The organism is Streptomyces sp. NPDC053367, from assembly GCF_044545925.1.
Lineage (GTDB): Bacteria > Actinomycetota > Actinomycetes > Streptomycetales > Streptomycetaceae > Streptomyces.
Genome location: NZ_JBITYN010000001.1, coordinates 1,282,234 through 1,397,576, shown reverse-complemented (window position 1 = coordinate 1,397,576; position 115,343 = coordinate 1,282,234). Strand labels below are relative to the sequence as shown.

At 72.1% G+C, this 115,343-nt stretch carries 97 protein-coding genes, 1 tRNA gene and 1 other RNA gene (1 of these 99 running past the window's edge); 62 read left to right on the top strand and 37 right to left on the bottom strand.

The genetic code is table 11. From position 1 onward, the window contains the following. Positions 1–392: the 5' portion of a GNAT family N-acetyltransferase gene (locus ACIGXJ_RS06380; protein WP_399642098.1), read on the bottom strand. Its footprint begins 184 nt before the window's first position; only the first 392 of its 576 coding nucleotides appear in the window; its start codon is at positions 390–392; its stop codon lies off the left edge, out of view. Positions 393–642: 250 nt separating this feature from the next. Here ACIGXJ_RS06380 and secA point away from each other — a divergent pair, with 250 nt between their 5' ends. Then, positions 643–3,465: a preprotein translocase subunit SecA gene (gene secA / locus ACIGXJ_RS06375; protein WP_399642097.1), complete on the top strand. Its 2,823-nt coding sequence runs from the start codon at positions 643–645 to the stop codon at positions 3,463–3,465. Between the two features lie 89 nt (positions 3,466–3,554). Here the strand turns inward: secA and ACIGXJ_RS06370 are convergent, their stop codons facing one another. Then, positions 3,555–4,022: an Rv3235 family protein gene (locus tag ACIGXJ_RS06370; RefSeq protein WP_399642096.1), complete on the bottom strand. Its 468-nt coding sequence runs from the start codon at positions 4,020–4,022 to the stop codon at positions 3,555–3,557. A 982-nt stretch (positions 4,023–5,004) separates the two neighbouring features. Here ACIGXJ_RS06370 and ACIGXJ_RS06365 point away from each other — a divergent pair. Next, positions 5,005–5,520, top strand: coding sequence for a DUF6912 family protein (locus ACIGXJ_RS06365; protein ID WP_399642095.1), 516 nt, complete (start codon positions 5,005–5,007; stop codon positions 5,518–5,520). A 77-nt stretch (positions 5,521–5,597) separates the two neighbouring features. Then, positions 5,598–6,263: an HAD family hydrolase gene (locus tag ACIGXJ_RS06360; protein WP_399642094.1), complete on the top strand. Its 666-nt coding sequence runs from the start codon at positions 5,598–5,600 to the stop codon at positions 6,261–6,263. A 42-nt stretch (positions 6,264–6,305) separates the two neighbouring features. Here ACIGXJ_RS06360 and ACIGXJ_RS06355 read toward each other — a convergent pair whose 3' ends face one another. Beyond that, on the bottom strand, positions 6,306–6,872 hold the full coding sequence (locus ACIGXJ_RS06355) for a DJ-1/PfpI family protein (protein WP_399642093.1): 567 nt from the start codon (positions 6,870–6,872) through the stop codon (positions 6,306–6,308). 611 nt (positions 6,873–7,483) lie between these two features. Between ACIGXJ_RS06355 and ACIGXJ_RS06350 the strand changes: the two genes are divergently transcribed. Further along, on the top strand, positions 7,484–12,412 hold the full coding sequence (locus tag ACIGXJ_RS06350) for an NAD-glutamate dehydrogenase (RefSeq protein ID WP_399642092.1): 4,929 nt from the start codon (positions 7,484–7,486) through the stop codon (positions 12,410–12,412). Positions 12,413–12,488: 76 nt separating this feature from the next. Here ACIGXJ_RS06350 and ACIGXJ_RS06345 read toward each other — a convergent pair whose 3' ends face one another. Both ACIGXJ_RS06345 and ACIGXJ_RS06340 read right to left on the bottom strand, forming a co-directional pair. Continuing rightward, positions 12,489–13,424 (bottom strand): ABC transporter ATP-binding protein, encoded by a 936-nt coding sequence (locus ACIGXJ_RS06345; RefSeq protein WP_399642091.1) that lies wholly within the window; start codon positions 13,422–13,424, stop codon positions 12,489–12,491. Next, complete coding sequence (locus ACIGXJ_RS06340) at positions 13,417–14,352, bottom strand: ABC transporter permease (RefSeq protein WP_399642090.1); 936 nt, start codon at positions 14,350–14,352, stop codon at positions 13,417–13,419. The genes ACIGXJ_RS06345 and ACIGXJ_RS06340 overlap by 8 nt, the downstream gene beginning before the upstream one ends. A gap of 151 nt (positions 14,353–14,503) precedes the next feature. Here ACIGXJ_RS06340 and ACIGXJ_RS06335 point away from each other — a divergent pair, with 151 nt between their 5' ends. After that, positions 14,504–15,127, top strand: coding sequence for a TetR/AcrR family transcriptional regulator (locus ACIGXJ_RS06335; protein WP_399642089.1), 624 nt, complete (start codon positions 14,504–14,506; stop codon positions 15,125–15,127). Between the two features lie 137 nt (positions 15,128–15,264). Here the strand turns inward: ACIGXJ_RS06335 and galE are convergent, their stop codons facing one another. Further along, positions 15,265–16,245 (bottom strand): UDP-glucose 4-epimerase GalE, encoded by a 981-nt coding sequence (galE, locus tag ACIGXJ_RS06330; RefSeq protein ID WP_399642088.1) that lies wholly within the window; start codon positions 16,243–16,245, stop codon positions 15,265–15,267. Positions 16,246–16,354: 109 nt separating this feature from the next. Continuing rightward, positions 16,355–16,861, bottom strand: a complete 507-nt coding sequence (locus ACIGXJ_RS06325; RefSeq protein WP_399642087.1) for a MarR family winged helix-turn-helix transcriptional regulator — start codon at positions 16,859–16,861, stop codon at positions 16,355–16,357. 137 nt (positions 16,862–16,998) lie between these two features. Between ACIGXJ_RS06325 and ACIGXJ_RS06320 the strand changes: the two genes are divergently transcribed. Further along, on the top strand, positions 16,999–17,412 hold the full coding sequence (locus ACIGXJ_RS06320; protein WP_399642086.1) for an organic hydroperoxide resistance protein: 414 nt from the start codon (positions 16,999–17,001) through the stop codon (positions 17,410–17,412). 7 nt (positions 17,413–17,419) lie between these two features. Here the strand turns inward: ACIGXJ_RS06320 and ACIGXJ_RS06315 are convergent, their stop codons facing one another. The 6 genes from ACIGXJ_RS06315 to ACIGXJ_RS06290 form a co-directional block, all read right to left on the bottom strand. After that, positions 17,420–18,973, bottom strand: coding sequence for a hypothetical protein (locus ACIGXJ_RS06315; protein WP_399642085.1), 1,554 nt, complete (start codon positions 18,971–18,973; stop codon positions 17,420–17,422). 229 nt (positions 18,974–19,202) lie between these two features. Further along, complete coding sequence (locus ACIGXJ_RS06310) at positions 19,203–21,464, bottom strand: CDP-glycerol glycerophosphotransferase family protein (protein ID WP_399642084.1); 2,262 nt, start codon at positions 21,462–21,464, stop codon at positions 19,203–19,205. 239 nt (positions 21,465–21,703) lie between these two features. Next, positions 21,704–22,561: a carbohydrate ABC transporter permease gene (locus tag ACIGXJ_RS06305; RefSeq protein ID WP_399642083.1), complete on the bottom strand. Its 858-nt coding sequence runs from the start codon at positions 22,559–22,561 to the stop codon at positions 21,704–21,706. After that, the gene (locus ACIGXJ_RS06300) at positions 22,558–23,841 is read right to left on the bottom strand and encodes a carbohydrate ABC transporter permease (protein ID WP_399642082.1); all 1,284 of its coding nucleotides are present in this window, start codon (positions 23,839–23,841) and stop codon (positions 22,558–22,560) included. The genes ACIGXJ_RS06305 and ACIGXJ_RS06300 overlap by 4 nt, the downstream gene beginning before the upstream one ends. Positions 23,842–23,911: 70 nt before the next feature. Beyond that, positions 23,912–25,288 (bottom strand): ABC transporter substrate-binding protein, encoded by a 1,377-nt coding sequence (locus ACIGXJ_RS06295; protein WP_399642081.1) that lies wholly within the window; start codon positions 25,286–25,288, stop codon positions 23,912–23,914. Between the two features lie 311 nt (positions 25,289–25,599). After that, positions 25,600–28,794, bottom strand: a complete 3,195-nt coding sequence (locus tag ACIGXJ_RS06290) for an FHA domain-containing protein (RefSeq protein ID WP_399642159.1) — start codon at positions 28,792–28,794, stop codon at positions 25,600–25,602. 339 nt (positions 28,795–29,133) lie between these two features. Here ACIGXJ_RS06290 and ACIGXJ_RS06285 point away from each other — a divergent pair, with 339 nt between their 5' ends. From ACIGXJ_RS06285 to ACIGXJ_RS06270, 4 genes are all read left to right on the top strand, one after another. Then, positions 29,134–30,801 carry a serine/threonine-protein kinase gene (locus ACIGXJ_RS06285; protein WP_399642080.1) on the top strand — a complete coding sequence of 556 codons (1,668 nt, stop codon included), beginning with the start codon at positions 29,134–29,136 and terminating at the stop codon, positions 30,799–30,801. Positions 30,802–30,940: 139 nt separating this feature from the next. Next, positions 30,941–32,164 (top strand): serine/threonine-protein kinase, encoded by a 1,224-nt coding sequence (locus ACIGXJ_RS06280; protein ID WP_399642079.1) that lies wholly within the window; start codon positions 30,941–30,943, stop codon positions 32,162–32,164. Between the two features lie 211 nt (positions 32,165–32,375). Beyond that, entirely contained in the window at positions 32,376–33,479 is a 1,104-nt protein-coding gene (gene prfB, locus ACIGXJ_RS06275) for a peptide chain release factor 2 (protein WP_399642077.1), read from the top strand. A 301-nt stretch (positions 33,480–33,780) separates the two neighbouring features. After that, complete coding sequence (locus ACIGXJ_RS06270) at positions 33,781–34,449, top strand: LPXTG cell wall anchor domain-containing protein (RefSeq protein ID WP_399642075.1); 669 nt, start codon at positions 33,781–33,783, stop codon at positions 34,447–34,449. A gap of 58 nt (positions 34,450–34,507) precedes the next feature. Here ACIGXJ_RS06270 and ACIGXJ_RS06265 read toward each other — a convergent pair whose 3' ends face one another. Beyond that, a complete protein-coding gene (locus ACIGXJ_RS06265) occupies positions 34,508–34,702 on the bottom strand; it encodes a hypothetical protein (RefSeq protein WP_399642073.1) in 195 nt (64 codons plus the stop codon). A gap of 194 nt (positions 34,703–34,896) precedes the next feature. Between ACIGXJ_RS06265 and ftsE the strand changes: the two genes are divergently transcribed. From ftsE to dacB, 7 genes are all read left to right on the top strand, one after another. Continuing rightward, a complete protein-coding gene (gene ftsE / locus ACIGXJ_RS06260; protein WP_399642071.1) occupies positions 34,897–35,586 on the top strand; it encodes a cell division ATP-binding protein FtsE in 690 nt (229 codons plus the stop codon). Between the two features lie 37 nt (positions 35,587–35,623). Continuing rightward, positions 35,624–36,541, top strand: a complete 918-nt coding sequence (gene ftsX, locus ACIGXJ_RS06255; RefSeq protein ID WP_399642069.1) for a permease-like cell division protein FtsX — start codon at positions 35,624–35,626, stop codon at positions 36,539–36,541. Positions 36,542–36,608: 67 nt separating this feature from the next. Then, positions 36,609–37,775: a S41 family peptidase gene (locus ACIGXJ_RS06250; RefSeq protein ID WP_399642067.1), complete on the top strand. Its 1,167-nt coding sequence runs from the start codon at positions 36,609–36,611 to the stop codon at positions 37,773–37,775. Positions 37,776–38,024: 249 nt separating this feature from the next. Beyond that, entirely contained in the window at positions 38,025–38,567 is a 543-nt protein-coding gene (smpB, locus tag ACIGXJ_RS06245) for an SsrA-binding protein SmpB (protein ID WP_399642158.1), read from the top strand. A 104-nt stretch (positions 38,568–38,671) separates the two neighbouring features. Then, positions 38,672–39,040, top strand: a transfer-messenger RNA (tmRNA) gene (gene ssrA, locus ACIGXJ_RS06240). 153 nt (positions 39,041–39,193) lie between these two features. Next, on the top strand, positions 39,194–40,162 hold the full coding sequence (locus ACIGXJ_RS06235) for an alpha/beta hydrolase family esterase (RefSeq protein ID WP_399642065.1): 969 nt from the start codon (positions 39,194–39,196) through the stop codon (positions 40,160–40,162). Positions 40,163–40,226: 64 nt separating this feature from the next. Further along, on the top strand, positions 40,227–41,840 hold the full coding sequence (dacB, locus tag ACIGXJ_RS06230; RefSeq protein ID WP_399642063.1) for a D-alanyl-D-alanine carboxypeptidase/D-alanyl-D-alanine-endopeptidase: 1,614 nt from the start codon (positions 40,227–40,229) through the stop codon (positions 41,838–41,840). Between the two features lie 4 nt (positions 41,841–41,844). On the opposite strand, the gene ACIGXJ_RS06225 is transcribed toward dacB, so the two are convergent. Then, entirely contained in the window at positions 41,845–42,885 is a 1,041-nt protein-coding gene (locus ACIGXJ_RS06225) for a LacI family DNA-binding transcriptional regulator (protein ID WP_399642061.1), read from the bottom strand. A gap of 342 nt (positions 42,886–43,227) precedes the next feature. Continuing rightward, a complete protein-coding gene (locus ACIGXJ_RS06220) occupies positions 43,228–44,580 on the bottom strand; it encodes an MFS transporter (protein ID WP_399642060.1) in 1,353 nt (450 codons plus the stop codon). Positions 44,581–44,686: 106 nt separating this feature from the next. On the opposite strand from ACIGXJ_RS06220, the gene ACIGXJ_RS06215 reads away from it, so the two are divergent. From ACIGXJ_RS06215 to ACIGXJ_RS06185, 7 genes are all read left to right on the top strand, one after another. Next, the gene (locus ACIGXJ_RS06215) at positions 44,687–45,655 is read left to right on the top strand and encodes a LysR family transcriptional regulator (protein WP_399642058.1); all 969 of its coding nucleotides are present in this window, start codon (positions 44,687–44,689) and stop codon (positions 45,653–45,655) included. 307 nt (positions 45,656–45,962) lie between these two features. Next, positions 45,963–47,213 (top strand): hypothetical protein, encoded by a 1,251-nt coding sequence (locus tag ACIGXJ_RS06210; protein ID WP_399642056.1) that lies wholly within the window; start codon positions 45,963–45,965, stop codon positions 47,211–47,213. Then, positions 47,213–49,411 (top strand): glycosyltransferase, encoded by a 2,199-nt coding sequence (locus ACIGXJ_RS06205; protein WP_399642054.1) that lies wholly within the window; start codon positions 47,213–47,215, stop codon positions 49,409–49,411. The genes ACIGXJ_RS06210 and ACIGXJ_RS06205 overlap by 1 nt, the downstream gene beginning before the upstream one ends. Positions 49,412–49,560: 149 nt before the next feature. Continuing rightward, positions 49,561–51,066, top strand: a complete 1,506-nt coding sequence (locus tag ACIGXJ_RS06200) for an acyltransferase (RefSeq protein ID WP_399642051.1) — start codon at positions 49,561–49,563, stop codon at positions 51,064–51,066. A 734-nt stretch (positions 51,067–51,800) separates the two neighbouring features. Continuing rightward, the gene (locus ACIGXJ_RS06195; RefSeq protein WP_399642049.1) at positions 51,801–52,748 is read left to right on the top strand and encodes a hypothetical protein; all 948 of its coding nucleotides are present in this window, start codon (positions 51,801–51,803) and stop codon (positions 52,746–52,748) included. Between the two features lie 177 nt (positions 52,749–52,925). Then, complete coding sequence (locus ACIGXJ_RS06190) at positions 52,926–54,317, top strand: nitrate/nitrite transporter (RefSeq protein ID WP_399642047.1); 1,392 nt, start codon at positions 52,926–52,928, stop codon at positions 54,315–54,317. A gap of 121 nt (positions 54,318–54,438) precedes the next feature. Then, positions 54,439–55,590, top strand: a complete 1,152-nt coding sequence (locus ACIGXJ_RS06185) for a uroporphyrinogen-III synthase (RefSeq protein ID WP_399642045.1) — start codon at positions 54,439–54,441, stop codon at positions 55,588–55,590. Positions 55,591–55,734: 144 nt separating this feature from the next. Here the strand turns inward: ACIGXJ_RS06185 and ACIGXJ_RS06180 are convergent, their stop codons facing one another. The 3 genes from ACIGXJ_RS06180 to ACIGXJ_RS06170 all read right to left on the bottom strand — a co-directional run bounded on the left by ACIGXJ_RS06180 (position 55,735) and on the right by ACIGXJ_RS06170 (position 58,035). Further along, positions 55,735–56,721 carry a hypothetical protein gene (locus ACIGXJ_RS06180; protein ID WP_399642157.1) on the bottom strand — a complete coding sequence of 329 codons (987 nt, stop codon included), beginning with the start codon at positions 56,719–56,721 and terminating at the stop codon, positions 55,735–55,737. Positions 56,722–56,756: 35 nt separating this feature from the next. Continuing rightward, positions 56,757–57,410 carry a hypothetical protein gene (locus ACIGXJ_RS06175; protein ID WP_399642043.1) on the bottom strand — a complete coding sequence of 218 codons (654 nt, stop codon included), beginning with the start codon at positions 57,408–57,410 and terminating at the stop codon, positions 56,757–56,759. Between the two features lie 118 nt (positions 57,411–57,528). Then, on the bottom strand, positions 57,529–58,035 hold the full coding sequence (locus ACIGXJ_RS06170) for a DUF1772 domain-containing protein (protein ID WP_399642041.1): 507 nt from the start codon (positions 58,033–58,035) through the stop codon (positions 57,529–57,531). 190 nt (positions 58,036–58,225) lie between these two features. Between ACIGXJ_RS06170 and ACIGXJ_RS06165 the strand changes: the two genes are divergently transcribed. The 6 genes from ACIGXJ_RS06165 (at position 58,226) to ACIGXJ_RS06140 (ending at position 65,659) form a co-directional block, all read left to right on the top strand. Further along, a complete protein-coding gene (locus tag ACIGXJ_RS06165) occupies positions 58,226–58,819 on the top strand; it encodes a CGNR zinc finger domain-containing protein (protein ID WP_399642156.1) in 594 nt (197 codons plus the stop codon). A gap of 257 nt (positions 58,820–59,076) precedes the next feature. Further along, positions 59,077–59,658: a sigma-70 family RNA polymerase sigma factor gene (locus tag ACIGXJ_RS06160; protein WP_399642039.1), complete on the top strand. Its 582-nt coding sequence runs from the start codon at positions 59,077–59,079 to the stop codon at positions 59,656–59,658. Then, positions 59,658–60,482, top strand: a complete 825-nt coding sequence (locus tag ACIGXJ_RS06155; RefSeq protein WP_399642037.1) for an anti-sigma factor family protein — start codon at positions 59,658–59,660, stop codon at positions 60,480–60,482. The genes ACIGXJ_RS06160 and ACIGXJ_RS06155 overlap by 1 nt, the downstream gene beginning before the upstream one ends. 506 nt (positions 60,483–60,988) lie before the next feature. Beyond that, a complete protein-coding gene (locus ACIGXJ_RS06150) occupies positions 60,989–63,286 on the top strand; it encodes a HelD family protein (protein ID WP_399642035.1) in 2,298 nt (765 codons plus the stop codon). 377 nt (positions 63,287–63,663) lie between these two features. Further along, on the top strand, positions 63,664–65,085 hold the full coding sequence (locus ACIGXJ_RS06145) for an NAD-dependent malic enzyme (protein ID WP_399642033.1): 1,422 nt from the start codon (positions 63,664–63,666) through the stop codon (positions 65,083–65,085). A 292-nt stretch (positions 65,086–65,377) separates the two neighbouring features. Continuing rightward, a complete protein-coding gene (locus ACIGXJ_RS06140; RefSeq protein ID WP_360212855.1) occupies positions 65,378–65,659 on the top strand; it encodes an HU family DNA-binding protein in 282 nt (93 codons plus the stop codon). 170 nt (positions 65,660–65,829) lie between these two features. Here ACIGXJ_RS06140 and murA read toward each other — a convergent pair whose 3' ends face one another. Continuing rightward, positions 65,830–67,173, bottom strand: coding sequence for a UDP-N-acetylglucosamine 1-carboxyvinyltransferase (gene murA, locus ACIGXJ_RS06135; protein WP_399642030.1), 1,344 nt, complete (start codon positions 67,171–67,173; stop codon positions 65,830–65,832). A gap of 246 nt (positions 67,174–67,419) precedes the next feature. Between murA and ACIGXJ_RS06130 the strand changes: the two genes are divergently transcribed. From ACIGXJ_RS06130 to ACIGXJ_RS06100, 7 genes are all read left to right on the top strand, one after another. Beyond that, a complete protein-coding gene (locus ACIGXJ_RS06130; protein WP_399642028.1) occupies positions 67,420–67,992 on the top strand; it encodes a YqgE/AlgH family protein in 573 nt (190 codons plus the stop codon). A 29-nt stretch (positions 67,993–68,021) separates the two neighbouring features. After that, on the top strand, positions 68,022–68,309 hold the full coding sequence (locus tag ACIGXJ_RS06125) for a DUF3039 domain-containing protein (RefSeq protein ID WP_356690570.1): 288 nt from the start codon (positions 68,022–68,024) through the stop codon (positions 68,307–68,309). A gap of 253 nt (positions 68,310–68,562) precedes the next feature. Beyond that, positions 68,563–70,191, top strand: coding sequence for a beta-N-acetylhexosaminidase (locus ACIGXJ_RS06120; RefSeq protein ID WP_399642026.1), 1,629 nt, complete (start codon positions 68,563–68,565; stop codon positions 70,189–70,191). Positions 70,192–70,415: 224 nt separating this feature from the next. Continuing rightward, entirely contained in the window at positions 70,416–71,309 is an 894-nt protein-coding gene (locus tag ACIGXJ_RS06115; protein WP_399642024.1) for an FAD binding domain-containing protein, read from the top strand. Next, positions 71,306–73,006 (top strand): 2Fe-2S iron-sulfur cluster-binding protein, encoded by a 1,701-nt coding sequence (locus ACIGXJ_RS06110; RefSeq protein WP_399642022.1) that lies wholly within the window; start codon positions 71,306–71,308, stop codon positions 73,004–73,006. The genes ACIGXJ_RS06115 and ACIGXJ_RS06110 overlap by 4 nt, the downstream gene beginning before the upstream one ends. After that, positions 73,003–75,318 carry a xanthine dehydrogenase family protein molybdopterin-binding subunit gene (locus tag ACIGXJ_RS06105; RefSeq protein WP_399642020.1) on the top strand — a complete coding sequence of 772 codons (2,316 nt, stop codon included), beginning with the start codon at positions 73,003–73,005 and terminating at the stop codon, positions 75,316–75,318. The genes ACIGXJ_RS06110 and ACIGXJ_RS06105 overlap by 4 nt, the downstream gene beginning before the upstream one ends. Before the next feature lie 259 nt (positions 75,319–75,577). Continuing rightward, the gene (locus ACIGXJ_RS06100) at positions 75,578–76,096 is read left to right on the top strand and encodes an SUKH-4 family immunity protein (RefSeq protein WP_399642017.1); all 519 of its coding nucleotides are present in this window, start codon (positions 75,578–75,580) and stop codon (positions 76,094–76,096) included. Here ACIGXJ_RS06100 and ACIGXJ_RS06095 read toward each other — a convergent pair. After that, positions 76,065–76,139, bottom strand: a tRNA-Cys gene (locus ACIGXJ_RS06095). The two genes, ACIGXJ_RS06100 and ACIGXJ_RS06095, sit on opposite strands and share 32 nt — an antisense overlap. Before the next feature lie 256 nt (positions 76,140–76,395). Between ACIGXJ_RS06095 and ACIGXJ_RS06090 the strand changes: the two genes are divergently transcribed. The 6 genes from ACIGXJ_RS06090 (at position 76,396) to dapE (ending at position 82,663) form a co-directional block, all read left to right on the top strand. Next, a complete protein-coding gene (locus ACIGXJ_RS06090) occupies positions 76,396–77,868 on the top strand; it encodes an MFS transporter (RefSeq protein ID WP_399642015.1) in 1,473 nt (490 codons plus the stop codon). Positions 77,869–77,930: 62 nt separating this feature from the next. Further along, positions 77,931–78,131, top strand: coding sequence for a hypothetical protein (locus ACIGXJ_RS06085; protein ID WP_399642013.1), 201 nt, complete (start codon positions 77,931–77,933; stop codon positions 78,129–78,131). Further along, positions 78,128–78,502, top strand: coding sequence for a type II toxin-antitoxin system death-on-curing family toxin (locus ACIGXJ_RS06080; RefSeq protein ID WP_399642011.1), 375 nt, complete (start codon positions 78,128–78,130; stop codon positions 78,500–78,502). Before ACIGXJ_RS06085 ends, ACIGXJ_RS06080 begins: the two co-directional genes overlap by 4 nt. A 111-nt stretch (positions 78,503–78,613) precedes the next feature. Next, positions 78,614–80,410 carry a DEAD/DEAH box helicase gene (locus ACIGXJ_RS06075; RefSeq protein ID WP_399642009.1) on the top strand — a complete coding sequence of 599 codons (1,797 nt, stop codon included), beginning with the start codon at positions 78,614–78,616 and terminating at the stop codon, positions 80,408–80,410. Positions 80,411–80,781: 371 nt separating this feature from the next. Beyond that, on the top strand, positions 80,782–81,423 hold the full coding sequence (locus tag ACIGXJ_RS06070; RefSeq protein WP_399642007.1) for an IclR family transcriptional regulator: 642 nt from the start codon (positions 80,782–80,784) through the stop codon (positions 81,421–81,423). 130 nt (positions 81,424–81,553) lie between these two features. Continuing rightward, positions 81,554–82,663 (top strand): succinyl-diaminopimelate desuccinylase, encoded by a 1,110-nt coding sequence (gene dapE / locus ACIGXJ_RS06065; protein WP_399642005.1) that lies wholly within the window; start codon positions 81,554–81,556, stop codon positions 82,661–82,663. On the opposite strand, the gene ACIGXJ_RS06060 is transcribed toward dapE, so the two are convergent. Then, positions 82,566–84,137, bottom strand: a complete 1,572-nt coding sequence (locus ACIGXJ_RS06060) for a PucR family transcriptional regulator (protein WP_399642003.1) — start codon at positions 84,135–84,137, stop codon at positions 82,566–82,568. The genes dapE and ACIGXJ_RS06060 overlap by 98 nt on opposite strands. 128 nt (positions 84,138–84,265) lie before the next feature. On the opposite strand from ACIGXJ_RS06060, the gene ACIGXJ_RS06055 reads away from it, so the two are divergent. From ACIGXJ_RS06055 to ACIGXJ_RS06045, 3 genes are read left to right on the top strand one after another with little or no spacing between them, the layout of a single operon-like run. Then, the gene (locus tag ACIGXJ_RS06055) at positions 84,266–85,024 is read left to right on the top strand and encodes a chorismate synthase (RefSeq protein WP_399642001.1); all 759 of its coding nucleotides are present in this window, start codon (positions 84,266–84,268) and stop codon (positions 85,022–85,024) included. Then, entirely contained in the window at positions 85,021–86,148 is a 1,128-nt protein-coding gene (menC, locus tag ACIGXJ_RS06050; protein WP_399641999.1) for an o-succinylbenzoate synthase, read from the top strand. The genes ACIGXJ_RS06055 and menC overlap by 4 nt, the downstream gene beginning before the upstream one ends. Positions 86,149–86,157: 9 nt before the next feature. Beyond that, positions 86,158–86,937 carry a S16 family serine protease gene (locus tag ACIGXJ_RS06045; RefSeq protein WP_399641998.1) on the top strand — a complete coding sequence of 260 codons (780 nt, stop codon included), beginning with the start codon at positions 86,158–86,160 and terminating at the stop codon, positions 86,935–86,937. Here ACIGXJ_RS06045 and ACIGXJ_RS06040 read toward each other — a convergent pair. The 7 genes from ACIGXJ_RS06040 to ACIGXJ_RS06010 form a co-directional block, all read right to left on the bottom strand. After that, positions 86,934–87,107, bottom strand: a complete 174-nt coding sequence (locus ACIGXJ_RS06040) for a hypothetical protein (protein ID WP_399641997.1) — start codon at positions 87,105–87,107, stop codon at positions 86,934–86,936. The genes ACIGXJ_RS06045 and ACIGXJ_RS06040 overlap by 4 nt on opposite strands. A 14-nt stretch (positions 87,108–87,121) precedes the next feature. Beyond that, entirely contained in the window at positions 87,122–87,694 is a 573-nt protein-coding gene (locus ACIGXJ_RS06035) for an ArsR/SmtB family transcription factor (RefSeq protein WP_399641995.1), read from the bottom strand. Between the two features lie 90 nt (positions 87,695–87,784). Then, positions 87,785–88,753, bottom strand: a complete 969-nt coding sequence (locus ACIGXJ_RS06030; RefSeq protein ID WP_399641993.1) for a glycine betaine ABC transporter substrate-binding protein — start codon at positions 88,751–88,753, stop codon at positions 87,785–87,787. Then, positions 88,750–89,559, bottom strand: coding sequence for an ABC transporter permease (locus ACIGXJ_RS06025; protein ID WP_399641991.1), 810 nt, complete (start codon positions 89,557–89,559; stop codon positions 88,750–88,752). The genes ACIGXJ_RS06030 and ACIGXJ_RS06025 overlap by 4 nt, the downstream gene beginning before the upstream one ends. Next, on the bottom strand, positions 89,556–90,803 hold the full coding sequence (locus tag ACIGXJ_RS06020) for a betaine/proline/choline family ABC transporter ATP-binding protein (protein ID WP_399641989.1): 1,248 nt from the start codon (positions 90,801–90,803) through the stop codon (positions 89,556–89,558). Before ACIGXJ_RS06020 ends, ACIGXJ_RS06025 begins: the two co-directional genes overlap by 4 nt. Further along, a complete protein-coding gene (locus tag ACIGXJ_RS06015; protein WP_399641987.1) occupies positions 90,796–91,443 on the bottom strand; it encodes an ABC transporter permease in 648 nt (215 codons plus the stop codon). Before ACIGXJ_RS06015 ends, ACIGXJ_RS06020 begins: the two co-directional genes overlap by 8 nt. Positions 91,444–91,468: 25 nt before the next feature. Further along, entirely contained in the window at positions 91,469–91,963 is a 495-nt protein-coding gene (locus ACIGXJ_RS06010; protein WP_399641985.1) for an Lrp/AsnC family transcriptional regulator, read from the bottom strand. 122 nt (positions 91,964–92,085) lie between these two features. Here ACIGXJ_RS06010 and hppD point away from each other — a divergent pair, with 122 nt between their 5' ends. After that, the gene (gene hppD / locus ACIGXJ_RS06005; protein ID WP_399641983.1) at positions 92,086–93,231 is read left to right on the top strand and encodes a 4-hydroxyphenylpyruvate dioxygenase; all 1,146 of its coding nucleotides are present in this window, start codon (positions 92,086–92,088) and stop codon (positions 93,229–93,231) included. Here hppD and ACIGXJ_RS06000 read toward each other — a convergent pair. Continuing rightward, positions 93,228–94,625 carry a tetratricopeptide repeat protein gene (locus ACIGXJ_RS06000; RefSeq protein ID WP_399641982.1) on the bottom strand — a complete coding sequence of 466 codons (1,398 nt, stop codon included), beginning with the start codon at positions 94,623–94,625 and terminating at the stop codon, positions 93,228–93,230. The genes hppD and ACIGXJ_RS06000 overlap by 4 nt on opposite strands. Positions 94,626–94,717: 92 nt before the next feature. Between ACIGXJ_RS06000 and ACIGXJ_RS05995 the strand changes: the two genes are divergently transcribed. Then, the gene (locus ACIGXJ_RS05995; RefSeq protein WP_399641980.1) at positions 94,718–96,124 is read left to right on the top strand and encodes an FAD-binding oxidoreductase; all 1,407 of its coding nucleotides are present in this window, start codon (positions 94,718–94,720) and stop codon (positions 96,122–96,124) included. Between the two features lie 17 nt (positions 96,125–96,141). Here ACIGXJ_RS05995 and ACIGXJ_RS05990 read toward each other — a convergent pair whose 3' ends face one another. Beyond that, positions 96,142–96,618, bottom strand: a complete 477-nt coding sequence (locus tag ACIGXJ_RS05990; RefSeq protein ID WP_399641978.1) for an SsgA family sporulation/cell division regulator — start codon at positions 96,616–96,618, stop codon at positions 96,142–96,144. A 253-nt stretch (positions 96,619–96,871) separates the two neighbouring features. Between ACIGXJ_RS05990 and ACIGXJ_RS05985 the strand changes: the two genes are divergently transcribed. Together ACIGXJ_RS05985 and ACIGXJ_RS05980 are read left to right on the top strand one after the other, a co-directional pair. After that, a complete protein-coding gene (locus ACIGXJ_RS05985) occupies positions 96,872–98,320 on the top strand; it encodes an RDD family protein (RefSeq protein WP_399641976.1) in 1,449 nt (482 codons plus the stop codon). A gap of 77 nt (positions 98,321–98,397) precedes the next feature. Beyond that, the gene (locus tag ACIGXJ_RS05980; RefSeq protein ID WP_399641974.1) at positions 98,398–99,093 is read left to right on the top strand and encodes an RDD family protein; all 696 of its coding nucleotides are present in this window, start codon (positions 98,398–98,400) and stop codon (positions 99,091–99,093) included. 129 nt (positions 99,094–99,222) lie between these two features. Here ACIGXJ_RS05980 and ACIGXJ_RS05975 read toward each other — a convergent pair whose 3' ends face one another. Continuing rightward, positions 99,223–99,528, bottom strand: coding sequence for a hypothetical protein (locus tag ACIGXJ_RS05975; protein WP_399641972.1), 306 nt, complete (start codon positions 99,526–99,528; stop codon positions 99,223–99,225). A gap of 360 nt (positions 99,529–99,888) precedes the next feature. Here ACIGXJ_RS05975 and ACIGXJ_RS05970 point away from each other — a divergent pair, with 360 nt between their 5' ends. Together ACIGXJ_RS05970 and ACIGXJ_RS05965 are read left to right on the top strand one after the other, a co-directional pair. Then, positions 99,889–102,234, top strand: coding sequence for an immune inhibitor A domain-containing protein (locus ACIGXJ_RS05970; protein WP_399641970.1), 2,346 nt, complete (start codon positions 99,889–99,891; stop codon positions 102,232–102,234). A gap of 121 nt (positions 102,235–102,355) precedes the next feature. After that, the gene (locus tag ACIGXJ_RS05965; RefSeq protein WP_399641968.1) at positions 102,356–102,718 is read left to right on the top strand and encodes a hypothetical protein; all 363 of its coding nucleotides are present in this window, start codon (positions 102,356–102,358) and stop codon (positions 102,716–102,718) included. On the opposite strand, the gene ACIGXJ_RS05960 is transcribed toward ACIGXJ_RS05965, so the two are convergent. Both ACIGXJ_RS05960 and ACIGXJ_RS05955 read right to left on the bottom strand, forming a co-directional pair. Then, a complete protein-coding gene (locus ACIGXJ_RS05960) occupies positions 102,711–103,298 on the bottom strand; it encodes an isochorismatase family protein (RefSeq protein WP_399641967.1) in 588 nt (195 codons plus the stop codon). The two genes, ACIGXJ_RS05965 and ACIGXJ_RS05960, sit on opposite strands and share 8 nt — an antisense overlap. 82 nt (positions 103,299–103,380) lie before the next feature. Then, positions 103,381–104,766, bottom strand: coding sequence for a nicotinate phosphoribosyltransferase (locus ACIGXJ_RS05955; protein WP_399641965.1), 1,386 nt, complete (start codon positions 104,764–104,766; stop codon positions 103,381–103,383). Between the two features lie 57 nt (positions 104,767–104,823). Here ACIGXJ_RS05955 and clpS point away from each other — a divergent pair, with 57 nt between their 5' ends. The 7 genes from clpS to ACIGXJ_RS05920 all read left to right on the top strand — a co-directional run bounded on the left by clpS (position 104,824) and on the right by ACIGXJ_RS05920 (position 109,637). Continuing rightward, positions 104,824–105,141 carry an ATP-dependent Clp protease adapter ClpS gene (gene clpS / locus ACIGXJ_RS05950; RefSeq protein WP_399641963.1) on the top strand — a complete coding sequence of 106 codons (318 nt, stop codon included), beginning with the start codon at positions 104,824–104,826 and terminating at the stop codon, positions 105,139–105,141. A gap of 12 nt (positions 105,142–105,153) precedes the next feature. Beyond that, positions 105,154–105,747 carry a DUF2017 domain-containing protein gene (locus tag ACIGXJ_RS05945; protein WP_399641961.1) on the top strand — a complete coding sequence of 198 codons (594 nt, stop codon included), beginning with the start codon at positions 105,154–105,156 and terminating at the stop codon, positions 105,745–105,747. 352 nt (positions 105,748–106,099) lie between these two features. After that, positions 106,100–107,518, top strand: a complete 1,419-nt coding sequence (locus ACIGXJ_RS05940) for an amino acid permease (protein ID WP_399641959.1) — start codon at positions 106,100–106,102, stop codon at positions 107,516–107,518. A gap of 147 nt (positions 107,519–107,665) precedes the next feature. Further along, complete coding sequence (locus ACIGXJ_RS05935) at positions 107,666–108,088, top strand: Mov34/MPN/PAD-1 family protein (protein WP_399641958.1); 423 nt, start codon at positions 107,666–107,668, stop codon at positions 108,086–108,088. 103 nt (positions 108,089–108,191) lie between these two features. Then, positions 108,192–108,287, top strand: a complete 96-nt coding sequence (locus ACIGXJ_RS05930) for a putative leader peptide (protein WP_343234080.1) — start codon at positions 108,192–108,194, stop codon at positions 108,285–108,287. Between the two features lie 114 nt (positions 108,288–108,401). Beyond that, on the top strand, positions 108,402–108,680 hold the full coding sequence (locus ACIGXJ_RS05925) for a MoaD/ThiS family protein (RefSeq protein ID WP_399641956.1): 279 nt from the start codon (positions 108,402–108,404) through the stop codon (positions 108,678–108,680). Positions 108,681–108,686: 6 nt separating this feature from the next. Then, positions 108,687–109,637: a PLP-dependent cysteine synthase family protein gene (locus ACIGXJ_RS05920; RefSeq protein WP_399641954.1), complete on the top strand. Its 951-nt coding sequence runs from the start codon at positions 108,687–108,689 to the stop codon at positions 109,635–109,637. A 136-nt stretch (positions 109,638–109,773) separates the two neighbouring features. On the opposite strand, the gene ACIGXJ_RS05915 is transcribed toward ACIGXJ_RS05920, so the two are convergent. Further along, positions 109,774–110,184 carry a type II toxin-antitoxin system PemK/MazF family toxin gene (locus ACIGXJ_RS05915; RefSeq protein ID WP_399641952.1) on the bottom strand — a complete coding sequence of 137 codons (411 nt, stop codon included), beginning with the start codon at positions 110,182–110,184 and terminating at the stop codon, positions 109,774–109,776. Positions 110,185–110,389: 205 nt separating this feature from the next. Between ACIGXJ_RS05915 and ACIGXJ_RS05910 the strand changes: the two genes are divergently transcribed. Further along, positions 110,390–111,142 (top strand): MBL fold metallo-hydrolase, encoded by a 753-nt coding sequence (locus ACIGXJ_RS05910; RefSeq protein WP_399641950.1) that lies wholly within the window; start codon positions 110,390–110,392, stop codon positions 111,140–111,142. 92 nt (positions 111,143–111,234) lie between these two features. Here the strand turns inward: ACIGXJ_RS05910 and ACIGXJ_RS05905 are convergent, their stop codons facing one another. Together ACIGXJ_RS05905 and ACIGXJ_RS05900 are read right to left on the bottom strand one after the other, a co-directional pair. Then, positions 111,235–112,485, bottom strand: a complete 1,251-nt coding sequence (locus ACIGXJ_RS05905) for a PTS transporter subunit EIIC (RefSeq protein ID WP_399641948.1) — start codon at positions 112,483–112,485, stop codon at positions 111,235–111,237. A 178-nt stretch (positions 112,486–112,663) separates the two neighbouring features. Next, complete coding sequence (locus tag ACIGXJ_RS05900) at positions 112,664–113,953, bottom strand: PTS transporter subunit EIIC (RefSeq protein WP_399641946.1); 1,290 nt, start codon at positions 113,951–113,953, stop codon at positions 112,664–112,666. Positions 113,954–114,123: 170 nt separating this feature from the next. On the opposite strand from ACIGXJ_RS05900, the gene ACIGXJ_RS05895 reads away from it, so the two are divergent. Together ACIGXJ_RS05895 and rph are read left to right on the top strand one after the other, a co-directional pair. After that, positions 114,124–114,372, top strand: coding sequence for a glucose PTS transporter subunit EIIB (locus tag ACIGXJ_RS05895; protein ID WP_399642155.1), 249 nt, complete (start codon positions 114,124–114,126; stop codon positions 114,370–114,372). Between the two features lie 77 nt (positions 114,373–114,449). Next, complete coding sequence (rph, locus tag ACIGXJ_RS05890) at positions 114,450–115,175, top strand: ribonuclease PH (protein WP_399641945.1); 726 nt, start codon at positions 114,450–114,452, stop codon at positions 115,173–115,175. Positions 115,176–115,343 lie beyond the last annotated feature (168 nt).

The following is a 115,343-nucleotide window of genomic DNA, read 5'->3' as shown; positions in this document are numbered from 1 at the left end:
CGCCACTCCAGCCGGTCGACGGACAGCGTGGTGAAGGCCCAGCGGGCGACGGCCAGTGTCGCCTCGGTGACGTAGCCGCGGCCGCGGTGCTCCTTGGCCGCCCAGAAGCCGACCTCGGCGACCCCCAGCGCCCGCATGCCGACGCTCAGCATCCCGGTCAGCTCGCCGTGGGGCAGGAACACACCGAAGGTGTACATCGAGTCGTTCGCCCAGCCGTCGGGCACCGTCTGCTGCGTGAAACTCTCGGCGTGCTCCCGCAGATACGGCGACGGGAACTGGGAGATCCAGCGCTGGAGATCGGCGTCCTGGGCGGCCGCGAGGACCGCGTCCGTGTCCTCGGGACCGACCGTGCGCAGCAGGAGGCGTTCGGTGGTGAGCGTGACGGGTTCCATCGGCCGATTCTGCTCGGCGGCCCGCGCGTGGGCCACTGATTTCGCCGTGCGTGACCGCGTGATCACATATCGCGCAATTCTTCTCGCCGGCGCGGCACTATCCGATCGCCCCGTCCGTTGTTCCCGGTGAAACAGCCGTCGGCCGACAGGCCTCCCGGCCCAGCCGGGTCCTCGCATACGATGGCCGTTGCTCAGTAAGTCAAATCGAAACCGACCGTCCCAGGCCCGACCGGCAAGGAGACCAACCCCCGTGTCCGTCCTCTCGAAGATCATGCGTGCAGGCGAAGGCAAGATCCTGCGCAAGCTGCACCGCATCGCGGACCAGGTCAACTCCATCGAAGAGGACTTCGTCGACCTCTCCGACGCCGAGCTGCGCGCCCTCACCGATGAGTACAAGCAGCGCTACGCCGACGGCGAGAGCCTGGACGACCTGCTGCCCGAGGCGTTCGCCACCGTCCGCGAGGCCGCCAAGCGCGTTCTCGGCCAGCGGCACTACGACGTCCAGATCATGGGTGGCGCCGCCCTGCACCTCGGCTACGTCGCCGAGATGAAGACCGGTGAGGGCAAGACGCTGGTCGGCACCCTCCCCGCGTACCTGAACGCGCTGTCGGGCGACGGCGTCCACCTCATCACGGTCAACGACTACCTGGCCGAGCGTGACTCCGAGATGATGGGCCGGGTCCACCGCTTCCTGGGCCTGAGCGTCGGCTGCATCCTCGCCAACATGACGCCGGCGCAGCGCCGCGAGCAGTACGCGTGCGACATCACCTACGGCACGAACAACGAGTTCGGCTTCGACTACCTGCGCGACAACATGGCGTGGTCGAAGGACGAACTGGTGCAGCGCGGGCACAACTTCGCCATCGTCGACGAGGTCGACTCCATCCTCATCGACGAGGCCCGTACGCCGCTGATCATCTCCGGTCCGGCCGACCAGGCCACCAAGTGGTACGGCGACTTCGCCAAGCTGGTTACCCGCCTCAAGCGCGGCGAGGCCGGCCAGCCGCTGAAGGGCATCGAGGAGACCGGCGACTACGACGTCGACGAGAAGAAGCGCACCGTCGCCATCCACGAGTCCGGTGTCGCCAAGGTTGAGGACTGGCTGGGCATCGACAACCTCTACGAGTCGGTGAACACCCCGCTCGTGGGTTACCTGAACAACGCCATCAAGGCCAAGGAACTCTTCAAGAAGGACAAGGACTACGTCGTCATCGACGGCGAAGTCATGATCGTCGACGAGCACACCGGCCGTATCCTCGCCGGCCGCCGCTACAACGAGGGCATGCACCAGGCGATCGAGGCGAAGGAAGGGGTGCCGATCAAGGACGAGAACCAGACGCTCGCCACGATCACCCTGCAGAACTTCTTCCGCCTCTACAACAAGCTCTCCGGCATGACCGGTACGGCGATGACCGAGGCCGCCGAGTTCCACCAGATCTACAAGCTCGGCGTGGTCCCGATTCCGACGAACAGGCCGATGGTGCGCAAGGACCAGTCGGACCTGATCTACCGCACCGAGGTCGCCAAGTTCGAGGCGGTCGTCGACGACATCGTCGAGAAGCACGAGAAGGGCCAGCCGATCCTCGTCGGCACCACCTCGGTCGAGAAGTCCGAGTACCTCTCGCAGCAGCTCAGCAAGCGCGGTGTGCAGCATGAGGTGCTCAACGCCAAGCAGCACGACCGTGAGGCGACGATCGTCGCCCAGGCCGGCCGCAAGGGCGCCGTCACCGTCGCCACCAACATGGCCGGCCGCGGTACCGACATCAAGCTCGGCGGCAACCCCGAGGACCTCGCCGAGGCGGAGCTGCGCCAGCGCGGCCTCGACCCCGAGGAGCACATCGAGGAGTGGGCCGCGGCGCTGCCCGAAGCCCTCAAGCGCGCCGAGGAGGCCGTCAAGGCCGAGAAGGAAGAGGTCGAGCGGCTCGGCGGCCTGTACGTTCTGGGCACCGAGCGGCACGAGTCGCGGCGTATCGACAACCAGCTGCGCGGCCGTTCCGGCCGTCAGGGCGACCCGGGCGAGTCCCGCTTCTACCTGTCGCTGGGCGACGACCTCATGCGGCTGTTCAAGGCCCAGATGGTCGAGCGCGTGATGTCCATGGCCAACGTGCCGGACGACGTGCCGATCGAGAACAAGATGGTCACGCGCGCGATCGCGTCCGCGCAGTCGCAGGTCGAGACGCAGAACTTCGAGACCCGTAAGAACGTTCTGAAGTACGACGAGGTCCTCAACCGCCAGCGCGAGGTCATCTACGGCGAGCGGCGCCGCGTCCTGGAGGGCGAGGACCTGCACGAGCAGGTGCAGCACTTCATGGACGACACCATCGACGCCTATGTCGCGGCCGAGACCGCGGAAGGCTTCGCGGAGGACTGGGACCTGGACCGGCTGTGGGGGGCGTTCCGCCAGCTGTACCCGGTGCGGGTCACCATCGAGGAGCTGGAGGAGGCGGCCGGCGACCGGGCCGGCCTCACCGCCGAGTTCATCGCCGAGTCCATCAAGGACGACATCCGCGAGCAGTACGAGGCGCGTGAGGCGCAGCTCGGTTCCGAGATCATGCGTGAGCTGGAGCGCCGGGTCGTGCTGTCGGTCCTGGACCGCAAGTGGCGCGAGCACCTCTACGAGATGGACTACCTCCAGGAGGGCATCGGCCTGCGCGCGATGGCGCAGAAGGACCCGCTGGTCGAGTACCAGCGTGAGGGCTTCGACATGTTCACCGCGATGATGGAGGGCATCAAGGAGGAGTCCGTCGGCTACCTGTTCAACCTGGAGGTCCAGGTCGAGCAGCAGGTCGAGGAGGTCCCGGTGGAGGACGCCAAGCCGGTGGCCGACCTGGAGAAGCAGGACTCCGTGCCGGCGCAGGCGGGCGCGCGTCCGGAGATCCGCGCGAAGGGGCTGGACGCCCCGCAGCGGCGCAACCTCCACTTCTCCGCGCCGACCGTGGACGGCGAGGGCGGCACCATCGAGGGCGACTTCACCGAGGACGGCGAGCCGGTGCGCTCCCAGGCGGACGGCCTCACGCGCGCGGAGCGCCGCAAGCAGGCGCGGGGCGCCGGTGGTCGCCGCCGCAAGAAGTGACGCCGTGACGCCCTTGCGCTGACAGCGTCAGGGCCGAAGTGGCGTGAAGGGCCGGGCCTCCCTTGGGGACCCGGCCCTTCGCCGTCGGTTCAGGGGGCGTGGGTGCGGGGCCGGCCGCCGGTGGCGCCGAGCTCCACCGCCGTGCAGCGCCAGCGGTGGTCACGGCCCAGTTCCAGGCGGAAGGCCATGGCCCGCAGGCGGTCACCCGCGGCGATGCGGGCGAAGGCCTCGATGGCGCCGTCGCGGGGGACGTAGTAGCCGATGTCGCGTACGACGGGACGGGCGCCGCCCCGGGTGCGCAGCGGGCCGCGCTCGGCGAGACGCGCGAGATCGTCGTACGCCTGGCCCACGGTGTGCCGCAGCATCCAGTGGACGGGGCGTTGGCCGCTCAGCACGAGCACCAGGCGGTCGGCGAAGAGGTCGGTGGGACGTGGCTGCGGGACGAGGCGCCGGGTCTGGGCCGGGACGGTGGTGGGCCGGTGCGGTGCGGGGGCGGCCGGCCTGGTCCCGGACCGGGGCGCCGCCGTGGCTGACGGCCGGCGGGTGGCCGTGGGCATCCCCGGGGAGGCAGCCGGCGGTACGGGGCTCAGCGGGCTCTGGAGTGCGCGGGTCGGGGCGACTTGCAGTGCGGCGGGGCCGCCACGGGGTGTGAGGGGCGTGGTGGGCCCGCTCCGGGCCGCGTGGGCGGTGCCGGGCGCGAGAGCCGGGCTGGGCGTACCCGGGCGCGGGGCGGGATTCCCGGTGGACCCGCCCGGGCCCGGGGCGACGGTGCTGCGGGTTCCCGGCGGGCGGGTGCCTGCTGGGCCCGTGTTGCCGCCCGCTCGCGTCGAGGGGCCGCCCGGGCGGCGTGGGTCGCGGCGCGTCGGGGGCCGGGTGCCGGAGAGGGCGGGCGAGCCGGGGCGGGCTTGGCTCCGGGGGCTGCCGTGCGCTTGGGCGCCGCCGTCGGAGGCCGGTGCGGCACCCGGGGTGTGCCCGGTGTGCCCGGTGTGCCGCCCGGTGTGTGCGGTTGCCGCGGAGGCCCCTGCGGCGCCTTGGGCGAGCCCGTCGGCGAGGCTCCGCGTGCCCGGCGCCTGCGTCACCCCGTCGGCGGCCGGTGCGGGCAGCCCCCGACCGCTGGTCGGCGTGGAGGGCCGCGGCGAGGGCTGAGGGGCGCGGTGGTGCGTCCTGGTCATGACCTTGTCCATGACGCGCAGGCCGGTCATTGCGGTGATGACGTCCATGAGGTCCCCCTTCGACGAGCCCGGGAGATACCGGGCAGTAACTTCGCGGTGGGGATCTTCTACGGGCTCGGGGGCAAGTGCGGCAAGGAGGGGCAAGTCGTGTGGCCGGGCCGGGGGTGATTCACCTATCAGGGGGATGTGATGGTGTATCGGCCCAGGTCGGCGAGGTGCCTGGGAGTGAATCGGAGGCGTCAGGTGGACGGCGTCGCGGCCCTGGCCGGGGGCTCGAAAGGGGACGCCGGACCGTATCCTGAAGGCTCTTCGGATCCTGGAGGCCCACCGGGCTTCTTCAGTCCTTCGACAGGAAAGCGGCCGGCCCATGCGTGTCTACGTCCCCCTGACCCTCTCCGGTCTCGCCGAGGCGTACAGGACGGGTGAGCTGGGAGCCGGCCCGCTCGTCGCCTACGCCGTCACCCCGGCCCTGCGCGAGTGGTACCTCTCCGACGACATCGAGGAGCTGGAGTACGCCGCCCTCGGCCGCGCCGCGCTGGCCTCGCTGCGGCTGCTGGCCGCGGACCCGGGTGCCGTACGGCGCCGGGTCGTGGTGGCCGTCGACGTGCCGGACGGCTCGGCGGCGACCGACCCCGACCGGGGCCTGGACCCGGCCGCGCTCGGCGAGGTGCGGCTCGCCGGACCCGTACGGCTGGCGAAGGCGGCGTCGGTGCACGTGGACTCCGACGACGCGGAGGCGGACGTGGCCGCGGCCGTGGACGCGCTCCCGGCGGCGGACGGCGGGGACGACGACGCGCAGTTCGTCGTGGACGGTGCCGAGGACCACGAGCTGCTGTGGTTCGCCACGCAGGAGATCCCGAACCTGGTCGGCCGGACCGGCTGAACGGACCCACGCCCCCGGCCGTACGGCGTCGACCTGCGGTTCTCTTCATTGTCAGTGGGGGCGGGTACGTTCTTTGCATGGGGACGCACAACGGGGCGCACATCGTGTGGGACTGGAACGGCACGCTGTTCCACGACAACGACGCCATCATCGGGGCGACGAACGCGGCCTTCGCCGAGCTGGGGCTGGAGCCGATCACGCTGGAGCGGTATCGCGCGCTGTACTGCGTGCCGGTGCCGAAGTTCTACGAGCGGCTGATGGGGCGGCTGCCGACGGACATCGAGTGGCGATTGATGGACGACGTCTTCCACCGTTACTACGCCGAGCACCGGGTGCGGTGCGGGCTCACCGAGGGCGTGGCGGAGCTGCTCGCGGACTGGCGGTCGGCGGGGCGCAGCCAGTCGATCCTCAGCATGTACGGGCATGAGGAACTGGTGCCGCTGGTGCGGGGCTTCGGCATCGCCGAGCACTTCATACGCATCGACGGCCGGACCGGGCCGTCCGGCGGCAGCAAGGCCGAGCACATGGTGCGGCACCTCGGCTCGCTCACCGGCGTGGAGGCGCGGCGCACGGTGGTGATCGGGGACGCGGCCGACGACGCCGTGGCCGCGCTGCACGTGGGCGCCAGGGCCGTGCTGTACACCGGCGGCTCGCACAGCCGGGCCAGCCTGGAGACCGTGGGCGTGCCCGTGGTGGACACGCTCCACGAGGCGGTCGCCGAGGCGGAGAGACTCGCCGCGTAGGCGGTCCGCCCGGGGGCGGCCGCCCGCCGGGGCCGGGCGCGGTCAGGTGACCGGGGCCTTCGCCCTGAGCACCGTGAGGAACTCCCGCATCCACGCCGGGTGGTCCGGCCAGGCGCGGGACGAGATCAGGGTGCCGTCGACGACCGCCTCGGCGTCCTGGAAGGTGGCGCCGGCGGCCTGCATGTCCAGTTCCAGGGCGGGATAGGCGGTGACACGGCGGCCGCGCAGGCCGTCGACGGCAGCGGTGAGGAGGGGGCCGTGGCAGATCTGGGCGACGGGTTTGTCCGCGTCGAAGAAGGACTTCAGGATCTTGCGGAGTTCGGGATCGTTGCGCAGATACTCGGGTGCGCGGCCGCCGGGGACGACGACGGCGGCGTAGTCGCTCGGTTCGACCTCCGAGAAGGCGAGGTCGGCGGGCCAGGTGTAGCCGGGCTTCTCGGTGTAGGTGTCGAAGCCGGGTTCGAAGTCGTGGACGACGAACCGCAGCTTCTTGCGCTCGGGGGCGGCGATGTGGACCTCGTAGCCCTCCTCGCGCAGGCGCTGGTAGGGGTAGAGGACCTCCAGGGACTCCGCCGCGTCTCCGGTGACGATGAGGATCTTCGCTGTCATGGCCGTGTGCTCCCCTCAGAACCGTGGCTTCATGGCCAACCTGCCTCCTGGGCGCCGCGCTGCCAAGAGGCGCAGTCGCTCTCAGGCTGCGCGCCCCCACCGCGAGAGTCGACTTTTCGCCCCGCCCGGACTCCTCGAGGGTGGTTCCCGGCCCGTCGTCCCTGTGCAGAACGTCAAAGTTCGCCCCCCAGTTTTGTACACATACGGCTCATGACGTGGCCCCCGTAAGGAGCGATAGCCTGGTGGCGTGATCAGCGCGATATCTCGCGGGGGCACCGACGCCCCTGCCCTGCGCCCGGAGAGCACGGAGCACATCCGTGACCGGGCGGCGGTCGCTGGTCTTCGCGGGCGGGTCGGGGCCATGGCGGCCCCCAGGACGCCGCACACTCCCCGGATCCAGGCGGCGCCGACAGCGGTGCCGTATTTTCCCGTTCTTTCGGGTCACCCGGTTCCCATGGGGGCGTCGACGACTGTCGGCCCACCGCTCTTCTCCCTTTGCGGCACTGCGTCGAACCAGACCGGACACCCCGCGTCGCGGCGCAGGTCCGGAGGGGGAGAGACCGTACTTCCTTCAACGTCACGCAACGGCGCGCGACAGGAGCCAGAGGACAATGCAGACCAAGCTGGACGAAGCCAAGGCCGAGCTGCTCGATCGGGCCGCCCGGGTAGCTGAGAACAGCCCGGTCGGGGGGTATCTACCGACTGGGACGACGGAACACGGCACCCCCGACCGGGCCGCCGTGCTCTCGTTCCTCCAGCGCTACTACCTGCACACCGCCCCGGAGGACCTCACCGACCGCGACCCGGTCGATGTCTTCGGAGCCGCCTACTCGCACTACCGGCTGGCCGAGAACCGCCCCCAGGGCACGGCCAACGTGCGTGTGCACACCCCGACGGTCGAGGAGAACGGCTGGACGTGCAGCCACTCCGTCGTCGAGGTCGTCACCGACGACATGCCCTTCCTCGTGGACTCCGTCACCAACGAGCTGACCCGCCAGGGCCGCGGCATCCACGTGGTGATCCACCCGCAGGTCGTCGTCCGCCGCGACCTGACCGGCAAGCTCATCGAGGTCATCGCCAAGCAGCCGACCGCCGACCTGCCGCACGACGCGCACGTCGAGTCCTGGATCCACGTCGAGATCGACCGCGAGACCGACCGCTCCGACCTCAAGCAGATCACCGCCGACCTGCTGCGTGTCCTGTCCGACGTCCGCGAGGCCGTCGAGGACTGGGAGAAGATGCGGGACGCGGCGCTGCGGATCGCCGACCAGCTGCCCGAGGAGCCCGTCGCCGACGACCTGCGCCGCCAGGAGATCGAGGAGGCCCGCGAGCTGCTGCGCTGGCTGGCCGCCGACCACTTCACCTTCCTCGGCTACCGCGAGTACCAGCTGCGCGACGACGACTCCCTGGCCGCCGTCCCCGGCACCGGCCTCGGCATCCTGCGCTCCGACCCGCACCACGCGGGCGACGACCAGCACCCGGTCAGCCCGTCGTTCGAGCGGCTGCCCGCCGACGCCCGTGCCAAGGCCCGCGAGCACAAGCTGCTGGTGCTGACCAAGGCCAACAGCCGCGCGACCGTGCACCGGCCGTCGTACCTGGACTACGTCGGCGTGAAGAAGTTCGACGAGAACGGCGAGGTCGTCGGCGAGCGCCGCTTCCTGGGCCTGTTCTCCTCGGCCGCCTACACCGAGTCCGTGCTGCGCGTGCCGGTCATCCGCCGCAAGGTCGACGAGGTGCTGGAGGGCGCCGGGTTCTCGCCCGCCAGCCACGACGGCCGCGACCTGCTGCAGATCCTGGAGACGTACCCGCGCGACGAGCTGTTCCAGACGCCCGTCGACGAGCTGCGCGCCATCGCCACCTCGGTGCTGTACCTCCAGGAGCGGCGCCGGCTGCGCCTGTACCTGCGCCAGGACGAGTACGGCCGCTACTACTCCGCGCTGGTCTACCTCCCGCGCGACCGCTACACCACCGGCGTGCGGCTGCGGATCATCGACATCCTCAAGGAGGAGCTCGGCGGCGTCAGCGTCGACTTCACCGCCTGGAACACCGAGTCGATCCTGTCCCGGCTGCACTTCGTGGTCCGCGTCCCGCCGGGCACCGAGCTGCCACAGCTGTCCGACAGCGACAAGGAGCGCATCGAGACCCGCCTGGTCGAGGCCGCCCGCTCCTGGGCCGACGGCTTCTCCGACGCGCTCAACGCCGAGCTGGGCGAGGAGCGCGCCGCCGAGCTGCTGCGCCGCTACTCCAACGCCTTCACCGAGGGCTACAAGGCCGACCACAGCCCGCGCGCCGCGGTCGCCGACCTCGTCCACCTGGAGCGGCTGACCGAGCAGGAGAACTTCGCGCTCAGCCTCTACGAGCCGGTGGGCGCCGCCCCCGACGAGCGCCGCTTCAAGATCTACCGCAAGGGCGACGCGATCTCGCTGTCCGCGGTCCTGCCGGTCCTCAACCGGCTCGGCGTCGAGGTCATCGACGAGCGGCCCTACGAGCTGCGCTGCGCCGACCGCAGTGTCGCCTGGATCTACGACTTCGGCCTGCGCGTCCCCAAGGCGCAGGGCAGCGCCGACTACCTCGCGGACGACGCCCGCGAGCGGTTCCAGGAGGCCTTCGCCGCGACCTGGACCGGCAAGGCGGAGAACGACGGCTTCAACGCCCTCGTGCTGCGCGCCGGGCTGACCTGGCGGCAGGCGATGGTGCTGCGCGCGTACGCGAAGTACCTGCGGCAGGCCGGCTCCACCTTCAGCCAGGACTACATGGAGGACACCCTCCGCAACAACGTCCACACCACCCGGCTGCTGGTGTCGCTGTTCGAGGCGCGGATGTCGCCCGACCGGCAGCGCGCCGGTCACGAACTGGTCGACGCCCTCCTGGAGGAGCTGGAGGCCGCGCTCGACCAGGTCGCCTCGCTGGACGAGGACCGCATCCTGCGCTCGTTCCTCACCGTCATCAAGGCGACGCTGCGCACGAACTTCTTCCAGGAGGCCGCGGCCGGCAAGCCGCACGACTACGTCTCCATGAAGTTCGACCCGCAGGCCATCCCGGACCTGCCCGCGCCGCGCCCGGCGTTCGAGATCTGGGTGTACTCGCCTCGGGTCGAGGGCGTGCACCTGCGCTTCGGCAAGGTAGCGCGCGGTGGTCTGCGCTGGTCCGACCGGCGTGAGGACTTCCGCACCGAGATCCTCGGCCTGGTCAAGGCGCAGATGGTGAAGAACACCGTCATCGTGCCCGTCGGCGCCAAGGGCGGCTTCGTCGCCAAGCAGCTGCCGGACCCGGCCGTGGACCGTGACGCGTGGATGGCGGAGGGCATCGCCAGCTACAAGACGTTCATCTCGGCGCTGCTCGACATCACCGACAACATGGTCGCCGGCGAGGTCGTGCCCCCGGCGGACGTGGTCCGCCACGACGAGGACGACACCTACCTCGTCGTCGCCGCCGACAAGGGCACCGCGACGTTCTCCGACATCGCCAACGGGGTCGCCGCGGAGTACGACTTCTGGCTGGGCGACGCCTTCGCCTCCGGCGGCAGCGCGGGCTACGACCACAAGGGCATGGGCATCACCGCGCGCGGCGCCTGGGAGTCCGTCAAGCGGCACTTCCGCGAGCTGGGCGTGGACACGCAGTCCGAGGACTTCACGGTCGTCGGCATCGGCGACATGTCCGGTGACGTGTTCGGCAACGGCATGCTGCTCAGCGAGCACATCCGCCTGGTCGCCGCCTTCGACCACCGGCACATCTTCATCGACCCCAACCCGGACGCGGCCACCTCGTACGCCGAGCGCCGCCGGCTGTTCGAACTGCCGCGCTCCAGCTGGGCCGACTACAACACCGAGCTGCTGTCCACGGGCGGCGGGATCTTCCCGCGCAGCGCCAAGGCCATCCAGCTCAACAGCCACATCCGCGAGGCCCTCGGCATCGAGGAGAAGGTCTCCAAGATGACCCCGGCCGACCTGATGCGGGCGATCCTGACCGCGCCGGTCGACCTGCTGTGGAACGGCGGCATCGGCACCTACGTCAAGTCGTCCCAGGAGTCGAACGCCGACGTCGGCGACAAGGCCAACGACGCCATCCGCGTCGACGGCAGCGACCTGCGCGTCAAGGTCGTCGGCGAGGGCGGCAACCTGGGCCTGACCCAGCTCGGCCGCATCGAGTTCGCGCGGCACGGCGGGCGGATCAACACCGACGCCATCGACAACAGCGCGGGCGTGGACACCTCCGACCACGAGGTGAACATCAAGATCCTGCTCAACGGCCTGGTCGCCGAGGGCGACATGACCGTCAAGCAGCGCAACAAGCTGCTCGCCGAGATGACCGACGAGGTCGGGCGTCTGGTGCTGCGCAACAACTACGCGCAGAACACGGCGATCGCCAACGCCCTCGCCCAGTCCAAGAACATGCTCCACGCCCAGCAGCGCTTCATGCGACACCTGGTGCGCGAGGGACTCCTCGACCGGGCGCTGGAGTTCCTGCCGACCGACCGGCAGATCCGCGAGCGCCTCGGCTCCGGCCAGGGCCTGACCGGGCCGGAGACCGCGGTCCTCATGGCGTACACGAAGATCACGGTCGCCGAGGACCTGCTGGCCACCACGCTGCCGGACGACCCGTATCTGCGCGGTCTGCTGCACGCCTACTTCCCGACCGCGCTGCGCGAGAAGTTCACCGCGCAGATCGACACGCACCCGCTGCGCCGCGAGATCACCACGACCGTGCTGGTCAACGACACGGTCAACACCGGCGGTACGACGTATCTGCACCGGATGCGCGAGGAGACCGGCGCGTCGCTGGAGGAGATCGTGCGGGCGCAGACCGCCGCGCGGGCGATCTTCCGCTCGGCGGCGGTGTGGGACGGCGTCGAGGCGCTCGACAACCGGGTCGACGCCGCCGCGCAGACCCGTATCCGGCTGCACTCGCGCCGTCTCGTCGAGCGCGGCACGCGCTGGCTGCTGAACAACCGGCCGCAGCCGCTGGAGCTCGCCGAGACCGTCGACTTCTTCGCCGAGCGGGTGGAGACGGTGTGGCAGCAGCTGCCGAAGCTGCTCAAGGGCGTGGACCTGGAGTGGTGGCAGCAGATCTACGACGAGCTGACCCAGGCCGGCGTGCCGGACGAGCTGGCCACACGCGTGGCAGGGTTCTCCTCCGCCTTCCCGGCGCTGGACATCGTCTCGGTGGCCGACCGCATGGGCAAGGAGCCGCTGGACGTCGCCGAGGTCTACTACGACCTCGCCGACCGGCTCAGCATCACCCGGCTCATGGACCGCATCATCGAGCTGCCGCGCGAGGACCGCTGGCAGTCCATGGCCCGTGCCGCCATCCGCGAGGACCTCTACGCGGCCCACGCGGCGCTCACGGCTGACGTCCTGGCGGCGGGCAACGGCTCGTCGACTCCCGAGCAGCGCTTCAAGCTGTGGGAGCAGAAGAACCAGGCGATCCTGGGCCGCGCCCGCACGACCCTGGAGGAGATCCAGGGCTCGGAGACGTTCGACCTCGCCAACCTGTCGGTGGCGATGCGGACGATGAGGACGCTGCTGCGCACGCATTCGTGACCGTACGACGCTGAAGGCGCCCCGGGCCGTACGGCCCGGGGCGCCTTCGCGTGAGGGGGGGGCGTCGGCGGGCGCGTCAGACCGTGGCGCTCCGGGCGGTCTGCGCGGACTCGGCCGTCTGCGCGGGCTGGGCCGTCTGCGCGGGCTGGGCGGGCTGTGCGGGCTGGGCGGGCCGGTCGGCGGCGGGCTTCGGCTGCGGTCTGGGCCTCGGCCCGGGCCTGGCTCCGGGGTCGCCGGTGAACTTCTCGTACTCCCGCATGACCTCCTCCGTCGGCCCGTCCAGGCGCAGCTCGCCGCGCTCCAGCCACAGCACGCGGTCGCAGGTGTCGCGGATGGACTTGTTGTTGTGGCTGACGAGGAACACCGTGCCCGCGTGCCGGCGCAGTTCGCGGATACGGGCCTCGGACCGCTTCTGGAAGGAACGGTCGCCGGTCGCGAGGGCCTCGTCGATCAGCAGGACGTCGTGGTCCTTGGCGGCGGCGATGGAGAAGCGCAGCCGGGCGGCCATGCCGGAGGAGTACGTCCGCATGGGGAGGGTGATGAAGTCGCCCTTCTCGTTGATGCCGGAGAAGTCGACGATCTGCTGATAGCGGTCCCTGACCTGCTCCCGGGACATGCCCATGGCGAGGCCGCCGAGGTGGATGTTGCGCTCGCCGGTGAGGTCGTTCATCAGGGCGGCGTTGACGCCGAGCAGGGAGGGCTGGCCGCCGGTGTAGATACGGCCGTTCTCCACGGGGAGCAGCCCGGCGACCGCCTTGAGCAGGGTGGACTTGCCGGAGCCGTTGGTGCCGATCAGGCCGATGGCCTCACCCTTGTACGCCACGAACGACACGCTCTTCACGGCGTGCACCTTGCGTACGCCGGAGGCCCTCTCGGTCTTCTCGCGGCGCAGGATGCGGTTGAGGGCGGCGGTGGCCGAGCCGCGGCCGGCGCCGGTGCCGTTGACGCGGTAGACGATGTCGACGCGGTCGGCGACGACGGTGGGGACCTTCTCCTCGGTGTGCTCAGCCACGGCCGTAGGTCTCCTCAGCCTTCCAGAAGTAGATGAAGCCGCCCACGCCGGCGAGCAGCGCCCAGCCGGTCGCGAGCATCCACACGTGCGCAGGGAGCTGGCTCGCGTGGAAGCTGTCGATGAGGGCGAAGCGCATCAGGTCGATGTACACGGCCGCCGGGTTGGCCTGCAGGACGGTGCCCAGCCAGGACGGCAGGTCGGTGTGGGTGCTCAGGATGTGGTCGATGCTGAACATCACGCCGGACGCGTACATCCAGGTCCGCAGCACGAACGGCATCAGCTGCGCCAGGTCGGGCGTCCTGGCGCCGAGGCGGGCGAGGATCATCGCCATGCCCGCGTTGAAGGTGAACTGCAGCGTCAGCGCCGGGACCGCCAGAACCCAGGACGCGGTGGGCGGCACGCCGAAGCCGAGCAGGATGACCGCCAGCGCGGCCATCGAGAACAGCAGCTGCTGCAACTGCTGCAGACAGAACGAGATCGGCAGCGCCGCCCGCGGGAAGTGCAGGGCCCGTACCAGGCCGAGGTTGCCGGAGATCGCGCGGGTGCCGGCCAGGATCGAGCTCTGCGTGAACGTCCAGATGAACACGCCCGTCACCAGGAACGGCACGTAGTCCGGCACTCCGCGCTTGGTCTGCAGCAGCACGCCGAAGATCAGGTAGTACACGGCCGCGTTCAGCAGCGGCGTCATCACCTGCCACAGCTGGCCCAGTTTCGCCTGGCTGTACTGCGCGGTGAGCTTGGCCGTGGAGAACGCCGCGATGAAGTGACGGCGGGCCCACAACTGCCGGATGTACCGGGGCAGGGAGGCACGGGCGCCGCTGACCGTGAGCCCGTGGCGCGCCGCGAGCGCCGCGAGGTCGCCGTCGTCTGCCGGGGCGGGGGCCGGGGCGGGCGCCGTGGGGGGCGGTGAGTGGAGGACCTGGCTCACATCCGCTGCTTTCGCTCGGGGGAGGGGTGCGGCGGCTTCCTTACCGCGCGCTTACGTCGGGACGGGACCGTTTCGTCGTAACGCGAGCGTATGTCCAAACGGCGACGGGACGCAACCGTTTCGTCGTGACGTGACGCCCTATGCTGTCCGCATGACCAACGCCGACGGATCCCAGCCGCGCCCGCGTCGCCGGGCGCCCGCAGGTGCCGCAGTCCTGCGGGAGGACGTGACGGAGGCGATCCGGGCGGCTGTCTTCGAGGAGCTGGCGGCGGTCGGGTATGCGCGGATGTCGATCGAGGGCATCGCGCGCAGGGCGGGGGTCGGCAAGACGGCGGTGTACCGGCGGTGGCGTTCGAAGCTGCACCTGGTGCTGGACATCGTGTCGGCGATCGCGGTGCAGGGGCTGCCGGCGCCGGACACCGGTTCGCTGGAGGGCGATCTGCGGCTGCTGTACGAGGTCACGGCGCGTGCGCTGCGGCACCCGGTGGCCTCGCAGATCATCCCCGACCTCCAGGCGGAGGCGGCCCGCAACCCCGAGATCGCCGAGCTGATGCAGAAGGCGCTGCGGGAGGGGCAGGAGGGCGTCGCCCTCAAGATCGTGGCGGCGGCTGAGCGGCGTGGCGAGATCCGCACCGGCGTCGACGGCGAGCTGGCCCTCGACCTGATCTCCGGCCCCCTGTACTGGCGCTCGGTCGTCATCCGCAGCCCGAAGCCGCCCAAGGGATACCTGGCGGCGCTGGCGAGGGCGACGGCGGGGGCGTTGAGGGCCCTCTGAGGAGGGTCGCCGTCCTCGCCGAAGGCCTTCGAGCGCGGCCGAGAGGTCATCCCCAGGCTGTGGACAGAGGTTCTGGTGACGCCGCCGGGCCTCTTCGGTGCCCTGCTCGAAGCGCCCGGCCCCCCAGAGCCGCAGGGCTACACCCGCGCCGCCTCCGGATGGAGGCGGACCCAGCCCTCCCAGGCCGAGGTGATCATGTCCTGGAGGTCGTGGGTGGCCTTCCAGCCGAGTTGCTGGGTGATGCGGTCGGCGGAGGCGACGACGCGGGCGGGGTCGCCGGGGCGGCGCGGGGTGGTGAGCGGTGGGCGGTCGTAGCCGGTGACGGCGTTGACGCGGTCGATCATCTCGCGGACGGAGACGCCCTCGCCCCGGCCGATGTTGAGGGTGAGGGCGCGGCCCGGTGAGGCGGCCAGGGCGCGGGCGGCCGAGACGTGGGCCTCGGCCAGGTCCACCACGTGGATGTAGTCGCGGACGCAGGTGCCGTCGGGGGTGGGGTAGTCGTCACCGAAGATGCGGGGCGGGGCGTTCTCGGTGAGTTTCTCGAAGACCATCGGGATCAGGTTGGACACGCTCACGTCGGCCAGCTCGGGGCTCGCCGCGCCGGCCACGTTGAAGTAGCGCAGACAGGCCGTGGACAGGCCCGTCGCCCGGCCGGTCGCGCGGACCAGCCATTCACCGGCCAGCTTGGTCTCGCCGTAGGGGGACATCGGCCGGCACGGGGTCTCCTCCGTGACGAGGTCGGTGTCCGGGGTGCCGTACACCGCGGCGGAGGACGAGAAGACGAAGGACTGCACCCCGGCCGCCGTCACCTCCTCCAGGAGCACCCGCAGGCCCTCCACGTTCTGCCGGTAGTAGTGCAGCGGGCGGTCCATGGACTCGCCGGCCTGCTTCTTCGCCGCCAGATGGACGACCCCGGTGATCCGGTGCGCGGCCAGCACCTCGCGCAGCCGCCGCGCGTCCAGCGTCGAGCCCACCACCAGGGGCACCTCACGCGGCAGGCGCTCGGCGATGCCGGTCGACAGGTCGTCGTAGGCCACCGCCTCCTCGCCCGCCGCGCGCAGCGCGCGCACGACGTGCGCCCCGATGTATCCGGCGCCGCCGGTGATCAGCCAGGTCATACGGCCGTCCCCTCGTCCGTCGGCCCGGGGGTCGGTCGTTCCCCGAGGCCCGTGGTCGTTCCCCCGGGGCACAGTCAACCAGCCGGCACGCGCGCGTGGACCCCGAACGTCACTCTTCGTGGCCGGATCGGCGCGTTCGGTGTCCAGCCCCCTCCTGGGTCGCGGCCGCGTCCAGGGCGCCCGTCAGGCGGTCCAGCCGTTCCCGCAGCTCGCGGATCTCGGCGAGGTCGAAGCCGGTCGCCTCGACGATGCGGCGGGGCACGGCGAGGGCGCGCTCACGCAGGGCGTCACCCTCGTCGGTGAGGCGGACCTCCACCGAGCGCTCGTCGCGGGCGCTGCGCTCGCGGCGGACCAGACCGGCCGCCTCCAGGCGCTTGAGCAGCGGGGAGAGGGTGCCGGAGTCGAGGCGCAGGTGCTCGCCGAGCTTCTTGACCGGCTGCTCGCCCCTTTCCCACAGGACCAGCATCACCAGGTACTGGGGGTACGTCAGGCCGAGGTCCTTCAGGATCACGCGGTAGACGCCGTTGAAGGCGCGCGAGGCGGCGTGCAGGGAGAAGCAGATCTGGCGGTCCAGGCGGAGCCAGTCCTCCTGGGCGGCGGCCGGTGTCGGGGTCATGCGTCCAGGGTAGCGCTGGGCCGCTACTTAACTGCGAGCCATTCAGTTGTGCACAACTGAATGGTGTGCTCTACTTGTGGTCGTGAGGCGGCCGAACAGGCCACCCGAACGACTTCTCCGAGAGGGATGGTTCATCCATGGACGCGCTCTACACCGCTGTCGCCACCGCCACCCACGGCCGTGAGGGCCGCGCCGTCTCCTCCGACGGCAAGATCGACCTCGCCCTCGCCATGCCGGTCGAGCTCGGCGGCAACGGTCAGGGCACCAACCCCGAGCAGCTCTTCGCCGCCGGGTACGCCGCCTGCTTCGGCAGCGCCCTGGGTCTCGTCGGCCGCCAGGCCAAGGTCGACGTCAGCGACGCCGCCGTCACCGCCGAGGTCGGCATCGGCAAGCAGGGCGAGGGCTTCGGCCTCGCCGTCACCCTGCGCATCGAGCTCCCCGAGCACCTGGACGAGCCGACCGGCCGCAAGCTGGTCGAGGCCGCCCACCAGGTGTGCCCCTACTCCAACGCCACCCGCGGCAACATCGACGTCGAGCTCGTCATCGAGTAAGCGGCGCTCAACGGCCCGCGACCCGCGCCAGCACCTCCCCCGTCCGCTCGCTCCACGCCACCACCACGGCCTCCTCGGGCACCGTGTGCCGGGGTGCGAGCAGCAGCCACCGCACCCGGTGGCGCCGGACGACGGCGGTGCGCACGGCGCGGGTCGACTGGTCGGCGAGATAGGCGCGGACGTCCGCCAGCCCCCGCCTCCGTACGCGTTCGTCGAGTGCCGGGTCGGGGCGGGCCGGCGCGACCAGGTTCGCGCCGTGGCCGGCGAGGGACAGCAGGGCGTGGTGGCCGTCGGTCAGCACGACCTCGCCGGGGCGGACGTGCCGCGCCGCCCAGTCGTACGACGGCCGGCGCGGCGGCTGGTCGAAGCCGACGGGGTCGAGCGAGCGGGGGACGACCGCCCCGGCGTGCACCGTGAGGAAACCCGCGCAGGCCGCCACCGCCGCGCCCGCCCCCAGCAGGCGCCGCCACACCGGCCAGGGCCGGGGCGCCGCGAGCTCGATCGCGAGCGCGCACTGCAACGGCATCAGCGTGAGCCCGAGGACGCCGCCGTACAGGTACCGGCCGCTCAGCCGGCCGTACGCCACCACCAGGCACTCCAGCGCGAACATCAGCACCAGCGGGTCCCGCGGGCCGGTACGCCGGCACCGCAGCCACAGCGCGGGGAGGCCCGCCGCGAGCGCAAGCCAGAAGTGGCCGAGCAGATTCCGGTACAGACGCGGGTCGCCGCTGTCGCCGGCCGGCGCGAACGCGTCGAAGTACGGCCAGCCCGCCGCGGTCAGCAGCGCCACCGCGCCCGTCAGTGCCCAGCGGCCCGCGACCGCCGGGCCCCGGCCGCGCTGCCGGCCGGCGACCGTCGCCGCCCCGCCCGCCAGCGCGGCGACCGAGAGCACCGGGTGGACCAGCACGATCAGCCCGTAGAGCAGGCCCAGGCCCGCGCAGCCGGTCAGGCTCGGCAGTCCGCGCGGTCCGACGAACCGCACCCGGGCCGTGTCGAGCGCCCGCGTCCCCGTCAGTGCCCATGCCCAGAAGGCGAGCCCGATCGCGAACGCCGACGGGTCGGCGAGGTTGCCGGTCATCGGCATCAGCCCGAGGGAGCCGCTCCACGAGGCCCGCTCGGTGCCCCACAGCAGCGTCATCGCGACCAGTGCCCACACGGGTGCCCAGGGGCGGGGCGAGAGCATCCGCACGAAGCGGTTCAGGCCCGTCAGCACCACCAGCAGGTTCAGCGGACCGGCCAGCCTGACCGTCTCCCAGCCGGCCAGCCCGGTCAGCCGCGCGAACACGCCCTGCGCGACCGCGTACGGCGAGTAGGCGGGGCTCCCCGCGCCGGGCAGGTCGGCCGTCGGGTGGCGCGGCCGCAGCAGGTCGGCCTGCAGGCGTTCGACGGCCGCCGCGTGCAGGCCCGCGTCGCAGCACAGCGGGACAGCCCAGTACGCCAGCGTCATCAGCAGCCAGAACAGGAACCCGAACACCTGGTACGGGGTCGGCCGCCACACCCGGCCGCCGCGCAGCGCCGTGGCACCGCGAACCGGCCGGCGGGTCAGGACGCCGGCGCTCACCGGACGGTCGCAGAACGGTGCGTAAGGGGCATTGGGCGTATATTCCCGACCCGGTCAACCGGACTGCCGCACCTCACCCCATCGAGTGAGCCCCAGGTGTCGAGTGAGGTCGGTGAACCGAGCGGGAACGGGACGGCGACCCGCCGCCCGGCCGCCCCGAAGGCCGCCAGGCCGGCGGTCGCGACGGGGCCGGCCGTGACGAACCACGGAGCATGCGCACCCCCGGAGGTCAGTCGGCGAGGGTGAGCGGACCGGCGGGCTGCGGCACGCTCGCCAGCCGTGCGTGCGCGAAGACCGCGGCCGCCGACGGCACGGGACGGCGCTCCTCCAGCGGCACCACCGGCGGCAGGTCCGTCTCGCCCAGCACGACGCGGCGTACGACCCGCTCGGCCGCGCGTCCGTCGTCGTACGGGCAGAACCGTTCGCGGAAGGCGGCCCGCAGCTGGGCCGAGCGCGAGCCGCGCCAGTGCCCGGTCGCGAAGATGTCGATCAGCTCGTCCTCGCTGCGGGCCACCGCGCCCGGCGGGAAGGCCCGCAGGTCGAAATAGGTGCCGCGGACGGCCTCGTAGGCCTCCCGGTCGTCGGCGTGGATCACGATGGGCCGGTCGAGGTTGGCGTAGTCGAACATCAGCGACGAATAGTCCGTGACCAGCGCGTCCGAGGCCAGGCACAGCTTCTCCACGCTCGGGTGGTCGCCGACGTCGATGACCCGCGTCGCCCCCGCGCCGCCGAGCCGGCCCGGCTGGGCGTGGTGGGGGCGGGCGAGGATCACGAACCGCGGGCCGAGGCGGCGCAGCACGCGCTCCAGGTCCAGGGCGGCCACCGGGGTAATGCGGTGGTCGCGGTACGTGGGCGCGTACAGGATCGCCACCGAGCCGGCCGGGATGCCGAGGGACTCGCGCAGCCGGGTCACGTCCGCCGAGGTCGCCCGCTGGAACACGTCGTTGCGCGGGTAGCCGTACTCCAGCGTCGTGTGACCGCCGGGGTAGACGCGTTCCCAGGTCAGAGTGGTATGGCGGTTGGCGGACAGGACGTAGTCCCAGGTGCCGGCGTTCGCCACCAGCCGGCCGAAGTCCGTGTCCCGCGCGGCGGCGGGCCGGTCGCGCAGGTCCAGGCCCATGTGCTTGAGCGGGGTGCCGGCCTGCGTCTGCACGAACACCTGGCCGGGGCGCTTGACCAGGGCGCGGTCGAAGTCGCCGTTGTTCACCAGGTACTTGGAGCGGGCCAGCGCCGTCCAGTACGCGGCCGTGCCCGGGGTGAGCCTGCGGGTGGCCGGCGGAACCGTGTGGTGGTGCTCGGGCCGGGTGATCCAGGCCGTGCGGATGTGCGGGGCCAGCTCGCGGAAGGCCGCCTCCAGCGCGCCCGGGTTGCAGGAGTGGCCCCGCCCGCCGTACGCGGCGAACACCGCCCGGTCCTCGCGCACGGGCAGCCTCAGCTGGACGCGGTAGTGCAGCCGGAGGGCGGACGACCCGAGCGCCCGGCCGAGGCGGGCCGCGAGCCGGGCCGCGGCCCGGGCCAGGCGCCCGCCGAGCAGCAGCGCCCGGTACGTGCGGTGGGCACCCCGGCGGACCAGGACGTGCCGCAGCCGGGCGCGCGGCGGCAGCGGGCCGCCGCCGGGGGTGCGGTGGCGGCGGTAGTGGGCGCGGGCCCGGCGCGGGAACTCGGACCGGTTGCCGCCCGGCAGCGGGCCCGGAGCGGTGAACGCCGTCGTCAGCCGGTCGACCATGCCCCGGAACAGCACCGGCCGCCACTGGGCGAGTCCGGGCCGCGCGTCCAGGTACGCGAAGACCCGGTCGTACTGCTCGAAGAGGTCGAAGTGCCGCTCACCGGGGGCCGACAGCAGGGCACCGTGCCGGTGCTGCCGGTGCACCACGCACACCCGGTCCAGCGTCGCGATCGACTCGGCCGCCATCAGCGCCTGAGCCGTCCAGGGCGTGTCCTCGTAGCAGCCCGGCGGGAAGGCCAGGCCCTCACGCTCGACGAACTCCCGCCGGTACGCCTTGTTCCAGGCCACCGGCGACACCCGCAGCAGCCCCGGCCGGTCCACCAGGCGGAACGGGGCCGGGCCGCGCTCGGTGAGCTGCGCGGCCAGTTCGTTGCGCACCTGCACGCCGGTCCGGTCGGCGCGCGCGAAGTCATGGACCAGCACATCCGGCTCGCCGGTCTCCTTCAGCCGGTCCGCGATCGCCCGCAGCGCGCCCGGGGTGAGGGTGTCGTCGCCGTCCAGGAACAGCAGATAGTCGCCGGCCGCCACCTCCTTGCCCGCGTTGCGGGCCGGACCCGGGCCGGCGTTCTCCCGCAGCCGCAGCGGCCGCACCCGGGGATCGCGGGCCGCCACCTCGTCGAGGATCGCCCCGCAGGCGTCCGGGGAGGCGTCGTCCACGGCGACGAGTTCGAAATCGCCGTACGACTGGGTGAGGACCGATTCCAGGCATGCGTGCAGATACGCCTGAACCTTGTACGCGGGGACGATGACACTGAACCTGGGCAACGGAACATCCATGGGTCGGCGCGGGCGTTCTGCCCGGGAACGGCCCACGCGACGACGGGGTTACGCCGTGTACGCCATACGGGGGGAGCCTCCCGAAGGGCGGGGGCTGTGAGGGGACGGGTTCGTGAAGGGCGGGATCGTGCGGGGCGGGTTCGCGCGGGGGCTGGGTCGTGCGGGGGCGGGTTCGTGTGGGGGCGGGGACGTGTGGAGCGGGACCGTGAAGTCCCGCCCCACACGGGCTACTTCACAGCTCCGGCCATCACGCCTGACACGAACTGCCGCTGGAACGCGAAGAACACGGCCAGCGGGATCACCATCGAGATGAACGCGCCCGGCGCCAGCACATCGATGTTGTTGCCGAACTGCCGTACCTGCGTCTGCAGCGCGACCGTGATGGGCTGGCTCCCCGCGTCGGTGAACACCAGCGCCACCAGCATGTCGTTCCACACCCACAGGAACTGGAAGATGGCGAGGCTCGCGATCGCCGGGGCGGCCAGCGGCATCACCACCCGTGCGAACAGCCGCAGTTCACCGGCGCCGTCCAGCCGGGCCGCCTCCAGCAGCTCGCGGGGGATCTCCGCGAAGAAGTTCCGCAGCAGGAACACCGCGAACGGCAGGCCGAACCCCACGTGGAACAGCACCACACCGAGGATCGACCCGAACAGACCGAGCTTGCCGAACAGTTCGGCGATCGGGATCAGCGCCACCTGCACCGGCACCACCAGCAGCCCCACCACCGCCAGGAACCACCAGTCGCGGCCCGGGAACTCCATCCAGGCGAACGCGTAGCCCGCGAGCGCGGCGACCACGACCACCAGGACCGTCGCCGGAACCGTGATCAGCACGGTGTTGACGAGCGAGTCGGTGATGTCCGGGTTGTCGAGCAGCTTCTGGTAGTTGTCCACGGTGAGCTGCGCCGGCTCGGTGAACACCGTCCACCAGCCGCTGTCGTTCATGTCCTCCGGCGTGCGCAGCGAGGACAGCAGCAGACCGATCGTCGGCACCAGCCAGAACAGGCCCACGACGACCAGGAACACCCGGACCAGACTGCCGCTGACCCATCCGACGAGCCTGCCGCCCAGGGACTTGGCCGTCATCGCCGCACCTCCCGCTTGAGCCTGCGCACGTTGAACCACATCACCGGGATCACCAGCAGCAGCAGGAAAACCGCGATCGCGCTGGCGATACCCGGCTGGTCCTCCGAGAAGCCCTTGCGGTACAGCTCCAGCGCCAGCACGTTCGCGTCGTCCTGCGAGGAGCCCGGCGCGATGATGAAGACCAGGTCGAACACCTTCAGCACATTGATCATCAAGGTGACCGCGACCACCGCGAGCACGGGCGCCAGCAGCGGCACCGTGACCCGGCGGAACACCTGCCACTCGTTGGCGCCGTCCACCCGCGCCGCCTCCAGCAGATCCCGCGGGATGCCCGCGAGCCCCGCCGCGATCAGCACCATCGCGAAACCCGCCCACATCCAGATGTACGACCCGATGATCGCGGGCGTCACCAGCGACGGGCCGAGCCAGTCCAGACCGTTGTACGCCTCCTTGAAGTTGCTCGCCGGCAGCCGCAGCAGCGCCCCGTCCGCCTCCTCCGGCAGCGTGAACGTGCCGTCGTCGGCGGCCTTCGTGGAGGCCACCACCTTGCCGTCCTTGACCGCCTCGATCCGCATCCCCGGATAGCCCAGCTCGGACGCGTCCGGCTTGCCCAGGGTGCCCACGCCCTTGCCCCGGGTGAAGTCCTGCCAGGTCGTGCCGGACACCTTGCCCGGATCGGCCTCGGGCGCGGCGGCCGGCTCCGCGCCGTCGGGCATCTGGTCGGGCGGCACACCGACCAGCGGCAACGAGACCGGTGTGCCCGCGCGCACCGGGTCCTTGGTGACGAACGCGCCGCCGCCCGCGGGCTCCAGCGGCGAGTCACGGCCCGGGTGCGCCTTCGGGAACGCCGACGACTGCGCGAACGTGTCGTGCACGCCCACCCACACCGCGTTCGCCACGCCCTTGTCCGGGTCCTGGTCGTACACCAGGCGGAAGATGATGCCCGCGGCCAGCATGGAGATCGCCATCGGCATGAAGACGACCAGCTTGAACGCCGTACCCCAGCGCACCCTTTCCGTCAGCACCGCGAATATCAGGCCCAGCACGGTGGCCACCGTCGGCGCGAACACCACCCAGATGACGTTGTTCTTCAGCGCGGTGCGGATGCCGTCGTCCGTGAACAGCGCCTTGTAGTTGTCGATGCCGGCGAAGGAGTCGCCGGACTGGTCGTAGAAGCTGCGGAACAGCGAGTACCCGATCGGGTAGACCACGAGCGCGCCGAGCAGCACCAGGGCGGGCAGCAGGAAGAGCACTGCCACGCTCTTGCGGGTACCGGTCACGCTCCTGCGCTTACGGGGAGCGGCAGGGGTCTCGGAGACCCCTGCCGCTGGTGCCGTCGCCATCGCCGGCTCAGTTCCCGTACGCCTTGGCCGCCTCCGCCTCCAGCTTCGCCTGGGTCCCCGCGATGTCCTTCGGGTTCTTCAGGAAGTCCTGGAGGATCTTCCACTCGCCCTTGCCGGGCGTGCCGCCGAACGCCTGCGGCGCCTGGTCGGACATGTCGAAGCGGAAGTCGTCGCCGGCCGCGACGAGGGCCTTCGCCATCTCCTGCTGCACCGCGTTCGGGTACGCCGACGGGTCGACGTTCTTGTTCGGTGACAGGTAGCCGCCGAGGCCCGCCTGGATGGTCGCCGCGTCCGGGGAGGCCAGGAAGGTGGCCAGCGCCTGCGCCGCCTTGGAGTCCTCAAGGATCACCGCCGCGTCGCCGCCGGACACCACCGGTGCGGTGTCGCCCACCGACGGGAACGGGAACACCTTGGCCTGCTCGCCGACCTTCGCGTCCGTTTCCGCGATGTTGACCTGGACGAAGTCGCCCTCGTAGACCATGGCCGCCTTGGGCTGGTCACCTCCGGTGAAGACCTGCGTGACGGAGGCCGGGAACTCCGTCTGCAGCGCGCCGGCCGCGCCGCCCGCCACGTAGTCCTTCTTGCCCCAGATCTCCGCGAGCTTGGACAGGGCGTCCTTCACGGACGGGTCCGTCCACTTGATCTCGTGCTTCGCGAGCTGGTCGTACTTCTCGGGGCCTGCCTGCGAGAGGTAGACGTTCTCGAACCAGTCGGTGAGCGTCCAGCCGTCGGCTCCACCGATCGAGAACGGGGTCACCCCTGAGTCGTAGACCGTCTGCGCGGTCGTCAGCAGTTCGTCCCAGGTCTTCGGCTCCTCGGCGCCCGCGTTCTCGAACACCGGTGCGTTGTACCAGATCAGGGACTTGTTGGCGGCCTTGTAGTAGACGCCGTACTGCTTGCCGTTGACCTTGCCGAGGTCCTGCCAGCCCTGGGAGTAGTTCTTCTCGACCTGCTCCTGGGCCTCCGAGCCGACCGGCTTGGCCCAGCCCTTGTCGACGGCCTGCTTGATCGCGCCGACCTGCGGGAGGATCGCGATGTCCGGCGGCGCGCCACCCGCGATCTTCGAGCCGAGGAAGTTGATGATCGGGTCCTGTGCGGGCACGAAGGTCACCTTCGCGCCGGTCCGTTTCTCGAACTCCGCCAGGACTTTCTTGAAGTTGGCCTGCTCGGGTCCCGTCCATACGGCGGCGACCTCGAGGCTCTCGCCGTTCAGTTTGGGGAGGGTGACGGTGGAGGCGGACTCCGTCTGGCCGACGCCCTCCTCGTTCACGTCGCTGTCGTCGTCACCGCAGGACGTCAGCGAGAACGCGAGCGCTCCCGCGAGCAGGGCCGTGGCGGCCCTGGCCGTCCTGCGTGTCCGGATCGTGTTGCTCGTGCTGCGCATCACTTGCCCCGTTCTTCGTTCCTCGTCGAACGTCCGAACGCTGTCCGTGGGCTCTGGTCTACGCCGGGTCCGGGAGGTCGGCAAGTGCGCGTGGTGTGTCAACCAGGTGATCGTGACCCCCTCGTGACTGCCGCGGGTGCCTGCGGCGGCCTGCGCGGGTCCGGTTGGGGTTGCGCCAGCGCGTCGGGTTCGGTGGGCCGGGGCCGGGCCGGGGGTTGTCCGTCCTGGCCGCTGCGGGCGGAGACCCCCTGACCGCAACCCCCTAGGGGCGCGGGGAACTGCGCGACCGGCCGCGCACAAGCAGGGGACCGCTAGAGCAGGGACGGGACCTCCGCTGCCGACACCTCGCGGGTCGCGCGTTGCAGGGCGCTGGCCAGGAGGGCCAGGTCGGTCGGGCCGTTGCCCAGTTCACGGACCGGGCGGCGGGTCGGAGGGTCGCCCATCCGCTGCCAGTCGAGCGGTACGACGGTGGGCCGCAGGGTCGCCGTACGAGGGATGCGTCCGGTGACGCGGCCGCCCTGGAACGCCGTCGTACGCCCGTCCGCACAGGTCAGGCGGCCACGGCCGGGCGCGGGGTCGTCCGGTCCGGGGGCGGGCGTCTCCAGGGTGACCCGCAGCGCGGCCCGGCGGGCCGGTTCCGTCTCGGCCGTACGGCCACCCGGGGCGCTCGCGGCCACCAGATGGACGCCGAACCGCTCACCCTCGCGGGCCACCGCCTCCAGGGCCCGCATCACAGAGCCCGCGGCGGGGCGGCCGGGGGAGCCCAGGGCGGGGGAGACGAGTGCGTCCAGGTCGTCGACGACGACCACCAGGCGCGGCAGCGGCGGGGCCGCGTCCGTGCGGCGGCGGGCGGCCGCGGGGCGCAGCCGGAGGGTCGAACTGGGCGGGGTGTCGAGGTCGGCCGCGCCGGTCGGCGCCGGTGCCGTGCGCTGGGCCACCAGGCGGCCGGAGACCTGCTGCCGGGTGTGCCAGGCGGTGAAGTCCTCCTGGCCGAGCAGCTCGGCGCGCCGCTTGAGCTCGGCGCTCAGGGACTGGGCGAAGTCGCGCATCCGGACCGGGTCGTTGGCCAGCAGGTGTGTGGTGACGTGCGGGACGTCCGTGCACACGTGCAGCCCGTCGCCGTGGCCGCTGCCCGCGCCCACGCTGTCGCGGCCGTCCATGAGGACGATGCCCAGCCGGTCGGGGCGTTCGGCCGCCGCGAGGGAGGCGACGATCGCGCGGAGCAGTTCCGTACGGCCGCTGCCCGCCGGGCCCTCGACCAGCAGGTGGGGTCCGTCCGTCACGAGGTCGGCGACCACCGGGCCGCGCGGTCCGGCGCCGAGGACGGCCGAGGCGCGGCCGCCGGGCGTGGAGGTGTCGTCGGCGGCGTCGGCCCAGCGCGCCATCAGCGACGCCGGGGTGGCCCGGGCGAGACCCAGCTCGTCGAGCAGCCGCGCGGCCTGCGGGAGGGGGGCGGAGACGCGGGGGTGCCGTTCGCCGGTGCCGTCGGTGCGCAGGGGGGCCAGGGCACGCGCGAAACGCTCGGCCCAGGCGGCGGACACCGCGTCCACCGTGCCGACGGTGCCGTGGCCCACCGGTGCGCGCTCGGCGGCCCCGGTGCGGGCCACGCGCAGCAGCCGCAGGGCTCCCGCCACATCGCCGCTGAGCAGCGCGACGGCCCCGCACTCGCGGAACACCGGCGCCGCCGCGCAGGCCGCCTCGTACGTCTCCGTCACCGGGGAGGCGGGAGAGGCCGCGGCCGTCTCGGCCAGACACAGGACGTGGATGCCGGCCCGCGGGCCCTCCGCCGCGAGCCGCGCCACCGTGTCCCGCAGTCCGGGCCCGCCGGGGTCGCCGTCGACGACGACCACGGTGTACGGGCCGGGGAACCCGCTCACCCGGTCCGCGGCGTCGTCGTCCCGCGCCCAGGAAGGGCGGCGGGCCGCTCCGCGCGGGGAGGCGGCGGGGGTGTCCGTGGGGCCGGTGGCGGGTGCGGGGGATATCGGCGCCGGCCGGCTGCCCCGCGCCCGTTGCTCGGCGAGGTGGTCCTCCAGGCGGCGCAGGAGTTCCTCGGTGCGGGCGGCGGCCTGCTCGCGGTCGTAGGCGAGGAGCAGGCGGCAGTCCTGGCCGTGGCCGGGGCGCAGATGGGGCAGCCAGCCGAGCCAGGACCACTCGGCGGTGCGCTCCTCGACGGGCCGGGCCCGGTCGGTGCTGATCAGCACGAGGTCGAGGGTGTCCGGGGAGTGCAGCGCGGCGAGCTGGGCCAGCACCGCGCGGGCCAGTCCGGCGAGGCGGGGCCGCGGTCCGGCCAGGCCCAGTGCGCCCGCCTCGCGCAGGCCGGTGGTGACGGGCACGGCGGGCAGCAGGTGCGAGCCGTCCGGCGCGGTGCGGTCGGCGGTGCCGAGCCGGACCGTGAGGGCCTCGGGGTGTCCCGGGCCGCGCTCCCACAGCCGGGGGCCGGGGCCCAGCGCGGTCAGCAGCAGGGCGGCGGGGTCGGGCCAGGTCTCGGGCAGCCCCGGGGGAGCGGGCCGAGCGGGCGCCTCGGCGTCCTGGGTGTCGTGGGCCGTGGGTTCCGTGCGGTCCCCGGGCTCGGGGCGTTCTTTCTTCAGCCGGCGGGCCCAGGCGGACAGGCCGCCCTTGCGGCGGCCGCCCTCGCGGGCCGGGGTCGCTGTCACGGGGGGTGGGGGGTCCTCCGTGAAGCGGCCCACGCCGAAGAGACCGGCATGCGTGTCGGCGTCCGCGGAGGGGCGGTGCTCGATGAGCGGGGCGCCGCCCTGGCCGGGCACGACCGGGGGTTCGGGCCGGTGCGCGGCCGGGGGCGTCGAGGGCTCGCCGGGTTCCGCGGGCTGCGGCAGCACCCGGATGTGGCCCTCGCCGTCCGGCGCGGTGGTCAGGCGGGGCAGCGGCCCGGACGCCGGGGCGGTCAGGCGCAGGGCCGACTCGCCGATCCGCAGCAGCGCGCCGGGCGGGAAACGGACCGGGCGGGTGTCCACGCGGGTGTCGTCGAGGACGGTGCCGTTGGTGGAGCCGAGGTCGGCGACCGTGACCCGGCCGTCGGCGCCGAGCGTCACCGCGCAGTGCAGCCGTGACACGTCCGGGTCGTCCAGCGGGACGTCGGCGTCGGCGGAGCGGCCGATGCGGACCTGCCCGCCGTGCAGCAGGTGCACACCGCCCGCGTCGGGCCCCGCCACCACGTGCAGCTGGGCCGGGGCGCCGTCCACCTCGGGGTGCTGTTCGGGACCGGCCGGGGCGCCCACGGACAGCACCGCGCCGTCCACCAGGGGCGGCTCGCCGAGGGTGCAGCGCTGCGCGTCCAGCCGCTCCTCGCCGGCGTAGAGCACCGCCGTGCCGCCGCGCTCGGGCCGGTCGCCGGTGCCGTCCCCCGAGGCCGCCGAGGCCAGCGCCGACGCCACCGCGGCCAGGGCCGTCCCCGCGGGGGCCGTGACCAGCACGTCACGGCTCGTGGCCCGGCCGCGCGCCTCGGCGGCGGGGCCCAGCGGGTCTACGACGGTCAGCCGGATCTGCATCGCCGTCAGCGGTCCCTTCTGCGCGCGGGCGCGGACTCCCCCCACCACCACACGAGCACGTCGGCCAGTACTGCACGCATCCTCGCACCTGCCACCGACAATGCGCCCGCCGCCCGGGAAGAAGTGATCTTGATTGGTCGGCTCTGCCCGTAAAAATGCCTGATCCCGGTCATGCGGACGATCAGTAGAGATCGGTCACGTCCGGGCCGGGCAACCAAACGGAGCGGGAGGGTCGTCTTTCCTTCGAACCTTTGCTTCGATTCGCTCGGCACTACAGTGGGTCGGAACATCGGGACACTCTCGGGACACTCTTCGGGCAAGCAGCAGGGAGCGCGTGACGTGCGGCCAGTCGGCAGCAAGTACTTCCTCGAGGAGCCGCTCGGCCGCGGCGCCACGGGAACCGTCTGGCGGGCCCGCCAGCGGGAGACGGCCGGCGCGGAGGCGGCCGTGCCCGGCCAGCCCGGCGAGACCGTGGCGATCAAGGTGCTCAAGGAAGAGCTCGCGAGCGACGCGGACATCGTGATGCGCTTCCTGCGCGAGCGCTCCGTCCTGCTCAGGCTCACCCACCCCAACATCGTCCGGGTCCGCGACCTGGTCGTCGAGGGCGAGCTGCTGGCCCTGGTCATGGACCTCGTCGACGGCCCCGACCTGCACCGCTACCTGCGCGAGAACGGCCCCTTCACGCCCGTCGCGGCCTCGCTGCTGACCGCGCAGATCGCCGACGCGCTCGCCGCGAGCCACGCCGACGGAGTGGTCCACCGCGACCTGAAGCCGGCCAACGTCCTGCTCGCGCAGAACGGCGGTGAGATGCACCCGATGCTCACCGACTTCGGCATCGCCCGTCTGGCCGACTCCCCAGGACTGACCCGGACGCACGAGTTCGTCGGCACGCCCGCGTACGTCGCGCCCGAGTCCGCCGAGGGCCGCCCGCAGACCTCCGCCGTCGACATCTACGGCGCCGGCATCCTGCTGTACGAGCTGGTCACCGGCCGCCCGCCGTTCTCCGGCAGCTCCGCCCTCGAGGTGCTGCACCAGCACCTCAGCGCCGAGCCGCGCCGCCCGTCCAACGTGCCCGAGCCGCTGTGGACGGTCATAGAGCGCTGCCTGCGCAAGAACCCCGACGAACGGCCCAGCGCGGAGAACCTCGCGCGCGGCCTGCGCGTGGTCGCCCAGGGCGTCGGCGTGCACGCGAACTCGGCGCAGATCGCCGCCGCCGAGAACGTCGGCGCGCTCCTCGCGCCCGACCCGGCGCCCGCCGCCGCCGACCCCACGCAGGTGCTCCCGCACAGCGGACAGGGCGCCTACGACCCCAACGCCGCGACCAGCGTGCTGCCGCACACCGGCGGTCCGGCCGGAGCCGCGGACCCCACCGCCGTACTGCCGAACACCGGGGCCGGCCGCGGGGCGGCCGATCCGACCGCGGTCATGCCGCCCGTGCCGCAGGGGCAGCAGCCCGGCGCGCCCGAGGAGCCGCACCCCTGGCAGTCGCAGCTGCGCGCGGCCCGCGACCGCAACGAGCAGACGCAGGTCCAGTACCTCGACCCCGACCAGGACCCGCTGCGCCGCCGCCCCCAGCGGCAGGTCGCCCGGCCGCAGCAGCAGCCGCGCCCGCAGCAGCAGCCCCAGCAGCGCCCCCAGCAGGGCCCGCCGCCCGGCTACGGCCATCCGCAGCCGCGCTACCAGACGCCCCAGCCCCCCGCGCCGCAGCCGCAGCGGTACGCCCCCCAGGCGCCCGCCCCGCAGCCGCAGCAGCCCCAGCCGCCGGTGCGTGAGCCCCGCCGGCCGCGTCAGCGCAGCGCCAACCCGGTCCGCATCCCCGGGCTCGGCTGCCTCAAGGGCTGCCTGGTCATGATCGTGGTGGTGTTCGTCGCGGGCTGGCTGATCTGGGAGCTGAGCCCGCTGCAGGAGTGGATCGGCACCGGCAAGGGTTACTGGGAACAGATCAGCGACTGGGTCGGCACGGTCTCGGACTGGATCGGGCAGCTGGGCGGGAACTCCTCGCAGTAGTACCCCGGTGGCCGGGGGCCGGTGGTGACGGCGAGTCTGTGGATTTGTCGACACCTGGCGGGTGATTTACGCCTCGGCGGTGAAGGTTGGCTCATCGGACGCGTAGTTTTAACGACAACACGCGTCTGTAGGAGCAGTCTTGGCACGGAAGATCGGCAGCCGGTACACCGCGCACCAGATCCTGGGACGGGGCAGCGCCGGCACGGTGTGGCTGGGCGAGGGCCCCGACGGGCCCGTCGCCATCAAGCTGCTGCGCGAGGACCTCGCGTCGGACCAGGAACTCGTCGGGCGCTTCGTGCAGGAGCGCACCGCCCTGCTCGGCCTGGAGCACCCCCACATCGTCTCCGTACGCGACCTCGTGGTCGACGGCAACGACCTGGCCCTCGTCATGGACCTGGTCCGGGGCACCGATCTGCGCACCCGGCTGGAGCGGGAGCGGCGGCTCGCGCCCGAGGCGGCCGTGGCGATCGTCGCGGACGTCGCCGAGGGGCTCGCCGCGGCGCACGCGGCCGGGGTCGTGCACCGGGACGTCAAGCCGGAGAACGTGCTGCTCGACATGCAGGGCCCCCTCGGGCCCGGCGGGGCGCACCCGGCCCTGCTGACCGACTTCGGTGTGGCCAAGCTCATCGACTCGCCGCGCCGGACCCGCGCCACGAAGATCATCGGCACACCGGACTACCTCGCGCCGGAGATCGTCGAGGGACTGCCGCCGCGGGCCGCCGTCGACATCTACGCGCTCGCGACCGTGCTGTACGAGCTGCTGGCGGGCTTCACGCCGTTCGGCGGGGGGCATCCGGGCGCGGTCCTGCGGCGGCATGTGACCGAGACGGTCGTGCCGCTGCCCGGCATCCCCGAGGAGCTGTGGGCGCTGATCGTCCAGTGCCTGGCGAAGGCGCCGGCCTCCCGGCTGCGCGCCTCCGAGCTCGCGGCCCGGCTGCGCGAGCAGCTGCCGACCCTGGCGGGGATGCCGCCGCTGGACGTGGACGAGCCGGACAGCGAGCCCGAGGAGACGGCCGCGGAGGTGCCCGCGGCGCGTGAGCGGGAGCGGCGGGGGGCCGTGTCCCTGGTCCCGGGCGCCAAGCCGGACTCCAACCGTGACACGCATACGTCGATGAGGGTGCCGGCGCCCGACGAGCTGGCCGGCGGTGCGCGGGGTACGGCGCGGGTGCCGAGGGCCGCGGGGGCGCCCCGGCCGGGTTCCGCGCGGCATCGGGCCTCCGCCCGCAGGCGCCGTATCACTCTGGGGGCGGCCGCGGTGGCCCTGATCGCGGCGGTCGGCGTCGGTACGTGGGCGGTCTCCTCCGGCGACGACCCGGGCACCCCCTCCGACGACCGCGGCTCCTCGTCCCCGGCGTCCCCCTGACCCCCCGGGGCTCCGCCCCGGACCCCGGCCCGTGCCCACCGGCATCCCGTTACCGGTCGGCCAAGAGCTGGAGGCCAGGGCACCGGCCCCCGTCCCGCCGTCCGTCACCGGTCCGCCAGGAGCCGAGGTCAGGGGCGCGCCCGGCCCCGCTTCCCCCGTGAACCCCGCCTCACCGGACCTCGACGCCCGGCGGAGCCGTTACGCTGGGAGCGTGGCAGTCGTCGATGTATCCGAAGAGCTCAAGTCCCTCTCCTCGACCATGGAGTCGATCGAGGCCGTTCTGGACCTCGACAGCATGAGGGCAGACATCGCCGTGCTCGAGGAGCAGGCGGCCGCGCCGTCCCTGTGGGACAACCCGGACGAGGCGCAGAAGATCACCAGCAAGCTGTCCCACCTCCAGGCGGAGGTGAGGAAGGCCGAGGCCCTGCGTTCGCGGATCGACGATCTCGCCGTGCTGTTCGAGATGGCCGAGGAGGAGGACGACCCGGACACCCGTGCCGAGGCCGAGTCCGAGCTCGTGGCCGTCAAGAAGGCGCTGGACGAGATGGAGGTCCGCACGCTGCTGAGCGGTGAGTACGACGCCCGTGAGGCGCTCGTCAACATCCGCGCCGAGGCGGGCGGCGTCGACGCCGCCGACTTCGCCGAGCAGCTGCAGCGCATGTACCTGCGCTGGGCGGAGCGCCACGGCTACAAGACCGAGCTGATCGAGACGTCGTACGCCGAAGAGGCCGGCATCAAGTCGACCACCTTCTCCGTGAAGGTGCCGTACGCCTACGGCACGCTCTCCGTCGAGCAGGGCACGCACCGCCTCGTGCGGATCTCGCCCTTCGACAACCAGGGCCGCCGCCAGACCTCCTTCGCGGGTGTCGAGGTGCTGCCGGTCGTCGAGCAGACCGACCACATCGACATCGACGAGTCGGATCTGCGCATCGACGTCTACCGGTCCTCCGGGCCCGGTGGTCAGGGCGTCAACACGACCGACTCCGCGGTGCGCATCACGCACCTGCCCACCGGCATCGTCGTCTCCTGCCAGAACGAGCGCTCGCAGATCCAGAACAAGGCCACGGCCATGAACGTTCTGCAGGCGAAGCTGCTCGAGCGGCAGCGCCAGGAGGAGCGGGCCAAGATGGACGCCCTCAAGGACGGCGGCAGCTCCTGGGGCAACCAGATGCGTTCGTACGTCCTGCACCCGTACCAGATGGTCAAGGACCTGCGGACGGAGTTCGAGGTCGGCAACCCGCAGGCCGTGCTCGACGGCGAGATCGACGGCTTCCTGGAGGCCGGCATTCGCTGGCGCAAGCAGCAGGAGAAGTAGCCTCACCGCCGCGAAAGTTGAAGATCGACTTGCCAACCGCCCCCACTCCTGGGGGCGGTTGGCGTTTGTCCGGGTTTCGCAGGACGCACACAGGGCTGAATTCCGGCATCGTGCGCCGGACTTGGGCAATGCGTGCGGAACGGCCTTGACGTTGCTTTGAAAAATGGGAAGGGTGAAGCGTGGCATGCGTATTTCTGGGACGCATGTGAACCGGGGGGCTTCGCTTCGATCCGACTACCTCCGTTGATCACCGTCCCGAGCGCCGCCTCATCGACGATCAGCTACTGGGGGTAGCAGCCTGATGACCAACAAGACGCGGATCCGAGTCGCGCGCATCGCGGCCGGTGCCGTGATCGCCGCCGGCGCCTCGCTGACCGCCGCGGGAGCCGCTTCCGCCGCCGAGTCCGACTGTGTCCTCGGCATCCTGTGCGCCGACGAGTCCCCGAGCCCGGACCCGGACCCGAGCAACACCGGCCTGCCGACCGACATCCCCACGGACCTTCCGACGGACCTGCCGCCGGAGCCCACGGAGGAGCCGACGGAGCCGAGCGAGGAGCCGGAGCCGACCACCGAGGAGCCCACCGAGGACCCCGACCCGACCGAGGACCCCTCGGAGGACCCGAACACCGGTAACGGCAACGGGAACGGAAACGGGAACGGGAACGGGAACGGCCAGGGCAACGGGAACGGCAACTCCGGCAACAACGCCGACCCGGACGGTGGCTCCGGCGACTCGGCGCAGAACGAGGGCTCCTCGTCCCTGACCGACACGGGCTCCGACACCGGTACGGGCACGGGCGCCGGAACCGGCTCCGACACCACCGCCCAGGGCGGCGGCGACGAGCTCGCCGAGACGGGTGCCGCGCAGACCACGTTCCTGCTGCTGGGCGCCGCCACGATGATCGCCGGCGGCATCGGCTTCCGCATCCTGCCGCGCCTGGTCGGCGGCCGGGGCGGTGCGGCTGCCTGACGGCGGCCGGCGCACTGTCGCGAGGGCTCGGAGCCTTGCCGCTCCGGGCCCTTCGCCGTCACACCGTCTGGTGGGCGGCCAGCAGCGCCACGGCGGCGACGAGGATGGCCAGCAGCGCGATGAGCGCCATGGGGTTCAGGCCGGCGAAGAAGTTCCCCTGCTGCAGTCGCTCTCTGTTCGCGCGGCACACCGGACAGCGACCTTCCGCCACGGGGGCGGCACAGTTCGCGCACACCAACCGGTCGTACGTCATGCGCTCGCCCTCCTCGTGCCGGTTCCTTAGCTGAGAACGCCTTCCGGGGTGAGAACGTTCCCCCTCCACTGTGCCAGGTTCTTTGGTTGCGCAAAAACGAACAAGGTACGCGCAACCGCTCCCGGAGCCTGCGGTTGCGCACCCGGGTCGCGTATGGTCACGCACATCTACCCCCGGCGACCCGTGGTGCATCCGTGATCCGATTCGACAACGTCTCCAAGGTCTACCCCAAGCAGAGCCACCCCGCACTCAGGGACGTGTCCCTGGAAGTGGAGAAGGGCGAGTTCGTCTTCCTCGTGGGCTCCTCCGGCTCCGGCAAGTCCACGTTCCTGCGGCTGGTCCTGCGCGAGGAGCGCGCCAGCCACGGGCAGGTGCACGTACTGGGCAAGGACCTCGCACGCCTCTCCAACTGGAAGGTGCCGCACATGCGCCGCCAGCTGGGGACCGTGTTCCAGGACTTCCGGCTGCTGCCGAACAAGACGGTGGCGGAGAACGTCGCCTTCGCGCAGGAGGTCATCGGCAAGTCCCGGGGCGAGATCCGCAAGTCGGTGCCGCAGGTGCTGGAACTCGTCGGCCTCGGCGGCAAGGAGGACCGGATGCCCGGCGAGCTGTCCGGCGGTGAGCAGCAGCGCGTGGCCATCGCGCGGGCGTTCGTCAACCGGCCCAAGCTGCTGATCGCGGACGAGCCCACCGGAAACCTCGACCCGCAGACCTCCGTCGGCATCATGAAGCTGCTCGACCGGATCAACCGGACCGGCACGACCGTGGTGATGGCGACGCACGACCAGAACATCGTGGACCAGATGCGCAAGCGCGTCATCGAGCTGGAGAAGGGCCGCCTCGTGCGCGACCAGGCACGTGGCGTCTACGGCTACCAGCACTGACGACCCACTGCTCCACGGAAAGGCCTGACCAGACGCCATGCGCGCCCAGTTCGTACTGTCGGAGATCGGTGTGGGTCTCCGCCGCAACCTGACGATGACCTTCGCCGTCGTCGTGTCCGTCGCCCTGTCCCTGGCGCTGTTCGGCTGCACGCTGCTGATGAGCGATCAGGTCAACACCATGAAGGGCTACTGGTACGACAAGGTCAACGTCTCGATCTTCCTCTGCAACAAGAGCGACGCCGAGTCCGACCCCAACTGCGCCAAGGGCGCGGTCACCGAGGACCAGAAGAAGGACATCCTCGCGAGCCTCGACAAGATGACCGTCGTCGACAAGGTGACCTACGAGTCGCAGGACGAGGCGTACAAGCACTACAAGGAGCAGTTCGGCGACTCCCCGCTGGCCAGCTCCCTGACGCCGGACCAGATGCAGGAGTCGTACCGCATCAAGCTGAAGGACCCGGAGAAGTACAGCGTCGTCGCGACCGCGTTCAACGGGCGGGACGGCGTGCAGTCCGTGCAGGACCAGAAGGGCATCCTGGACAACCTCTTCGAGCTGCTCAACGGCATGAAGTGGGCCGCGCGGGCGGTCATGGCGCTGATGCTGGTGGTGGCGCTGATGCTGATCGTCAACACCGTGCGCGTCTCGGCGTTCAGCCGCCGGCGCGAGACCGGGATCATGCGCCTGGTCGGCGCCTCCGGGTTCTACATCCAGGCGCCGTTCATCGCGGAGGCGGCCGTCGCCGGACTCATCGGCGGCACCGTGGCCTGCGCCTTCCTGGTGGCCACGCGCTACTTCATCATCGACCACGGCCTCGCCCTGTCCGAGAAGCTCAATCTGATCAACTTCATCGGCTGGGACGCCGTCCTCGGCACCCTCCCGCTGATCCTGGTGACCAGCCTGCTGATGCCGGCGCTGGCCGCGTTCTTCGCGCTGCGCAAGTACTTGAAGGTGTGACGCACGCCCCGAGGGCCGTACGGTCAACCGACCGTACGGCCCTTGTCGTTGTCCTAGACTCACCGCCATGTCAGGTCGTGACCTGTTCTGTCAGCCCCGCCGCGTCGGCCGCGGGGCTGCCCTGACATTGGTGTTCGCCGGGGTGCTGGCCGCCGGCGCCGCGACCGGGGCGCTGCCCGGCGAGGAGCGCGCACCCGAGCCCGAGGTGCGCCGGACCGCCGCCGCCTCCGTGAGCCGGCACGAGGTGGCCGAGGCCGCGGCCGAGGCGATGGCGGACGGCAAGTCGCCCGAGGAGGCCGCGGAGCGGGCGGTCAGCCGCAGCGGGGACCGCTGGGGCGCCGTGTACTCCGAGGGCGAGTACGAGGAGTTCACCGAGGCGCTCGACGGGCGGTACACCGGCGTCGGGCTGATGGCGCGGCGCGAGCGGGACGGGCGGATCGAGGTGGCCCGGGTGCGCGCGGGCTCGCCGGCCGCCGAGGCACGCATCCGCGAGGGCGACCGGCTGCGCAGCGTCGACGGCCACCGGGTCGACGGGCGCCCGGTCACCGAGGTCGTCTCCCTGCTGCGCGGCGACGCCACCGACGCGCCCGTCGGTACGCCGGTCAGGCTCGGCCTGGAGCGCGGCACACGCGTGTGGAGCGTCACGCTGCGCCGGGCGAGCCTGTCGACCGAGCCGGTGACCGTACGGGGGCTGCCCGGCGGGGTCACCGTGATCAAGGTCGCCGCCTTCACCAGGGGGTCGGGCGAGCGGGTGCGGGGTGCCGTACGGCAGGCCCGGCCCGGCGCCGGGATCATCCTCGATCTGCGCGGCAACTCCGGCGGCCTGGTCACCGAGGCCGTCACCGCCGCCTCCGCCTTCCTCGACGGCGGCCTGGTCGCCACCTACGACGTCGAGGGCGAGCAGCGCGCCCTGCACGCCGAGCCCGGCGGCGACACGGAGAAACCTCTGGTCACGCTGGTCGACGGGGGCACGATGAGCGCGGCCGAGCTGGTCACGGGCGCCCTGCAGGACCGCGGCCGGGCGGTCGTGGTGGGCGCCCGTACCTTCGGCAAGGGCTCGGTGCAGATGCCGAGCCGGCTGCCCGACGGCTCGGTCGCCGAGCTGACCGTCGGCCACTACCGCACCCCGGCGGGCCGCGGGGTCGACGGGAAGGGCATCACCCCCGACCTGGAGGCCGACACCGGGGCGCTGCGGCGGGCCGAGACGGTGCTGAGCGGGCTGGGGGAGCGGTAGGCGGCTTCACCGCCGGGCTCCCGCCCCGCCGGGCGGTGGGCGGCTTCACCGCCGGGCTCCCCGCCCCGCCGTCAGGCGGCCGGCCCGCCGGGCGGTAGGCGGCTTCACCGCCGGGCTCCGCGCCCCGCCGTCAGGCGGCCGGCCCGCCGGGCGGTAGGCGGCTGCCCCGTCGCCTCGCCGCCGCGCGGTAAACGGCTTCCCGTCAGGCCCCTGTGTAGTGCGAAAATGGACGGCACTATGAGCAAGGGAATGTACGTACCCAAGGAGTCCCAGCCGAAGCAGGGCGGGACGGCCGCCAAGGCCAAGGACGGCGAGAAGGGCGGCAAGCGCAAGATCGTCGCCCAGAACAAGAAGGCGCGGCACGACTACGCGATCATCGACACCTACGAGGCCGGCCTGGTGCTGACCGGCACCGAGGTGAAGTCGCTGCGGCAGGGCCGTGCCTCGCTGGTCGACGGGTTCGTCCAGGTCGACCGGGGAGAGGCGTGGCTGCACAACGCCCACATCCCCGAGTACAGCCAGGGCAGCTGGACCAACCACTCCGCGCGCCGCAAGCGCAAGCTGCTGCTGCACCGCGAGGAGATCGACAAGCTGGAGGTCAAGGCGGGGGAGACTGGTCACACGATCGTGCCGCTCGCCGTGTACTTCAAGGACGGCCGCGCCAAGGCCGAGATCGCCCTCGCCCGGGGCAAGAAGGAGTACGACAAGCGCCAGACCCTGCGCGAGCATCAGGACCGGCGGGAGGCGGACCGGGCGATCGCGGCGGCGAAGCGGAGGCAGCGGGGGGCGTAGCCCTGGTCGGCGCGGCAGCGGGAATACGCTGGCACGGCCGCGCGTTGTTCACGTACGATGGCACTCGTGCCCCGCAGCGGGCACACGGTTTGAAAAATCAACATGGGGATGATCGGTTTCGACAGCGGCTGTCGAAGCAGGGGAAGCGTGTCGAGGAAGCGGCCATGATCTCGTAAACCACAGGCCGAAACAAATAATCGCCAACACCAAGCGCGATTCCTTCGCCCTCGCTGCCTGATCAGCGACTCGCGAAGTGTCAGCCCGGGGCTGTTCCCGACCCGGATCCTGGCATCAGCTAGGGAACTAAACCTTGATCCCGGTCACGGGGTGAAGAGGGAAATCTAACAGTGACTGAGCCCGTTCCGGACTTGTCTGGGTGATCCGGAGGGCTGAGAAACTCGTACCAGACTGCACACGGAGAAGCCCTGATTCCGCACCGTTGGACGCGGGTTCGATTCCCGCCATCTCCACCAGCCCCCACCGAGGGCACCCCATGTAGACACAGGCCCCGTCGCTTCCGAGCGGCGGGGCCTGTGTCATGCGGGCGCGCACACCAGTCGCGGCGGGCCGGTTGTGGTGTCCCGCTCCATATCGGACGGTCGTTCACGGTTCTACCTTCCCTGGGCATGACACAGACCAGAGCCGCGACTCTCCTCGCCGTCCTGACGGCCCTTCTCGCCGTCCTGCTCGCCCCGGCGCCCGCGTCCGCCGCGTCCCTCCAGGAGGTGACCGGGTTCGGGTCCAATCCCGGGGCCCTGAAGATGTACCGGTACGTTCCCGACGGGCTGCCCGCCGGGCGGCCCGTCGTCGTCGCACTGCACGGCTGTACGCAGAACGCCGCCGGGTACGGGACCGGCAGCGGCTGGCTCCAGCTGGCCGACCGGTGGGGCTTCTCGGTGGTGCTGCCGCAGCAGCAGGCCGGCAACAACGCCTCGAACTGCTTCAACTGGTTCCAGACCGCCGACATCCAGCGTGGGCAGGGCGAGGCCGCGTCCGTCGCGCAGATGGTGGACCGGCAGCTCGCCGACACCGGCGGGGACGCCTCCCGCGTGTATGTGACCGGGCTGTCCGCCGGAGGCGGGATGACGGCCGTGATGATGGCGGCGTACCCGGAGAAGTTCGCGGCCGGCGGGGTCGTCGCCGGGCTGCCGTACGGGTGCGCGCAGGCCGCCGGGTCGCCGTATGTGTGCATGTACGTCGGCGCCACGCAGACCCCGGGGCAGTGGGGCGACCGGGTGCGGGCGGCAAGGCCCGGGTACACCGGGCCCTGGCCGGTGCTGGTCGCCTTCCAGGGCAGCGCCGACTACACGGTCAAGCCGGTCAACATGACCGATCTGACACGGCAGTGGACCGATGTGCACGGCGCTGACGCGACCGCCGACGTCTCCGACACGGTCGCCGGGTATCCGCACCGGGTCTTCCGCGACCCGGCAGGCCGGCCGGTCGTCGAGACGTACAGCCTCACCGGCATGGGACACGGGCAGCCCGTCGATCCGGGCAGCGGCGGCGAGCAGTGCGGGACCGCCGGGGCGTACCTCCTCGACGTGAACCTGTGCGCGGCCTACCGGATGGGGCGCGCGTGGGGTCTGTCGTAGGCCCCGGCATCCGGGATGCCGGGGGTCTGTCGTAGGTCCTCGTCATCCGGGATGCTCCTGAGGCATGAGCAGACCCGGCATCAACCTTCCCAAGAGACTGTGGACTTGGCCCGTGACGCTGGTGCTCGCCGCCGCCGTCCTCGGGCCCGGGGCACCGGCCGGTGCGGACGCCGACCGCACCGGCCTGCCCGAGGCCATCGACACCATCCTCGGCGACCCGCGCATGGAGGGCGGCGTCGCGAGCGTCGTGGTCGCGGACGCGGCCAGTGGTGATGTGCTGTACAGCCATCTGCCCACCACCCGCCTGATGCCCGCCTCCAACACCAAACTCGCCACCTCCGCCGCCGCGATGGGCATCCTCGGCCCCGAGCACCGGTTCACCACCGACGTGCTCACGGGCGGCCGCCGTGTGGGCTCCACGCTCGTCGGTGACCTGTATCTGCGCGGCACCGGCGACCCGACCCTGCTGGCCGCCGACTACGACCGGCTCGCCGCCGATGTCGCCGCCTCCGGAGTGACGCGGGTCGAGGGGCGGCTCCTCGCCGACGACACCCGCTTCGACGACCAGCGCCTCGGCCGCTCCTGGGCCGCCGACGACGAGTCGTCGTACTACTCCGCCCAGATCAGCGCGCTCAGCGTCGCCCCGGACACCGACTACGACACCGGCACGGTCATCGTCACCGTCACCCCGGGGGCGCGGCCGGGCGACGAACCCGCCGTCACCGTCACACCCGACACGGACTACGTCGACGTGGACGTGGACGCCACCACGGTCGCCGCGGGCGGCGCTAACGACCTCACCGTCGAGCGCGAGCACGGCGGCAACACCCTCCACGTCACCGGCACGACACCCGTCGGCGGGTCCGGCGCCAAGGAGTGGGTGACCGTGTGGGAGCCCACCGGGTACGCCGCCGCAGTCTTCCGCGACGCGCTCGCCGCACACGGTGTACGGATCACCGGGCCGACCCGGCTGGGACGCCCCACCCCGGCCGGCGCACGGCAGTTGGCGTCGCACGCCTCCATGCCGCTGAAGGACCTGCTGATCCCGTTCATGAAGCTGTCCAACAACATGCACGCCGAGGCCCTCACCAAGGCCATGGGGTACGAGGTGTCCGGGCAGGGCACCTGGCCGGCCGGGCTCGCCGCGGTCTCCGGCTACCTCAAGGGCGTCGGTGTGGACACCGCCCGCGTCCGCCAGGTCGACGGCTCGGGCCTGTCCCGCATGGACAACTTCCCCGCGGGCCAGCTCACCCGGCTGCTGCTGGCCGTACGAGCGGAGCCCTGGTACGCCGACTGGTACCGGTCCCTGCCCGTCGCCTGCGACCCGAACCGGTTCGTCGGCGGCACCCTGCGCACCCGGATGTGCAACACGCCCGCCGCGCGCAACGCCCGCGCCAAGACCGGCTCGCTGACCGGGGCTTCGGCGCTGTCCGGGTACGTCACCGACGCGGACGGGCGTCAACTGGTGTACAGCATCGTGCTGAACAACTACCTGGCCTCGTCGGTGAAGCCGCTGGAGGACGCGATCGTCGTCACCCTCGCCCGGTCCTCCGCCGAGCAGGCGGCGACACCCGAGACCGTCCGGAGCGCCGCCCCGGACAGCGGCCCGGACAGCGGTCTGGACAGCGGTCTGGACAGCGGTCTGGAATGCGCCTGGGTGAAGCCCGCCCGCTGCTGAGCGGTCATGGCGTACGGGGTGCCGTGGACGCCCGTACCGTCAGCCGGGGCCGCAGCGACGTGGCCTCCGGTACGGGCGTCCCGGCGAGCTTCCCGACCAGCAGTTCCACCGCGCGGGTGCCGAGCTCGGCGGCCGGCAGCGCGACGTTCGTGACGGGCACCCGGGCCGACTCGGCGAGGTCGTCCGGGCAGATCGCGGCGACGGACAGATCGCCCGGCACCCGCAGCCCGAGCTCCTCGAACGCGTCGATCAACGGCTCGAGCACGGCCTCGTTGTGCACCACCACACCGGTCAAGGCGGGCTGGGCGCGCAGCAGTTGCCCGGCGACCCGGCGGGCGGCGGCCGGAGCGGCCTCGCAGGGCCGGGCCCGCGAGGACATCCCGGCCCGGTCGGCGGCCGAGGTGAAGCCCCGCACCACCCGCTGGGCGAACGCGGTCCGGCGCACGTACACCTCCGGCGGCGACCCCACCAGTGCCACCACCCGGTGCCCCAGCCCCGCCAGATGGTCCACGCACGCCTCGGCGGCCGCCCGGAAGTCCAGGTCGACGCAGGTCAGCCCGGCCGCCTCGGCGGGGAAGCCGAGCAGTACCGAGGGCCTGTCCAGGGTGTGCAGCAGCGGCAGCCGGGGGTCGTCGAGCTCGATGTCCATCACGACCAGCGCGTCCACCAGCGCGGCGTCGACGCCCCGGCGCAGTCCGTCGGCGCCCTCCTGCTGGGTCAGCAGCAGCACGTCATGGCCGTACCGCCGTGCCGTGGTCACCACCGACGCCGCGCACCGCATGACGACCGGCACATGGATGCCCGCCCGCAGCGGCAGCACCAGCGCCAGCGCGCCGGGCCCGCCGCCGGCGAGCGCGCGGGCCCCGGCGTGCGGGCGGTAGCCCAGCTCACGGGCGGCCTGCTCGACGCGCCGCCGGGTCGCCTCGGAGATCGGGCGCTTGCCGCTCAGGGCGTAGGAGACGGTGCTGGGGGAGACCCCGGCGCGCCGCGCCACATCGGTGATCTTCGCCGCGCCTGCCGTCGTGCGCCCACCTGCCGTCAACATCCTGTGCCTCCGGGAGACGTCGAAGCGCTTCGACGGAGGAAGGTATGTGGGAGGCCGGTGGGCGTCAATGGTGCGGACGCGATGGGGAGTCGGGCGTGCGACCGCGATGGGGAGTCGGACACCGGGGGAGGTGCGCGCGGTGTCCGGTCGGCACCGAGGGCCGGTCACCGGCGGGGGTGCGCGGTGTCGGGTCGGCATCGAGGGCCGGTCACCGGCGGGGGTGCGCGGTGTCGGGTCGGCATCGAGGGCCGGTCACCGGCGGGGGGTGCGCGGTGTCCGGTCGGCGCGAGAGCCGGTCACCGGCGGGAGGTGCGCGCGGTGTCCGGACGGCACCAGGGCCGGTCAGACGTGGCCGGCGCGGGCGGGGTGGGCGTTGCCGGAGGTGTGGGCGGTGAGGCGGGTGGCGACGGTGATCAGCAGGGCCGTCGCCGCCGCGGCGACCGGGATGCCGTAGCCGGCCGTCGTGGAGAGGTGTTCGGCCGCCCAGCCGCCGAGGGCGCTGCCGCCGGAGATGCCCGCGAGGAGGCCGGTGACGGCCAGGGTCATGCCTTCGTTGAGGCGGCCGTCGGGGGTGCGCTCCTGCACCAGGGTCAAGCCCGTGATCATCGTCGGGGCGGTCGCCATCCCGGCCGCCAGCAGCGCGCCGGCCAGCACGAGCAGCGAGCCGGTGAGCTGCGCGGCCAGCAGCGGCAGGGTCATCAGGGCGGTCATCGCCGCGATGGACCAAGGGTAGCGGCGGGCGGCGGACCCGGCCGGCTTGAGCGCCCCGTACACCAGCCCCGCCGCACAGGATCCGGCTGCCTGCAGGCCGAGGACGACACCCGCGGCGGATCGGTGCCCCTGTGCGTCCGCGAACGCGATGGTGACGACCTCCATGGCGCCGAAGACCACCCCCATGGCGAGGCAGGCGAGCAGCAGCGGGGGCATGCCCGGGGCGCGCAGGGGCGAGCTGCCGGACGCGGCCGGCGGGGAGGGCGGCGGCTCGGTCGAGCGCTGCGCGAGGAACACCGCCATACCGGTCAGCAGCAGCGCCCCGCCGGCCAGCGTGCCCGCCTCCGGGAACAGCGTCCCGCACAGGAACGCGGCGAGCACCGGGCCCAGCATGAAGCACAGCTCGTCGGCGGCCTGCTCGAAGGAGTTCGCGGTGTGCAGGGCGTCGGGGTCGCCCTTGAGCAGGTGGTTCCAGCGGGCGCGGGACAGGCCGCCGATGTTCGGGCAGGTCGCGGTGGCGGCGTACGCGGCGAACAGGGTCCAGTCCGGGGCGCCGTGGCGCAAGCAGAGCAGCAGGGCGAGGCCGCCGAGCATCGCGAGCAGCGTGGCGGGTGCGGCGATCCGGGCCTGGCCGTGCCGGTCGATCAGCCGCGCGGTCCAGGGGGCGACCAGCGCGGTCGCCCCGAGGCCGGTCGCGGTGACGGCCCCGGCGAGGGCGTACGAGCCGCGTGCGTCGGCGATCATCATCACCGCGCTCACGCCGAACATGCCCATGGGCAGCCGGGCGATCAGATTCCCGATCGTGAACGGGAGGGCGCCGGGGCGGGTGAGGAGGCGGCGGTAGGGGCCCGGTGGGTGTGGGGGGCGTCTTCGTGGACCGAGGTCGGCGGCTATCAGGGTGTCGGCGGTGACGGCGAGGTGGAGGCGGGGGCCGGCGCCGTCCTGGTCGGTGGGGCGAGGGCCGGCGAGGTGGGTGTGCGGCATGGCAGTCAGCGTCGCGGTGAGTGGATCAGGGGTCCAACACCTTTCGGGCGCCGATTCACGCACCGTTGTTGTCAATCGGGCTCCGCGCACGTTGTAGGTTCGGCGGATGCCGCCGTCCCACCTCGACCCGCGCCTCCTGCGCGGCTTCGTCGCCGTAGCCGAGGAACTGCACTTCACCCGCGCCGCCGCGCGGCTCTACGTCGCCCAGCAGGCGCTCAGCCGGGACGTACGGCGGCTGGAGCGGGAACTCGGCGCGGAGCTGTTCGTGCGCAGCACCCGGCAGGTGACGCTGACGGCCGACGGCGAACGGCTGCTGCCGCTCGCGCGGCGCGTCCTGCAGGCCCAGGACGACCTGCTGTCCGCGTTCGGACAGGCCCGCCCGCTGCTGGTCGACTGTAACTCCAGCAGCCTCGGCACCCCGCGCCGCGTCCTGCACCGGGCCCGCGAACTCGCGCCGGGCCTGGAGATGATGGCCCGTTACGAGAGCGGCCTCACGGGGGCCGCGTCCGAGGTGCTCGCCGGGCGCCTCGACGTGTCCTTCGGCCGCTACGCGGGGCTCGCCCCGGCGCTGCGGGCCGCGCTGGACCATCAGCCCGTGCGCTACGAGCCCATGGCCGTCCTGCTGCCCGAGGACCATCGCCTGGCCGCGCGCCCGTGCGTGCCGCTGGCCGAGCTGGCGGGGGAGGAGGTGTACGCGGGTGCCGGGAATCCGCGGACACCGGAGTGGACGGACCTCGCCCATCGCCTGTTCGAGGGACGCGGCATCGAGGTCGCGTCACCCGTTCCGATGGCCGTCGGTGACGAGGAGTTCGGGCGGATCATGGCCAAGACCCGCACGCCCGTGCTGGCCGTCGTCGACTTTCCGGCCATGCCCGGAAGCGTGCTGCGCCCGCTCGTCGATCCGGTGCCGCTGTCGCCCATCTCACTCGTGTGGAGAAAAGAGCTGGTGCACCCCGCCCTCGACGCGCTGCGGCAGGCTGCGGCGCAGGTCGCGGCGGAGGAGGGGTGGTTGCGACGGCCCGAGGGGGGATGGATTCCGGCCATCGATGCGAAGATCATGTCGGTGTCCGAGTGACGCGCGGGAACCAGAGAACCTCTACGTGCGCTACATTCATGGCCTGAGCACGGTGTGGTAAAGGGGGCGCTCGGATCGGGTGGGGGCCTGATTTCGGTCGACGGGTGCTCGGCGTCGTACGCGCACCCAGAACTGTCCCGTGGGGGGATGTGCGCGCGTGAACAACTGGCGAGAAGACGCCCAACCGGAGTGGCCCGACGTCACGTCCGGCTCGTCGGACATCCCGGTCCCGCCCAGACCTGTACCCGCTCCGGCCGCCGATACACAGGTGCTGCCCGACGCGGCCCTCAGGGGGTGGCGTGGCGTCGTGGCCGACAGCGGAGTGGACGAGACGGCCGTGCTGCCGAAGGCCGTGCGCCCGCGGCAGTCGCCCGAGACGCTGCCGGGCGGTCCGGGGGAGCGTCTGCTGCCGCGGCGTGAGCGCGGCGGAGCGGCTGGGACACCGAGAGGCGGCCTGCCCGGTGGCGCGACAGCCCCGGGCGGCACGACCGCGGGCGGGTGGCCCGCCGCCGGCCGTGGACGACACGCCGCGCCCGCGCCGGCCCCCTACGGATCCTCGGGCACTGCGGCTCCGTTCACCGCCTCGGTCCCGTCCGCCCCCGCCGCCCCCTTCGTCCCATCCGCCCCCGCCGCTCCCTCGACCGCCTCGACCTCCTGGTTCACCGGCGCCGACACGGGCCTCGGCGCGGACGCCACCGCCGTACTGCCGACCGCGCCCGCCCCGCACGACCCCTGGGCCGAGACCGAGGACGCCGACCAGCAGCCCGTTGCCGCCCCGAACACGCAGGAGCACGACCCGCACGAGGTCACGGTCCAGCTGGACGCCGTACAGCTGGGCGATGTCGCGCTGCGCCCGGTGAAGGGCGGCCTCACCGGCGCGACGGACGGCTCGGACGGGCCGGTGTTCGTCGACGAGACCGGCCGCCGCAGCCGCAGATGGCGCCGCCTGGGCATGGCCGTGGGCCTCGCCTGTGCCGTGTACGCCGTCGTCATCGTCGCCACCCTGCTCTCCGGCAGCTCCGACGCACCCTGGCTGCCCGTCCCCGAGAAGGGCGGCAAGCCCGCCGGGAAGGTCGACTCGCCCGCGCTGCCGTCCGACTCGGTCCAGCCGTCGGGCCCGGGGGCCTCGATGTCCCCGGAGGCGGACCCGAGCGCCACGGCCGGGTCCACCCCGGCCGCCGGCGCCACCCCGGGCGCCGCCGGTGCCGCGCCCACCGCCGAGGCCCCCGCCGGCCGCGCCACGACCACGCCCGGCCCGGCTGCGACGCGGTCCACCGCCCCGCTGCCCGGAGGCGGCGTCACCCAGCCCGACCCCGAGCCGACGGAGACGGCCACCGAGCCCGATCCCGAGCCGACGACCCCCAGCGAGGACCCGACCACGGCCGACCCGTCGACCGAGACCGGCGGCACCGACGGCGGGAGCGGCGACGGCGGCACCACGGCGAACGGCCCGCTCGCATCCGACCCCGTGGCCCGGGAGCAGGGCGGCAGCGAGCCGTCCACCCTCGCCGCACCCCCCTCCGCTCAGCCCTCCCCGTCCCCGGAGTACCTCCTCTGATGGCATCCCGCAAACGCCGTCACGGGCCCCCGGCCGGAGCCCGCGACGGCTTCCGGCGCCCCCGTGTGCCCATGCGCCTGCTGCTCCCCGCGCTCGTCCTCGTCGCCCTGATGGCGATGCTGATGCTGCGCGGCTACGTCCACAGCGAGATCCTCGCCGACCACCGGGTCCGGCCCCCGGCCCCGACCGACAAGGTGCCGGACGAGATCCTCAACGGCGGGCCGGTCATCGACACCCGCGCCGGGCGGCCCGACACCCTCAGCGTCGCCGGCCACCGGCTGGTGCTCACCTTCGACGACGGCCCCGACCCGGAGTGGACGCCGAAGGTCCTGGACGTGCTGAAGAAGCACCACGCGCACGCCGTCTTCTTCGTCACCGGCACCATGGCCTCCCGCCACCCCGATCTGGTGCGGCGGATGGTGGAGGAGGGCCACGAGGTCGGTCTGCACACCTTCAACCACCCCGACCTGTCGTACCAGTCCAAGAAGCGCATCGACTGGGAGCTGTCGCAGAACCAGCTCGCCATCACCGGCGCGGCCGGCATCCGCACCTCGCTGTTCCGCCCGCCGTACTCCTCCTTCTCCGACGCGATGGACAACAAGTCGTGGCCGGTGACCGAGTACATCGGCAGCCGTGGCTACATCACCGTCGTCAACAACACCGACAGCGAGGACTGGCGCAAGCCCGGCGTCGACGAGATCATCCGCCGCGCCACCCCAAAGAACGGCAAGGGCGCGATCGTCCTGATGCACGACTCCGGCGGCGACCGTCACCAGACGGTTGAGGCGCTGGACAGGTTCCTGCCGCAGATGCAGGCCGAGGGCTACAAGTTCCAGAACCTCACCGAGGCCCTCGGCGCGCCCAGCGCCCACTCCGAGGTCACCGGCCTCGACCTGTGGAAGGGCAAGGCGTGGATCTTCCTGGTCCAGGCCTCGGAGAAGATCACCGACGGACTGGTCGCCGGCCTCGCCGTCATCGGCACCCTGGTCATCGGCCGGTTCGTGCTGATGCTGCTGCTCTCCGGCTACCACGCCCGCCGGGTGCGCCGCCGCGGCTTCCGCTGGGGGCCGCCGGTCACCGAACCGGTGTCCGTGCTGGTGCCGGCGTACAACGAGGCCAAGTGCATCGAGAACACGGTGCGTTCGCTGATGTCCAGCGAGCACCCCATCGAGGTCCTCGTCATCGACGACGGCTCCTCCGACGGCACCGCCCGCATCGTGGAGGCCATGGGCCTGCCGAACGTACGGGTGATCCGCCAGCTCAACGGCGGCAAGCCCTCCGCGCTCAACCGGGGTCTGGCCAACGCCCGCCACGACATCGTCGTCATGATGGACGGCGACACCGTCTTCGAACCGGCCACGGTCCGCGAGCTGGTCCAGCCATTCGGCGACCCCCGCGTCGGCGCCGTCGCGGGCAACGCCAAGGTCGGCAACCGTGACTCCCTCATCGGCGCGTGGCAGCACATCGAGTACGTGATGGGCTTCAACCTCGACCGCCGCATGTACGACGTGCTGCGCTGCATGCCGACCATCCCGGGCGCGGTCGGCGCCTTCCGGCGCTCCGCCCTGGAGCGGATCGGCGGCATGAGCGACGACACGCTCGCCGAGGACACCGACGTCACCATGGCGCTGCACCGTGACGGCTGGCGGGTCGTCTACGCCGAGAACGCCCGCGCCTGGACCGAGGCCCCCGAGTCCGTCCAGCAGCTGTGGTCGCAGCGCTACCGCTGGTCGTACGGCACCATGCAGGCCATCTGGAAGCACCGCAAGGCGCTGGTCGAGCGGGGCCCCTCGGGCCGCTTCGGCCGCGTCGGCCTGCCGCTGGTGTCCCTGTTCATGGTCGTGGCTCCGCTGCTGGCGCCGCTGATCGACGTGTTCCTGCTGTACGGGGTGGTCTTCGGCCCGACCCAGAAGACGGTCGTGGCGTGGCTGGGCGTCCTGGCCATCCAGGCGTTCTGCGCCGCGTACGCCTTCCGCCTGGACAAGGAGCGGATGACCCACCTCATCTCGCTCCCGCTCCAGCAGATCCTGTACCGCCAGCTCATGTACGTCGTACTGCTCCAGTCCTGGATCACCGCCCTCACCGGCGGCCGGCTGCGCTGGCAGAAACTGCGCCGCACGGGTGTCGTCGAGGCACCCGGCGGCCCGGTACCGCGCCAGCGCGCGGCCGTGGGTGACGATCGGAGGCCGGTGGGATGACACAGTCGGACGCACGGCGCGGCAGCGAGCCGACGCCGTCGTACGGGGCTGCGTACGACGCGATGTTCGGCACGCAGGACGCATCTCAGGGCTCGTACCGAGGAGCAGTGCAGGGGCCTTCGCAGGATGCCTCACGGGGGGCAGAGGACATGCAGGGCACGCAGGGCGCGTACGGGGCGGGCTCGTACGGTTCGAGCGACGGGACGCAGGGGGCGTACGACTCCTACGGCGTCCCGCACCAGAGGACGACGGCCCCGGAGCCGGGACGGGTGCCGCAACCGGTCGCGGCAGCGGAACCGGCTGCGGTGGCGGATCCCTTCGCGAAGGTGGAACCGGCTGCGGTGGCGGATCCGTTCGCGGGCGTGGAACCGGCTGCGGCGGTGGATCCGGTCGCGACGGCGGCATCGCAGCGGCAACCGGGATCCGAACCGGCGGCCGCCGCACCGAAGAAGGCGTCGGGCCGTGACCGCTACCTGGACCTGCTCCGCTCCATAGCCCTGGTCCGTGTGGTGGTGTACCACCTCTTCGGCTGGGCGTGGCTGACGGTGCTGTTCCCGTCCATGGGCGTGATGTTCGCGCTGGCGGGCTCGCTGATGGCGCGCTCGCTGAGCCGCCCGGCGTGGGGTGTGATCCGGGGCCGGGTGCGCAGGCTGCTGCCTCCGCTGTGGGCGTTCAGCGCGGTGGTGCTGGCGCTGATGTTCGCGGGCGGCTGGAACCCGACGAAGAACACCGAGGACGGCCCGACCTGGGCGCTCCTCGAACTCGTCAACTACGTCATCCCGATCGGCGCCCCGCCGTTCCCCTGGCACATCGGCTCCAAGTCGGGCCTGCTGGAGGACACCTGGGCCGTGCAGGCGGCGGGCCCGCTGTGGTACCTGCGGGCGTACCTGTGGTTCGTGGTGGCGTCGCCGCTGCTGCTGTGGGCGTTCCGCCGCGTGCCGTGGGCGACGGTGTTCGCCCCGCTGGCCCTGACCGCGGTCGTCGGCACGGGCCTGGTCAAGATCCCGGGCGAGACGGGCAACGCGGTGACCGACTTCGCGGTCTACGGCGGCTGCTGGGTCCTGGGCTTCGCCCACCAGGAGGGCCTGCTCAAGCAGATCCCGCGCTATGTCGCGATCTCCTGCGCGGGCCTGCTGATGGCCTTCGGCCTGTGGTGGGCGTCGGGCCACCTCGGCCCCGACGGCTGGGACCTCAACGACATCCCGCTGGCCCAGGCCACCTGGTCCTTCGGGTTCGTCGTCATCCTGCTCCAGTACTCACCGTCCTGGCAGGAACTCCCCGGCCGCCTCGCCAAGTGGGACAAGCTCGTCACCCTCTCCAACAACCGGGCCGTGACGATCTACCTCTGGCACAACATGCTCATCATGGCCACGGTCCCGATCATCGACCCGGTCTACGAGCTGCCCTTCATGCAGAGCGACCGTGCGGTGGCCGCCCTCGACACGACGTACATGATCTGGATGTTCGTCCTCGTCTGGCCCCTGATCGGCCTCGCCGTCCTCGCCTTCGGCTGGATCGAGGACCTGGCGGCGAAGAGGAAGCCCCGGCTGTGGCCGAACGGCTCCTCCCGCCGTGGTTCCTCCGGTGGTCCGACGCCCCCGAGCGTCGGCACACGCGGCCGGGGCACCTCGGGCCGTCGTCGCCCGACGGTTTGACGTGGTGACCGGCGGGCCTGACGCGGTGCCGACGGAGGGGACCGGACGGTCACCCGACGCGGTGCAGGACGCCGGCGCCGGGCCGGGGGATCGGCTGCCGAGGGTGGGCTCCGCAGGCGTGGTTCCGCCGCCCGGCCGGGTTCCGGACGCGGGCCTGACGGCGTCCGATCAGGGCGACGCAGGCCGGCAGGCACTCCGTCGGCCTGAGGACGGGGACGCCGCCCCGCCGTCGCGAGGGCGGTCCAGGGGTGCCGGAGCGCCGGCTTCTGGCCGGCCGGCCTCCCCACCGGCGTCCCGGGAGACCCCCTTCGGCTCACCGTTCGCGGCCGCGTACGGGGTGCCTTCCCCCGCGGAGCCGCCCGCTATCTCACAGGCTGGGCGGCGGGCTCCCGCCCCAGCGCCACTCGCCGCGCCGCAGCCCGAGTCGACGCAGCGTGCCCCCTCGCCGACAGCTGACGGGCCGGCCTCCGGGGCCACCCGCCAGGGTGTTCGTCTCATGGCCGTCGCCTGCACGGCGGTGCTGACGCTGCTCGCCGCGGCGGCCGGGTGGTACGCGCTGACACGGTGAGGGACACGACTGCCGCGCCCCTTGGCGCGGGCAAAGTCGCCCGCGTGGCAGGACCGGTTCGCCGGTGCGGCCCGGGGCCGCCCTGGCGGGCATGCTTCGGCCGAGGGCGTGTGGAAGGCTTCCCCCGTTGCGTCTGTGATCAGCGAGCGTCACGAGGAGCGGGTCGATGAGCAAGCGGCAAGTCCGCAAGATACTGCGGGAGATGGCCACCGGGCAGCCCGTGACCGTCAGCAGTCCCATGGCGTCCGTGAAGAAACTCGCTCGATTCGCCTACGTGGCGCAGCAGTTCGGGTACGAGTACGCGGACGTACGGCAGGGCGGGACGCACAACAACGTCTACACGATGCTGCTCCTGCCCGACCCCACCCCGCAGGGCCGGGCACGGGCCGCGCAGAACTGGGCGCAGTACCCGAACGCCGGGGACGGGGTGTCGCTGCCTCCGTTCGTGCCGAACGCGGTGGAACTTCTGAAGGCGCGGATCAAGTTCGACATCTCCAGCCGGAACACCGGGAAGCAGCGCATGGCCCTCGCGGTCGTCGGCTGGACGGGCGCCTCCGTCGCCCTCGCCTTCGAGTTCGGCGGGGAACCGGAGGACTTCGTCGTCGCCGGCATCATCTGGGCCGCGCTCCTGGCCCTGCTCCCCTTCGGCTTCGCCTGGTCCCGCCGCTACAACGCCAGGCAGGCCGCCCTCCTCCAGGCCGCCGGCTTCACACCGGTGCGCGACGAGACGGGGCGGCTGCGGTACGTGCCGCCGGGCGGGCAGCTGCCCGGGCACGCCAACCCGTTCTCGGGCGGGGTGGGCGGGGCGGGCGTGCCTGGTGCGCCCGGTGTGCCCGCGGCCCCCGGCGTGCCGCCGCAGACGCCGTACGCCACGCCGTACGCCCCCGGCCCCTACGGGAGCAGCCCCTACGGCCCCGTACCGAGCAGCCCCTACGGCCCCGTACCGAGCAGCCCCTACGGCCCGAGCAGCCCCTACGGCCCGAGCAGCTCCGACGGTGCCGTACCGAACAGCCCCTACGGCCCCTACGGCGTCGGCGTACAGCCGCAGCCCCCGCAGTCACCCCCGTCCCACCTCCCCCAGCAGGACCCCCACTGGCAGCCGCCCCGCGGCTGAGGTCGGGGCCGGGGCCGGGGACGGGGAACCGGGGGACCTCTCATCCGCCCGTTTCGCCCGGTGAGAGCAAAGTTCCTTCCCGGTCACCCACAGCCACAGACAGGAAACGCGCCCTCCCTACCTTCGGGACTCAGCCACTCCCAGCCACACCTGAGCCCGTAGCACCGTGGAGGCGTCATGACAGCATCCAGTTCGACCCCCTCACCCCCCGCCACCACCGGCAGGGGCGGCCGCTGGATCGAGCGGTGGGACCCGGAGGACGAGGTCTTCTGGGAGGACACCGGCTGGAGGATCGCCCGCCGCAACCTGGCCTTCTCCGTGCTGTCCGAGCACATCGGGTTCTCGATCTGGACCCTGTGGTCGGTGATGGTGCTGTTCATGGGCCCGGAGTACGGGCTGACGCCGGCCGACAAGTTCCTGCTCGTGTCCATGGCGACCCTGGTCGGCGCGATCGTGCGGATCCCCTACACCTTCGCCGTAGCGCTGTTCGGTGGCCGGAACTGGACGATCGTGTCGGCGAGCCTGCTGCTGATCCCGGCGGTGGCCGCGTTCATCGTCATGGAGCCGGGGACGTCGTACTCGACCTTCCTGATCTGTGCCCTGCTGACCGGTGTCGGCGGCGGTAACTTCGCGTCCTCCATGACCAACATCAACGCGTTCTTCCCGCTGCGGAAGAAGGGCTGGGCGCTCGGCCTGAACGCCGGCGGCGGCAACATCGGTGTGCCCGTCATGCAGCTGGTCGGTCTCGCGGTGATCGGCGCGAGCGGCGGGCCGCGGGTGCTGCTGGGGATCTACATCCCGCTGATCGTCCTCGCCGCCGTCCTCGCCGCGCGGTACATGGACAACCTCGCCACCATGAAGAACGACACCGGCGCGGCCAAGGAGGCGGTGAAAGAGGGCCACACCTGGATCATGGCCTTCCTCTACATCGGCACCTTCGGCTCCTTCATCGGCTACAGCTTCGCCTTCGGGCTCGTGCTGCAGACGCAGTTCGGGCGTACGCCGCTGCAGGCCGCGTACGTCACCTTCATCGGGCCGCTGCTCGGCTCGCTGATCCGCCCCATCGGCGGCCGGCTCGCCGACCGCTACGGCGGTGCGAAGATCTCCCTGTGGAACTACGTGGCCATGGCCGCCGCCACCGGGGTGGTCCTGCTGGCGAGCGAGCAGGAGTCGCTGCCGCTGTTCACCACCGCCTTCATCGCCCTGTTCGTGCTGAGCGGCCTCGGCAACGGCTCGACGTTCAAGATGATCCCCGGCATCTTCCAGGCCAAGGCGCTCGCGCAGGGCCTGCGGGGTGAGGAGGCCGCGGCGTACGGCCGGCGTCTGTCCGGCGCGTCCATGGGCCTCATCGGCGCGGTCGGCGCGCTCGGCGGACTCGGCATCAACCTCGCCTTCCGCCAGTCCTTCCTGACCGCCGGCACGGGCACCGGCGCGTTCCTCGCCTTCCTCGCCTTCTACGGTGTCTGCTTCGCGGTGACCTGGGCCGTATACCTTCGCCGGCCGGCGGCAGGACGCGGTTCGACGGCCGCCGCCGAGGCGAAGCCCGAGCTCAGCTACGCCGAGGTGTGACGTAACACCGGCGCAATCAAGCGGAACCGAGCCTGTCACGCGCCGTTGACAGGCTCGGCCGCATGTAGGTGCACAGGGGTCCGCCAGGCCCCGCTGACTCTAAGAGTGCGGGACGAGAGTTATGTACGACGAACAGCAGTCACCGGAGCACGGTCCCCTCGCCGGTTTCACCGTCGGGGTGACGGCCGCGCGCCGCGCCGACGAGCTCGGGGCGCTGCTCCAGCGCCGCGGCGCCTCGGTCCTGCGCGCGCCCGCCCTGCGGATCGTGCCGCTGGCGGACGACGGTGACCTGCTCGCCGCGACCAAGGAGCTCATCGACCGCGTGCCGGACGTGGTGGTCGCCACGACCGCCATCGGCTTCCGCGGCTGGATCGAGGCCGCCGACGGCTGGGGCCTCGGCGAGGCCCTGCTGGAGCGGCTGCGCGGCGTGGAGCTGCTCGCCCGCGGGCCGAAGGTCAAGGGCGCGGTCCGCGCGGCGGGGCTCACTGAGGAGTGGTCGCCGGAGTCGGAGTCCATGGCCGAGGTCCTCGACCGGCTCCTCGCCGAGGGCGTGTCCGGCCGCCGCATCGCGATCCAGCTGCACGGCGAGCCGCTCCCCGGCTTCGTGGAGTCCCTGAAGGCCGGCGGCGCCGAGGTGGTCGGGGTCCCCGTCTACCGCTGGATGCCGCCGGAGGACATCGCGCCCGTCGACCGGCTCCTGGACGCGGCCGTCGCCCGGGGCGTGGACGCGGTGACCTTCACCAGCGCGCCCGCGGCGGCGTCCCTGCTGTCCCGGGCCGAGGAACGGGGCCTGCTCCCCGAACTCCTCTCCGCCCTGAACCACGACGTCCTGCCGGCCTGCGTCGGCCCGGTCACCGCCATCCCCCTCCAGGCCCGCGGCATCGACACGGTCCAGCCCGACCGCTTCCGCCTCGGCCCGCTCGTCCAGCTCCTCTGCCAGGAACTGCCGGCCCGCGCCCGCTCCCTGCCCGTCGCCGGCCACCAGGTCGAGATCCGCGGCCATGCCGTCCTCGTCGACGGCACCCTCCGCCCGGTCCCGCCGGCGGGCATGTCCCTCCTGCGCGCCCTGGCCCGCCGCCCTGGCTGGGTCGTAGCCCGCGCCGACCTCCTGCGCGCCCTCCCGGGCGCCGGCCGCGACGAACACGCCGTCGAGACGGCGATGGCCCGCCTGCGCACGGCCCTCGGCGCACCCAAGCTGATCCAGACGGTGGTCAAGCGGGGGTACCGGCTGGCGCTGGACCCGGCCGCGGATGCGAAGTACGCGGACGCGTGAGGACCGGGTCGGCGATCGGCTGACCCGTGTCAGTCCGGCCCGCGCCGACGGTGGCTCTCCGGCGCGAGCCGCGACGGGCCCTTCAACGCGCTGACCGGTCCGGGGGCGCGCGTGGGTCCTACGCTGCGCCCCCGCTTCGGCGGGTCACCGGTTGACGGCCTGGATCTCCTGCACGGTCACCGCCTGCTCCGCGCCGAACGTGCCGTCGGGCAGGGTTCGTTCGCCAGGCACGCCCGTGCCGGTCCAGTGGATCTTCCAGGTGATGGTGGCCTTCAACGGGAAGGTGCCCTCGCCCGAGGAGCGCAGGTAGCGGACGCCGCAGGGCGGGTTACGGTCGGCCTTGCCCTTGGCGTAGGGCTCGCCGATGTGGCCGTCGGTGATCCGGCATGTGCCGGAGGCCGGGTAGGTCTCGGCGTCCGGCGTGCCGGGGTCGAGTTCCAGGGCGACCGGTTCGGCGGTGGTGGTGGCCTGGATGCCGAGCAGGGGGACCGATGCAGTGACGGAGACCGGCTTGAAGTCGGCGCCGTCCAGCCAGGCCCAGGTGGGCAGGTTGACCTTGGTGGCTCCGGCGGGCGCCAGGTCGACCTTCGTGGAGGGGACGCGGATCTCGGCGTAGGCGAGTTGGGCGAGCATCTCCGGAGTGATGGCCTGGGGAATGTTCGGGGGAGGGGCGTCGCCCTTGTCCACCCAGAACGGCGGCTCTTTGCAGTCGAGGGCACCCGGATCGCCCTCGCGGCCCTCCGTGACGTAGGAGTCCCACCAGTAGCCCTCGCCGGACTTCTCCTTGTTGAAGTCCTTGTAGGGGTGCCCGTCGACATAACGGGCGCGCTGCTCGGCGTCCCACTGGTAGCCGGTCGACTCCGCCTGCCAGATGGGTTCGAGGTAGGCCTTGAGCTCCTCCGGCGAGTACTTGGGTGCGTAGTAGCAGGCCGGCGGGGTCCAAGTCGTCGTCGACGTCACGGTGCCGGCCGACTGTCCCGAGCCGTTCCTGGAGCGGTCGAAGACGATGGCGCCTGCGGTCGCGGAAACCGTCCGGCCCTCCTTGCCGCCGTTCACCTGGGTCTCCGAGCCTGTTCCATTGCCGCCAGGGACAACGTCGGCCCAGGCCGGCGCCCCGGACGACCAGAGCATGACAGCGGTCAGGGCTGCGCACACCGACGTCTTGGCTAGCGCTGGCACTGGGCGGCTCCCCTCACGGACACGATCTGCGAGGTCTGCCAGACGCCGTCCGCGTTCCTGTCCAGGCTGGTGTTGTAGAGGACGTAGCTGTTCTTGGTGACCGGTGTCCTCGCGATCTCGCCCGTCTTCTTGTCCTTGCTGAAGCCCTTGCTCTCGTCGGCGCAGAAGGTGAGCGTCGCGGAGTCCTCGCCCTTGAGGGTGACTTCGCGGTCGAAGTACCGCACCTCGCCGGTGATCGTCGCCCCGGCGTCCTTGAACTGCTCCACCCAGGAGAGCGCGGCCTCCAGCGACTTGCCGGTGTTGTAGTAGCCGATCGCCTCGCCCTTGGGGTCGGTCCCGGTGATCGCGGCGTCCACGGCCCGCATCCGTTCTGCACTGTCCGCCAGGACGGCATCCTTCACCGGGTCACCGGTCTGCGCTTCCTCGAAGACCAGCTTCAGGTCTGAGGGGAGAGTGATATCCGGCCGGTCGGTGTCCGTCGGCACGGCAGCCGTAGGCGAGGGCGACGCGGTGGGCGCGGTGTCCGCGCCGGCGATCTTGTCGTTCGCCTCCGAGCTGTCGTCACCGCTGCTGCAGGCGGACAACGACAGGGCCGCGACGGCCGCCAGTGCGGCCATGGGCAGGATGGGGCGGCGGTTCACGTTCAACTCCCGGTGGGGCGAGATTCTCACGAGCGGACCCACGTTATCGATGGGGTTGTGGTGACACCAGGCGGGCTCCCGTCGGAGGCGGACGGTCGATGGTGCCGTTCGGGCGGGATCAGAGGTTTGTGTCGTCCCGGGCCGGGCCCCGTCGCCCTCGCGCAGACAACGCCCCCACCAGCAGGCCCAGTCCCACCGTGGACGTCACCGCACGCACCGCGTTCCACGCCACCCACGGCCCCTCGAAGTCCTCGCGGGCTGCGGTCAGGGACACGGTGGCGGAGGCGAGTTGGTCGTTGAGGGGGACGTTGACGGTCACGGTGAGGAGGAAGGTGAGGGCGTAGGCCGCGCAGCCGGACCATGTCCACCAGCGGTGCGGCTCGGTGCGGGACTGCCAGGCCGAGGCGGCGCAGAGGAGGAGCCCGCCGAGGAAGGGCGTGAGGAACAAGGGGTTCTGGATCACGTCGTTGATGTCGCGCATGACCTGGACGAAGACCCGGTCGTCGCTGCGGGACAGGGCCGGCATCACGGCGCAGGCGAAGACGAAGAAGGTGCCTGCCGTCAGGCCCGTCGTGACGGTGGCGGCGGCGAGGGCCAGGGTCGCTGTTGCTCGTCTGCGTGTCATGTGTTCGAGTCAACGGCCCCCGGCCGGCAGCCGACATGGTCCAGGCTCGCCGTCCCATACGCGGGCGTCCACCGGGGGGTACCGGTGCGGCCCGCGGGCAGGCACTGTGGTGGGGGACGTTCCTCCCGTTCCCCACCGTGTTTCGACCGCCGGGCGGTGACAGGCACATGGACGTGACAGGCACATGGACGTGACATCCGCTACGCCGACCCTCCCGTACGAGCTGCGCTTCGACGCCGGGCGCGTCTGTCTCGACCTGCTGGCGACCGCGCACCCCGTCGAGCGGCTCCGTTCGCTCGACGTGCTGCGGGCGTGGATCGAGGGCAGTGGGCTCGTGCCGCCGGGGACCGTCCTGGGACACGCGGACGTGGGATGGATCCACGGGTTTCGCGAAGTGCGGAGCACGCTCGGCGAGTTGGTCGAGGATCATCTCGCCTCGCGTCCCGTCGGCGACCTCCCCCTCGGCCGGCTCAACGACCTCGCCCGGCCCTCGCCTCCCGCACCCCGCGCCGTACGCGCCGCCGACGGCAGTCTCGTACGCGCCCCCGACCCGCACCCCGAGTGCGCCGCGCTCGTCGGGGCCGTCGCCCGCGACGCCGTGGAGTTGCTGACCGATCCCGTGGCGCGGGCCGCGCTGCGGCGGTGTGCGGGGGACAACTGCCCGCTCGTGTACGTCGACACGTCCCGGGGGCGGCGCAGGCGCTGGTGTTCCAGCGAGGTGTGCGGCAACCGGGAGCGGGTCGCCCGGCATCGGCGCCGTGCGGCCGCTCTCACCCGCGCCTGACCGCCTCCGCCGTCCGTGAGACAAGGCTGTCCGTGCCGCGACGCCGTCCATGCCGCGACGCCGTCCGTGACACAAGTAGCTCTGTCAACTTCCCCGTGTGTGAAGGAAATACACAGAAATCCGGGAGGGAATGTGCCCCCATGTCACCACTCGTGACATGACCCCGCAGAAAACTGTCGCTTCTCCTTGAACACCCGCCGCCCCCCGTCCGTACCCGTTGCCGAGCGACCGACTGGGGGAACCCCCGGACACCGGAGGTGGGCGTGCGCAAGGATGCGGCCGTGGCCAAGGAACGTGGAACGAGGGCCCGACATCGCATGTCCCAGCCCTCGGAGCCCGACGAGGAGCTGATGCGCGCGCTGTATCAGGAGCACGCCGGACCGCTCCTCGCGTATGTGCTGCGGCTGGTCGCGGGAGACCGGCAGCGCGCCGAGGACGTCGTGCAGGAGACGCTCATCCGTGCCTGGAAGAACGCCGGTCAGCTCAATCGGGCGACCGGTTCGGTACGCCCCTGGCTGGTGACGGTCGCGCGCCGCATCGTCATCGACGGCCACCGCAGCCGGCAGGCCCGGCCGCAGGAGGTCGATCCGTCGCCGCTGGAGGTCATCCCCGCGGAGGACGAGATCGACAAGGCGCTGTGGTTGATGACGTTGTCCGATGCTCTCGACGATCTGACGCCCGCGCACCGGGAAGTGCTCGTCGAGACGTACTTCAAAGGGCGTACCGTCAATGAGGCGGCGCAGACCTTGGGGATACCCAGTGGCACGGTCCGGTCCCGGGTGTTCTACGCCCTGCGTTCGATGAAGCTGGCACTGGAGGAGCGGGGGGTGACGGCGTGATGAGCAACTACGGGGGCAGCTACGGGGGATTCGGCCCGGGCGGAACTGGACAACCTGGACCCATGCAGGGATCACAGGGCCCGAACGAGCACGAGACCGTCGGCGCCTACGCCCTCGGGATCCTCGACGACACCGAAGCAACCGCTTTCGAGGCCCACCTCGCGACCTGCGAGTGGTGCGCGCAGCAGCTCGACGAGCTGGCCGGGATGGAGCCGATGCTCGCCGCGCTCGCCGACCTGCCGGGCACGGGGACGCCCGCCGTCGGGGAGTCGCTGTCCGCGCGCCCGAGTCCCCGGCTGGTGGAGAGGCTGGTGGACGAGGTCGCCGAGCGGCGGGCCCGTAAGCGAAGGCGTGGGTTCTACCTCGTCGCCGCGGCGGCCGCGCTGATCATCGGCGGGCCGCTCGTCGCCGTGGCGGCGTCCGGCGGTGACACCGGCACCAAGGTCGAGGCGCATCCGTCGAGCCCCGCCAAGGAGGCGTTCGACGTCATGCACGACAAGATCCGGGCCACCGACCCGGCGACCCAGGTCAGCGCCACGGTCGCCCTGGAGAAGAAGGCCTGGGGCACGCACGCGGTGCTGGAGCTGAAGAACGTCAAGGGGCCGCAGAAGTGCGCCCTGATCGCGGTCGGGAAGAACGGCGAGCGCGAGACGGTGACCTCCTGGTCCGTCCCGAACTGGGGCTACGGCATCCCGGACTCCGCCGCCGAACAGGCCCGTCAGCCGTTGTACGTGCACGGCGGCGCGGCCTTCGAACCGAACGAGATCGACCACTTCGAGGTCATGACCTTCGACGGCAAGCGGCTCGTGGAGGTCGACGCGTAGGGCTGTCGCCGGCCTCTTCCACGGTGCCGGGTCCCACCCCTCCCCGGGGCGCGGGACGCCGGGCCGCGCCCGTACCGGCCCCCGTCCCCTCCAGGGGCGCGGGCGAGAGTGGTGTCCGCGCGGGCCGACCCCTGAGCGGGGCACGTTGCGGGGGCCGGTGACTCGCCATGCCCTGGTCGGCCCGTGTCCTGCCCAGGGGGCGCAGCCGACCCCTTCCGGGCCCTCCCCGCGGGGCCCGTTCCGAGCCGCGCCCCGCCCGCTGGGCCGCGGCCCGTGCGGGTGCCGGCAGAGCCAGGCCCGGGTCGGCCCCGCGGCCTGCCCGGGCACACCGAACCGCCCCCGCCGGGACGGCCGCGCTCGGCCGGGAGAGGGGTCTCGGAGCCCCGACGGAGTCACAGGTCGCCCGCCGGGCGGGTCCCTCCGCGAGACAGGCCCCGGCCGCCGTAGCCTCACCGGCTCCCTTCGCGTACGGTTGACGGCTGCCCAGCACGTCAGAAGGGGGCCCGGTGGCCGCTCAGGCTCAACAGGAAACCGCGGTCGGCGCGGCCTCGGACTCGGTCCGTGACCGTGAGATCAGCGTGGAACAGGAACACCTGGACCGGGTGTACCGACGCCTGGAGGAGAAGATCCACGAGGCGGAGTTCCTCATGCACGACGCGGCCAAGCGCGGCCAGGTCGGCACGCCCGGCGCGCTCGCGGAGCGGGACGCGCAGGTCTTCCGGGCGGGTGTCCACCTCAACCGGCTCAACAACGAGTTCGAGGACTTCCTCTTCGGGCGGATCGACCTGCTGCCCGGCAAGGACGGGAAGAAGGGGCCCGACGGGGCGTACACCGCCGTGGAGCCGGCCGAAGGCGCGGTGCGGCCCGACAACACCGCCGACATCGCCGAGACGCTGCACATCGGCCGGATCGGCGTCCTCGACGAGGACTACGCCCCGCTGGTGATCGACTGGCGGGCCCCGGCGGCCGCTCCCTTCTACCGGTCGACGCCGGTGGATCCGGGACGGGTCGTACGGCGGCGCGTCATCCGCTCCAAGGGACGCCGTGTCCTCGGTGTCGAGGACGACCTGATGCGGCCCGAGCTGAAGGCGTTCCTCGACGGGGAGCAGCTGCCCGTGATCGGCGACGGCGCCCTGATGGCCGCGCTGGGGCAGGCCCGCAGCCACACCATGCGGGACATCGTCGCCTCCATCCAGGCCGAGCAGGACCTGGTCATCCGGGCGCCCGCCGCGTCCGTGACGTACGTCGAGGGCGGGCCGGGCACGGGCAAGACCGCCGTGGCGCTGCACCGCGCCGCCTACCTGCTGTACCAGGACCGGCGGCGGTACGCGGGCGGCATCCTCATCGTCTCCCCGACCCCGCTGCTCGTCGCCTACACCGAGGGCGTGCTGCCCTCCCTGGGCGAGGAGGGCCAGGTCGCCATCCGGGCGATCGGCTCGCTCGTCGACGGGGCCGAGGCCACGCTGTACGACTCCCCGGCCACGGCCCGCGCCAAGGGCTCGTACCGGATGCTGAAGGTGCTGCGCAAGGCCGCGCGCGGAGCGCTGGAGCTGAACGATTCGCCGGAGCGGCTGAGGGTCGTCGCCTTCGGCCGTCGGCTGGAGCTGGAGGCCGCCGAGCTGGACCGCATCCGGCGCAACGCCCTCGGCGGCACGGCCCCCGTCAACCTGCTGCGCCCGCGCGCCCGCAAGCTCCTCCTGGACGCCCTGTGGGAGCAGTCCGGCGGCGCCGCCCGGCACAGCGACCCGGAGCTGGCGGCCGAGCTGCGCTCCTCCTTCGACGAGGACGTCACGAGCGAGGACTCCTTCACGGGCTTCCTCGACGCCTGGTGGCCCGAGCTGACCCCGAGAGCCGTCCTCGCCGCGATGGCCGACGAGCGGCGCCTCGGCCGCTGGGCCCGCCGCGTCCTCAACCCGGGCGAGGTCCGCAAGGTCGCCCGATCCCTCAGGCGCGACGGCCTCACCGTGCACGACATCGCCATGCTCGACGAGCTCCAGGCGATCCTCGGCGTCCCGTTCCGCCCGCGCAGGAAGCGTGAACTGGACCCGCTGGACCAGCTCACCGGCCTGGAGGAGCTGATGCCGGTGCGCGAGGAGTCGCAGCGCGAGCGCGCCGAGCGGCTGGCGCAGGAGCGCACCGAGTACGCGCACGTCATCGTGGACGAGGCCCAGGACCTCACCCCGATGCAGTGGCGCATGGTCGGCCGCCGGGGCCGGCACGCCACCTGGACGGTCGTCGGCGACCCGGCCCAGTCCTCCTGGTCCGAGCCCGACGAGGCCGCCGAGGCCCGCGACGAGGCCCTGGGCACCCGCCCGCGCCGCCGCTTCGAGCTGACCGTGAACTACCGCAACCCGGCCGAGATCGCCGAGCTGGCCGCCAAGGTGCTGGCGCTGGCCATGCCGGGCGCCGAGTCCCCGTCCGCGGTCCGCTCCACCGGCGTCGTCCCCCGTTTCGCGGTCGTACGGGACTCCCTGCGCGAGACCGTCCGCGCGGAGGCCGAGCGGCTGCTGGAACGGGTCGACGGCACCGTCGGCGTGGTCGTCGCGATGAACCGGCGCGAGGAGGCGCGGCGCTGGCTCGACGGGCTGGGCGACCGGGTCGTGGCGCTCGGCAGCCTGGAGGCCAAGGGCCTGGAGTACGACGCGACGGTCGTGGTCTCGCCCGCGGAGATCGCCGACGAGTCCCCGGCCGGCCTGCGGGTGCTGTACGTGGCGCTGACCAGGGCGACCCAGCAGCTCACCGTCGTATCGGGGGAGCGGGACGAGCCGGACGCGGCCGGTGTGCCGGATCTGCTGCGGGACTGACTTCCGAGAACCCGCACCGACCTCCGCGCTCGGGAATGGTCTCGCGGCATCCGTTTGTTAGCCTTGTCGTGACACCGGCTCGATCCAAGCCCCCGGGCCCAACCTTCGTCCCTCAGAGGGACCACTTGCCGCGAGGCGAGCATGGCGGGTCGGTGTCATGAACGTACGAAGAGGCCCACGTCGAATGTGACGTGGGCCTCTTTGTCGTCGCAGGGCTGGCTGATCGATTCTCGTATCGTGGAAGATGTTTTCCGAAGTCGCTCCCCGTCCTGTGAACAAAACGTCCGCAATCCGGGGCGACTACTCCCTACTCGGGGGTAGGTGCGACGATCGGACGGCACAACTTCGCGACACGGTGAAAGCAGAGGAAGTCGGCCATGGCAACGGCGCCCAGCGTCTCCTACTCGATGACGATCCGGCTGGAGGTGCCCGCGAGCGGAACCGCCGTATCGCAGCTCACCACCGCCGTGGAGTCCTCCGGAGGCTCGGTGACCGGCCTCGACGTCACCGCCTCCGGCCACGAGAAGCTCCGGATCGACGTCACGATCGCGGCCAGCTCGACCGCGCACGCCGACGAGATCGTGGCCAAACTCCGCACCATCGAGGGCGTCACGCTCGGCAAGGTCTCCGACCGTACGTTCCTGATGCACCTCGGCGGCAAGATCGAGATGGCATCCAAGCACCCCATCCGCAACCGTGACGACCTGTCCATGGTCTACACGCCGGGTGTGGCCCGCGTCTGCATGGCCATCGCCGAGAACCCCGAGGACGCCCGCCGCCTCACCATCAAGCGCAACTCCGTTGCGGTCGTGACGGACGGCTCCGCCGTGCTGGGCCTCGGCAACATCGGCCCCAAGGCCGCGCTGCCCGTCATGGAGGGCAAGGCGGCCCTGTTCAAGCGGTTCGCCGGCATCGACGCCTGGCCGATCTGCCTCGACACCCAGGACACCGACGCGATCGTCGAGATCGTCAAGGCCATCGCCCCCGGCTTCGCGGGCATCAACCTGGAGGACATCTCCGCGCCCCGCTGCTTCGAGATCGAGGCCCGGCTGCGCGAGGCCCTGGACATCCCCGTCTTCCACGACGACCAGCACGGCACCGCCATCGTCGTGCTCGCCTCGCTGACCAACGCCCTGCGCGTGACCGGCAAGGCCATCGAGAACATCCGGGTCGTCATGTCCGGCGCCGGCGCCGCCGGTACGGCCATCCTCAAGCTGCTGCTCGCCGCCGGCGTCAAGAACGCCGTCGTCGCCGACATCCACGGCGTCGTGCACGCGGGCCGCGCCGACCTGGTGGACGCCCCGGCCGACTCGCCGCTGCGCTGGATCGCCGACAACACCAACCACGAGGGCCTCACCGGCACCCTCAAGGAGGCCGTGCGCGGCGCGGACGTCTTCATCGGCGTCTCCGCCCCGAACGTCCTCGACGGCGAGGACGTCGCCGCCATGGCGAACGGCGCGATCGTGTTCGCGCTCGCGAACCCCGACCCCGAGGTCGACCCGGCGATCGCCCGCCAGACCGCCGCCGTCGTGGCCACCGGCCGCTCCGACTTCCCGAACCAGATCAACAACGTGCTGGTCTTCCCGGGTGTCTTCCGCGGTCTGCTGGACGCCCAGTCCCGCACGGTCAACACCGACATGATGCTGGCCGCCGCCAAGGCGCTCGCCGACGTGGTGACCGAGGACGAGCTGAACCCGAACTACATCATCCCGTCCGTCTTCAACGACAAGGTCGCGGGCGCCGTCGCCGGCGCCGTGCGGGAGGCCGCGAAGGCGGCGGGCGAGGCCCAGCACGCCTGACGTGCCACTGAACCCGCTGTGAACCTCGCCACGGGCGCCCCCCGGCGCGTCGTGGAACCGGGCCCGGCCGATCTCCCTCTAGGGTGTCGGCCAGGCCGGGCCTGCTTTTCGTGTGACTCGTGTGACTCCCAAGGGTGTTCTCACGACTCCTGCGGGTGCCGGATTGGCTTTCCCGCCGCAGGTAGAGGCAGGATGCGTCCCTGGGCGCGAGCGCATCGGCATTCGCAGCGCCTACTATGCGGCTCCGTCGCGTGGGGCGCCCCAACGGCAAGAAGAACACGGGAGTAACAACATGAACCGCAGTGAGCTGGTGGCCGCGCTGGCCGAGCGCGCCGAGGTGACCCGCAAGGACGCCGACGCCGTGCTGGCCGCGTTCGCCGAGGTTGTCGGCGATGTCGTCGCCAAGGGCGACGAGAAGGTCACCATCCCTGGCTTCCTCACCTTCGAGCGCACCCACCGTGCCGCTCGTACCGCCCGCAACCCGCAGACCGGTGAGCCGATCCAGATCCCGGCCGGCTACAGCGTGAAGGTGTCCGCGGGCTCGAAGCTCAAGGAAGCGGCCAAGGGTAAGTAACCCTCCGTTTCAGCGCCGCTCTGGTTCGGCGCCGTGGGCGACTGCCGGTCCGCCGTGGCTGGCCGCGCAGTTCCCCGCGCCCCCTGGGGCGCTGCAGTGAACAGAACAACGCCGATGGGGCGGCCACCCGGACTCCGGGTGGCCGCCCCATCGGCGTCTTCGCGTGCGGGTCAGAGGGTCTTGCCCGGCAGCTCGACCTTCGCGCCGAGCTCCATCAGCTTCTCCATGAAGTTCTCGTAGCCACGGTTGATCAGGTCGATGCCGTGCACACGGGACGTGCCCTGCGCCGCGAGGGCGGCGATCAGGTACGAGAAGCCGCCGCGCAGGTCCGGGATGACCAGGTCGGCGCCCTGCAGCTTGGTGGGGCCGGAGACGACCGCGGAGTGCAGGAAGTTGCGCTGGCCGAAGCGGCAGTCGGAACCGCCGAGGCACTCGCGGTAGAGCTGGATGTGGGCGCCCATCTGGTTGAGCGCGGAGGTGAAGCCGAGGCGGGACTCGTAGACCGTCTCGTGGATGATCGACAGCCCGGTCGCCTGGGTCAGCGCCACCACGAGCGGCTGCTGCCAGTCCGTCTGGAAGCCCGGGTGGACGTCCGTCTCCAGGGCGATGGACTTCAGCCGGCCGCCGGGGTGCCAGAAGCGGATGCCCTCGTCGTCGATCTCGAAGGCGCCGCCCACCTTCCGGTAGGTGTTCAGGAACGTCATCATCGAGCGCTGCTGGGCGCCGCGGACGTAGATGTTCCCCTCGGTCGCCAGCGCCGCGGACGCCCAGGAGGCGGCCTCCAGGCGGTCCGGGAGGGCGCGGTGGGTGTAGCCGCCGAGCCTGTCCACACCGGTGATGCGGATCGTGCGGTCGGTGTCCATCGCGATGATGGCGCCCATCTTCTGCAGGACGCAGATCAGGTCCTCGATCTCCGGCTCGACGGCCGCGTTCGAGAGTTCCGTGACGCCCTCGGCCAGCACGGCCGTCAGCAGCACCTGCTCGGTCGCGCCGACCGACGGGTACGGCAGCCGGATCTTGGTGCCGCGCAGCCGCTGCGGGGCCTCCAGGTACTGGCCGTCGGCGCGCTTCTCGATCGTCGCACCGAACTGCCGCAGCACCTCGAAGTGGAAGTCGATGGGCCGGCCGCCGATGTCGCAGCCGCCGAGGCCGGGGATGAAGGCGTGGCCGAGACGGTGCAGCAGGGGGCCGCAGAAGAGGATCGGGATGCGCGACGAACCGGCGTGGGCATCGATGTCAGCGACGTTCGCGCTCTCGACGTGCGACGGGTCGAGCACCAGCTCGCCCGGCTCGTCACCCGGGCGGACCGTCACGCCGTGCAGCTGCAGCAGACCGCGTACGACCCGCACGTCGCGGATGTCCGGAACATTGCGCAGCCGGCTCGGCGCGCTGCCCAGCAGTGCGGCGACCATGGCCTTCGGTACGAGGTTCTTCGCACCGCGGACACGGATCTCGCCCTCGAGCGGGGTTCCGCCGTGGACAAGCAGTACGTCATCAGCGCCGTTGACGGTCATGAATCTCGCGTTCCGTGGAGTGGGGCAGGGGGCCAGAGAGAGACAGAGTAATCGCCATGGACGGTCGGTCCGTAAGCCCGAGGAGGCCCTCCTTCCGTCATAGGTCTGTCACAACACGAACCGTTTCTCCCCGGGCACATGCGGTCACCGTGCGCCGTCCCCGCGCCCCTGCGCCCTGAGCTGCACCGGACCCCGAGTGCGCGACGCTCTCCCCACGCCGGGGCAAGATGCGGGATCATGTCTGGCATGACCGAGGTGTCCTCGCTCACAGGGCGGCTGCTCGTGGCCACGCCCGCCCTGGCGGACCCGAACTTCGACCGCGCGGTGGTGCTCCTTCTCGACCACGACGAGGAGGGCTCCCTCGGTGTCGTCCTCAACCGCCCCACCCCGGTGGGCGTGGGCGACATCCTGGAGGCCTGGGCCGATCTGGCCGGTGAGCCCGGCGTCGTCTTCCAGGGCGGCCCCGTCTCCCTGGACTCGGCTCTCGGCGTCGCGGTGATCCCCGGAGGCGCCCACGCGGACGGCGCCCCCCTCGGCTGGCGCCGGGTGCACGGCGCGATCGGCCTGGTCGACCTGGAGGCCCCGCCCGAGCTGCTCGCCTCCGCCCTCGGCTCCCTGCGCATCTTCGCCGGGTACGCCGGCTGGGGCCCCGGCCAGCTGGAGGACGAACTGGTCGACGGCGCCTGGTACGTCGTCGAGTCCGAGCCGGGCGACGTCTCCTCCCCGGAGCCCGAACGGCTCTGGCGCGAAGTGCTGCGCCGCCAGCGCAACGAGCTGGCGATGGTGGCCACGTACCCCGACGACCCTTCGCTCAACTGATGCCTGTGAGCTTCAGTACCCTGGGGCGTATGAGCACTCTCGAGCCCGAGCGCGGGACTGGTACGGGGACCCTCGTCGAGCCCACGCCGCAGACTTCCCACGGCGACGGCGACCACGAGCGCTACGCCCACTACGTCCAGAAGGACAAGATCATGGCGAGCGCCCTCGACGGGACTCCCGTCGTGGCGCTCTGCGGCAAGGTCTGGGTGCCTGGCCGTGACCCGAAGAAGTACCCCGTGTGCCCCATGTGCAAGGAGATCTACGACTCCATGGGCTCGGGCGGGGACGACAAGGGCAAGGGCGGCGACAAGAAGTAGGCCGGCCCGCCCGGCTCTCCGAAGGCCCCCGGGGCGCGTCGCGGCGCGGTACCGGGGGTCTTCGTGTGCGCCCGGGGACGTCAACTGGTTCAGACCTCTTGTGGAGGGCTCCCCGCAGTCCTTAGCCTCTGAGGCGTTGTGCAGAACAGAACGCCAATTGCGTACGTTGCAACGCGGTCGGCCGGACGATCCACTCGTGCAACGGCGTCCGGTCTCCGGGCCGGCGGGGCGGCGGGGCGGTAAAGGACTGACCATGGCTTTCGAGGACCTGATCCCGGCTCCCCGCAAGGGCTGGTGGGTGCCGCCCGGGCGGGGGGCGTTCCCGCTGGACGAGGAGACCGTGCTGCACGCGGAGCCCGGCACCGAGCGGGTGGCGCGCAGGCTGCGCGACATGCTGGGCGCCGCCACCGGGCTGCCGTTCGCCGAGGGCCGCGGCGACAACGGCATCGTGCTGCGGATGGACCCGGACCTGGAGCCGGAGGGGTATCGCGTCGTCGTCGACGGGTACGCGGTCCGTGTCGAGGGCGGGAGCGCGGCCGGAGTCTTCTGGGGGGTGCAGACCCTCCGTCAACTGCTCGGCCCCGACGCCTTCCGGCGGGCGCCGGTCGATCCGCACCGGCGGGAGTGGGACCTGCCGATGGTGGTGATTGAGGACGCGCCCCGCTTCCGCTGGCGCGGCCTCATGCTCGACGTCGCCCGGCACTTCATGCCCAAGGACGCGGTCCTGCGCCACCTCGATCTGATGGCCGCCCACAAACTCAACGTGCTGCACCTGCACCTGACGGACGACCAGGGCTGGCGGATCGAGATCAAGAAGTACCCGCGGCTGACCGAGGTCGGCTCCTGGCGGGCCCGCACGAAATTCGGGCACCGCGCCTCACCGCTGTGGGAGGAGAAGCCGCACGGGGGCCACTACACCCAGGACGACATCCGCGAGATCGTCGCCTACGCCGCCGAGCGGCATATCGCGGTCGTCCCGGAGATCGACGTACCGGGACACTCGCAGGCGGCCATCGCCGCGTATCCGGAACTGGGCAACACCGACGTCATCGACACGACCTCCCTGACCGTCTGGGACAACTGGGGAATCTCTCCCAACGTACTGGCCCCCACCGACAACACCCTGCGCTTCTACGAGGACGTCCTGGAGGAACTCCTGGAGCTGTTCCCGGGCGAGTTCGTGCACATCGGCGGGGACGAGTGCCCCAAGGACCAGTGGCGGCGCTCGGCGTTCGCGCAGGCCCGGATCAGGGAACTCGGACTCGCCGGCGAGGACGAGCTCCAGGCGTGGTTCGTCGGCCACTTCGACACCTGGCTGTCCGCGCGCGGGCGCCGCCTCATCGGCTGGGACGAGATCCTGGAGGGCGGGCTCGCGAAGGGGGCCGCGGTGTCCTCCTGGCGGGGTTACGCGGGCGGGATCGCCGCCGCGCGGGCGGGCCACGACGTCGTCATGTGTCCTGAGCAGTTCGTGTATCTGGACCACCGTCAGGACGGCGGCGAGGACGAGCCCGTGCCCATCGGTCACGTCCGCACGCTGGAGGACGTCTACCGTTTCGAGCCGGTCCCCCCGCAGTTGACGGACGACGAGGCTCGCCATGTGATCGGCACCCAGGCCAATGCGTGGACCGAGGTGATGGAGGACCAGGGGCGCGTGGACTACCAGGTCTTCCCCCGGCTCGCGGCCTTCGCCGAGGTGGCCTGGAGCGCCCTGCCGGCCCCGGCGGAACGGGACTTCGCCGCCTTCGACCGCCGTATGGCCGCGCACTACCGGCGGCTCGACGCCCTGGGGGTCGCGTACCGGCCGCCTGCCGGGCCCCGGCCGTGGCAGCGGCGGCCCGGTGTCCTGGGGCGACCGCTGGAGGGGCCGCCGCCGAACCGATAATGACAAAAGGTGCCGGGTGTCACCGAAGAGTGCCAATTCGCGCGCACCGGTGAAGCCGTGCGAAAACGGACCATCTCCTCGATGAGGTGGGCGAATGCCTCCTAGCGGACCCCCGCGTTCGGCCCCTGCGATGATGTGCCAGAGTTGCCACGTCCGCCTAGTCAGCACGTACCGTACGGCGACACAGGTGGGACCAGGTGGGGCAGCGGGAAGGGGCAGCCGGTTTGACCACGCACGCACCGCAGGCGGCGCAGGCCGTCACCCTGCCCACGACGCTGGACGAAGCCGTGGCGGCGCTCACCGCCATGCCCGCGGCCGTGCCCGTCGCGGGTGGCACCGACCTGATGGCCGCCGTCAACTCCGGGCAGCTCAGGCCCACCGCACTCGTCGGCCTCGGCCGGATCAGCGAGATCCGCGGCTGGCAGTACCAGGACGGCCACGCCCTGCTCGGCGCCGGCCTCACCCACGCGCGGATGGGCCGCCCCGACTTCGCCGCCCTCATCCCGGCGCTCGCCGCCGCCGCGCGCGCGGCCGGGCCGCCGCACATCCGCAACGCCGGCACCCTCGGCGGCAACATCGCCACCGCCGCCCCGACCGGTGACGCGCTGCCCGTCCTGGCCGCCCTGGAGGCGACGGTGATCGTCGCCGGACCGGGCGGCGCCCGCCGGGAGATCCCGGTCTCGCACCTGCTGGCCGGCATGGAGATGCTGCGCGGCGGCGAACTCATCGGCTACGTGCGGGTGCCGCTGCTGCACGCCCCCCAGGTCTTCCTCAAGGCCACCGGCCGCACCGGCCCCGGCCGCGCGGCCGCCTCCGTCGCGCTCGTCCTCGACCCCGCCCGGCGGGGCGTGCGCTGCGCGGTGGGCGCCATAGCGCCGATGCCGCTCAGGCCGCTGGAGGCCGAGCAGTGGATCGCCCAGCTCATCGACTGGGACAACGACCGCGCGATCGTCCCCGAGGCGCTGGGCGCCTTCGGCGAGTACGTCGCCGCCGCCTGCATCCCCGACCCGGTCCCGGCCGAGGACGGCTCGGTGCAGCCGCTTCCGCCCGCCGTACTGCACCTGCGGCGCACCGTCGCCGCGCTGGCCCGACGAGCACTGGGGAGGGCGCTGTCGTGACCGACGACCAGCACGGAGAGGGCACGCCCCAGGCGCCGGGCCGCTGGGACCCGCTGCCCCAGGGCGACTACGACGACGGCGCCACCGCCTTCGTCAAGCTCCCCGAGGGCGGCATCGACGCGCTGCTGGCCTCCTCCGACAGCCCGCTCGCCGCGCCCGGCCACGGCTATGTGCCGCCGCAGATAACGGTCGCCCCGGCCGCCGGCGCGGGCACCGATCCCGCGGCCACCGGCACCTGGAGCATGCCCCCCGAGGGCGTGCAGTGGCCCGCGCCCGAGACGGGCTCGGTGGGCGACGACCGGTTCACGTACCACCCCGGCGCGACCGGGCAGTGGACCTTCCAGGACGCGGGCGCCCCGGCCCAGGAGGCCGCGCCCGCGCCCGGGCACGAGGTCACCGGGCAGTGGTCCATCCCCGTGGCCAACGGCGACCTCCCCGAGGAGTCGGGCGAGTACACCACGTCCTCGCTCGCCGAGCAGTGGGGCGCCACGCCCCCGGTCACGCCCCCGGCCACGCTGCCGGGCGGCGCACCCGCCCCCTGGGCCACCCCGCAGGACCCCGACCACACCTGGGGCGGCCGGCAGACGCACCCCCCGTACGCCGACGCGTTCCCCGACCCGGCTCCGGCGGCCGCGCAGGCCCCGGAAGCCGCTCCTGAGCCCGCTGGAGCGCCTGAGGCCGCCCACGGGTCCGGCGCGCCCGCCGAGGCCGCGGAAGCGCCCGCTGAGGCCGCGGAAGCGCCCGCTGTGGCCGCGGAAGCGCCCGCTGTGGCCGCTGGGGAGCCCGAGCCGGGTGCGGGCGCGGACGAGCCCGCGGGGGACGTCGCCGAGGCACCCGCGCCGTCCGGTACGGCCGCGGGGGCGGAGGCCGGGCCCGAGGCGGCCCAGGACCCCGCCGCCGACGACGTACCGGCCGGGCCCGCGGCCGGGACCGGGGACACGCACACGGCGCCGGACGGCGCCGACACCGAGGGCCCGCACCCCGCGCCGGACGCCGCAGAACTCCCCCCGCCCCCCGCCGAGGAGCACCCCCTCGCCGCGTACGTGCTGCGGGTCAACGGCACCGACCGGCCCGTGACGGACGCCTGGATCGGCGAGTCCCTGCTGTACGTGCTGCGTGAGCGGCTCGGGCTCGCCGGGGCGAAGGACGGCTGCTCGCAGGGCGAGTGCGGGGCGTGCAACGTCCAGGTGGACGGCCGGCTGGTCGCCTCCTGCCTGGTGCCCGCGGCCACCGCGGCCGGCAGCGAGGTGCGCACGGTCGAGGGCCTGGCCGCCGACGGGCAGCCCTCCGACGTGCAGCGCGCGCTCGCGCGGTGCGGCGCCGTGCAGTGCGGCTTCTGCGTGCCCGGCATGGCGATGACCGTGCACGACCTGCTGGAGGGCAACCCGGCGCCGACCGAGCTGGAGACCCGGCAGGCGCTGTGCGGCAACCTGTGCCGCTGCTCGGGCTACCGGGGCGTGCTGGACGCCGTGCAGGAGGTCGTCGCCGAGCGCGAGGCGCACAGCGGTGCCGACGCCGGCGAACACGGCGGCGACGAGGCACGTATCCCCCACCAGGCGGGCCCGGGCGCCGGCGGCGTCAACCCGTCGGCGTTCGAGGCGGGCCTGCCCCCGGGCACCCCGCACCCGCACGACCTGCCGCACGACCTGCCGTACGGACACGAGCAGGGACACGGACAGGACGGAGGCCAGGCGTGAGCAACGAAGCCGTCACCGCGACCACCACCGCGGAGGCCGCCGCCCCCGCCGCCGAGCCGATCCCGCACGGCCTCGGCTCATCGCTCGCCCCGGCGGACGCGCGCGCCAAGACCGAGGGCACCTTCCCCTACGCGGCCGACCTGTGGGCCGAGGGCCTGCTGTGGGCGGCCGTGGTGCGCTCACCGCACCCGTACGCGCGCATCACCTCCATCGACACCACACACGCGCGTGAGATGCCCGGCGTCCGCGCGGTCGTCACGCACGAGGACGTGCCGGGCAGCCCGGTGCACGGACGCGGCACGGCCGACCGGCCGGTGTTCGCCTCCGAGGTCGTACGGCACCACGGCGAGCCCATCGCCGCCGTCGCCGCCGACCACCCCGACACCGCGCGGATGGCCGCCGCCGCCGTCATCGTCGAGTACGACGTGCTGGAGCCGGTCACCGACCCCGAGCACGCCTTCGAGGCGGAGCCGCTGCACCCCGACGGCAACCTGATCCGGCACATCCCGCTGCGCCACGGCGACCCGGAGGCGGCCGGCGAGGTCGTCGTCGAGGGCCTGTACCGCATCGGCCGCCAGGACCCGGCGCCCATCGGCGCCGAGGCCGCTCTCGCCGTGCCCCGCCCGGACGGCGGGGTCGAGCTGTACACCGCCTCCACCGACCCGCACACCGACCGCGACGCCCTCGCCGCCTGCTACGGCCTGGCGCCCGAGCAGGTGAAGATCGTCGTCACCGGCGTCCCCGGCGCCACCGCCGACCGTGAGGACCAGGGCTTCCAGCTGCCGCTCGGGCTGCTCGCCCTGAAGACCGGCTGCCCGGTGAAACTCACGGCCACGCGCGAGGAGTCCTTCCTCGGCCACGCCCACCGCCACCCCACGCTGCTGCGCTACCGCCACCACGCCGACGCCGAGGGCAGGCTGGTCAAGGTCGAGGCGCAGATCCTGCTCGACGCGGGCGCCTACGCCGACACCTCCTCCGAGGCGCTCGCCGCGGCCGTCTCCTTCGCCTGCGGGCCGTACGTCGTCCCCAACGCCTTCATCGAGGGCTGGGCCGTACGCACCAACAACCCGCCCTCCGGCCACGTCCGGGGCGAGGGCGCCATGCAGGTGTGCGCCGCCTACGAGGCGCAGATGGACAAGCTCGCCAAGAAGCTCGGCGTCGACCCGGCCGAACTGCGGCTGCGCAACGTCCTGGCCACCGGCGACGTGCTGCCCATCGGCCAGACCGTCACCTGCCCGGCCCCGGTCGCCGAACTCCTCCAGGCCGTACGGGACTTCCCGCTGCCCGCGCTGCCCATGGACACCCCCGAGGACGAGTGGCTGCTGCCCGGTGGCCCCGAGGGCGCGGGCGAGCCGTCCGCGGTGCGCCGGGGCGTGGGCTACGGCCTGGGCATGGTGCACATGCTCGGCGCGGAGGGCGCCGACGAGGTCTCCACCGCCACCGTGAAGGTCCAGGACGGCGTGGCGACCGTGCTGTGCGCGGCCGTCGAGACCGGGCAGGGCTTCTCCACGCTGGCCCGGCAGATCGTGCAGGAGACTCTCGGCGTCGACGAGGTGCACGTCGCGCCGGTCGACACCGACCAGCCGCCCGCCGGCCCCGGCTGCCGCGGACGCCACACCTGGGTGTCGGGCGGCGCGGTCGAACGCGCGGCCAAGATGGTCCGCACCCAGCTGCTCCAGCCGCTGGCCCACAAGTTCGGCATGTCCACCGAACTGCTCCAGATCACCGACGGCAAGATCACCTCGTACGACGGCGTCCTGTCGACCACCGTGGCCGAGGCCATGGAGGGCAAGGAGCTGTGGGCGACCGCCCAGTGCCGCCCCCACCCCACCGAGCCGCTGGACGAGTCCGGGCAGGGCGACGCCTTCGTCGGGCTCGCGTTCTGCGCGATCCGCGCCGTCGTGGACGTCGACGTGGAGCTGGGCTCGGTGCGGGTGGTGGAGCTGGCCGTCGCGCAGGACGTCGGGCGGGTACTCAACCCGGCGCAGCTGACCGCCCGGATCGAGGCCGGGGTCACGCAGGGCGTGGGCATCGCGCTCACCGAGAACCTGCGCACGCCCCGCGGCACGATCCGCCACCCCGACCTCACCGGCTACGCCCTCCCCACCGCCCTGGACGCGCCGGACATCCGGATCGTGAAGCTGGTGGAGGAGCGGGACGTGGTCGCTCCCTTCGGCGCCAAGGCCGTCAGCGCGGTGCCGGTGGTCGCGTCGCCGGCGGCGATCGCGTCCGCGGTGCGGGCGGCGACGGGGCGGCCGGTGAACCGGCTGCCGATCCGGCCGCAGGCGGCGGTGGTGGTCACGGGCCAGTGAGGCCCGCCTGGTGTCGGGGTGCGGCTTGTGAGGCTCGTCTGGTGTCGGGTCGCGGCCGGTGAGGCCCGCCTGCTGTCCGGGTCGCGGCCGGTGAGGCCCGTCTGGTGTCGGGGGCGCGGCCGTCGAGGCCCCTGACGGTGGGGTGTTTCCGCAGGCCGGGGCCGTTGTCAGTGGTGCCGCGTAGTCTTTCGGCAGTGGGCGGGGCTGCCTGGTCTCCGGTCGGCCGCCGCCCCTGAGCACCAACGCGCACGGGGGAAACATGAGTCTGCTGACGAGCGAGCCGGAGCTGTCGCTGCGGCTGGCGCCGAAGTTCACGCAGGGCCGGTCCGGGCTGGCCCTGGACCTGCCCCACCGCCTGCTGGACCGGGAGTTCGGCCGGGGCCGTGTCGTCCGCTTCGAGGACGTCGACTTCCCCGCCGCCCTCACCCACGAACCGACCCGCCGCTTCCTGCGGGAGACGGGGCTGCCGGAGGAGGGCTTCCTCTTCGCCCTGGACACGGAGGTGCCGCTGGCGCCGGTGGGGGAGTACGTCGCGGAGGAGCGCCCCGAACTGCCGCTGCCGAGCGGCGACTTCGGCCACCTGATACGCCTGGGCGGCCTCGCGGCGGACAGCAGCGTCGTCCTCGACGGCAGCACGGGCGCGCTCCTCGACTGGAGCGAGCCCGACGGCACGCTGCATCCGCTGAGCGCGGACGTCTCCGCGTTCGCCTTCTCCCTGTGGCAAGTGCGCAGGGAGTGCGCGCTGTTGGAGGCCGTGGCGGGAATCGAACCCGCGTAAGTCGCTTTGCAGGCGACTCCCTGAACCACTCGGGCACACGGCCGTCGGGCGAGTCCGCCCGGGGCGTCGGTCCCTGCCGGACTCGGTGGAACGACCGTACGGCGGGGCCTGTCGCCGGCTCAAGGGATTGCCGCGCGCTGCAATGCGACCGCCATACGCCGTTCATGAACGGGGCTTCCCGGAAGGGACGACAGTCTGCGGAGGGAGGGACGGACGTGCCGGTCGTACGACCAAGGTCGCAGTCCGAGCGAGCCTCCCGACAGGGGTCAAACGCCTCTTCGGGCCTTACGCTGACGACCATGACAGCCCTGGAACCGCGCGACTCGGACGTCGCCGTACCGAACTCCGATCCGACTCCGGCCGTGCGGGCCGACGAGGGCGTGCTGAGCCGCGCCTACCGGGCGCTGAGCATCGGGGTCGTGTCGGTGGTGCTGCTGATCGCCTTCGAGGCGACCGCGGTGGGCACGGCCATGCCGGTGGCCGCGCGGGAGCTGGACGGGGTGTCGCTGTACGCCTTCGCGTTCTCGGGGTACTTCACGACCAGCCTGTTCGGGATGGTGCTGTCCGGCCAGTGGTCGGACCGGCGCGGTCCGCTCGGGGCGCTGACCACGGGCATATCGGCCTTCGGAGCCGGACTGCTGCTGTCCGGGACGGCCGGCGCGATGTGGCTGTTCATCCTCGGCCGGGCGGTCCAGGGGTTCGGCGGCGGCCTGGTGATCGTCGCGCTGTACGTCATCGTGGGCCGCGCCTACCCGGAGCGGCTGCGCCCGGCGATCATGGCGGCTTTCGCGGCGAGCTGGGTCGTCCCGTCCGTCGTCGGCCCCCTCGCCGCGGGCGCGGTGACCGAGCACCTCGGCTGGCGCTGGGTGTTCGTCGGCATCCCGCTGCTGGTGGTCTTCCCGCTGGCCCTCGCCCTGCCGCAGATACGCGAGCGGGCGTCGGGGCCCGTGACGGAGCCGGAGGCCGGCCCGGCCGGCACCGAGGCGCGCGGCTCCCTCGACCGGCGGCGCATCCGGCTCGCGCTCGGCATCTCGCTCGGCGCCGGGCTGCTGCAGTACGCCGCGCAGGAACTGCGCTGGGGGTCGCTCGTGCCCGGCGTGATCGGAGCGGCGCTGCTCGTGCCGGCCGTGCTCGGGCTGCTGCCGCGCGGGACGTACCGGGCGGCGCGGGGGCTGCCCTCGGTGGTGCTGCTGCGCGGGCTGGCGGCGGGGTCGTTCATCGCGGCCGAGTCGTTCGTGCCGCTGATGCTGGTGACCCAGCGGGGGCTGTCGCCGACGCTGGCCGGGTTCTCGCTGGCCGCGGGCGGCGGGACCTGGGCGCTGGGCTCGTGGGTGCAGTCGCGGCCGCGGGTGGAGCCGCACCGCCAGCGGCTGACGACGTTCGGGATGGTGCTGGTGGCCGCGGCCATCGCCGCCGCGCCGAGCGTGCTGATCGACTGGGTGCCCGTCTGGACGGTCGCCGTCGCCTGGGGCTTCGGCTGCTTCGGCATGGGCCTGGTCATCTCCTCCACCAGCGTCCTGCTGCTCCACCTCTCCGCCCCGGAGGAGGCCGGCACCAACTCCGCCGCCCTCCAGATATCCGACGGCCTGTCCAACGTCGTGCTCCTGTCCGCGGGCGGCGCCGCCTTCGCCGCGCTGGGCGGTGGCACGGTCGCCCACACCACGACCGAGGCCGGCACCTCCCACCCGGCGGCCTTCGCGGCGGTGTTCCTGCCGATGGCGGCGGTGGCCCTGGTGGGGGCGTGGGTGACGACGCGGCTGCGGGAGAGGTGAAAGGCCCGCCGGGCAGGTAAAGGGCTCGCGGGGAAGGAAGAGCCCGGCATAGCCTCCCCGCCATGTACGAGCTCACCGTCCTTCTCCCGCCCGACCTCGGCCACGCCCTGGACGACCTCGCCGACGCCACCGGACGCCGGCCGGAGGCCCTCGAGCTGGACGCCGTACGCGAGCGGCTGGCGCGGGAGGCCGGTCAGGTGCGGCGCGCTGCCGAGGTGCTGGCGGACGCGCACGCCGACCTGCTGCGGAGGCTGGGCGAATGAGCAGGCACCTCAGCGTCGGGGAGACCCGCACGATCGCCCGCATCGCGTTCGGCGGGCGGGAGCCGGGGGTGCGGGAGCCCGGGCTGTTCGAGTCCGCCGTGCGGCGCCCGCGCGCCCGGATGTTCGGTGCTCAGGCCTACACCGACCTGCACGAGCAGGCCGCCGCCCTGCTCCACGCCCTCGCGGTGAACCACCCCCTGGTCGACGGTAACAAGCGCACCGCGTGGCTCGCCGCGGCCACGTTTCTGGCGGTCAACGGCGTCGACCTGCTCGGCTGCGACCAGGACGCGGCGTACGACCTGGTCGTCGCGGTGGCGGCGGGGGAGCTGAGGGACGTGGGGGAGATCGCGCGGCGGCTGCGGCTGCTGTGACGTCAGTCCCACCCGTGGGCGACCGGGTGTCGTCGGCGCGTTGACACCGCCGGGTCGCCGGTAGGGTGGCCCGGTTGTCATACGTAGCCGAGCCACCCCCGTACGGAGACCGTGACTACCACCGCCGCCTCCTCCCACTCCCACCACCTGTCGCCGGCCTTCCCGGGCCGTGCCCCCTGGGGCACCGCGAGCAAGCTGCGCGCCTGGCAGCAGGGTGCGATGGAGAAGTACATCCAGGAGCAGCCGCGTGACTTCCTCGCGGTAGCGACGCCCGGCGCGGGCAAGACGACCTTCGCGCTGACGCTGGCGTCCTGGCTGCTGCACCACCATGTCGTGCAGCAGGTGACCGTGGTCGCGCCGACCGAGCACCTGAAGAAGCAGTGGGCGGAGGCCGCCGCGCGGATAGGGATCAAGCTGGACCCGGAGTACAGCGCGGGCCCGCTCGGCAAGGAGTACCACGGCGTCGCCGTCACCTACGCCGGTGTCGGTGTGCGGCCCATGCTGCACCGCAACCGGGTCGAGCAGCGCAAGACGCTGGTGATCCTGGACGAGATCCACCACGCCGGTGACTCCAAGTCCTGGGGCGAGGCCTGTCTGGAGGCGTTCGAGCCCGCCACCCGGCGGCTCGCGCTCACCGGTACGCCCTTCCGGTCCGACACCAACCCGATCCCCTTCGTGACGTACGAGGAGGGCCAGGACGGCATCCGGCGGTCGGCGGCCGACTACACCTACGGCTACGGCTCGGCGCTCGCCGACCACGTCGTGCGCCCGGTGATCTTCCTGTCCTACAGCGGCAACATGCGCTGGCGCACCAAGGCGGGCGACGAGATCGAGGCGCGGCTCGGCGAGCCGATGACCAAGGACGCGATCAGCCAGGCGTGGCGGACCGCGCTGGACCCGCGCGGCGAGTGGATGCCGAGCGTGCTGCGCGCCGCCGACCAGCGGCTGACCGAGGTCAGGAAGGCCATCCCGGACGCGGGCGCGCTGGTCATCGCCTCCGACCAGGACTCCGCCCGCGCCTACGCCAAGCTGATCCGCGAGATCACCGGCACCAAGGCGACGCTCGTGCTGTCGGACGACGCGGGCGCCTCGAACCGGATCGACGAGTTCAGCAACAGCAACGACCGGTGGATGGTCGCCGTGCGAATGGTGTCGGAGGGCGTGGACGTGCCCCGGCTCGCCGTCGGTGTGTACGCGACCACCATTTCGACGCCGTTGTTCTTCGCCCAGGCCGTCGGGCGTTTCGTGCGTTCGCGCAGGCGCGGCGAGACGGCGTCGGTGTTCCTGCCGACCGTGCCCGACCTGCTCACCTTCGCGCACGAGATGGAGGTCGAGCGCGACCACGTCCTCGACAAGCCGAAGAAGCACGGCGAGGAGGACCCCTACGCCGAGGAGGACAAGCTCCTCCAGGAGGCCGAGCAGCAGAAGGACGAGGACACCGGCGAGCAGGACATGCTGCCCTTCGAGGCGCTGGAGTCCGACGCCGTCTTCGACCGGGTCATGTACAACGGTGCCGAGTTCGGCATGCAGGCCCACCCCGGCAGCGAGGAGGAGCAGGACTACCTCGGCATCCCGGGGCTGCTCGAACCCGAGCAGGTGCAGTTGCTGCTGCAGAAGCGGCAGGCACGGCAGATCGCGCACAGCCGCAAGAAGCCGGACGAGGAGGCCGACCTCCTGGAGATCCCCGCCGAGCGGCGCCCCGTGGTCACGCACAAGGAGCTGATGGAGCTGCGCAAGCAGCTCAACACGATGGTCGGCGCGTACGTCCACCAGAGCGGCAAGCCGCACGGGGTGATCCACACCGAGCTGCGGCGGGTGTGCGGGGGGCCGCCGAGCGCGGAGGCCACGGCGGGGCAGCTGCGGCAGAGGATCGCCAAGGTGCAGGAGTGGGCCACGCGGATGCGGTGACGCCGGACACCGTCGCCCGGGCGGGACCTTCGCATGTCCTTCGGCCGCGCGTCTTCGGTGGCCGGTCGCGCAGTTCCGCGCGCCCCCGGCGCGTCGCCCCCGAGGGCGTTTCCGGGCAAAGGCGAGCAGGTCGCTCCGGCCCTTGCCCGGATTCTGGACCTGGTCTTCCGCTGAGCGAACCCCCTTCGCTAATGTCCCGCTACGCACACGCCCCGTGGCAGCGCCGCCGCGGAGCGCAGCCGTGAAGCGACTGGGTCCGGACTGGCCGGGCCGTCAGCCGATCGGCGGCCTCTGAAGCGCGTCGCTGACGGGACTCGGCGACGCATCCGCCGCGAGGGGGCTGCCGACCTCACCACTAAGGAGTGGGCGTCGTGACCGCGGAGACCTCCCAGACGCTCGACCGGGGACTCAGAGTCCTCAAGCTGCTGGCCGACACGGACCACGGGCTCACCGTTACCGAGCTCTCCCACAAACTCGGCGTCAACCGGACCGTCGTCTACCGCCTGCTGGCCACCCTGGAGCAGCACGCACTCGTACGACGCGATCTCGGCGGCCGTGCCCGGGTCGGGCTCGGCGTGCTGGGGCTGGGGCGGCAGGTGCATCCGCTGGTGCGGGAGGCCGCGCTGCCGGCGCTGCGGTCGCTGGCCGAGGACATAGGCGCGACCGCGCATCTGACGCTGGTCGACGGGGCCGAGGCCCTCGCCGTCGCCGTCGTCGAACCGACCTGGACCGACTATCACGTGGCCTACCGCGCGGGCTTCCGGCACCCGCTGGACCGGGGCGCCGCGGGCAAGGCGATCCTCTCCGCCCGCCAGAAGCCCTTCGAGGACCCCGGCTACACGCTGACCCACGGCGAGCTGGAGGCCGGCGCGAGCGGCGCGGCCGCGCCCCTGATGGGGGTGACCGGCGTCGAGGGCAGCGTCGGCGTGGTCATGCTGGCCGACGCGGTGCCCGAGCGGGTGGGCCCGCGCGTGGTCGAGGCGGCCAGGGAAGTCGCCGAGGCGCTGCGCTGACCCGCCGCTGAGAGGGCTTTGGCCGATCGGACAAAGCGAACGGGCCTGTTCTGGCCGGCTCTCCCACTCTGCGCCGCCCGCCACTGCCCAGGATCGAGGGGCAGTGCCGGACGCAGACCCAGGAGACCCCGTGCCCTTGCCCGACCTCACCACCGACCTCGGCGGCCTCACCCGCGCCCTCGTCGACCTCCCCTCCGAGAGCGGCCGGGAGGAGCGGCTCGCGGACGCCGTGGAGGAGGCCCTGGGCGCGCTGCCCCACCTCACCGTCGACCGGCTCGGGAACTCGGTCGTCGCCCGCACGGACCTCGGCCGCCCGGACCGGGTGCTGATCGCGGGGCACCTGGACACCGTCCCGGCCGCCGGGAACCTGCCCTCGCGGCTGGCGGACGGCCGGGTGTACGGGCTCGGCGCCTGTGACATGAAGGGCGGGGTCGCCGTCGCGCTGCGGCTCGCGGCGACGCTGCCCGCCCCCGCCCGGGACGTGACGTACGTCTTCTACGAGTGCGAGGAGGTCGAGGGCGACCGCAACGGCCTGCACCGCATCGCCGCCGAACGCCCCGGCCTGCTGGCAGCGAACCTGGCGGTCCTGATGGAGCCCTCCGACGCCGGCGTCGAGGCCGGCTGCCAGGGCGTCCTCACCGCGGACATCGTCGTCCGGGGGGAGCGGGCGCACACCGCGCGTTCCTGGAAGGGCGTCAACGCCGCGCACCTGGCGGCCCCCGTGCTGCAGCGGCTCGCCGAGCACCGGCCGGAGCGGGTGCCGATCGACGGGCTGGAGTACCGGGAGGGGCTGAACGCGGTCGCCGTACGGTGCGGGGTGGCGGGCAACGTCGTACCGGACGAGTGCGTGATCACCGTCAACGCGCGGTTCGCCCCCAGCCGCTCCGCGGAGCAGGCGGAGGCGTACGTGCGCGGGCTCTTTCCCGAGTACGAGGTCCATGTCACGGAGGTCGTGCCCGGCGCGCTGCCGGACCTGGAACCGCTCGGCGACCTCGTGGCCGCTCTCGGGGCGCGTCCCCGGCCCAAGCTGGGCTGGACGGACGTGGCCCGGTTCGCCGCGCTCGGCACGCCCGCGCTCAACTACGGTCCCGGCGACCCCTCGCTCGCGCACACCGCGGGGGAGTACGTGCCGGTGGAACAGCTCACGGAGTGCGAGAAGCGGCTCGGGGAGTGGCTGAGCCGAGCCCGGCGAGGGTCCGCAGCTGGAGCCAGAGCACGAGCCGTTCGTCAGGGTCGGTGAGGTCCGTCCCGACCTGCTGCTGGAGCTGCCTGAGCCGGTAGCGGCAGGTGTTGGGGTGCACGTCGAGCAGCGCGGCCGCACCCGCCATGTCGCAGCCGGCGTCGAACCAGCACACCAGGGTGCGGGCGTACTCCGTGCCGTGCTCCTCGTCGTACGCCAGCACCCGCCGCCAGGTCCCCGCGCTCAACTCGCGCCGCTCGGCGAGGACTTCGCCCAGCCGCAGCAGGGTCACGCGCGCACGCACCTCGTCGACCGCCGCCACCGGCAGGTCCGCGTCCAGCACGCGCAGCACCAGATCGGCGTCCGCGCGCGAGTGGGCGGCCCCCGACGCGTCCGGCACGACCTCGCCGAGCGCGGCCCGCACGTCCACCCGCAGCGCCTGCCCGGCCCGGCCCACGATGTCCTCGGCCAGCGCCTTGTGCCGCGCCCCGCCGCTCTCCCCGGGCGCCGGGAGCAGCGCGTACACCACCCCGTCGAGCAGCACACACGCGTGCCGCCCGTAACGCGCCTCGCAGCTCAGCCGTACGACGTCCAGCAGGCGCAGCGCGGTCTGCTCGGCGTCGGCGAGACCGGGGGCCGTGCCGAGCACGAACGCGGCGACCCGTACGGCGCCGTCGAGCCCCAGGCGCTGGGCCGCGGCGGCCGGGTCCGCGGTGCCGTCCAGCAGGCCGCGCACCAGGCCGGTGTTCTGGTGCCGGGCCAGTTCCCGCGCCGCCCGCGCGCGCAGCAGGAGCAGCGCGGCGGTGGAGGCGCCCTGGGTGAGGGTCGCCTCGGCGTCGGCGGCGAGGGTGCCGTCGTCGACGACCCAGATCGAGCCGAGGGTCTCCCCGCCGGCCCGCACGGCGACCGCGAGCCGGGGCAGGCAGTGCTCGCGCAGCGCGGGCAGCCGCACCGGTCCCCCGGCCGCGAACAGCTGCCGATACTGCTCGGAGTTCTCCGGGCTTTCCGGCACCCGCAGACCGAGGATGCCCTGCCGGCGGTCCTCGTCGACCGGCTGGCCGGGCACCGTGGAGTAAGCCAGGATCCGCTGGCCGGGGTCCTCCACGGCGGTCGCCCCGCCGACCGCCGCCGCGATCGCGTCGGACAGCGCGAACAGGTCGCCGAGCCCGCCCGCCGAGGGCGCGGGCCGGGCCCCGATCGCGGAGGCCAGCAGCAGGTGCACATGGTGCCAGGCCGCGTCCGGGGCGACCGACAGCAGGGCCAGGCCGCACTCCCGCGCCTCGGCGAGCGGACCGTCCGGGCCGCGCACCACCAGCCCCGCCATCCCCGCCCCGGCCGCCGCCCGCACCAGCGGACCGGCCGCCTCCGCGCGCACCCCGACCGCCAGCAGCAGCGCGCCCGGCGTGTGGGGGAGCGGCGACCCGGCGTCGTACAGCAGCACCTCCGTGACGGGCACGGCGAGTCCGGCGGGCGCGGTGAGCAGCCGCGGGGAGGAGCCGCCGAGGACGTCCAGGAGGTCACCGAGGGTGTCCATGAGGGTCTCCGGCGGTTCGAGGGTCGTGGATCGCCCGGGCTGGTCTTGGCTGATCAGCACAGCACAGTACGCATCCGTTGTCCGTCCGGACAACGCGGGACGGGCCGTCGGCCCGGAGACTCGGGGCCATGACGACAGCAGTCACCCTCCGTACCGTCCACGACGTCGCGACGATCGCCGCCGTCGCCGACTACTTCAGCGACGTCTGGCGGACCCCGCGCAGCGCCCCGCCCTACCCGGCGGAGGTGCTGCACAGCCTGGTGCACGCCGGTGGCGCCGTGCACACCGTCCATGACGGGGAGCGGCTCGCCGGGGCCGCCGTCGCCGTCTTCGGACCGGACGGCGACACCTACTCCCTGGTGGCCGCCGCCGAACGCGGACTGGGCCACGCCGTGAAGCAGGCCCAGCGCGCCTGGGCCGTCGAGCGGGGCGCCCGCACCATGCGCTGGACCTTCGACCCGCTGGCCGGCCGCAACGCCCGCTTCAACCTGGCCAAGCTGGGCGCGGTCGGCACGGAGTACCTGGTCGACTTCTACGGCCCGATGACCGACGGCGTGAACACCGGCGACGAGAGCGACCGGCTGACCGTGACCTGGGACCTGACCCGGGACCCGGCCGCGCCCGTACGGCCGTACGACGCCGGACCCCGTGGCGAGGCCACGGGCGCGGCCCCCGACGGCGGGCCGCTGGTGCGCCGGGACCCGGACGCGCCGCGCCTGTGGTGCCGGGTCCCCGAGGACGTTGTCGCGCTGCGTGCCGCCGACCCGGGGCTCGCGCTGCGCTGGCGGCACGCCGTGCGCGAGGTGTTCACCGCGGCCTTCGCCGAGGGATGCGCCGCGACCGGGATGTCCCGCGACGGCTGGTACACGCTGGAGGCCGCCGTATGAGGCTCGAACGCGCCGAGATCGTCCATGTGGCGATTCCGCTGGTCACGCCCTTCCGTACGTCCTTCGGCACGATGACGGCGAAGGACACCTTCCTGCTGCACGTCGTCACCGACGAGGCCGAGGGCTGGTCGGAGTTCGCCGCCGACCCCGAGCCGCTGTACTGCTCGGAGTTCGTCGCGGGCGCGGAGATCGTGCTGCGCGACTTCCTGCTGCCGCGCGCGGCGGCCCTGCCCCGGCTCACCACGGCCGCGCTGCGGCCCGCCCTGTCGCAGGTCAAGGGGCACGAGCTGGCGAAGGCGGCACTGGAGACGGCCGTACTGGACGCCGAGCTGCGGGCGTACGGGATGCCGCTCGCGGTGTACCTGGGCGCGGTGCGCGAGCGCGTCCCGGCGGGGGTGTCCGTCGGCATCAAGCCCTCGGTGGGCGAACTGCTGGACGACGTCGAGCGGTATCTGGCCGAGGGGTACGTCCGGATCAAGCTCAAGATCGAGCCGGGCTGGGACGTGGAGCCCGTACGGGCCGTGCGCGAGCGGTTCGGGGCGGACCTGCCGCTCCAGGTCGACGCGAACACGGCCTACTCGCTCGCGGACGCCGAGCACCTGCGGCGCCTCGACGAGTTCGGGCTGCTGCTGATCGAGGAGCCCCTGGAGGAGGACAACCTGTACGGCCACGCCCGGCTGCAGGAGCGGCTGCGCACCCCGGTCTGCCTGGACGAGTCGCTGCACAGCGCCCGGGACACCGCGGCGGCGATCGCGCTGGGCGCCTGTCGGGTGGTCAACGTCAAACCGGCCCGCGTCGGCGGCTACCTGGAGGCCCGCCGGGTGCACGACGTCGCCCATGCGCACGGGGTGCCGGTGTGGTGCGGCGGCATGCTGGAGACCGGCATCGGGCGGGCCCCGAACCTGGCCCTCGCGGCGCTGCCGGGGTTCACGCTGCCGGGCGACACCTCCGCCTCCGGCCGCTACTTCGCCGAGGACATCACCGAGCCGTTCGTCCTGCGGGACGGGCATCTGCCCGTGCCGGCCGGGCCGGGCATCGGCATCGAGCCGCTGCCGGAGGCGCTGCGGCGGTTCACCAGGCAGCGGCGGGACCTGTACGGGGGAGCGGCCCGGGCGCCACGTTAGATTGACCCCGTGCTCTCTCGTCTCTCGCGCCCCCAGGCCGTCGCCGTCTGCGCCGCCCCCGTCGTGGCCCTGCTCGCCACGGCCGCGTTCGCGCCGCTGCCGTTCTCGGTGGCGCAGCCCGGGATGACGGCGAACGTGCTGGGCGAGAACAAGGGAGACCCGGTGATCACGATCACCGGGGCCCCGACCCACGCGACGCGCGGCGAGCTGCGGATGACCACGATCGAGGCGACCAGCCCCGACGCGCGGGTGTCCCTCCCCGACGTGCTGGACAGTTGGTTCCGCACCGACCGGGCGGTCATGCCGCGCGACTCGGTCTATCCGAGCGGCGACACGGTCGAGGAGATCGAGCGGCACAACACCGAGCAGATGAAGGAGTCCCAGGACGCGGCCGCCGAGGCCGCGCTGAACTACCTCGGGCTCGACTCCGACGACGTCGAGGTCACCCTGAAGCTCGCCGACGTCGGCGGGCCCAGCGCGGGCCTGCTGTTCTCCCTGGGCGTCGTCGACAAGCTGGACCGCCGCGACCTCACCGGGGGCCGGACCATCGCCGGCACCGGCACCATCGACCCCTCGGGGCGGGTCGGCGCGGTCGGGGGCGTCGCCCTGAAGACGCAGGCCGCCCGGCGCGACGGGGCGACGGTGTTCCTGGTCCCCGAGGCGGAGTGCTCCGACGCCCGCTCGGAACTCCCCGAGGGCCTGCGCCTCGTCCCGGTCACCACGCTGAAGGGCGCGGTCGGCGCACTGGTGGCCCTGGAGTCCGGCAAGGGCGGCGTCCCGAGCTGCTAGCGCGCCAGCGCCGGGCGCTGCTGCGGGGCGGCGAGGCGCAGGCCCACCTCGACGAGGGTCCAGCCGAGGCGTTCGCGCAGGTCGGCTGGTCGGCGGGCGTCCTGGGCGAGGCGGTGGGCGTCGGCCTGGGCGCGCAGGTGGGTGTAGTGCGTGAGGTCGGGGCTGTCCATGGCGTGTGCCTTTCTCAGTCGGTGATGAGCGGGAAGGCGTGCGTGTGGACGCGGACCGTCTTCGCGTCCGGGTCCTCGTTGCCGCGGTAGCGGTCGACGAGGGCGTGCATCTCCTGGATCAGCTCACGGGTCTGCTCAGGAGTCAGGTGGAGCGTCATGCTGCTCATGTCCGTCGCGCGGTTCCACTCCTCCGAGTAGCGCTGACGGTTGCCGAGCCAGGTCGAGAGCTCCCGCGCGTGTGTGGTCGCCACTTCGTGCAGGTACAGGTCGGCGGCGCCGCGCACGACCGGGTTCGGGTCGTCGAGGAGGGTTTCGTCGAACTCCAGCCCTCTCGTGGCCGCCTTCCACCACCGCTCCCGGCCCTTGCCGTGCTCCGGCGCGTCCTCGACGAAGCCATGGGCGGCGAGCTGGCGCAGGTGATAGCTGGTCGATCCGCTCGACTCGCCCAGTTTCCCGGCGAGTTGGGAGGCGGTCGCAGGGCCGCCGAAGCGGAGCGCGTCGAGCAGCCGCATACGCAGCGGATGTGCGAGCCCGCGCAGCGAGCGGGCGTCGAGTCTGCGGACCTGCGGTTCCTGGGGCTCGTCCATGCACGCAAAGGTAGCCTTGCAAAGAAACCTATGCAAGGGGTTCTTTGCAACGAGCTCTTTGTAACTCGCCGGGCCTCGACTCGCCTCGGCTCAGCCCTCCTTGACGAACCCCTCCTCCTTCATCCAGTCCAGCGCCACCGCGTGCGGATCCTCGCCGTCCACGTCCACGCGCGCGTTCAGCTCCTGCGCCACCGCGTTGTCCAGCTTCTCCGTCACCGGGGCGAGCACCTCCGCGATGGCCGGCCACTTCTTGTAGGTCTCGGAGTTGATCTCGGGCGCGGCGTTGTAGTTGGGGAAGAACTTCTTGTCGTCGTCCATGACCTCCAGGCGCATCGACTTGATGCGCCCGTCGGTGGTGAAGACCTCGCCGTAGGTGCAACTGCCCTTCGCGGCCTGCGTGTAGATGATGCCGGTGTCCATCTGGGTGATCCGGGACGCCGGTACGTCCATCCCGTACAGCTCCTGCATGCCCCGCAGCCCGTCCGCGCGGTTGGCGAACTCGCTCTCCACGCACAGGGTCACGGCCTGCGGGTCGGACTTCGACAGCGCGGCCACGTCCGACAGGGTCTTCGTGCCGTACTTCTTGAAGTTGTCCTGGTTCATCGCCAGCGCGTAGGTGTTGTTCAGCCGGGACTGCGGCAGCCAGGTCACCCCGTTCTTCACGTCGGCGTCGCGCACCGCCTCCCACTGCCGCTGCGGGTCGTCGATGGGCTCGCTGTTTCCCTGGTACGTGATCCAGGCCGTGCCCGTGTAGTCGTACATGGCGTCCGCGTCGCCGTTCAGGATCGCCTCGCGCCCGCCGATGGAGCCCTGGATGCCGGTCCGGTCCAGCACCTCCGCGCCGGCCGCCTGGAAGGCGATGCCCATGATCGCGCCGAGGATGAGGCTCTCCGTGAACGCCTTCGACGTCACCGTCAGGTCGGCGCCCTCGAGCGGCTCGCCCTTCCCGACCGAGCCGGGCCGTACGTCGTCGACCATCGGCGAGCCGCTGGTCAGGCCGCAGCCGGGCAGCAGCGCCGCGAGCAGCACGGCCGGCGCGAGGAGTACGCCCCGCCTCATCGTCCGGCCTCCAGTCCCCGCGGCCGCAGCATCAGCTCGGCGAGGGAGGCGAGCCAGTCGACCAGCAGGGCGAGCGCGATGGTCAGGACGGAGCCGAGCACCAGCACCGGCATGCGCTGGTTGGTGATCCCGGCCGTGATCAGCACGCCGAGCCCGCCGCCCCCGCCGAAGGTGGCCAGCGTGGCGGTGCCGACGTTCAGGACGAGCGCCGTGCGCACGCCGGCCAGGATCAGCGGCACCGCCAGCGGCAGCTCCACCCTCGTCAGCACCCCCAGCTGGGACATGCCGATCCCGCGGGCCGCCTCCAGCAGGGTCGGGTCGTTGGCGCGCAGACCCGCGACCGTGTTCGAGAGCACCGGCAGCACGGCGTAGGCGATCATGCCGATCAGGGCCGCCCTGCGGCCGATGCCGAGCCAGATCACCAGCAGGGCGAGCAGACCGATCGCGGGGGTCGCCTGTCCCATGTTGGCGAGGGCCATCACCAGCGGGGTGGCCCGGCGCAGCGAACCGCGGGTCAGCAGGATGCCCAGCGGGATCGCGATGACCAGCACGAAGAACGTGGAGATCACGGTCAGCTCCACGTGCTGCCACAGCGCCTTGGACACCTGCCCGTCGGACAGCGCGTTCTCCGAGATGGTGTCCAGGTCGGCCTGCTGGAACCACAGCCAGGTCACGAGCAGCACGACGACCAGGAACACCGGCAGGAAGGTCAGCTTCTGCCAGGTCACCCGTCCGCGCTGCGGCGGACCGGGCGGCGGGGTCCGCTCCGCCTCCTGCTCCGGCTCCTCCAGCTCGGGCGCGCTCACGCCTTGCCCTCCCCGCCGTAGCCCTCCTGCTCCGCGTGCGTGCGCTCGGCCCGCGCCTCCTCCAGCTCGTGCTGGTGCTCCATGGCCTCCAGCCGGTCGGCCTCCAGCAGCTCGTGCACGGAGTTCATCAGCGTCTCCATGTCGACGACGCCCGTGTACTCCCCGCGCCGCCCGGTCACCGCCACCCGGCCGGCGTTGTCGGTGAGCACCGCCTCCAGCGCGTCGCGCAGGGTCGCGTCCCGGGTCACCGTGTCGTGCACCAGCGTGCCCGCGCGGGCGAGGGAGCCCTTGGCCCGCATCAGGTCGCCGCGCCTGAGCCACTTGTAGGGGCGGCCGCGCTTGTCGAGCAGCAGGATCTCGTTGGTGCCGCTGCCGCGCAGCATCAGGAAGATCTCCTGCAGCGGGGTGTCCACGGTCACCGTCGGATAGTCGGTGATCTCCACGTCCCGGACGCGGGTGAGGTTCAGCCGCTTGAGCGCGGCGCCCGCGCCGACGAAACCGGACACGAAGTCGTCCGCCGGGTTGGTCAGAATGGCCTCGGGGGTGTCGAACTGAGCGATATGTGATCGTTCGCGCAGCACCGCGATCCGATCGCCCAGTTTGATCGCTTCGTCGAAGTCGTGGGTGACGAACACGATCGTCTTGTGCAGTTCGTGCTGAAGCCTGATCAACTCGTCCTGGAGGTGATCGCGTGTGATCGGGTCGACCGCGCCGAACGGCTCGTCCATCAGCAGCACCGGAGGGTCCGCGGCCAGGGCACGCGCCACCCCCACACGCTGCTGCTGGCCGCCGGAGAGCTGACGCGGGTAGCGGCCGTGGAACTCGCCGGGGTCCAGGCCCACCAGGTCCAGCAGTTCCTCCACGCGGTCCTTGATGCGGCCCTTGGGCCAGCCGAGCATCTTCGGCACCAGCGCGATGTTCTGGGCGACCGTCATGTGCGGGAACAGACCGGCGGACTGGATCGCGTAGCCCACCTTGCGGCGCAGCTTGACCGGATCGATGTCGGTCACGTCCTCACCGCCGATCCGGATGCGGCCACCGGACGGCTCGATCAACCTGTTGATCATCTTGAGCGTCGTGGACTTGCCGCAGCCGGACGGGCCGACGAAGACGACCGTCTCGCCCGCCTTGATCTCCATGTTGACGTCGTCGACGGACGGCTGCGGATTGCCGGGGTACCGCTTGGTGAGGTTCTCCAGCTCGATGGACGCCCCGGACGCCCCGGACGCTCCGGTGTCAGGCACGGATCCCCCTCGGAATGGTCAGCCGCCCGATGAGGACGTACACGGCGTCGAACAGCAGGGCCAGGACGATGATCCCGAGCGTGCCCGCGAGGACCTGGTTGAGAGCGTTCGCGCTGCCCAGCGACGCGATCCCGCGGAAGATCTCGTTGCCGAGGCCGGGGCCCGAGGCGTAGGCGGCGATGGCCGCGATGCCCATCAGCATCTGCGTCGAGACCCGGATGCCGGTCAGGATCGGCGGCCAGGCCAGCGGCAGCTCCACCCGGGCCAGCCGCGTCAGCCGGGACATCCCGATGCCCTTCGCGGCGTCCACCAGGGCCGGATCGACCCCGCGCAGGCCGACGATCGAGTTGCGCACGATCGGCAGCAGCCCGTACAGGACCAGGGTGATCACCGTCGGCGGCACACCGAGACCGACGACCGGGATGAGCAGACCGATCATCGCCAGCGACGGGACGGTCAGCACGGTGGAGGTGGCGGTGGTGGCCAGGTTCCCCGCCCAGCCGCTGCGATAGGTGACGACCCCGATCAGCACCCCGAGCACGGTCGCCACGACCATGCACTGGAACACGGCGCTCGCGTGCTGGAAGGCGTCCGTGAGCAGCTGCTGGTGGCGGTTGCCGAGGTACTCCCAGAAGTTCAAGCGGTCACCTCACGGTCGGGTCAGGTCACTCCTTCCGGTCCTCCGCGGCCAGCGCGCCCGTCGCCGCCTGCTGGACCAACGGGATGACCCGCAGCGGAACGGGGTTCTCCATCACGATCGCGGTGGAGGCCCGGACGATCCCATCGAAACCGACGACGAGGTCGATCACACGCTGGAGATCGGCGTTCGAGCGGGCCACGAGCCGGCACAGCATGTCCCCGCTGCCGGTCGTGGTGTGCAGTTCGAGCACCTCCGGCACGGTCGCCAAGTGCGCCCGCACGTCGGCCCCTTGGCCCTGCCGGATCTGCAGCGTGGCGAAGGCGGTGACCGGGTAGCCGAGGGCCGCCGGGTCGACCTCGGGGCCGAATCCGCGGATCACTCCATTCGACGTAAGCCGGTCCAGCCGCGCCTGCACCGTGCCGCGCGCCACGCCGAGGCGCCGGGACATCTCCAGCACCCCGATGCGCGGCTCGCGCGCCAGCAGCACGATGATGCGGCCGTCCAGATGATCGATCGCCACGACACCCTCCCGGGTGGTCATCCTGTACACAAAGCCCGCCGACCCTGGCGTATCACTGGACAGATTGCCCAGTGAACGAGCGAACTATTGCGCACCTTGCAGGTCGGCGCGAGGCTTCGGCTATGACGCAGACCACACACCACACTCCCGACACCGCCCGGCAGGCCGACCCCTTCCCGGTCAAGGGAATGGACGCGGTCGTCTTCGCCGTGGGCAACGCCAAGCAGGCGGCGCACTACTACTCCACCGCCTTCGGCATGAAGCTGGTCGCGTACTCCGGACCGGAGAACGGCAGCCGTGAGACCGCGAGCTACGTGCTGGAGAACGGCTCGGCCCGGTTCGTGCTCACCTCGGTGATCAAGGCCGCCAGCCCCTGGGGCCACTTCCTCGCCGAGCACGTGGCCGAGCACGGCGACGGCGTGGTCGACCTCGCCATCGAGGTCCCCGACGCCCGCGCCGCGTACGCCTACGCCATCGAGCACGGCGCGACCTCGGTCGCCGAGCCGTACGAGCTGAAGGACGAGCACGGCACCGTCGTCCTCGCCGCGATCGCCACGTACGGCAAGACCCGCCACACCCTCGTCGACCGCTCCGGCTACGACGGCCCGTACCTGCCCGGCTACGTCGCCGCCAAGCCGATCGTCGAGCCGCCCGCCCAGCGCACCTTCCAGGCCATCGACCACTGCGTCGGCAACGTCGAGCTCGGCAAGATGAACGAGTGGGTCGGCTTCTACAACAAGGTCATGGGCTTCACGAACATGAAGGAGTTCGTGGGCGACGACATCGCGACCGAGTACAGCGCGCTGATGTCCAAGGTCGTGGCCGACGGCACGCTCAAGGTCAAGTTCCCGATCAACGAGCCCGCCATCGCCAAGAAGAAGTCGCAGATCGACGAGTACCTGGAGTTCTACGGCGGCGCCGGCGTCCAGCACATCGCGCTGAACACCAACGACATCGTCGCCACCGTCCGCACCATGCGCGCGGCCGGGGTCCAGTTCCTCGACACCCCGGACTCCTACTACGACACCCTCGGCGAGTGGGTCGGCGACACCCGCGTGCCGATCGAGACCCTGCGCGAGCTGAAGATCCTCGCCGACCGCGACGAGGACGGCTACCTGCTGCAGATCTTCACCAAGCCGGTCCAGGACCGCCCGACCGTGTTCTTCGAACTCATCGAGCGGCACGGCTCCATGGGCTTCGGCAAGGGCAACTTCAAGGCCCTGTTCGAGGCGATCGAGCGCGAGCAGGCCAAGCGCGGCAACCTCTAACGAGGCAGCGGCGTCCTCGGTGGCTCGCCCAGCGCGTCCAGCGCCCGGCGGGCCACCGGCGCCTGCAGGGGCGAGAACCACGGATTGATCCGCAGCGCCTCCTGAAGGTGCCGCCGGGCGGGACCGGACCGTTCCAGGTCCCGCTCGATCATCCCGCGGTGGAACATGAACAGCGCGCTGCGCACCCCGCCCCCGTGCTCCTTGTCCGTCGCCCGCTCGGCGAACCGCAGCGCCTCCTCGTCGTCCCCGGCCCGGTGCAGCGCCCAGCCCAGCGCGTCCGCCACCTCGATCCCGGGCTGGCGCAGCCACTCCGCGCGCAAGCGCCGCACCGCCTGAGCAGGATCACCGTGGTCCGCCTCGAACAGGCCGAGGACCAGTTCCTCGTCCACCCCGCCCGCGGCCGCCGCCCGCACCCGCTCGCGCAGCAGGTCGTACTGCACCCGCGCCGCCTGCCCGAGCCCCAGCGACTCGTACAACTCGCCCAGCTCCAGCGCGTACTGGGGCGACGGCTGCTTCGCCAGCGCCGCCCGGTAGGCGGCCAGCGCCTCCGTCGTGCGGCCCAGCGCCGCCAGCGCCCGCCCCTGCCCGGCCTGCGCGGCCCGCTGGTCGGGGTCCGTGCGCAGCGACTCCTGGAAGTGCCGCAGCGCCGCCCCGGGGTCACCCCGCTCGAACGCCAGCTGCCCGCCCCGCTCCAGCCACGCCGCCCGCTCGGCCGGCGTGCGCGCCGCCGCGACCGCGTCCGACAGCGCCGCCGCCGCGTCCTCCCGCCAGCCCCGGTCCCGGTACACGGCGGCCGCCCGCGCCTGCACGGCGGGCCCGGAGCGCAGCTCCAGCAGCCGGTCGAGCGCCCTCTTCGCCGCCTTGTGGTCGTTCAGCCCCGTACACGCCTCGATCAGCGGCCCGTACGCCGTCCAGCGCCGGGCGTCCGCCTTGAGCGCGGCCTCGCTGTAGGCCCGCGCGGTACGGAAGTCGCGCCGGGCGTTCGCCAGCACGGCCAGCCCCTCCAGTGCCCGCGCGTCGCCCCGGCCGCGCAGCGCGGTCCGCAGCGCCCGCTCCGCCCGCGGGAACCACCCGGCGTCGGCCAGCCGCCGCCCCTGCTCCACGTACGCCGCCCCCAGCACCGCCCACGACTCCGCGTCCTTCGGATGGGCTCGCAGGAACGCCTCCCGGTCGGCGATCAGCGCCGCGAGATCGGGCAGCGCGGCCGGCACCCCCGCGGTGACCGCCGTCTGCGCCAGCGCCACCGGCCCCGGCGCCCCCTCGGCGCCGTCCCGGCCCTCCGGCGGCAGCGCCATCAGCCAGCCGCCGAACCCCAGACACCCCACCAGCGCCCCGACGACCACCCCGCTCGCTAGGCGCTCCCGCAGCCGCCCCGCCTTCTCCACGCTGTCCATGCCGCACACTGTGCGCCAGTACGCCGACCCCACCCGGGCAGCCCAGGGGCGCCGCCCGCGGGGTTCACACCGATGGCCCCGGGTGCCACGCTGTGATCATGAGCCGTATCGAAGCCGCGCCCGACGAGGCGCAGGGCAACCTCACCGACCGGCTGCTCGCGGGCCTCCCGGCCGAGGCCGTCCTGACCGACCCGGACGTCACCGCGTCCTACGCCCACGACATGGCCAGCTTCTGCCCCGCCGGCAGCCCCGCCGTGGTGGTCCTGCCCCGCACGGTCGAGCAGGTCCAGCACGTCATGCGCACCGCGACCGCACTGCGCGTGCCCGTCGTCCCGCAGGGCGCCCGCACCGGGCTGTCGGGCGCCGCGAACGCCTCCGACGGCTGCATCGTCCTGTCGCTGACCAAGATGGACCGCATCCTGGAGATCGACCCGGTCGACCGCATCGCCGTCGTGGAACCGGGCGTCCTCAACGCGACCCTCTCCCGCGCGGTGAACGAACACGGCCTCGCCTACCCGCCCGACCCCTCCAGCTGGGAGATGTGCACCATCGGCGGCAACATCGGCACGGCGTCGGGCGGCCTGTGCTGCGTGAAGTACGGCGTGACCGCCGAGTACGTGCTCGGCCTGGACGTCGTCCTCGCCGACGGCCGCCTGATGTCCACCGGCCGGCGCACCGCCAAGGGCGTCGCCGGATACGACCTCACCCGCCTGTTCGTCGGCTCGGAGGGCTCGCTGGGCATCGTCGTGCGGGCGACCCTCGCGCTCAGGCCGCGCCCGCCCCAGCAGCTCGTCCTGGCCGCCGAGTTCGACTCCGCGGCCGCCGCCTGCGACGCCGTCTGCCGGATCATGGCCGGCGGACACCTCCCGTCCCTCCTCGAACTGATGGACCGTACGACCGTCAAGGCCGTCAACGCCCTCGCCCGCATGGGGCTGCCCGACCGCACCGAGGCGCTGCTGCTCGCCGCGTTCGACACGCCCGACCCGGCCGCCGACCTCGCCGCCGTCGGCGCCCTGTGCGAGGCCGCCGGAGCCACCCAGGTGGTGCCCGCCGACGACGCCGCCGAGTCCGAACTGCTCCTCAAGGCGCGGCGGCTGTCGCTGACCGCGCTGGAGGCGGTCACGGGCACGACGATGATCGACGACGTGTGCGTACCGCGCTCGAAGCTCGGCGAGCTGCTCGCCGGCGTCGAGCGCATCGCCGGCAAGTACGCCCTCACCATCGGGGTGGTCGCCCACGCCGGCGACGGCAACACCCACCCCACGGTCTGCTTCGACGCCGCCGACCCCGACGAGTCCCGGCGCGCCCGCGAGTCCTTCGACGAGATCATGGCCCTCGGCCTGGAACTCGGCGGCACCATCACCGGCGAGCACGGCGTCGGCGTCCTGAAGAAGGAGTGGCTGGCCCGCGAGATCGGCCCCGTCGGGGTGGAGATGCAGCGGCAGATCAAGCAGGTCTTCGACCCGCTGGGCATCCTCAACCCGGGGAAGCTGTTCTGAACCATCCGGCCGACGGCTCACTCCCCGTCCATGGACTCGTCCGACGGCCACGGGTCGCGCAGCCACAGGTCGTCGGCCGGAGTCGGCGCCAGCAGCTCGGCGAGGCCGTCGTCGATGCCGAGCTGCTCCGCCTCCGAGCCCGGGGGGACGGCCCGCAGCGTGCGCTCCAGCCAGGCCGACACCTGCGCGGCGGGCGCCTCCAGCAGGGCGTCGCCGTCCGGTGAGCTCAGCGCCATCAGCACGACGCTGCGCCCCTCCACCTTGGTCGGCCACACCCGCACGTCCCCGTGCCCGCAGGGCCGGAACACGCCCTCCACCAGCAGCTCACGCGCGAACGTCCAGTTCACCGGGTGCTCGGAGTTGATGTGGAAGGCGATGTGCACCGCGAAGGGGTCGTCGGTGCGGTAGCGCAGCCGGGCCGGGACCGGGATGCTGCGCTCGGGCGACAGGATGAGCTTGAGCTCCAGCTCGCGCTCCACGACGGTGTTGTGCATGTCCGTTCCTTCCTCGTACGGGTCTGGCGTACGGGTCTTCACGCCGGCCCAGGGGCGGGCCCGCACGAGTGGAGAGCGGGGTGGGCCCGGAGCATTACGCGGGTTCCGGGAAATTTTTTCCGGGCCGCGCCGGAACGGGGTACGGCGTTGCCCGGAAAGGAGTGGGTCCTGCGGGACGGGCCCTGCCGGCTCGGCCCGTCTGATAGATGTGGAGGCCCCCATACGACCCCCGAGCAGATACGGGACGACGGACATGAGCGCCCCAACCCCGGCCCCCGGCGACGACCGGCCCCGCGAGGGCTACTACCCGGACCCTTCCATCCCCGGCTACGTCCGCTACTGGAACGGTTCTTCGTGGGTGCCCGGCACCAGCCGCCCGGCGCCGTCCGACGGCGAGCCGCTCACGCCTCCGCCGGGCGTGGCGCCCCCGCCGCCCGCCGTGCCGTCGCCCGCCGCGCCGCCCTCTCCCGCGGTCGAGGAGACCGGCCCGCACTTCTTCGACGAGGACCCGCAGCCGGAGCCGGCCCCGGACACGCCGGCCCCCGCGTGGGGCGCCGACCGCTCCCGGCAGTCCGGCTTCGGCGGCGAGCAGGACCGCCGCGTCTCCTGGGGCGCCGACCCGCGCGTCCCCGCCGGCACACCGGACGCCGACAGCGGCAGCACCTTCGTCTTCCGCCGCCCCGCCACGGGCTCCGACCTGCCCTCGCCGGGCGCTGCCGCGGGTCCGGGCGTCACCGGTTCGGGTACGAGTGCCCCCGGCCGGGACGGCGCGGACGGCGGGCCCCGCTTCGCCGGCGGGGCCGGTGGTTCCGCCGCCGCGGGCGGGGCCGCCCCTCGTCCGGGCCCCTCCGACGAGGGCACCATGACCTTCCGGGCCGTCTCCCCGCGCGCGGGAGCACCCGGCTTCGGCGCGGGGAAGGCCGCGGCCGAGCGGACCGCGACCCCGGCGCAGGGCCCGGCTGGACCGGCCGCCACCCCGCCGGGCAGCGCCTCCGGCACCCAGCAGGCCGCCCCGGGCGTTCCCGCGCAGTCGGCCGACGTCCCGCAGCCCGCCCCGGTGGGCGCGGCCACGCCCGTCACGACCGGCCCCGGCGGCGGTCAGTCCTCCTGGGCCCAGCAGGTGCACCGCCTCGCGGGCGGCCCCGGTGAGGACCAGCCCGTCGCGCCCTGGAAGCCGCCCGTCGAGGACGTGTTCCAGGCGGCGGCACGGCGGCAGGCCGCGGCACGCCCGGCGGGGCTCGGCAGACGGCTGGCGGCCCGGCTGATCGACACGGCCGTCGTCGCGGGCGTCACCGCTGCGGCCGCGGTACCGCTCGGCACCAAGGCGCTGGACCACGTCCAGGGCAAGATCGACGAGGCTAAGCAGTCCGGCCAGACGGTCACGGTCTGGCTGCTGGACGGCACCACGTCGGCGTACCTCGGCGCCGTGCTGGGCGTCCTGCTGCTGACCGGCGTCCTCTACGAGGCGCTGCCCACCGCCAGGTGGGGCCGCACGCTGGGCAAGCGGGTGCTGGGTCTCGAGGTGCGCGACATCGAGGCGCACGAGCCGCCCACGTTCGGCGCCGCACTGCGCCGCTGGCTGGTCTACAGCGTTCCGGGTCTGCTCTGCTTCGGCGTGATCGGCGTGCTGTGGGGCCTGTTCGACCGTCCGTGGCGCCAGTGCTGGCACGACAAGGCGGCGCACACCTTCGTCGCCGGATAGCGGGGTGGCGGGCATCTGGTAGCCCGTACGGCCGCGCGCCGGATGCGGCTGCGGGGGCCTCGCGGTCCACTCGGGCCATGAGCACCGAACCGCCCCCCGGCTCCGGCGGCCAGCCGCCGGAGGACGACCCGTTCAGGAAGCAGCCCCCGCCCGGTGAGGGCTCGGGCTCGCCGTACGACGTGCCGCCGGGCGGCGGTGGCGCGCAGCCTCCCCCGTACGGCGGTCAGCCCCCGCCCCCCGGAGGCCCGTACGGCGGTGGTGGCCCCTACGGCGGCGGTGACGCGTACGGCGGCGGCGGTTACCCGGCCGACCCGCTGGCCGGGATGCCCCCGCTCGCCGACAGCGGCCGGCGCACCCTGGCGAGGATCGTCGACATGATCCTCGTGGCGATCGTGGTGTGGCTGCTCACCTGGGGCTTCGGCGTCGACAACTACAACGTGGACGCCGACGACGTCGAGGTCGGCAAGTCCTTCACGCAGTCCCTGGTCGCGGCCGTCCTCTACATCGCCTACGACACCTTCATGATCGCGAGGAAAGGCCAGACCCTCGGCAAGAAGTGGCTCGGGATGAGGGTCGCCAACCTGGAGAACGGCTCGACGCCCTCGGTGCAGTCCGCGCTGATCCGCTCGGCGGTGCTGTGGATCCCGTTCGCGTTCTGCTGCGCCTGTCTGTGGACGGTGGTCTGCGGCGGCTGGAGCTTCTTCGACAAGCCCTACAAGCAGGGTCTGCACGACAAGGCGGCCAAGACGGTGGTGGTCAGCACCAACGGCTGAACGGCCCGCAGGAGACGGGGGCTGGCCACAAAGGTCGGCCGAAGCGGGCCGGACGACATGGGCCGGACGAACCGGCTGACGAAAAGGGGCGGACCCATCGGATCCGCCTCTTTTCGCGTCGTAGTGCCCTCAGTTGTCCGAGGCGAGGGACGCCGTCACCGGCTCCGCCGGCGCGGAGGAGTCACGCGCGGCGGAGCTCTGCCCGGCGGGGTCCGGTGCCGCCGGCCTGTGGGTCACCACCGCCGTACGCGTCCGCCGCGCGGGCCTGCGGGCCGGGACGACGACGGAGACCAGCACCCCGAGGCCGAGCGCGACGACGGCGACGACAGCGACGCCCACGGCCGAACGGACCCCGGAGAGCAGGAGCATGACGAGCGTGGACAGGATCACGGTGCACGAACCGTGGACGAGCTGTGCGGCGGTCGGACGAGGCATGGCAATCGTGTCCTCGGAAGCGGGGGCAAGGCTCATCGCGTGCATGCCCGAGCGGATCCGGCGGTAAGCGTGACCTTCCCTACAGGGCCGGTGCACAGGGGGCGCACCGAGTCATGACGTCCGTCAACCGGACAAACGCATGCGCCCTTCGAATATGACAGGGCGTCGGACCCCGCGTCCGCTGAGCGATACCACGACACCGCATAGTGCACTTGATCTGCTCAAGTCAAGATCTGGCTTTTCTGCGCAACCTCTAGTCCAATGTCGTCACTTGACTACACGCGTTGATCACGCGCGCGGGCGCCCCTCTTTGACCAGGCCCCTTCCTTCCGTGCGCGCGGACGCGGGGGAGGATCTCAAGTGACCAGCAGACCCTGGACGTTCAGAGCCGCGGCGACCGCCGTCGCGCTCGCCGCGGCCACCGCGACGTTCTCGACGTTCGCCGTTGCCCAGGCCGACTCGGCCGGCGCCCCCAAGGCGCCCACCGCGGACCGCCGGGACCCGGCGGCCCCCAAGGCCCTCGAGCAGGAGCACGACCTCGAAGGCCCGTTCAGCAAGACCCAGGCCGCTCAGCGCGAAGAGGCGCTGAAGCAGGTCATATCCGGCGAAGCGGAGGTGCAGAACCGCGGCGGCTCGAAGGTCGTCGAGCTGGAGAGCGGCCGCGGCGACAAGTACGTCGAGCTCGGCCGCGAGAAGACGGACAAGATCTTCACCATCCTGGTGGAGTTCGGCGACCAGATCGACAGCCGCTACGGCGGTACGCCCGGCCCGCTGCACAACCAGATCGCGCAGCCGGACCGTACGCAGGACAACAGCACGGCCTGGCAGGCGGACTACAGCCGCGAGCACTTCCAGGACCTGTACTTCGGCAAGGGCACCAACTCGGTCAAGACCTACTACGAGAAGCAGTCCTCGGGCCGCTACTCGGTCGACGGTGAGGTCCAGGACTGGGTCAAGGTCCCCTACAACGAGGCCCGCTACGGCTCCAACGCCTGCGACCCGGACAACTGCGCCTGGTACGCGGTGCAGGACGGCGTCAACGCGTGGGTGGCCCAGCAGAAGGCGGCCGGCAAGACCGACGCCGAGATCAAGGCGAAGCTCGCCGGTTACGACCAGTGGGACCGCTACGACCACGACAACGACGGCAACTTCAACGAGGCCGACGGCTACATCGACCACTTCCAGATCGTCCACGCCGGTGAGGACGAGTCCGCCGGCGGCGGCGCGCAGGGCGAGGACGCTATCTGGGCCCACCGCTGGTACGCCTTCGGCACCGACGCCGGCGCCACCGGCCCCGACGACAACAAGCTCGGCGGCACGCAGATCGGCGACACGGGCATCTGGGTCGGCGACTACACCATCCAGCCGGAGAACGGCGGCCTCGGTGTCTACGCCCACGAGTACGGCCACGACCTCGGTCTGCCGGACCACTACGACACCCAGGGCGGCGAGAACTCCACCGGGTTCTGGACGCTGATGTCCTCCGGTTCCTGGCTGGGCACCGGCAAGGACTCCATCGGTGACCTGCCGGGCGACATGACCGCCTGGGACAAGCTGCAGCTCGGCTGGCTCGACTACGAGACCGCCACCGCCGGCAAGAACTCCCGGCACAAGCTGGGCGTCGCCGAGTACAACAACCGCAACGCCCAGGCGCTCGTGGTGAAGCTGCCGCAGAAGGCGGTCACCACCGAGATCGTCGCCCCGGCCGGCGGCACCAAGCAGTGGTGGAGCGGCAGCGGCAACGACCTGCGCAACACCCTGTCCCGCTCGGTCGACCTGACCGGCAAGACGTCCGCCGCGCTGACCCTCGACGGCTGGTGGGCCACCGAGCGCGACTACGACTACGTCTACACCGAGGTGTCCACCGACGGCGGCGCCAACTGGACGCCGATCGACGGCACGGCCGACGGTGCGCCGATCACCCGTGACGGCAGCAACCAGCCCGCGCTGACCGGCTTCTCGGACACCCACAAGAAGCTCTCGTTCTCCCTGGACGCCTACGCGGGCAAGAAGATCGACCTGCGCTTCCGCTACGCCACCGACGGCGGTGTCGCGGAGAAGGGCTTCACGGCCGACAACATCGTCATCACCGCCGACGGCACCGCCCTGGTGTCGGACAACGCCGAGGGTGACGACGCCGGTTGGGCGAAGAAGGGCTTCGACCGCGTCGGCGCCTCCTTCACCTCCAAGTACGACCAGTTCTACATCGCGGAGAACCGCCAGTACGTGTCGTACGACAAGACCCTCAAGGTCGGCCCGTACAACTTCGGCTTCGCCTCGAAGCCGGGCTGGGTGGAGCACTACCCGTACCAGAACGGTCTGCTGATCTGGAAGTGGGACACCTCGCAGCAGGACAACAACACCAGCAAGCACCCCGGTGTCGGTCTGCTCCTGCCCGTCGACGCCCACCCGGCCCAGCTGAAGTGGTCCGACGGCACCCTGATGCGCGCCCGCGTCCAGTCGTACGACTCGCCGTTCAGCCTCTACCCGACCGACAGCATCACGCTGCACAAGGCGGACGTGGCGACCCGGATCCCGTCGCTGAAGGGTGTGTCGACCTTCAACGACCACCTGTACAGCTACTACGACGCGAACAACCCGCGCGTGGGCGTCAAGATCACTGACACCAACACCAAGATCCGGATCCTCAAGGAGGCCGTGAACGGCTCCTCGATCCTGCTCCAGGTGGCCCCCGCGGTGAAGTAAACAGCATCTTCGCAGGTCACAGGCGTATCGGCGGCAACCCCCTGGCGGGTTGCCGCCGATCGTGTTTAGGTGCGTGCTGTGGATTTCTTATTGACACCGGTGCGCACGGGGGTGTGACTGCATGGCCGCAGGAGGTTTCTGCAAGCTGCCGAACGGCAGTGTGGTGGTGGCGCTGAACCTGCCCAGCCCCGCCGCCGAGGGCTCCGCCGCGGTGCGGGTCCTCGTCCTCGCCCAGAACCGGGCGCGCGCCCTGACCAGGCTGCGCAACCTGGGCCTGAGGGCCGTCTACCTGCGGGGCAACGCCGCCCCGCCGACCCCGGACGAGATCACGGCCGTCCTGCACCACCCGGACGGTCTGATATGGCGGACGGCCCCCGACAACGGTGTCGTGATCGTCGGCGAGCTCTGGCATCCCATCCGGAGCCTGCTCCGACGCCCGCCGACGCCCGGCCGGCAGCCCGCGGCGGGGCCCGTGGTCAGCTGACCACCGGCTTGCCCGTCAGTTCCACCCCGGCCGCGCGCATCTCCTCCAGCGCGCGGCCGGTGGTCTCCTCGGCGACACCGGCCGTCAGGTCGAGCAGCACCTGGGTGCGGAAGCCCTCGCGGGCCGCGTCCAGGGCGGTGGCGCGGACGCAGTGGTCGGTGGCGATGCCGACGATGTCCACCTCGTCGATCTGCCGGGCCCTGAGCCAGTCGCCCAGCGAGGTGCCGTTCTCGTCGGTCCCCTCGAAGCCGCTGTAGGCCGCGGCGTAGGCGCCCTTGTCGAACACGGCGTCGATCGCGCCCGAGGCGACCGCGGGCGCGAAGTTCGGGTGGAAGCCCACCCCCTCGGTGCCCGCCACGCAGTGCGCGGGCCAGGAGTGGACGTAGTCGGGGTTGTCGGCGAAGTGGCCGCCGGGCGCGATGTGGTGATCACGGGTGGCCACCACGTGCCGGTACCCGGCCGGAGCCTGTCCGATCAGCTCGGTGACGGCCGCCGCCACGTCGGCACCGCCGGCCACCGCGAGACTGCCCCCCTCGCAGAAGTCGTTCTGCACATCGACGACGATCAAGGCGCGACGCATGGTGGATGTCCTTCGACGAACGGCCGTAAACCAGCAAGCCTAGTGATGCGAGGGCCCGAGCGGGAGAGGGCCTCGGCGGGTCTCAGTGCAGGTACTCGGTGGGGATCACGGGTTCCCCCCGGGACAGCTGCGTGGCCGACAGCGGCAAACGGTCCCGAGCGGCCAGATGCCGCTCCCGTACGGCGTCCAGCGGCTCCCGTGCCACCACCTCGCCGCCCTTGACCAGCTCGACCAGGAGCTGCCGGCCGGCGAGCTCCGCGGGGACGGCCCCCGTGCCGACGACCTCCGCCTCGGCGGTCCCCGAGGCGTCCAGCCGCCGCGCGGCCCACTTGCGCCCGCCGATGGACGTCTTGCCGCCGGAGGACTTCTTCGCCACCGGCACCAGCGGGGCCCCGGCATCCGTCGTCTCGGCCCGCGCGACGAGCTTGTACACCATCGAGGCGGTCGGATGCCCCGAGCCGGTCACCAGCTGCGTACCGACGCCGTACGCGTCCACGGGCGCGGCCGCCAGCGAGGCGATGGCGTACTCGTCGAGGTCCGAGGTCACGATGATCTTGGTGTCGGTCGCCCCCAGCTCGTCCAGCTGCTGCCGCACCCGGTGCGCGACCAGCAGCAGGTCCCCGGAGTCGATGCGCACCGCGCCCAGCTCGGGCCCGGCGACCTCGACGGCCGTACGGACCGCCTCGGTGACGTCGTACGTGTCCACCAGCAGGGTCGTGCCGCGGCCCATGGAGTCCACCTGGGCGCGGAAGGCGTCGCGCTCGCGGTCGTGCAGCAGGGTGAAGGCGTGGGCGGAGGTGCCGACGGTCGGGATGCCGTAGCGGAAACCGGCGGCGAGGTCGGAGGTGGAGGAGAAGCCGCCGACGTAGGCGGCGCGGGCGGCGGCGACGGCGGCCAGCTCATGGGTGCGACGGGCGCCCATCTCGATCAGCGGGCGGTCCCCGGCGGCCGAGGACATCCGGGAGGCGGCCGCGGCGATCGCCGAGTCGTGGTTGAGGATGGAGAGGATCACCGTCTCCAGCAGCACGCACTCGGCGAAGGAGCCCTCCACCCGCAGGATCGGCGAGCCGGGGAAGTACACCTCGCCCTCGGGGTAGCCCCAGATGTCACCCGAGAAGCGGTAACCGGCGAGCCATTCGAGGGTCTGCTCGTCGAGGAACCCGCGCTCGCGCAGAAAGCCCAGCACGCCCTCGTCGAAGCGGAAGTTCTCGACGGCGTCCAGGACCCGCCCGGTGCCCGCGACGACGCCGTAGCGGCGGCCCTCGGGCAGCCGGCGCGTGAAGACCTCGAAGACCGACCTGCGGTCCGCGGTCCCGCCCCGCAGGGCGGCCTGGAGCATGGTCAGCTCGTACTGGTCGGTGAAGAGCGCCGTCGAGGGAACGCCCACCCGTTGCCCACCGCCACCCTTCCGAGGAGGAAGCGCTTCGCGCCCTTCTTCTTCCGGCAGCCCAAGGTCCGCTGTGTTCATGACCATGGATCGTACTCCCATTTCGTCAGTGTGACGATTTATCGCGGTCATGGCAGCATGGACCTTGTGACGTCAGCCGCTCCCATCGAGATCGAACGCACCGAGTCGGCGGAGGAGGTCTCTGCCGTACCGGAGCCCGACGTCCCCTGGGTCACGATCGTCCACAACGACCCGGTCAACCTCATGAGCTATGTGACGTACGTCTTCCAGACGTACTTCGGCTACTCCAAGGACAAGGCCACCAAGCTCATGCTCGACGTCCACCACAAGGGCCGGGCGGTCGTCTCCAGCGGGACCCGCGAGGAGATGGAGCGCGACGTGCAGGCCATGCACGGCTACGGACTGTGGGCCACCCTCCAGCAGGACCGGAAGTAGACGACCTCCCCGATGTCAGGCACCTTCGAACCGATCCCCGGCGGCGGCGCGGCCGTCGCGCTCGACGACGTCGAGATCTCCATCATCCGGTCGCTGGCCGTGCAGCTCCTGGAGCTCATCGGCCCCGGCCCCGCCGAGGACGCCGACGCCGACCCGCTCGCCGAGCTGTTCGCGGAGGGCCCCAGCGAGCCCCCGTCCGACCCGGTGCTGCGCCGCCTCTTCCCGGACGCCTACAGCGACCCCGGGGCGCAGCGGGAGGACGAGGAGCAGCGGGCCCTGTCCGCAGAGTTCCGCCGCTACACCGAGAACGACCTCAGGGCGGGCAAGCGGGAGAACGCCCTGGCGGTGATCCGCTCGCTGGACGCGCTGAGCCCGGCCGGTGACGGCGGGGCCGTGCTGAAGCTGTCGCCGGGGGAGTCCCGGCAGTGGCTGGGCGCGCTCAACGACCTGCGCCTCGCGATCGGCTCCCGGCTGGACATCACCGACGAGGACGACACCGACCTGCTCTACCGGCTGCCCGACGAGGATCCGCGCAAGCCGATGGTGATGGCGTACCTCTGGCTGGGCGGGCTGCAGGAGACCCTCGTCTCGACCCTCATGCCGTGATCGCCCTGGTGTGACCGATTTCGCGTTCGCTCAGCGGACGCTCAGATCCGGATAACGATCCAGTCAACGACTCGGCCACTTACGCCCCGTTTATGTCCGGTTAGTCCACTTCTTCCTGTGCGGTGCGTCACAGGCGACCCCGGCGATCAGTGTTGCGGCCGTGATAAATCTTCACGACCGCCCGGCGAACACCACCCACGTGGACGCCGGGTGCGCCACCGAGCCGGCGACCGCCGGCCAGGCATTGGGCAGGCCCGCACAGTCTGCTCAGCTCCATCAATCCGGGGGGATCGAGACCCGATCCGAGGCCGACGAGAGGCCTTTGGTCGGCATGGAGAAAGGCGCACTACACATGACCTCTGAGAAGGTCACCGAGGCCCCTGAAGAGGGCTACGAGCGAGGGCTCGGCAGCCGTCAGGTCCAGATGATCGCGATCGGCGGCGCCATCGGCGTCGGCCTGTTCCTGGGAGCCGGGGCGAACATCGCCAAGGCCGGTCCCAGCCTCATCCTCATGTACGCCCTGGCCGGCGTGATCATCTTCTTCATCATGCGGGCGCTCGGCGAGCTCCTGCTCTACCGCCCGGTCTCGGGCTCCTTCGCGGAGTACTCCCGCGAGTTCCTCGGCCCGTTCTTCGGCTACTTCACCGGCTGGACGTACTGGCTGATGTGGGTCGTCACCGGCATGGCCGAACTGACGGCCGCCGCGATCTACGTCAACTACTGGTTCCCGCAGATCCCGCAGTGGGTCACGGCGCTGGTCTTCCTGGTCATCCTCTTCGGGGTGAACCTGATCTCCGTCAAGCTCTTCGGCGAGCTGGAGTTCTGGTTCTCCATGGTCAAGGTCACCGCCCTGATCGGCATGATCGTGATCGGTCTGGGCGTGCTCACCTTCGGCTTCAGCTCCGCCGGTGACACCGCGGCCGTCTCCAACCTGTGGGCCTTCGACGGCTTCTTCCCCAAGGGCATCGGCTCGTCCCTGATGACCCTGCAGGGCGTCATGTTCGCCTACCTCGCCGTCGAGCTGGTCGGTGTCACGGCCGGCGAGTCGGAGAACCCGGAGAAGACCCTCCCCAAGGCGATCAACACCCTGCCCTGGCGTATCGCGCTGTTCTACGTCGGTGCCCTCACCGTGATCCTGTGCGTGGTGAAGTGGACCGAGTTCGCGCCGGGCGTCAGCCCGTTCGTGGCGGCCTTCGCGAAGATCGGCATCCCGGCGGGCGCCGGCATCGTCAACTTCGTCGTCCTCACCGCGGCCCTGTCCTCGTGCAACTCCGGCATGTACTCCACGGGCCGCATGCTGCGGAACCTCGCCTCCAGCGGCGAGGCCCCCAGGGTCTTCCAGAAGCTGTCCTCCACCAAGACGCCCGCCCTGGGCATCACCGTCTCGGTCCTCTTCATGGGCATCGGTGTGGTCCTGAACTACATCGTCCCGGAGAAGGCCTTCGGCTACGTCACCTCCGTCGCCACCGGCGCCGGCATCTGGACCTGGCTCATGATCCTCGTCAGCCACGTCCTGTACCGCCGCGCGGTCGACGCGGGCCGCCTGCCGGCCTCCTCCTTCCCGGCGCCGGGCGGCGCGAAGTGCTCCTACGTAGCCATCGCGTTCCTGCTCTTCGTCACCGGCCTCATCGCCTACGACAAGGACTCCCGGGTCAGCCTGTACGTCATGGCCGGCTGGGCCGTCGCCCTGACCATCGGCTGGTTCGTGCTCAAGGCGCGCAACCCGCAGGTCGCCGAGCGCCGCGAGCCGGAGCTCGAGAAGGTCGGCTGACCTTCCCAGGCGTCCCTCCCAGGACGTCCGGCCGTCCGGGGGCACTCGTGGAGCCCCCGGGCGGCCCGCCGCTCAGGACGTCCGGCATATGGGCCGTTCCGTACCATCCACCGGTACGGAACGGCCCTTCTGCTTATCCTTTCGGACATGCTGACCATCACCCAGGCCCTCGTCGACCAGATCGTCGCCCACGCCCGCAAGGACCACCCCGACGAGGCGTGCGGCGTCGTCGCGGGCCCGGCGGGCACCGACCGCCCCGAGCGCTTCATCCCGATGCTGAACGCCGCGATGTCGCCCACCTTCTACGAGTTCGACTCCGGCGATCTCCTCAAGCTCTACCGCGAGATGGACGACCGCGACGAGGAGCCGGTGATCATCTACCACTCCCACACCGCGACCGAGGCCTACCCCTCCCGCACGGACATCTCGTACGCCAACGAGCCCGGTGCGCACTACGTCCTGGTGTCCACGGCCGACACCGACGGGCTCGGCGACTTCCAGTTCCGCTCCTACCGGATCGTGGAGGGCGAGGTGACGGAAGAGGAGGTCAGGATCGTTCAGGCGTACTGATACGCGTACCGATCCCCCTTCTTGTCCCGTCATCCGGTCGGAAAGCATCCACCATGCGAGATCACACTCCGGGACCCGGGACGGGAATCGATACGATGAGCGCATGGTTCTGAACGACGTGAGCGACAAGACGCCGGGCATGCTGCTCGTGGCGCGGCTGCACGTCGACCTGTGCAGGCTCGCCAGCTCCATCTGTTGACGCTGCCCTGCCGCCGTACGGCCGTGGAGCCGCGGCGCTCACCGCACCACCCCGCACCAACTGCGCTGCCGCGCGCCCACCGACGTCATCCACTCCCGACAGGAGCCCACAGCCATGGCCATCGAGGTCCGCATCCCGACCATCCTCCGCCAGTACACCGACGGTCAGAAGGCGGTGGAGGGCAGCGGTGACACCCTCGCCGAGCTGTTCGCCGACCTCGAGAGCCGGCACGCGGGCATCCAGGCCCGCATCGTGGACGGCGAACAGCTGCGCCGCTTCGTGAACGTCTACCTCAACGACGAGGACGTCCGCTTCCTCGACGGCATCAACACCAAGCTCTCCGACGGCGACAACGTCACGATCCTGCCGGCCGTGGCCGGCGGCATGGCCTGATCAGCGATGCGTTACGACTCTCCGCTGGCCGCGGTGGGCAACACCCCTCTGGTGTGCCTGCCGCGGCTGTCGCCGTCCGCCGACGTCCGCATCTGGGCCAAGCTGGAGGACCGCAACCCCACCGGCTCGGTCAAGGACCGCCCCGCCCTGCACATGATCGAGCAGGCGGAGAAGGACGGCCTTCTGACGCCCGGCTGCACCATCCTGGAGCCGACCTCCGGCAACACGGGCATCTCCCTCGCCATGGCGGCCAAGCTCAAGGGCTACCGCATGGTGTGCGTGATGCCCGAGAACACCTCCCAGGAGCGCCGGGACCTGCTCGGCATGTGGGGCGCGGAGATCATCTCCTCCCCGGCCGCGGGCGGCTCCAACACCGCCGTGCGCGTCGCCAAGGAACTCGCAGCCGAGCACCCCGACTGGGTGATGCTCTACCAGTACGGCAACCCGGACAACGCGGGCGCCCACTACGCCACGACCGGGCCGGAGATCCTCGCGGACCTCCCCTCGATCACCCACTTCGTCGCGGGCCTCGGCACCACCGGCACCCTGATGGGCGTCGGCCGCTACCTGCGCGAACACAAGCCGGACGTGAAGATCGTCGCCGCCGAGCCGCGCTACGACGACCTCGTGTACGGCCTGCGCAACCTCGACGAGGGCTTCGTCCCCGAGCTCTACGACGCCTCCGTCCTCACCACGCGCTTCTCCGTCGGCTCCGCCGACGCGGTCACCCGCACCCGTGAGCTGCTCCAGCAGGAGGGCATCTTCGCCGGCGTCTCCACGGGCGCCGCGCTGCACGCCGCGATCGGCGTCGGCAGGAAGGCGCTGAAGGCCGGCGAGCCGGCGGACATCGTCTTCGTGGTGGCCGACGGCGGCTGGAAGTACCTGTCGACCGGCGTCTACACGGCCGCGACGACGGAGGAAGCGATCGAGACGCTCCAGGGCCAGCTCTGGGCGTGACGCCGTCCTCGGGGACGCGCCGTCCTCGGGGACGCGCCCCGAGGGACGCGGGGCCGAATCGACGTGCGGCTCCGCCGGGTGAGCGCCGGCAACCACAGCGGACGGAGAGCCGGCCACGCACCGTCCGAGGCAGGACCTATGTCGCGAGGTGACGGACCTGGTCCCACAGAACCGGGTCCATCACCCCGACCTTCCTGCGGAAGTCACCGACAGGCACCTCGCGCAGCTCGTCGGTCTCGAGGAAGCTCGCCCGCCCCTGCGCATCGCCGACGGCACCCGGCGGCAACGGCACCACCCCGGCCCGCTCGTCCCGGAACCGGCTGCTGATCTTCGCGACGGTGGCCCGCCGCCCCCGCACCGCCAGCACCAGGCACGGCCGGTCCTTCGCCCCCGGCCCGTCCTCGAAGGGCACCATCGCCCACCAGATCTCGGCGGGCCGCGGCCGCTGTGAGCCCCCCGCCCGAGAGGCCCGGCCGCGCCACACCAGCGCGACCGCGGCAGCGAGCAGGGCCACCGCACCGAGCGCCAGCCACCAGGACGTGTCCATACCGACGAAGGTACCGGCGTGCACGCCACACCGCGCGCCCTCCCAGGCTCCCTGCACGCCCCCGGTCCAGCCGAACCGGTGACAGCACAGGTGAGTTCGCCCACAACGGCCCCTGGCGGAGGAGCGACCGGACGTTTTGCGCCTTACGCTCGACGGACCGCACGACCCCCGTCTTTCACATCCCGCCAGCGGAGGTTTCTGCTTCATGAAGCTCACCGTCGTCGGCTGCTCGGGGTCGTTCCCGTCCGCGGAATCGGCCTGCTCGAGCTACCTCGTCGAGGCCGACGGCTTCCGGCTGCTCCTCGACATGGGCAACGGCGCCCTGGGCGAGCTGCAGCGCCACTGCGGTCTCTACGACCTCGACGCGATCTTCCTCAGCCATCTGCACGCCGACCACTGCATCGACATGTGCGCCTACTTCGTCGCGCGCTACTACCGGCACGACGGCGGCCGCTGCGCGCCCCTGCCGGTGTACGGCCCCGAGGGCACCGAGCACCGCCTGACCACGGCCTACGCCGACACCCCCTCGGCCTCCTCGATGAGCGAGGTCTTCGACTTCCACACGGTCAAGCCGTCCACGTTCGAGCTCGGGCCGTTCACGGTCCACACCGAGCGCGTGGCCCATCCGGTGGAGGCGTACGCCATCCGGATCGAGCACGGCGGCAGGTCGCTGACGTACTCCGGCGACACGGGTGTCACGCCCGTCCTGGACGAACTGGCGCGCGACACCGACCTCTTCCTGTGCGAGGCCGCCTTCACGCACGGCAAGGAGAGCATCCCCGACCTGCACCTCAACGGCCGCGAGGCCGGCGAGACAGCGACCCGCGCCGGCGCCCGCCGCCTGGTCCTCACCCACATCCCCCCGTGGACGGACCCCCAGATCAACCTCGCCGACGCCCGCGCGGTGTACAGCGGACCGGTCGAGCTGGCCGCGCCGCGGGTGTCGTACGAGATCTGAGTGCCGGGCGAGTCCCAGGACAGCACGAGGCCGGACACGGCGAGGCCCCCCGGAGCAGCTCCGGGGGGCCTCGTGCCGTTCTGGGGCGGGACTCACGCCTTCGTGAGGTCCTCGACCTCCTCCTCGGGCTCGCGGCCGGGGGTGGCGAGGTCGAACTTGACGATCGCGAAGCGGAAGACGACGTAGTAGACCGCCGCGAACACCAGGCCGATCGGGATGATCATCCAGGGCTTGGTGGCCAGGTTCCAGTTGAGGAAGTAGTCGATCGCGCCGGCCGAGAAGCTGAAGCCGTGGTGCACGCCCAGCGCCCAGGTGACGGCCATCGAGATCGCGGTCAGGACCGCGTGGATCACGTACAGCACCGGGGCGATGAACATGAAGGCGAACTCGATCGGCTCGGTGATGCCGGTGACGAACGAGGTCAGCGCGAGCGAGATCATCATGCCGCCGACGGCCTTGCGGCGCTCCGGGCGGGCGGCGTGCGTGATCGCCAGGGCGGCGGCCGGGAGGGCGAACATCATGATCGGGAAGAAGCCGGTCATGAACTGGCCCGCGGTCGGGTCGCCGTGGAAGAAGCGGGGCAGGTCGCCGTGCCAGACACCACCGCTGGAGTCGGTGAAGGAGCCGATCTCCTGCCAGGCGACCGTGTTGACGAACTGGTGCATGCCGACCGGGAGCAGCGCGCGGTTGATGGCGCCGAAGAGGGCCGCGCCACCGGCGCCGAGGCCGGTCATCCACTCGCCGAAGTTGGTGATGACGTCACCGATGGGCTCCCACACCAGGCCGAACAGGACACCGACGGCGGTGCCGATGAAGGCCATCAGGATCGGGACCAGACGGCGGCCGTTGAAGAAGCCCAGCCAGTCGGGGAGCTTGGTGCGGTGGAAACGCTGCCACGTGACGGCGGCTATGAGGCCCATCACGATGCCGCCGAGGACCTTGGGGTCGTTGTAGGTGGCGGCGATGTCCGCGCCCTTGGTGACCTTTGCTTCCGTGATCGGGAACGCGGTCAGCACGTTCTTGTAGACCAGGAAGCCGACCAGCGCCGCCAGCGCGGTGGAGCCGTCGGCCTTCTTGGCGAAGCCGATGGCGATGCCCACGCAGAACAGCAGCGGCAGGTTGGCGAAGACGGCGTCGCCCGCGGTGGCGAACACGGACGCGACCTTGTCCCAGCCGAGACCGTCCGCGCCGAACACGTCGGGCTGGCCGAGACGGAGCAGGATGCCCGCCGCCGGCAGTACGGCGATGGGCAGCTGGAGGCTGCGGCCGACCTTCTGCAGACCCTGGAACAGACCGGATCCCCGCTTCTTCGCGGGGGCCGCCGATGCGGTGGCGGTGCTCATACTTCCTCCATCGGGTGGTGGTCTACACCACTCAGTGGTGTAGACCTGTTGTAGCACGGTGAAGGGCGTATAAGGAACCCGCGATTCCTGCTACCGGAGGGCTACGCCGCGTGCCCGGCGCGCGCACGGCGGAGGCCCCTCGGACCAGGGGTCCAAGGGGCCTCGCGGGGGCCGGAGTTCAGGCCTTCGTCACGTCCTCGTGTTCCTCCTCCGGCTCCCGGCCGGGCGTCTTGAGGTCGAACTTCGTGATCGCGAACCGGAAGACGACGTAGTACACGGCCGCGAAGCACAGGCCGATCGGGATGATCGCCCACGGTCTCGTCGCCAGGTTCCAGTTGATGATGTAGTCGATCAGACCGGCCGAGAAACTGAAGCCGTCATGGACACCGAACGCCCACGTCACCGCCATCGACACACCCGTCAGCACCGCGTGCACCGCGTACAGCGCGGGCGCGATGAAGAGGAACGAATACTCGATCGGCTCGGTGATGCCCGTCACGAACGAGGTCAGGGCCACCGACAGCATCAGACCGCCGACCTCCTTGCGGCGCTCCGGCCGCGCCGTGTGCGTGATCGCCAGGGCGGCCGCCGGCAGGGCGAACATCATGATCGGGAAGAAACCGGAGAGGAACTGGCCCGCGTCCGGGTCGCCCGCCAGGAACATGTTGATGTCACCGTGCACCTGAGAGCCGTCCGGCTTGGTGTACGTCCCGAACTGGAACCAGATCGGCACGTTCAGGAACTGGTGCAGCCCGATCACCAGCAGCGCACGGTTCGCGATGCCGAAGATGCCCGCACCCCAGGCGCCCGCGTCGCTCAGCCAGTCGCTGAAGTTCTCCAGCGCGTCACCGATCGGCGGCCACACCCACAGACACAGCGCGGCGAACGCGATCGCCACGAACGCCATGACGATCGGCACCAGCCGCCGCCCGTTGAAGAAGCCCAGCCAGTCCACCAGCTTCGTGCGGTGGTAGCGCTGCCAGAAGAACGCGGCCAGCAGACCCATCACGATGCCGCCGAAGACGCCCGGGTTCTGATACGTGAACGCCGTCACCGGCTCGTCGATATTGCCCTGGCAGCCGATGTTCGGCACCGGCTTCGTCCCCGCGGGACAGTCCTCCGGGAACTGGCGCAGCACGTTGTAGTAGACGAGGAACCCCGCCACCGCCGCCAGCGCCGTCGACCCGTCGGACTTCTTCGCCATCCCGATGGCCACACCCACGCAGAACAGCAGCGGCAGCCCCAGCGCACCGTCCAGCAGCGCGCCCCCCGCGCCCATCATGACCTTGGACACGTCCGTCCAGCCCAGCCCGTCCTCGCCGAACACGTCCGGCTGCCCGAGCCGGTTGAGGATGCCCGCCGCCGGGAGCACGGCGATGGGAAGCTGAAGGCTGCGCCCCATCTTCTGCAGGCCCTGGAACAGGCCGTTCCAGCGGGCGCGCGCGGGGCTGACGGCTTCGTCACTCATGGGCGTCCTTCCGAGCGGTTTGGCGACCGTCCGTCAGGTGGTGTAGACCAGTCACGGACGATTGTGGAGCCGTGCCGTCATCCTGCGACCCACACGGACCCGACGCTCGCGAAGTTGGGCCAACTGTGGGTTACTGCGACAAAGCGGTTCACACGCTTCAGACAGGTCGGATCAGGGAGAAGGACATGGCCAGCAAGGCTGAGAAGATCGTTGCCGGGCTCGGCGGCATCGACAACATCGAAGAGGTCGAGGGCTGCATCACCCGCCTGCGCACCGAGGTCAACGACCCCTCGCTGGTCGACGACGCCGCCCTGAAGGCCGCCGGCGCCCACGGCGTCGTGAAGATGGGCACCGCCGTCCAGGTCGTCATCGGCACCGACGCCGACCCGATCGCCGCGGAGATCGAAGACATGATGTGAGCCCACCCGCTCACCCACAAGGGGCTCTTCCCACCGCGGGAGGAGCCCCTCGCGCAGCTCCCGATAGGCTCGTGGCCATGTCTCGAATCGACGGCCGCACCCCCGAACAGCTCCGCCCCGTCACCATCGAACGCGGCTGGAGCAAGCACGCCGAGGGCTCCGTCCTCGTCTCCTTCGGTGACACGAAGGTCCTCTGCACCGCCTCCTTCACCGAAGGCGTCCCGCGCTGGCGCAAGGGCAGCGGCGAAGGCTGGGTCACCGCGGAGTACTCCATGCTGCCCCGCGCCACCAACACCCGCGGCGACCGCGAGGCCGTCAAGGGCAGGATCGGCGGCCGCACCCACGAGATCTCCCGCCTCATCGGCCGCTCCCTGCGCGCCGTCATCGACTACAAGGCCCTCGGCGAGAACACCATCGTCCTCGACTGCGACGTCCTCCAGGCCGACGGCGGCACCCGCACCGCCGCCATCACCGGCGCCTACGTCGCCCTCGCCGACGCCATCACCTGGGCCCAGGGCAAGAAACTCGTCAAGCCCGGCCGCAAGCCCCTGACCGGCAGCGTCTCCGCCGTCTCCGTCGGCATCGTCGACGGCGTCCCCCTCCTCGACCTCCGCTACGAGGAAGACGTACGCGCCGAGACCGACATGAACGTCGTCTGCACCGGCGACGGACGCTTCGTCGAGGTCCAGGGCACCGCCGAGGCCCAGCCCTTCGCCCGCGACGAGCTGAACGCCCTGCTCGACCTCGCCGTCGCCGGCTGCACCGACCTGGCCGCGCTGCAGACCAAGGCACTCACGCAGTAACACACCGGCAGTGACGGCGGGGGGGGGGGGGGCCCCCCCCCCCCCCCCCCCCCCCCCCCCCCCCAACACCCCCCCCCCCCCCCACCCCCCCCCCCCCCCCCCCCCCCCCGCCCGGGGGTTTTTCGATGGATCCGGATAATTTGTCCCTCGATCAATATATCCTCAATC

Coding starts and splice junctions, on each gene's coding strand:
- ACIGXJ_RS06370 (WP_399642096.1), bottom strand. CDS start 4,022: ATGCCCACGGCCACCCGCCGGCCGTCAGCCACGGCGGCGCCCCGGTCC.
- ACIGXJ_RS06365 (WP_399642095.1), top strand. CDS start 5,005: ATGCGTGTCTACGTCCCCCTGACCCTCTCCGGTCTCGCCGAGGCGTAC.
- ACIGXJ_RS06360 (WP_399642094.1), top strand. CDS start 5,598: ATGGGGACGCACAACGGGGCGCACATCGTGTGGGACTGGAACGGCACG.
- ACIGXJ_RS06355 (WP_399642093.1), bottom strand. CDS start 6,872: ATGACAGCGAAGATCCTCATCGTCACCGGAGACGCGGCGGAGTCCCTG.
- ACIGXJ_RS06350 (WP_399642092.1), top strand. CDS start 7,484: ATGCAGACCAAGCTGGACGAAGCCAAGGCCGAGCTGCTCGATCGGGCC.
- ACIGXJ_RS06335 (WP_399642089.1), top strand. CDS start 14,504: ATGACCAACGCCGACGGATCCCAGCCGCGCCCGCGTCGCCGGGCGCCC.
- galE (WP_399642088.1), bottom strand. CDS start 16,245: ATGACCTGGCTGATCACCGGCGGCGCCGGATACATCGGGGCGCACGTC.
- ACIGXJ_RS06325 (WP_399642087.1), bottom strand. CDS start 16,861: ATGACCCCGACACCGGCCGCCGCCCAGGAGGACTGGCTCCGCCTGGAC.
- ACIGXJ_RS06320 (WP_399642086.1), top strand. CDS start 16,999: ATGGACGCGCTCTACACCGCTGTCGCCACCGCCACCCACGGCCGTGAG.
- ACIGXJ_RS06305 (WP_399642083.1), bottom strand. CDS start 22,561: ATGACGGCCAAGTCCCTGGGCGGCAGGCTCGTCGGATGGGTCAGCGGC.
- ACIGXJ_RS06295 (WP_399642081.1), bottom strand. CDS start 25,288: ATGCGCAGCACGAGCAACACGATCCGGACACGCAGGACGGCCAGGGCC.
- ACIGXJ_RS06290 (WP_399642159.1), bottom strand. CDS start 28,794: ATGCAGATCCGGCTGACCGTCGTAGACCCGCTGGGCCCCGCCGCCGAG.
- ACIGXJ_RS06270 (WP_399642075.1), top strand. CDS start 33,781: ATGACCAACAAGACGCGGATCCGAGTCGCGCGCATCGCGGCCGGTGCC.
- ACIGXJ_RS06265 (WP_399642073.1), bottom strand. CDS start 34,702: ATGACGTACGACCGGTTGGTGTGCGCGAACTGTGCCGCCCCCGTGGCG.
- ftsX (WP_399642069.1), top strand. CDS start 35,624: ATGCGCGCCCAGTTCGTACTGTCGGAGATCGGTGTGGGTCTCCGCCGC.
- ACIGXJ_RS06250 (WP_399642067.1), top strand. CDS start 36,609: ATGTCAGGTCGTGACCTGTTCTGTCAGCCCCGCCGCGTCGGCCGCGGG.
- smpB (WP_399642158.1), top strand. CDS start 38,025: ATGTACGTACCCAAGGAGTCCCAGCCGAAGCAGGGCGGGACGGCCGCC.
- ACIGXJ_RS06235 (WP_399642065.1), top strand. CDS start 39,194: ATGACACAGACCAGAGCCGCGACTCTCCTCGCCGTCCTGACGGCCCTT.
- dacB (WP_399642063.1), top strand. CDS start 40,227: ATGAGCAGACCCGGCATCAACCTTCCCAAGAGACTGTGGACTTGGCCC.
- ACIGXJ_RS06225 (WP_399642061.1), bottom strand. CDS start 42,885: ATGTTGACGGCAGGTGGGCGCACGACGGCAGGCGCGGCGAAGATCACC.
- ACIGXJ_RS06220 (WP_399642060.1), bottom strand. CDS start 44,580: ATGCCGCACACCCACCTCGCCGGCCCTCGCCCCACCGACCAGGACGGC.
- ACIGXJ_RS06215 (WP_399642058.1), top strand. CDS start 44,687: ATGCCGCCGTCCCACCTCGACCCGCGCCTCCTGCGCGGCTTCGTCGCC.
- ACIGXJ_RS06205 (WP_399642054.1), top strand. CDS start 47,213: ATGGCATCCCGCAAACGCCGTCACGGGCCCCCGGCCGGAGCCCGCGAC.
- ACIGXJ_RS06200 (WP_399642051.1), top strand. CDS start 49,561: ATGCAGGGCACGCAGGGCGCGTACGGGGCGGGCTCGTACGGTTCGAGC.
- ACIGXJ_RS06195 (WP_399642049.1), top strand. CDS start 51,801: ATGAGCAAGCGGCAAGTCCGCAAGATACTGCGGGAGATGGCCACCGGG.
- ACIGXJ_RS06190 (WP_399642047.1), top strand. CDS start 52,926: ATGACAGCATCCAGTTCGACCCCCTCACCCCCCGCCACCACCGGCAGG.
- ACIGXJ_RS06185 (WP_399642045.1), top strand. CDS start 54,439: ATGTACGACGAACAGCAGTCACCGGAGCACGGTCCCCTCGCCGGTTTC.
- ACIGXJ_RS06180 (WP_399642157.1), bottom strand. CDS start 56,721: ATGCTCTGGTCGTCCGGGGCGCCGGCCTGGGCCGACGTTGTCCCTGGC.
- ACIGXJ_RS06170 (WP_399642041.1), bottom strand. CDS start 58,035: ATGACACGCAGACGAGCAACAGCGACCCTGGCCCTCGCCGCCGCCACC.
- ACIGXJ_RS06155 (WP_399642037.1), top strand. CDS start 59,658: ATGAGCAACTACGGGGGCAGCTACGGGGGATTCGGCCCGGGCGGAACT.
- ACIGXJ_RS06145 (WP_399642033.1), top strand. CDS start 63,664: ATGGCAACGGCGCCCAGCGTCTCCTACTCGATGACGATCCGGCTGGAG.
- ACIGXJ_RS06140 (WP_360212855.1), top strand. CDS start 65,378: ATGAACCGCAGTGAGCTGGTGGCCGCGCTGGCCGAGCGCGCCGAGGTG.
- murA (WP_399642030.1), bottom strand. CDS start 67,173: ATGACCGTCAACGGCGCTGATGACGTACTGCTTGTCCACGGCGGAACC.
- ACIGXJ_RS06130 (WP_399642028.1), top strand. CDS start 67,420: ATGACCGAGGTGTCCTCGCTCACAGGGCGGCTGCTCGTGGCCACGCCC.
- ACIGXJ_RS06125 (WP_356690570.1), top strand. CDS start 68,022: ATGAGCACTCTCGAGCCCGAGCGCGGGACTGGTACGGGGACCCTCGTC.
- ACIGXJ_RS06120 (WP_399642026.1), top strand. CDS start 68,563: ATGGCTTTCGAGGACCTGATCCCGGCTCCCCGCAAGGGCTGGTGGGTG.
- ACIGXJ_RS06100 (WP_399642017.1), top strand. CDS start 75,578: ATGAGTCTGCTGACGAGCGAGCCGGAGCTGTCGCTGCGGCTGGCGCCG.
- ACIGXJ_RS06090 (WP_399642015.1), top strand. CDS start 76,396: ATGACAGCCCTGGAACCGCGCGACTCGGACGTCGCCGTACCGAACTCC.
- ACIGXJ_RS06085 (WP_399642013.1), top strand. CDS start 77,931: ATGTACGAGCTCACCGTCCTTCTCCCGCCCGACCTCGGCCACGCCCTG.
- ACIGXJ_RS06080 (WP_399642011.1), top strand. CDS start 78,128: ATGAGCAGGCACCTCAGCGTCGGGGAGACCCGCACGATCGCCCGCATC.
- ACIGXJ_RS06060 (WP_399642003.1), bottom strand. CDS start 84,137: ATGGACACCCTCGGTGACCTCCTGGACGTCCTCGGCGGCTCCTCCCCG.
- ACIGXJ_RS06055 (WP_399642001.1), top strand. CDS start 84,266: ATGACGACAGCAGTCACCCTCCGTACCGTCCACGACGTCGCGACGATC.
- menC (WP_399641999.1), top strand. CDS start 85,021: ATGAGGCTCGAACGCGCCGAGATCGTCCATGTGGCGATTCCGCTGGTC.
- ACIGXJ_RS06040 (WP_399641997.1), bottom strand. CDS start 87,107: ATGGACAGCCCCGACCTCACGCACTACACCCACCTGCGCGCCCAGGCC.
- ACIGXJ_RS06035 (WP_399641995.1), bottom strand. CDS start 87,694: ATGGACGAGCCCCAGGAACCGCAGGTCCGCAGACTCGACGCCCGCTCG.
- ACIGXJ_RS06030 (WP_399641993.1), bottom strand. CDS start 88,753: ATGAGGCGGGGCGTACTCCTCGCGCCGGCCGTGCTGCTCGCGGCGCTG.
- hppD (WP_399641983.1), top strand. CDS start 92,086: ATGACGCAGACCACACACCACACTCCCGACACCGCCCGGCAGGCCGAC.
- ACIGXJ_RS06000 (WP_399641982.1), bottom strand. CDS start 94,625: ATGGACAGCGTGGAGAAGGCGGGGCGGCTGCGGGAGCGCCTAGCGAGC.
- ACIGXJ_RS05990 (WP_399641978.1), bottom strand. CDS start 96,618: ATGCACAACACCGTCGTGGAGCGCGAGCTGGAGCTCAAGCTCATCCTG.
- ACIGXJ_RS05985 (WP_399641976.1), top strand. CDS start 96,872: ATGAGCGCCCCAACCCCGGCCCCCGGCGACGACCGGCCCCGCGAGGGC.
- ACIGXJ_RS05980 (WP_399641974.1), top strand. CDS start 98,398: ATGAGCACCGAACCGCCCCCCGGCTCCGGCGGCCAGCCGCCGGAGGAC.
- ACIGXJ_RS05975 (WP_399641972.1), bottom strand. CDS start 99,528: ATGCCTCGTCCGACCGCCGCACAGCTCGTCCACGGTTCGTGCACCGTG.
- ACIGXJ_RS05965 (WP_399641968.1), top strand. CDS start 102,356: ATGGCCGCAGGAGGTTTCTGCAAGCTGCCGAACGGCAGTGTGGTGGTG.
- ACIGXJ_RS05960 (WP_399641967.1), bottom strand. CDS start 103,298: ATGCGTCGCGCCTTGATCGTCGTCGATGTGCAGAACGACTTCTGCGAG.
- ACIGXJ_RS05955 (WP_399641965.1), bottom strand. CDS start 104,766: ATGAACACAGCGGACCTTGGGCTGCCGGAAGAAGAAGGGCGCGAAGCG.
- clpS (WP_399641963.1), top strand. CDS start 104,824: ATGGACCTTGTGACGTCAGCCGCTCCCATCGAGATCGAACGCACCGAG.
- ACIGXJ_RS05945 (WP_399641961.1), top strand. CDS start 105,154: ATGTCAGGCACCTTCGAACCGATCCCCGGCGGCGGCGCGGCCGTCGCG.
- ACIGXJ_RS05940 (WP_399641959.1), top strand. CDS start 106,100: ATGACCTCTGAGAAGGTCACCGAGGCCCCTGAAGAGGGCTACGAGCGA.
- ACIGXJ_RS05935 (WP_399641958.1), top strand. CDS start 107,666: ATGCTGACCATCACCCAGGCCCTCGTCGACCAGATCGTCGCCCACGCC.
- ACIGXJ_RS05930 (WP_343234080.1), top strand. CDS start 108,192: ATGGTTCTGAACGACGTGAGCGACAAGACGCCGGGCATGCTGCTCGTG.
- ACIGXJ_RS05925 (WP_399641956.1), top strand. CDS start 108,402: ATGGCCATCGAGGTCCGCATCCCGACCATCCTCCGCCAGTACACCGAC.
- ACIGXJ_RS05920 (WP_399641954.1), top strand. CDS start 108,687: ATGCGTTACGACTCTCCGCTGGCCGCGGTGGGCAACACCCCTCTGGTG.
- ACIGXJ_RS05915 (WP_399641952.1), bottom strand. CDS start 110,184: ATGGACACGTCCTGGTGGCTGGCGCTCGGTGCGGTGGCCCTGCTCGCT.
- ACIGXJ_RS05910 (WP_399641950.1), top strand. CDS start 110,390: ATGAAGCTCACCGTCGTCGGCTGCTCGGGGTCGTTCCCGTCCGCGGAA.
- ACIGXJ_RS05905 (WP_399641948.1), bottom strand. CDS start 112,485: ATGAGCACCGCCACCGCATCGGCGGCCCCCGCGAAGAAGCGGGGATCC.
- ACIGXJ_RS05900 (WP_399641946.1), bottom strand. CDS start 113,953: ATGAGTGACGAAGCCGTCAGCCCCGCGCGCGCCCGCTGGAACGGCCTG.
- rph (WP_399641945.1), top strand. CDS start 114,450: ATGTCTCGAATCGACGGCCGCACCCCCGAACAGCTCCGCCCCGTCACC.